101 protein-coding genes and 1 pseudogene (2 of these 102 only partly in view) are annotated in these 111,725 nt (G+C 71.4%); 59 read left to right on the top strand and 43 right to left on the bottom strand.

Translation table 11 applies throughout. The features are described from left to right. On the top strand, positions 1-373 hold the 3' portion of the coding sequence (locus ACFQ2D_RS05945; protein WP_280943843.1) for a response regulator transcription factor. 167 nt of this gene lie to the left of the window's left edge; only the last 373 of its 540 coding nucleotides appear in the window; its start codon lies off the left edge, out of view; the stop codon is at positions 371-373. 15 nt (positions 374-388) lie between these two features. Here the strand turns inward: ACFQ2D_RS05945 and sctU are convergent, their stop codons facing one another. Beyond that, positions 389-1,492 (bottom strand): type III secretion system export apparatus subunit SctU, encoded by a 1,104-nt coding sequence (gene sctU, locus ACFQ2D_RS05940; RefSeq protein WP_280943842.1) that lies wholly within the window; start codon positions 1,490-1,492, stop codon positions 389-391. A gap of 200 nt (positions 1,493-1,692) precedes the next feature. On the opposite strand from sctU, the gene ACFQ2D_RS05935 reads away from it, so the two are divergent. From ACFQ2D_RS05935 to ACFQ2D_RS05925, 3 genes are all read left to right on the top strand, one after another. Then, positions 1,693-2,001 carry a hypothetical protein gene (locus ACFQ2D_RS05935; protein ID WP_280943841.1) on the top strand — a complete coding sequence of 103 codons (309 nt, stop codon included), beginning with the start codon at positions 1,693-1,695 and terminating at the stop codon, positions 1,999-2,001. Positions 2,002-2,038: 37 nt separating this feature from the next. Continuing rightward, a complete protein-coding gene (locus ACFQ2D_RS05930; RefSeq protein WP_280943840.1) occupies positions 2,039-2,719 on the top strand; it encodes a hypothetical protein in 681 nt (226 codons plus the stop codon). A gap of 124 nt (positions 2,720-2,843) precedes the next feature. Further along, positions 2,844-3,692 carry a hypothetical protein gene (locus tag ACFQ2D_RS05925; RefSeq protein ID WP_280943839.1) on the top strand — a complete coding sequence of 283 codons (849 nt, stop codon included), beginning with the start codon at positions 2,844-2,846 and terminating at the stop codon, positions 3,690-3,692. A 4-nt stretch (positions 3,693-3,696) separates the two neighbouring features. Here the strand turns inward: ACFQ2D_RS05925 and ACFQ2D_RS05920 are convergent, their stop codons facing one another. Continuing rightward, positions 3,697-4,491: a sulfite exporter TauE/SafE family protein gene (locus ACFQ2D_RS05920; RefSeq protein WP_280943838.1), complete on the bottom strand. Its 795-nt coding sequence runs from the start codon at positions 4,489-4,491 to the stop codon at positions 3,697-3,699. 64 nt (positions 4,492-4,555) lie between these two features. On the opposite strand from ACFQ2D_RS05920, the gene ACFQ2D_RS05915 reads away from it, so the two are divergent. The 5 genes from ACFQ2D_RS05915 (at position 4,556) to ACFQ2D_RS05895 (ending at position 10,352) form a co-directional block, all read left to right on the top strand. After that, positions 4,556-6,502 (top strand): lytic transglycosylase domain-containing protein, encoded by a 1,947-nt coding sequence (locus ACFQ2D_RS05915; RefSeq protein ID WP_280943837.1) that lies wholly within the window; start codon positions 4,556-4,558, stop codon positions 6,500-6,502. Positions 6,503-6,547: 45 nt separating this feature from the next. After that, positions 6,548-6,925 carry a PH domain-containing protein gene (locus ACFQ2D_RS05910; RefSeq protein WP_280943836.1) on the top strand — a complete coding sequence of 126 codons (378 nt, stop codon included), beginning with the start codon at positions 6,548-6,550 and terminating at the stop codon, positions 6,923-6,925. Positions 6,926-6,935: 10 nt separating this feature from the next. Next, a complete protein-coding gene (locus ACFQ2D_RS05905; protein ID WP_280943835.1) occupies positions 6,936-8,189 on the top strand; it encodes a multifunctional CCA addition/repair protein in 1,254 nt (417 codons plus the stop codon). 469 nt (positions 8,190-8,658) lie between these two features. Then, complete coding sequence (locus ACFQ2D_RS05900; RefSeq protein WP_280943834.1) at positions 8,659-9,549, top strand: PAS domain-containing protein; 891 nt, start codon at positions 8,659-8,661, stop codon at positions 9,547-9,549. Continuing rightward, positions 9,522-10,352, top strand: a complete 831-nt coding sequence (locus ACFQ2D_RS05895) for a GGDEF domain-containing protein (RefSeq protein ID WP_280943833.1) — start codon at positions 9,522-9,524, stop codon at positions 10,350-10,352. The genes ACFQ2D_RS05900 and ACFQ2D_RS05895 overlap by 28 nt, the downstream gene beginning before the upstream one ends. Here ACFQ2D_RS05895 and ACFQ2D_RS05890 read toward each other — a convergent pair. The 5 genes from ACFQ2D_RS05890 to ACFQ2D_RS05870 form a co-directional block, all read right to left on the bottom strand. After that, positions 10,322-11,425 (bottom strand): DNA topoisomerase IB, encoded by a 1,104-nt coding sequence (locus tag ACFQ2D_RS05890; RefSeq protein ID WP_280943832.1) that lies wholly within the window; start codon positions 11,423-11,425, stop codon positions 10,322-10,324. The genes ACFQ2D_RS05895 and ACFQ2D_RS05890 overlap by 31 nt on opposite strands. Before the next feature lie 78 nt (positions 11,426-11,503). Then, on the bottom strand, positions 11,504-12,571 hold the full coding sequence (locus ACFQ2D_RS05885; protein ID WP_280943831.1) for an acyltransferase family protein: 1,068 nt from the start codon (positions 12,569-12,571) through the stop codon (positions 11,504-11,506). Further along, positions 12,568-13,725 carry an N-acetylglucosamine-6-phosphate deacetylase gene (nagA, locus tag ACFQ2D_RS05880; RefSeq protein WP_280943830.1) on the bottom strand — a complete coding sequence of 386 codons (1,158 nt, stop codon included), beginning with the start codon at positions 13,723-13,725 and terminating at the stop codon, positions 12,568-12,570. Before nagA ends, ACFQ2D_RS05885 begins: the two co-directional genes overlap by 4 nt. Before the next feature lie 92 nt (positions 13,726-13,817). Then, positions 13,818-14,867: an SIS domain-containing protein gene (locus ACFQ2D_RS05875; RefSeq protein ID WP_280943829.1), complete on the bottom strand. Its 1,050-nt coding sequence runs from the start codon at positions 14,865-14,867 to the stop codon at positions 13,818-13,820. Beyond that, positions 14,864-15,949, bottom strand: coding sequence for a LacI family DNA-binding transcriptional regulator (locus ACFQ2D_RS05870; protein ID WP_280943828.1), 1,086 nt, complete (start codon positions 15,947-15,949; stop codon positions 14,864-14,866). Before ACFQ2D_RS05870 ends, ACFQ2D_RS05875 begins: the two co-directional genes overlap by 4 nt. A 330-nt stretch (positions 15,950-16,279) precedes the next feature. On the opposite strand from ACFQ2D_RS05870, the gene ACFQ2D_RS05865 reads away from it, so the two are divergent. The 3 genes from ACFQ2D_RS05865 (at position 16,280) to ACFQ2D_RS05855 (ending at position 22,681) form a co-directional block, all read left to right on the top strand. After that, positions 16,280-17,326: a glucokinase gene (locus tag ACFQ2D_RS05865; RefSeq protein WP_386795563.1), complete on the top strand. Its 1,047-nt coding sequence runs from the start codon at positions 16,280-16,282 to the stop codon at positions 17,324-17,326. 97 nt (positions 17,327-17,423) lie between these two features. Further along, positions 17,424-20,225, top strand: a complete 2,802-nt coding sequence (locus ACFQ2D_RS05860; protein WP_280943827.1) for a TonB-dependent receptor — start codon at positions 17,424-17,426, stop codon at positions 20,223-20,225. Positions 20,226-20,362: 137 nt separating this feature from the next. Further along, positions 20,363-22,681 carry a beta-N-acetylhexosaminidase gene (locus tag ACFQ2D_RS05855; protein WP_280943826.1) on the top strand — a complete coding sequence of 773 codons (2,319 nt, stop codon included), beginning with the start codon at positions 20,363-20,365 and terminating at the stop codon, positions 22,679-22,681. 69 nt (positions 22,682-22,750) lie between these two features. Here the strand turns inward: ACFQ2D_RS05855 and ACFQ2D_RS05850 are convergent, their stop codons facing one another. Both ACFQ2D_RS05850 and ACFQ2D_RS05845 read right to left on the bottom strand, forming a co-directional pair. After that, positions 22,751-23,179: a VanZ family protein gene (locus ACFQ2D_RS05850; protein ID WP_280943825.1), complete on the bottom strand. Its 429-nt coding sequence runs from the start codon at positions 23,177-23,179 to the stop codon at positions 22,751-22,753. After that, positions 23,176-24,354: a class I SAM-dependent methyltransferase gene (locus ACFQ2D_RS05845; RefSeq protein WP_280943824.1), complete on the bottom strand. Its 1,179-nt coding sequence runs from the start codon at positions 24,352-24,354 to the stop codon at positions 23,176-23,178. The genes ACFQ2D_RS05850 and ACFQ2D_RS05845 overlap by 4 nt, the downstream gene beginning before the upstream one ends. Positions 24,355-24,407: 53 nt before the next feature. Here ACFQ2D_RS05845 and ACFQ2D_RS05840 point away from each other — a divergent pair, with 53 nt between their 5' ends. Beyond that, entirely contained in the window at positions 24,408-25,145 is a 738-nt protein-coding gene (locus ACFQ2D_RS05840; protein ID WP_280943823.1) for a pteridine reductase, read from the top strand. A gap of 20 nt (positions 25,146-25,165) precedes the next feature. Here the strand turns inward: ACFQ2D_RS05840 and ACFQ2D_RS05835 are convergent, their stop codons facing one another. From ACFQ2D_RS05835 to tsaD, 6 genes are all read right to left on the bottom strand, one after another. Next, positions 25,166-25,999 carry a DUF6159 family protein gene (locus ACFQ2D_RS05835; protein WP_280943822.1) on the bottom strand — a complete coding sequence of 278 codons (834 nt, stop codon included), beginning with the start codon at positions 25,997-25,999 and terminating at the stop codon, positions 25,166-25,168. Positions 26,000-26,116: 117 nt separating this feature from the next. After that, positions 26,117-27,463, bottom strand: a complete 1,347-nt coding sequence (locus ACFQ2D_RS05830) for a Gfo/Idh/MocA family protein (RefSeq protein WP_280943821.1) — start codon at positions 27,461-27,463, stop codon at positions 26,117-26,119. 21 nt (positions 27,464-27,484) lie between these two features. Next, positions 27,485-27,970: a 2-amino-4-hydroxy-6-hydroxymethyldihydropteridine diphosphokinase gene (gene folK / locus ACFQ2D_RS05825; RefSeq protein ID WP_280943820.1), complete on the bottom strand. Its 486-nt coding sequence runs from the start codon at positions 27,968-27,970 to the stop codon at positions 27,485-27,487. A 66-nt stretch (positions 27,971-28,036) separates the two neighbouring features. Next, positions 28,037-29,302 carry a mechanosensitive ion channel family protein gene (locus ACFQ2D_RS05820; RefSeq protein WP_280943819.1) on the bottom strand — a complete coding sequence of 422 codons (1,266 nt, stop codon included), beginning with the start codon at positions 29,300-29,302 and terminating at the stop codon, positions 28,037-28,039. Between the two features lie 24 nt (positions 29,303-29,326). Continuing rightward, positions 29,327-29,683: a dihydroneopterin aldolase gene (gene folB, locus ACFQ2D_RS05815; protein WP_280943818.1), complete on the bottom strand. Its 357-nt coding sequence runs from the start codon at positions 29,681-29,683 to the stop codon at positions 29,327-29,329. A gap of 23 nt (positions 29,684-29,706) precedes the next feature. Beyond that, on the bottom strand, positions 29,707-30,744 hold the full coding sequence (gene tsaD / locus ACFQ2D_RS05810; RefSeq protein WP_280943817.1) for a tRNA (adenosine(37)-N6)-threonylcarbamoyltransferase complex transferase subunit TsaD: 1,038 nt from the start codon (positions 30,742-30,744) through the stop codon (positions 29,707-29,709). 144 nt (positions 30,745-30,888) lie between these two features. Here tsaD and rpsU point away from each other — a divergent pair, with 144 nt between their 5' ends. From rpsU to ACFQ2D_RS05710, 20 genes are all read left to right on the top strand, one after another. Continuing rightward, positions 30,889-31,104, top strand: coding sequence for a 30S ribosomal protein S21 (gene rpsU / locus ACFQ2D_RS05805; protein WP_047138278.1), 216 nt, complete (start codon positions 30,889-30,891; stop codon positions 31,102-31,104). 112 nt (positions 31,105-31,216) lie between these two features. Then, the gene (locus ACFQ2D_RS05800) at positions 31,217-31,663 is read left to right on the top strand and encodes a GatB/YqeY domain-containing protein (RefSeq protein ID WP_280943816.1); all 447 of its coding nucleotides are present in this window, start codon (positions 31,217-31,219) and stop codon (positions 31,661-31,663) included. A gap of 84 nt (positions 31,664-31,747) precedes the next feature. Beyond that, complete coding sequence (locus ACFQ2D_RS05795; RefSeq protein ID WP_280943815.1) at positions 31,748-32,254, top strand: GNAT family N-acetyltransferase; 507 nt, start codon at positions 31,748-31,750, stop codon at positions 32,252-32,254. A gap of 59 nt (positions 32,255-32,313) precedes the next feature. Beyond that, on the top strand, positions 32,314-33,486 hold the full coding sequence (locus ACFQ2D_RS05790; RefSeq protein ID WP_280943814.1) for an acyltransferase family protein: 1,173 nt from the start codon (positions 32,314-32,316) through the stop codon (positions 33,484-33,486). Positions 33,487-33,530: 44 nt separating this feature from the next. Continuing rightward, complete coding sequence (locus tag ACFQ2D_RS05785) at positions 33,531-34,655, top strand: serine hydrolase (RefSeq protein WP_280943813.1); 1,125 nt, start codon at positions 33,531-33,533, stop codon at positions 34,653-34,655. A gap of 5 nt (positions 34,656-34,660) precedes the next feature. After that, the gene (locus tag ACFQ2D_RS05780; RefSeq protein WP_280943812.1) at positions 34,661-35,749 is read left to right on the top strand and encodes a serine hydrolase; all 1,089 of its coding nucleotides are present in this window, start codon (positions 34,661-34,663) and stop codon (positions 35,747-35,749) included. A 36-nt stretch (positions 35,750-35,785) separates the two neighbouring features. After that, a complete protein-coding gene (locus ACFQ2D_RS05775) occupies positions 35,786-36,676 on the top strand; it encodes a YihY/virulence factor BrkB family protein (RefSeq protein ID WP_280943811.1) in 891 nt (296 codons plus the stop codon). A gap of 94 nt (positions 36,677-36,770) precedes the next feature. Then, entirely contained in the window at positions 36,771-38,489 is a 1,719-nt protein-coding gene (gene dnaG / locus ACFQ2D_RS05770) for a DNA primase (protein ID WP_280943810.1), read from the top strand. A gap of 99 nt (positions 38,490-38,588) precedes the next feature. Then, positions 38,589-39,941: a hypothetical protein gene (locus ACFQ2D_RS05765; protein WP_280943809.1), complete on the top strand. Its 1,353-nt coding sequence runs from the start codon at positions 38,589-38,591 to the stop codon at positions 39,939-39,941. 94 nt (positions 39,942-40,035) lie between these two features. Further along, positions 40,036-40,470, top strand: a complete 435-nt coding sequence (locus ACFQ2D_RS05760) for a hypothetical protein (RefSeq protein ID WP_280943808.1) — start codon at positions 40,036-40,038, stop codon at positions 40,468-40,470. A gap of 95 nt (positions 40,471-40,565) precedes the next feature. Beyond that, a complete protein-coding gene (locus tag ACFQ2D_RS05755) occupies positions 40,566-42,536 on the top strand; it encodes a S9 family peptidase (RefSeq protein WP_280943807.1) in 1,971 nt (656 codons plus the stop codon). 206 nt (positions 42,537-42,742) lie between these two features. Beyond that, positions 42,743-43,273 (top strand): hypothetical protein, encoded by a 531-nt coding sequence (locus ACFQ2D_RS05750; RefSeq protein ID WP_280943806.1) that lies wholly within the window; start codon positions 42,743-42,745, stop codon positions 43,271-43,273. Between the two features lie 437 nt (positions 43,274-43,710). After that, positions 43,711-44,106 carry a GFA family protein gene (locus tag ACFQ2D_RS05745; protein WP_280943805.1) on the top strand — a complete coding sequence of 132 codons (396 nt, stop codon included), beginning with the start codon at positions 43,711-43,713 and terminating at the stop codon, positions 44,104-44,106. A gap of 122 nt (positions 44,107-44,228) precedes the next feature. Next, entirely contained in the window at positions 44,229-44,582 is a 354-nt protein-coding gene (locus tag ACFQ2D_RS05740; protein WP_280943804.1) for a DUF2200 domain-containing protein, read from the top strand. After that, complete coding sequence (locus ACFQ2D_RS05735) at positions 44,579-44,923, top strand: hypothetical protein (protein ID WP_280943803.1); 345 nt, start codon at positions 44,579-44,581, stop codon at positions 44,921-44,923. Before ACFQ2D_RS05740 ends, ACFQ2D_RS05735 begins: the two co-directional genes overlap by 4 nt. A gap of 37 nt (positions 44,924-44,960) precedes the next feature. Beyond that, on the top strand, positions 44,961-45,566 hold the full coding sequence (locus ACFQ2D_RS05730) for a GyrI-like domain-containing protein (RefSeq protein WP_280943802.1): 606 nt from the start codon (positions 44,961-44,963) through the stop codon (positions 45,564-45,566). Positions 45,567-45,794: 228 nt separating this feature from the next. Continuing rightward, positions 45,795-46,007, top strand: coding sequence for a DUF4287 domain-containing protein (locus ACFQ2D_RS05725; RefSeq protein WP_280943801.1), 213 nt, complete (start codon positions 45,795-45,797; stop codon positions 46,005-46,007). A gap of 175 nt (positions 46,008-46,182) precedes the next feature. Further along, positions 46,183-46,494, top strand: coding sequence for a hypothetical protein (locus tag ACFQ2D_RS05720; protein WP_280943800.1), 312 nt, complete (start codon positions 46,183-46,185; stop codon positions 46,492-46,494). Between the two features lie 168 nt (positions 46,495-46,662). After that, on the top strand, positions 46,663-47,904 hold the full coding sequence (locus ACFQ2D_RS05715; protein ID WP_280943799.1) for a DNA/RNA non-specific endonuclease: 1,242 nt from the start codon (positions 46,663-46,665) through the stop codon (positions 47,902-47,904). Further along, positions 47,901-48,290 (top strand): hypothetical protein, encoded by a 390-nt coding sequence (locus ACFQ2D_RS05710; protein WP_280943798.1) that lies wholly within the window; start codon positions 47,901-47,903, stop codon positions 48,288-48,290. Before ACFQ2D_RS05715 ends, ACFQ2D_RS05710 begins: the two co-directional genes overlap by 4 nt. A 426-nt stretch (positions 48,291-48,716) precedes the next feature. Here ACFQ2D_RS05710 and cyoE read toward each other — a convergent pair whose 3' ends face one another. From cyoE to ACFQ2D_RS05690, 4 genes are all read right to left on the bottom strand, one after another. After that, positions 48,717-49,652: a heme o synthase gene (gene cyoE, locus ACFQ2D_RS05705; RefSeq protein WP_280943797.1), complete on the bottom strand. Its 936-nt coding sequence runs from the start codon at positions 49,650-49,652 to the stop codon at positions 48,717-48,719. A 67-nt stretch (positions 49,653-49,719) separates the two neighbouring features. Then, positions 49,720-50,910 (bottom strand): COX15/CtaA family protein, encoded by a 1,191-nt coding sequence (locus tag ACFQ2D_RS05700; protein WP_280943796.1) that lies wholly within the window; start codon positions 50,908-50,910, stop codon positions 49,720-49,722. After that, positions 50,910-51,479 (bottom strand): hypothetical protein, encoded by a 570-nt coding sequence (locus ACFQ2D_RS05695; RefSeq protein WP_280943795.1) that lies wholly within the window; start codon positions 51,477-51,479, stop codon positions 50,910-50,912. The genes ACFQ2D_RS05700 and ACFQ2D_RS05695 overlap by 1 nt, the downstream gene beginning before the upstream one ends. Then, entirely contained in the window at positions 51,476-52,189 is a 714-nt protein-coding gene (locus ACFQ2D_RS05690; protein WP_280943794.1) for an SURF1 family protein, read from the bottom strand. The genes ACFQ2D_RS05695 and ACFQ2D_RS05690 overlap by 4 nt, the downstream gene beginning before the upstream one ends. A 65-nt stretch (positions 52,190-52,254) precedes the next feature. On the opposite strand from ACFQ2D_RS05690, the gene ACFQ2D_RS05685 reads away from it, so the two are divergent. Next, positions 52,255-52,485 carry a twin transmembrane helix small protein gene (locus ACFQ2D_RS05685; protein ID WP_280943793.1) on the top strand — a complete coding sequence of 77 codons (231 nt, stop codon included), beginning with the start codon at positions 52,255-52,257 and terminating at the stop codon, positions 52,483-52,485. 148 nt (positions 52,486-52,633) lie between these two features. Here ACFQ2D_RS05685 and ACFQ2D_RS05680 read toward each other — a convergent pair whose 3' ends face one another. Genes ACFQ2D_RS05680 through coxB form a run of 5 tightly spaced genes read right to left on the bottom strand, consistent with a single transcriptional unit; the run spans position 52,634 to position 56,898 of the window. Further along, entirely contained in the window at positions 52,634-53,533 is a 900-nt protein-coding gene (locus ACFQ2D_RS05680; RefSeq protein ID WP_280943792.1) for a cytochrome c oxidase subunit 3, read from the bottom strand. Between the two features lie 26 nt (positions 53,534-53,559). Beyond that, positions 53,560-54,141, bottom strand: a complete 582-nt coding sequence (locus tag ACFQ2D_RS05675; protein ID WP_280943791.1) for a cytochrome c oxidase assembly protein — start codon at positions 54,139-54,141, stop codon at positions 53,560-53,562. Then, positions 54,138-54,272, bottom strand: coding sequence for a hypothetical protein (locus tag ACFQ2D_RS05670; RefSeq protein ID WP_280943790.1), 135 nt, complete (start codon positions 54,270-54,272; stop codon positions 54,138-54,140). Before ACFQ2D_RS05670 ends, ACFQ2D_RS05675 begins: the two co-directional genes overlap by 4 nt. Positions 54,273-54,283: 11 nt before the next feature. After that, positions 54,284-55,903 carry a cytochrome c oxidase subunit I gene (gene ctaD / locus ACFQ2D_RS05665; RefSeq protein ID WP_280943789.1) on the bottom strand — a complete coding sequence of 540 codons (1,620 nt, stop codon included), beginning with the start codon at positions 55,901-55,903 and terminating at the stop codon, positions 54,284-54,286. A 23-nt stretch (positions 55,904-55,926) separates the two neighbouring features. Further along, positions 55,927-56,898: a cytochrome c oxidase subunit II gene (gene coxB, locus ACFQ2D_RS05660; RefSeq protein WP_280943788.1), complete on the bottom strand. Its 972-nt coding sequence runs from the start codon at positions 56,896-56,898 to the stop codon at positions 55,927-55,929. Between the two features lie 445 nt (positions 56,899-57,343). On the opposite strand from coxB, the gene putA reads away from it, so the two are divergent. Further along, the gene (putA, locus tag ACFQ2D_RS05655) at positions 57,344-60,553 is read left to right on the top strand and encodes a bifunctional proline dehydrogenase/L-glutamate gamma-semialdehyde dehydrogenase PutA (protein WP_280943787.1); all 3,210 of its coding nucleotides are present in this window, start codon (positions 57,344-57,346) and stop codon (positions 60,551-60,553) included. Between the two features lie 998 nt (positions 60,554-61,551). On the opposite strand, the gene ACFQ2D_RS05650 is transcribed toward putA, so the two are convergent. Continuing rightward, on the bottom strand, positions 61,552-62,889 hold the full coding sequence (locus tag ACFQ2D_RS05650; protein WP_280943786.1) for an OmpP1/FadL family transporter: 1,338 nt from the start codon (positions 62,887-62,889) through the stop codon (positions 61,552-61,554). 207 nt (positions 62,890-63,096) lie between these two features. Between ACFQ2D_RS05650 and ACFQ2D_RS05645 the strand changes: the two genes are divergently transcribed. The 3 genes from ACFQ2D_RS05645 (at position 63,097) to crcB (ending at position 64,684) form a co-directional block, all read left to right on the top strand. Continuing rightward, positions 63,097-63,789 carry a rhomboid family intramembrane serine protease gene (locus tag ACFQ2D_RS05645; protein WP_280943785.1) on the top strand — a complete coding sequence of 231 codons (693 nt, stop codon included), beginning with the start codon at positions 63,097-63,099 and terminating at the stop codon, positions 63,787-63,789. Positions 63,790-63,868: 79 nt separating this feature from the next. Continuing rightward, positions 63,869-64,189 carry a DUF1820 family protein gene (locus tag ACFQ2D_RS05640; RefSeq protein WP_280943784.1) on the top strand — a complete coding sequence of 107 codons (321 nt, stop codon included), beginning with the start codon at positions 63,869-63,871 and terminating at the stop codon, positions 64,187-64,189. Between the two features lie 105 nt (positions 64,190-64,294). Beyond that, positions 64,295-64,684 carry a fluoride efflux transporter CrcB gene (gene crcB / locus ACFQ2D_RS05635; protein ID WP_280943783.1) on the top strand — a complete coding sequence of 130 codons (390 nt, stop codon included), beginning with the start codon at positions 64,295-64,297 and terminating at the stop codon, positions 64,682-64,684. 22 nt (positions 64,685-64,706) lie between these two features. On the opposite strand, the gene ACFQ2D_RS05630 is transcribed toward crcB, so the two are convergent. The 3 genes from ACFQ2D_RS05630 to gpmI form a co-directional block, all read right to left on the bottom strand. Beyond that, positions 64,707-66,275, bottom strand: coding sequence for a S41 family peptidase (locus ACFQ2D_RS05630; RefSeq protein WP_280943782.1), 1,569 nt, complete (start codon positions 66,273-66,275; stop codon positions 64,707-64,709). A 104-nt stretch (positions 66,276-66,379) separates the two neighbouring features. Beyond that, entirely contained in the window at positions 66,380-67,618 is a 1,239-nt protein-coding gene (locus tag ACFQ2D_RS05625; RefSeq protein WP_386795562.1) for a murein hydrolase activator EnvC family protein, read from the bottom strand. After that, on the bottom strand, positions 67,615-69,171 hold the full coding sequence (gene gpmI / locus ACFQ2D_RS05620) for a 2,3-bisphosphoglycerate-independent phosphoglycerate mutase (RefSeq protein ID WP_280943522.1): 1,557 nt from the start codon (positions 69,169-69,171) through the stop codon (positions 67,615-67,617). The genes ACFQ2D_RS05625 and gpmI overlap by 4 nt, the downstream gene beginning before the upstream one ends. Before the next feature lie 122 nt (positions 69,172-69,293). Here gpmI and ACFQ2D_RS05615 point away from each other — a divergent pair, with 122 nt between their 5' ends. The 3 genes from ACFQ2D_RS05615 (at position 69,294) to ACFQ2D_RS05605 (ending at position 72,692) form a co-directional block, all read left to right on the top strand. Beyond that, the gene (locus ACFQ2D_RS05615; protein WP_280943523.1) at positions 69,294-69,968 is read left to right on the top strand and encodes a hypothetical protein; all 675 of its coding nucleotides are present in this window, start codon (positions 69,294-69,296) and stop codon (positions 69,966-69,968) included. Between the two features lie 163 nt (positions 69,969-70,131). Next, on the top strand, positions 70,132-71,814 hold the full coding sequence (locus tag ACFQ2D_RS05610; RefSeq protein ID WP_280943524.1) for a M28 family metallopeptidase: 1,683 nt from the start codon (positions 70,132-70,134) through the stop codon (positions 71,812-71,814). A 479-nt stretch (positions 71,815-72,293) separates the two neighbouring features. Further along, positions 72,294-72,692 (top strand): MAPEG family protein, encoded by a 399-nt coding sequence (locus ACFQ2D_RS05605; protein WP_280943525.1) that lies wholly within the window; start codon positions 72,294-72,296, stop codon positions 72,690-72,692. Positions 72,693-72,883: 191 nt separating this feature from the next. On the opposite strand, the gene tyrS is transcribed toward ACFQ2D_RS05605, so the two are convergent. Next, positions 72,884-74,101: a tyrosine--tRNA ligase gene (tyrS, locus tag ACFQ2D_RS05600; protein ID WP_280943526.1), complete on the bottom strand. Its 1,218-nt coding sequence runs from the start codon at positions 74,099-74,101 to the stop codon at positions 72,884-72,886. Between the two features lie 177 nt (positions 74,102-74,278). On the opposite strand from tyrS, the gene ACFQ2D_RS05595 reads away from it, so the two are divergent. From ACFQ2D_RS05595 to ACFQ2D_RS05585, 3 genes are read left to right on the top strand one after another with little or no spacing between them, the layout of a single operon-like run. Beyond that, a complete protein-coding gene (locus tag ACFQ2D_RS05595; RefSeq protein ID WP_280943527.1) occupies positions 74,279-75,766 on the top strand; it encodes a M23 family metallopeptidase in 1,488 nt (495 codons plus the stop codon). Between the two features lie 58 nt (positions 75,767-75,824). Further along, complete coding sequence (locus ACFQ2D_RS05590) at positions 75,825-76,925, top strand: anhydro-N-acetylmuramic acid kinase (protein ID WP_280943528.1); 1,101 nt, start codon at positions 75,825-75,827, stop codon at positions 76,923-76,925. Positions 76,926-76,981: 56 nt separating this feature from the next. Beyond that, positions 76,982-77,479 (top strand): acyl-CoA thioesterase, encoded by a 498-nt coding sequence (locus ACFQ2D_RS05585; protein ID WP_280943529.1) that lies wholly within the window; start codon positions 76,982-76,984, stop codon positions 77,477-77,479. Between the two features lie 66 nt (positions 77,480-77,545). On the opposite strand, the gene ACFQ2D_RS05580 is transcribed toward ACFQ2D_RS05585, so the two are convergent. From ACFQ2D_RS05580 to ACFQ2D_RS05555, 6 genes are all read right to left on the bottom strand, one after another. Continuing rightward, positions 77,546-78,646, bottom strand: a complete 1,101-nt coding sequence (locus ACFQ2D_RS05580) for an alpha/beta fold hydrolase (RefSeq protein WP_280943530.1) — start codon at positions 78,644-78,646, stop codon at positions 77,546-77,548. 73 nt (positions 78,647-78,719) lie between these two features. Further along, positions 78,720-78,983 (bottom strand): hypothetical protein, encoded by a 264-nt coding sequence (locus ACFQ2D_RS05575; protein WP_280943531.1) that lies wholly within the window; start codon positions 78,981-78,983, stop codon positions 78,720-78,722. Between the two features lie 12 nt (positions 78,984-78,995). After that, positions 78,996-80,294 carry an AmpG family muropeptide MFS transporter gene (locus tag ACFQ2D_RS05570; RefSeq protein WP_342457141.1) on the bottom strand — a complete coding sequence of 433 codons (1,299 nt, stop codon included), beginning with the start codon at positions 80,292-80,294 and terminating at the stop codon, positions 78,996-78,998. Then, positions 80,291-81,091, bottom strand: a complete 801-nt coding sequence (locus ACFQ2D_RS05565; protein ID WP_280943532.1) for an exodeoxyribonuclease III — start codon at positions 81,089-81,091, stop codon at positions 80,291-80,293. Before ACFQ2D_RS05565 ends, ACFQ2D_RS05570 begins: the two co-directional genes overlap by 4 nt. Before the next feature lie 94 nt (positions 81,092-81,185). Further along, complete coding sequence (locus ACFQ2D_RS05560; RefSeq protein WP_280943533.1) at positions 81,186-81,536, bottom strand: zinc ribbon domain-containing protein YjdM; 351 nt, start codon at positions 81,534-81,536, stop codon at positions 81,186-81,188. Positions 81,537-81,603: 67 nt separating this feature from the next. After that, positions 81,604-82,683: a cytochrome-c peroxidase gene (locus ACFQ2D_RS05555; RefSeq protein WP_280943534.1), complete on the bottom strand. Its 1,080-nt coding sequence runs from the start codon at positions 82,681-82,683 to the stop codon at positions 81,604-81,606. 104 nt (positions 82,684-82,787) lie between these two features. On the opposite strand from ACFQ2D_RS05555, the gene pyrE reads away from it, so the two are divergent. Both pyrE and ACFQ2D_RS05545 read left to right on the top strand, forming a co-directional pair. After that, a complete protein-coding gene (gene pyrE / locus ACFQ2D_RS05550) occupies positions 82,788-83,450 on the top strand; it encodes an orotate phosphoribosyltransferase (protein ID WP_280943535.1) in 663 nt (220 codons plus the stop codon). 25 nt (positions 83,451-83,475) lie between these two features. Further along, complete coding sequence (locus ACFQ2D_RS05545; RefSeq protein ID WP_280943536.1) at positions 83,476-84,117, top strand: hypothetical protein; 642 nt, start codon at positions 83,476-83,478, stop codon at positions 84,115-84,117. Between the two features lie 33 nt (positions 84,118-84,150). On the opposite strand, the gene ACFQ2D_RS05540 is transcribed toward ACFQ2D_RS05545, so the two are convergent. Beyond that, positions 84,151-85,398, bottom strand: a complete 1,248-nt coding sequence (locus ACFQ2D_RS05540; RefSeq protein ID WP_280943537.1) for a TIGR03862 family flavoprotein — start codon at positions 85,396-85,398, stop codon at positions 84,151-84,153. A gap of 79 nt (positions 85,399-85,477) precedes the next feature. Between ACFQ2D_RS05540 and ACFQ2D_RS05535 the strand changes: the two genes are divergently transcribed. Continuing rightward, positions 85,478-86,599 carry a Gfo/Idh/MocA family protein gene (locus ACFQ2D_RS05535; protein ID WP_386795561.1) on the top strand — a complete coding sequence of 374 codons (1,122 nt, stop codon included), beginning with the start codon at positions 85,478-85,480 and terminating at the stop codon, positions 86,597-86,599. A 476-nt stretch (positions 86,600-87,075) separates the two neighbouring features. Here the strand turns inward: ACFQ2D_RS05535 and ACFQ2D_RS05530 are convergent, their stop codons facing one another. The 3 genes and pseudogenes from ACFQ2D_RS05530 to coaBC form a co-directional block, all read right to left on the bottom strand. After that, entirely contained in the window at positions 87,076-89,415 is a 2,340-nt protein-coding gene (locus ACFQ2D_RS05530) for a phosphomannomutase/phosphoglucomutase (protein WP_280943538.1), read from the bottom strand. A 22-nt stretch (positions 89,416-89,437) separates the two neighbouring features. Beyond that, positions 89,438-89,905, bottom strand: a complete 468-nt coding sequence (gene dut, locus ACFQ2D_RS05525) for a dUTP diphosphatase (RefSeq protein ID WP_280943539.1) — start codon at positions 89,903-89,905, stop codon at positions 89,438-89,440. Further along, positions 89,902-91,109, bottom strand: a pseudogene (gene coaBC / locus ACFQ2D_RS05520) (bifunctional phosphopantothenoylcysteine decarboxylase/phosphopantothenate--cysteine ligase CoaBC). The gene dut and the pseudogene coaBC overlap by 4 nt, the downstream one beginning before the upstream one ends. A gap of 196 nt (positions 91,110-91,305) precedes the next feature. Here coaBC and radC point away from each other — a divergent pair. The 6 genes from radC (at position 91,306) to ACFQ2D_RS05490 (ending at position 96,422) form a co-directional block, all read left to right on the top strand. After that, positions 91,306-91,980, top strand: coding sequence for a RadC family protein (gene radC, locus ACFQ2D_RS05515; protein ID WP_280943540.1), 675 nt, complete (start codon positions 91,306-91,308; stop codon positions 91,978-91,980). A 118-nt stretch (positions 91,981-92,098) separates the two neighbouring features. Next, complete coding sequence (argS, locus tag ACFQ2D_RS05510; RefSeq protein WP_280943541.1) at positions 92,099-93,787, top strand: arginine--tRNA ligase; 1,689 nt, start codon at positions 92,099-92,101, stop codon at positions 93,785-93,787. A 12-nt stretch (positions 93,788-93,799) separates the two neighbouring features. Continuing rightward, positions 93,800-94,573, top strand: coding sequence for an SPOR domain-containing protein (locus tag ACFQ2D_RS05505; RefSeq protein WP_280943542.1), 774 nt, complete (start codon positions 93,800-93,802; stop codon positions 94,571-94,573). Positions 94,574-94,648: 75 nt separating this feature from the next. Next, the gene (locus tag ACFQ2D_RS05500) at positions 94,649-95,035 is read left to right on the top strand and encodes a hypothetical protein (protein ID WP_280943543.1); all 387 of its coding nucleotides are present in this window, start codon (positions 94,649-94,651) and stop codon (positions 95,033-95,035) included. A 36-nt stretch (positions 95,036-95,071) separates the two neighbouring features. Beyond that, entirely contained in the window at positions 95,072-95,638 is a 567-nt protein-coding gene (locus ACFQ2D_RS05495) for a methyltransferase family protein (protein WP_280943544.1), read from the top strand. A gap of 34 nt (positions 95,639-95,672) precedes the next feature. Further along, the gene (locus tag ACFQ2D_RS05490) at positions 95,673-96,422 is read left to right on the top strand and encodes an SDR family NAD(P)-dependent oxidoreductase (protein WP_280943545.1); all 750 of its coding nucleotides are present in this window, start codon (positions 95,673-95,675) and stop codon (positions 96,420-96,422) included. 55 nt (positions 96,423-96,477) lie between these two features. Here ACFQ2D_RS05490 and speA read toward each other — a convergent pair whose 3' ends face one another. Beyond that, on the bottom strand, positions 96,478-98,367 hold the full coding sequence (speA, locus tag ACFQ2D_RS05485; protein WP_280943546.1) for an arginine decarboxylase: 1,890 nt from the start codon (positions 98,365-98,367) through the stop codon (positions 96,478-96,480). 182 nt (positions 98,368-98,549) lie between these two features. Here speA and speE point away from each other — a divergent pair, with 182 nt between their 5' ends. Beyond that, positions 98,550-99,398, top strand: a complete 849-nt coding sequence (speE, locus tag ACFQ2D_RS05480) for a polyamine aminopropyltransferase (protein ID WP_280943547.1) — start codon at positions 98,550-98,552, stop codon at positions 99,396-99,398. A gap of 64 nt (positions 99,399-99,462) precedes the next feature. Here speE and ACFQ2D_RS05475 read toward each other — a convergent pair whose 3' ends face one another. Continuing rightward, complete coding sequence (locus ACFQ2D_RS05475) at positions 99,463-99,801, bottom strand: P-II family nitrogen regulator (RefSeq protein WP_280943708.1); 339 nt, start codon at positions 99,799-99,801, stop codon at positions 99,463-99,465. A gap of 166 nt (positions 99,802-99,967) precedes the next feature. On the opposite strand from ACFQ2D_RS05475, the gene ubiK reads away from it, so the two are divergent. The 3 genes from ubiK (at position 99,968) to ACFQ2D_RS05460 (ending at position 103,933) form a co-directional block, all read left to right on the top strand. Further along, complete coding sequence (gene ubiK, locus ACFQ2D_RS05470) at positions 99,968-100,249, top strand: ubiquinone biosynthesis accessory factor UbiK (protein ID WP_280943548.1); 282 nt, start codon at positions 99,968-99,970, stop codon at positions 100,247-100,249. 11 nt (positions 100,250-100,260) lie between these two features. Continuing rightward, positions 100,261-101,775: a YifB family Mg chelatase-like AAA ATPase gene (locus tag ACFQ2D_RS05465; protein WP_280943549.1), complete on the top strand. Its 1,515-nt coding sequence runs from the start codon at positions 100,261-100,263 to the stop codon at positions 101,773-101,775. 70 nt (positions 101,776-101,845) lie between these two features. Further along, positions 101,846-103,933, top strand: coding sequence for a S9 family peptidase (locus ACFQ2D_RS05460; RefSeq protein WP_280943550.1), 2,088 nt, complete (start codon positions 101,846-101,848; stop codon positions 103,931-103,933). 71 nt (positions 103,934-104,004) lie between these two features. Here the strand turns inward: ACFQ2D_RS05460 and ACFQ2D_RS05455 are convergent, their stop codons facing one another. Continuing rightward, a complete protein-coding gene (locus tag ACFQ2D_RS05455) occupies positions 104,005-105,843 on the bottom strand; it encodes a putative bifunctional diguanylate cyclase/phosphodiesterase (RefSeq protein WP_280943551.1) in 1,839 nt (612 codons plus the stop codon). Positions 105,844-106,030: 187 nt separating this feature from the next. Between ACFQ2D_RS05455 and ACFQ2D_RS05450 the strand changes: the two genes are divergently transcribed. Then, positions 106,031-109,738: an indolepyruvate ferredoxin oxidoreductase family protein gene (locus ACFQ2D_RS05450; RefSeq protein ID WP_280943552.1), complete on the top strand. Its 3,708-nt coding sequence runs from the start codon at positions 106,031-106,033 to the stop codon at positions 109,736-109,738. Positions 109,739-109,757: 19 nt separating this feature from the next. Next, positions 109,758-110,402 (top strand): hypothetical protein, encoded by a 645-nt coding sequence (locus ACFQ2D_RS05445; protein WP_280943553.1) that lies wholly within the window; start codon positions 109,758-109,760, stop codon positions 110,400-110,402. 12 nt (positions 110,403-110,414) lie between these two features. On the opposite strand, the gene ACFQ2D_RS05440 is transcribed toward ACFQ2D_RS05445, so the two are convergent. After that, positions 110,415-111,725, bottom strand: the 3' portion of a protein-coding gene (locus tag ACFQ2D_RS05440) for a serine hydrolase (protein WP_280943554.1). Its footprint extends 363 nt past the window's final position; only the last 1,311 of its 1,674 coding nucleotides appear in the window; the start codon falls outside the window, past its right edge; the stop codon is at positions 110,415-110,417.

The raw sequence follows: 111,725 nt of genomic DNA, 5'->3' as shown, positions 1-111,725 counted from the left end.
CCTCAAGCTGGCCGGCGGCAGTTCCGGACTGGCCTGCGTCAAGGCGCTGCACGCGCACGACGCCGACATGCTGATCGTGGTGCTCACCGGCTACGCCAGCATCGCCACCGCGGTGGAGGCGATCAAGCTCGGCGCCCACCATTACCTGGCCAAACCCTCCAATACCGACGATATCGAGGCCGCGTTCGCGCGCGAGGGCGGCGACGCGGAGATCGAATTGACCCGGCGCCAGACCTCGATCAAGACCCTGGAGTGGGAACACATCCACGAGGCGCTGGCGGCGGCGGATTTCAATATCTCCGAAGCCGCGCGCCAGCTCGGCATGCACCGGCGCACGCTGGCGCGCAAGCTGGAGAAGCGGCGGGTCAAGTGACCGCGCCGCCCGGGTTCATTCCGGCTCGGGCTCGCGGTAGACCGTCTCCACCTCGTCGCCGCGCTCGCGGCGCACGCCCTCGGCCCAGTGCAGGACCTCGGCCACTGCGTCGAAGAATTCGCTGGAAATGTAGTCGTCCAGTTCCACCTGCTCGTTGAGGCCGCGCGCCAGCGGCACGTTCTGCAGGATCGGGATGCCTTCTTCCTCGGCGGTCTTCTTGATCAGTTCGGCGAACGCGCCCTCGCCCTTGGCCACCACCACCGGCAGCTCGGTTTCGCCCGGCTCGTACTGCAGCGCGATCGCGATGTGGGTCGGGTTGGTCACGACGACGTTGGACTTGCGCACGGAGTTGAGCATGTTCTGCTGCGCCCACTCCTGGTGCAACTGCCGGCGCCGCTGCTTCACGTACGGATCGCCCTCGTTCTCCTTGAGCTCCTGGCGGATGTCGCGCCGGCTCATGCGCAGCTTCCGGGTGTAGGAGAACTTCTGGTACCACACGTCCAGCGCCGACACGAAGAAGAACACCGCGATCGTCCACACCGCGATCCACTTCACCCCGTGCCAGAACGCCGCGGCCATCGCCGAGGGCGGCGCGTAGGGCAGCTTGAGCAGCCACTCCATCATCCCGCGCAGCACGATGTAGCCGATGCCGATCAGCGCCGCGCACTTGAGCACCGACTTCACCAGCTCGACCAGGTTGTCCATCGAGAACATCCGCTTGATGCCCTCGACCGGATTCATCTTGTCCATCTTCGGCGTGATCTTCTTCACCGACAGCAGCGGCCCGACCTGCAGGAACTCGATCACCACGCCCAGCGCCAGCACCATCACCAGCAGCGGCAGGCAGATCCACAGCAGGGTCTCGAAGGCCAGCTGGCCCAGTCGCGGCAGCGCCTCGTGGAAGGGCTGGCCCACCGCCTGCAGGCTCTGGTCGAACAGGCCGGCCAGGCGCCCGTAGATGAACGAGGCGAGCAGGCCACCCAGCGCGACCCAGCCCAGCAGCAGCACGGTGCCGGTGAGCTCCTTGCTGCGCGCGACGTTGCCTTCCTTGCGCGCGTCGCGGATTTTCTTCGGGGTCGGCTTTTCGGTCTTGTCCGCGCCCTGGTCCTTGTCGGCCATGCGAGGTCCCGTGGCTCGTCAACGCGGCCGAGGCTAGCACGCGTGCCGGGCCAAGCCGTGGAGGCGCCGGAGGCACATGAACGGCGCCCGCCGGCCCTCCCTGGGCCTAGGGTCGGCCCGAGGTGCACGCGGATGACAGGCTGGCTACAGTGTGTGCGTCGCCGCCAATAGCGGCTCCAGGCCCTTCGACCGCCCCGTCCATGAGCAGCATCGGTTCCACGCCTCCAGGCTTCGGCACGACCGGCTTCCCGCCGGCCGGGCAGGTCTCGCTCGACGAGGCCCGCCACCTCGAGCTGCTGCGTGGCGAGACCGCACCCGCCGCAGCCGACGCGCCGGCGGCCGCGGCCCTGGTCGATCCGGGCGAGTCGGTGCTGGCGCTGTCGGCCTGGGACGGCGTCGATGCGCCGCGCACCCTGGGACGCGATGCGGACTTCTCCGGCCGCCTGGCCGGGATGGACCGCGCCGAGGCCGCCAACGCCGGGGTCGACGGCATCCTCGCCTCGCTCTGAGCCGTCCGCACGCGGCGCGCTGGCCGATAATGGCGCGGTGAACGTCCAGGCCCCCTTGCCAGGGCAGCTGCGCGACGCGGCCGCCCGCCTCGTCTCCGCGCTCGCCGCGCACGACGACCCCGAATACCGGCTGGCGGTGCTCAAACGCCTGTCGCGCCGGCTCGGGGAAGACCACTACCCGATGTTCCTGCGCCTGCTGGGCGTGGTCGCCGAGAGCGACGATGGCGAGGCCAAGCGCCTGCTCGCCGACACGGTGGCCACCGCGCTGCGCCGCTCCGACCTTCCCGGCGGCGCCCTGAGCTCCTGGGGCGCCACGCGGTTGCCGGAGAACGTGACCGGCATGAGCGCCGGCGCGCTGTCGGGCGGCTTCTTCGGCAGCTCGCCGCGGCGGATGCTGGGGCCGGTCGAGTACCTCGTGGTCTGGCACCTGCAGCGCACCCAGCGCACCACCCTGGGCGCCGAGGCCTTCCGCCGCCACCTGGCCCTGCTGGTGGACCTGCTCAACCACAGCGCCGAGGCGGCCACGCTCTATCCGCAGAAGCTGGCCGCCGACGCCCAGAACGAGCTGGAGGGCGCCTATACGCGGGCCACCCGCGACCGGCTGGCCGCCATCGCCCGCGCTTGGCGGGCCGGCATGCCGCCCGCCGCCGTGGCCCAGGCGGCGATCGACGCCGGCCAGGTGGACATGCCCGCGGGCTGGGTGGTGCGCGACCTGTAGCGGGGCCGCTGTCCACATCCGCGTGCCGGAAAGCGCCGACCGCGGCCCGTTTCGCGGCCTGCGCGGTTGCCCCGCTCCGCCGCAGCGGCCAAGATTCCGGCGCCACGAGGGGAAAGGGGCCGCAATGGGGACTCGCACGATCGCGCTGCTGTGCGCGCTGCTGGCGATGCTGGCGGCCTGCCAGCGACCCGCGCCGGAAGACACCACGACGGCGGCCCCCGCCACGCCGGCAGAGGCCGTGCGCCGGTTGACCGACGACCTGCGGGCGAGCGACCTGGACGCCTTCGCCCGGCACGCGGTGACGCCGGCCGTGCACCAGCGCCTGCAGGTGGCCTGGACCGAGGGCCGCACCCGCTGGCCGCTGGACCAGCTGCCGTTCGCGCGCCACATCCCGCGCGGCATGGCCGCGCTGTCGGCGGAGGACGCCGAGCAGAACCTGCAGCGCGGATTCGACCGCCAGCTGGCCGGCGCCAGCCTCGGCGCCGCGGCGGAGTTCCTGACCCTGTTCACCGTGCAGTACATCCTGCAGCAGGGCGAGTTCAGCGTCTCCGAGCGCGAGCACTATCCGCAGCTGGTGCAGGCGTTCGGCGCCTGGGCCGCGGGCGCGCCGATCGGCGACCGCGAGCGCGCGAGCGCCGCCATCGCCGCGATGACCGCGGCCGCGCGCGAGGCCGGGCTCGACAGCGAACAGGCCTTCGCCGATACGGGCATGGAGGAGTCGCTGCGCCGCATGTCCAGGGTGGTGGCGACCGGCAAACGGGTGCTGGTGTCCTACGGTTTCGACCTGGACGCCGACCTGGCGGCCATGGACCTGCAGCTGCAGTCGCAGACCGGCGACGTGGCGCGCGTGCGCATGCAGTACGCGCTGGCGGGCACGCCGATCGACACGGTGGTCAACCTCGAACGGCGCGACGGCGTGTGGTACGTCAGCGATTTCCTGCGCCACGCCGAGGACGCGGTCGGCCGCGACTGAGCCGCTAGAGCAGCACGCTGATCCCGACCAGCACCATGAACACCGCGAACACGCGCTTGAGCGCGGTGCCGCTGATCGCGTGCGCCAGCCGCGTGCCCAGCGGCGCGGCCAGCACCGAGGCGAACGCGATGCCGATCGCCGCGGGCAGGTAGACGTAGCCCACCGCATGCGCCGGCAGCGCGCCCGCGGGCGCGTGCACCGCATAGCCCGCGGCGCTGGCCAGGCCGATGAAGATGCCGCAGGCCGAGGACGTGCCCACGGCGCGCACCGGCACCACGCCGCGCCAGACCAGCAGCGGCACGGTCATCGAGCCGCCGCCGATGCCGACCACCGCGGAAATCGCGCCGATGCCGCCGCCGGCCGCCGTCATCGGCCAGCCGACCGGGGCCAGGCCCGGCTGCCCGGCGCCGCCGCGCGGGCCGCCGAAGGCCACCTGCGCGGCGACCACGAAGCAGTACAGCGCCACGCACCAGCGCAGCACCTCGCCCTGCAGTGCCACCGCGACCAGGCTGCCCAGCCAGCCGCCGAGCACCAGCCCCGGCACCATCCAGGCCACGGTCGGCCACAGCACGCTGCCGCGGCGATGGTGCGAGCGCGCCGACGAGGATGCGGTGAGCACGATGCTGGCCAGCGAACTGGCCAGCGCGGCGTGCATCGCCGCGGACTCCGGAATGCCGTAGACCGGCAGCAGCCAGACCAGCGCGCCGATCAGCACCAGGCCGCCGCCGATCCCGAGCAGGCCGGCCAGCACGCCCGCGGCCAGGCCCAGCAGGGGAAACACCCACCAGCCCTCGATCATGCGCCCGTTCCCGGTACCACGCTGTCTGAAAAGATGTTCATCGGGCCTTGGCTATAGTCGATGGATGCACGGAAAGCTCGCCATCCTACTTGCCGCGGCCGCACTGCTGTCCACCCCGGCCGCCATCGCCCAGCAGCTCCGGGTGGTCGAAGACGGCGCGCCGCTGCGCGCCGCCATCGAGGCGGCCGAACGCGGACTGCCCGGCTCCGCGCTGGCGCCCGACCACCCGGCGCAGCGCTGGGTGGAGATGGCGCGCCTGCGGCGCAACGTCGACACGCTGCCGGCCAGCGAGGCGCAGGCGTTCCTCACCCGCTACCGTGGCGAGGCGGTGGCCGAGGTGTTCCGCGAGGCCTGGCTGCGGGCCCTCATCAAGCGCCAGGACTGGGCGGGCTACCGCGCGGCCTGGTCGCCGGCCGTCGCCAGTCCGGCGCTGCGCTGCGCCGAGCTCGACGCGCGCCGCCGAACCGGCGCGGCGGATGCGAAGTGGACCGCCGATGCGCAGGCGGCCTGGCGCAGCAGCGGCAAGTCGCTGCCCAACGAATGCGATCCGGTGTTCGCCGCGCTGGCCGCCAGTGGCGGCCTCGGCGAGACGCTGCGCTGGGAACGCATCGAGCTGGCCGCCGCCGAATGGGAGCCCGATGTCATGCGCGCCGCCGCGCGCGGGCTGCCGGCCGACCAGCAGGCCCTGGCCAACGACTACATCGCCTTCTTCGCCGCTCCGCACGAGCGCGCGCTGTCCTGGCCGAAGACCGCGCGCAGCCGGCTGATCGCTTCGCACGGCCTGGCCCGCTTCGCCAAGAGCGATCCCCTGGGCGCCGAAGCGCGGTTGCCGGCGATCGCCTCGGCGCTGGAGTTCGGCGAGACCGAGCGCGGACGCGTGCTGTACCAGGCCGCGCTGTGGACGGTCGCCTCCTACCTGCCCGATTCGGCGCGGCTGCTGGCCCTGGTGCCGGAGTCGGCCTACGACGAGCGCCTGCACGAATGGCGCGTGCGCGAGGCGATGGCGCGTTCGGACTGGCGCGCAGCCCTGGCCGCGCTGGAAAGGATGCCCCCCGCGCAGCGCGGCGGCGCGCGCTGGCAGTGGTTCGAGGCGCGCATGCGCGAACTCACCGGCGACAGCGCCGGCGCGCGGGCGCTGTTCGCCAGGGCGGCGCGCCAGCCCGAATTCCATGGTTTCCTCGCCGCCGACCGGCTCGGCCAGCCCTACGCGCTGTGCCCATGGATGCCGGACTGGAGCGAGGCGCAGCGCACGGCGGTGGCGGCCGATCCGGCGCTGGTGCGGGCGCTGGCGCTGTACCGCGCCGACCGCAGCGGCTGGGCGATCCGCGAATGGCGCGACGCGCTCTCGCGCTTCGACGACGTCCAGCGCCGCATCGCGGTGGAAGTCGCGCAGCAGCACGGCTGGTTCGACCGCGCCGTGTTCGACCTGAAGGGGCCCGGCGAGACCCGGCTGTACACGCTGCGCTTCCCGATCCACCACGCCGACATCATCCAGCGCGAGGCGAAGAAGAACGGACTCGACCCGGCCTGGGTCGCCGCCGAGATCCGGGCGGAAAGCACCTTCAACCCGCGCGCGCGTTCGCCGGCCGATGCGCGCGGACTGATGCAGGTGATGCCGGCCACCGGCGCGGCCGTGGCGCGGCGACTGGGACTGCCCTGGAACGGTGCCGGCGACCTCTACGATCCCGCGACCAACATCGCCATCGGCACCGCCTACCTGCGCGAGAAGGAGGAGATGTACGCCAGGCCCTACGTCGCCATCGCCGCCTACAACGCCGGCCCGACCCCGACTTCGCGCTGGCTCTCGCAGCGCCCGGCGATGGACCCGGACCTCTGGATCGAGACCATCAGCTATCGCGAGACGCGCGAGTACGTGGCCCGCATCCTCGCCTTCAGCGTGCTCTACGACTGGCGCATGTACGGCAAGGCGCGCCCGGTCAGCGAGAGAATGCGCGGCGGGAACGGCACCGCGCGCAAGGCCTTCGCCTGCCCCGCGCCTGCGACGGGCTGAGCGCGAGCGGCTAAGCTGGCGCGACTTCCTCGACGGAGAATGCCCATGGGCCTGCTCGATGCACTGCTTGGCAACGCCAGCGAGGCGCCGGTCGACAAGGTCGCGGCCGAGCTGGCGCCGCTGCTGATCGAAGGCGAACGGGTGGAGCGCGCCTTCGTCCTGTTCCGCGACCTGTTCGTGTTCACCAGCCGTCGCCTGATCCTGGTCAACAAGCAGGGACTGACCGGCAGCAAGGTCGAGACCCTGTGCGTTCCCTACCGCAGCATCGTCAGCTTCTCGGTGGAGAACGCCGGCAGTTTCGACATGGATTCGGAGCTGCGGCTGTGGATCTCGGGCCAGCCGGCACCGGTCAGCAAGACCTTCGGCCGCAAGGTCGATGCGAAGGCGCTGCTGGGGCTGCTGAGCGCGCGGGTGCTGGGCTGAGGCGAAGGCGGTGCAGACCTACCTGGTCGGCGGTGCGGTGCGCGACCGGCTGCTCGGGCTGCCGCCGGGCGACCGCGACTGGGTCGTGGTCGGGCAGACGCCGGAAGCGATGCTCGCCGCCGGTTTCCGCCCGGTGGGCCGCGATTTCCCCGTGTTCCTGCACCCGCAGACGGCAGAGGAACATGCGCTGGCCAGGACCGAGCGCAAGAGCGGTCGCGGCTACCGCGGCTTCGTGGTGCACGCCGACCCGTCGGTGACGCTGGAAGAGGACCTGGGCCGGCGCGACTTCACCATCAACGCGATCGCGCAGGATGGCCAGGGACGCCTGGTCGATCCGTTCGGCGGCGCGCGCGACATCGAGGCGCGCGTGCTGCGACACGTCGGTCCGGCCTTCGTCGAGGATCCGCTGCGGGTGCTGCGCGCGGCCCGCTTCATGGCGCGGCTCGCGCCGCTGGGTTTTCGCGTCGCGGCGGAAACCATGGCGCTGATGCGGGCCATGGCGGCCAGCGGCGAACTCGCCGACCTGGTGCCCGAGCGCGTCTGGCAGGAGTTGTGCAAGGCGCTGTCCGCCGCGCAGCCTTCGGCCTTCCTGCGCACGTTGCGCGAGGCCGATGCGCTGGCGGTCGTCCTGCCGGAGGTCGACGCGCTGTACGGCGTGCCGCAGCGCGCGGAATTCCATCCCGAGGTCGATACCGGACGCCACCAGGAACTGGTCAGCGACATGGCCGCGACGCTGGCCCCGGGCGATGCCGTGGTCGGCTTCGCCGCGCTCACCCACGACCTGGGCAAGGCGCTGACGCCGGCCGACGCGCTGCCGCGCCATATCGGCCACGAGCAGGCGGGCCTGGCGCCGCTGCGCGGCCTGTGCGAGCGCCTCAAGGTGCCGTCCGAGCATCGCGAGCTGGCGGTGATGGCCTGCCGCGAACACCTCAACGTGCACCGGCTGGCCGAACTGCGCGATGCCACCGTGCACGACCTGCTGCAGCGCTGCGACGCGTTCCGCAAGCCGGCGCGCATCGCGCGCCTGGCCATCGTCTGCGAAGCCGACAAGCGCGGGCGCGAAGGCTTGCAGGACCGGCCCTATCCCCAGGCCGCGGAACTGCAGCGCCTGCACGCGGCAGCGCTCGCGGTCGGCGCGCGCGACGTCGTGCGCGATGGAATGGAAGGACCCCGGATCGGCGAAGCGCTGCGCAAGGCGCGTATCCGCGCGATCGGCATGGCGCGCGCCGCCTCGACGCAGCCCGAAACGGGGCCTCCCCCGTAGCGGGGCATCGCAGTCGGCCGCGCCGGACGCTTGCCGGTGCCGCCATGCCGCAGTCGTCGGGTCGTGCTGGCAAAAGGGGGGCGGGAGATGGCAACAGGCAACCATCCGGCAGGCGCACGGAAGACAGGCTCCGTGGCCGGCGCTGGGCGGCGCGCCTGCCCAGCCCGGACCGGCCGCGTCCACGCGCCTTGCGTGGCGCCCCAAGGCACGGCACCCGCCCGGTGCAGCCGGGCGTCGGCGGTGCCGGGCCCGCGCTGTCTGCCGCCGCCGGCGACCGGCTCCCGTCCAGCCGGCGACGCGGTGGACGCGGCGCGTTCCACCACCGGGAGCGCGCCGGCGGCGGCAATCGCAGCCCCTGGCGGCGACGAAACTGGAATGGCCGCCACGCCGCGCGTCACCGCCGCTGGCGATAGTTCCACCCGTCTTTTCCGCGAACGCCCAGTCGCGGACCCATGACTGCGGAGTCGACATGACCCCTTCCTCCTCCACGCCCGCCGCGACTGCACCCGCATCCGCCCTCGCCGACGCGATCGCACTGATCGGACTGCCGGCCTGCCTGCTGCGGGACGACGGCACGATCGGATCCGCCAACGCCGCCTGGTGCGCGCTACGGGATCCACAGGCCGGAACGGTGCAGTGGCCGCAGCTGCTGCACGGGCACGACTGCGCGCGTGTGCAGGCCTGGCTCGCGGCCGGCGACGCCGACACGCGGATCGAATGCCGGATCGTCGGCACCGACGGCACGCCACGCTGGCACCTGCTCGCCGTCCACTGCTGCCCGCCCCATGGCACGCGCGTGTGCACCGCCACCGACATCCATGCGCTGCGCCAGCGCGAGGAGCGCCTGCGCAGCCGCCACGCGATCCAGGCCGACATGCTCAACGTGAGCATCGACTGCATCGAGCTGATCGACCTGGACGGCAACCTCCAGCACCTCAACCGCGCCGGCTGTCTGGCGCTGGGCGTGCCGGAAGACTCCGGGTTCGGCATGCCGTGGCTGCCGCTGCTGGCCGAGGATGTGCGCGAGGCGGGCGAACAGGCGCTGGCGCGGGCGCGCGCGGGCGCCAGCGCGCGCTTCGCCGGGCGCAGCGTGATGCCCGATGGCCAGGTCCAGCTGTGGGACAACCTGCTCACGCCGCTGCAGGACGCATCGGGCGAGATCCGCGGCATCTCTGCGTCTCGCGCGAGGTCACCGCCGAGCGCGCGGCCGAGCGGTCGTTGCGCGAGAGCCAGGAACGGCTTTCGATCGCCGCACGGGTCGGCGGGCTCGGCATCTGGGATTACGACATCGCCGCCGACCGGCTGCATTGCGACGCGTCCTGGCACCGGATCATGGGACGCGACCCGGCGCGGCCGGTGACCACGCTGGCCGACTTCCGCCCGTTCATCCATCCCGAGGACGTCGACCGCGCGACCGACGTGAACGAGCGCGCCGCCGACCTGCTGGCGCGAGGCGACGACTATTCGATCATCTTCCGGAGCATGCGTCCCGACGGCGAGATCCGCTGGCTGCGGTCGCTGGCCGCGGTCGAGCACCGCGACGGCGTGCCGACCCGCGCGGTGGGCTATGTGGCCGACATCACCGACAGCATGCGCGCGGAGCTGGCGCTGCGCGAGGCCAACCGCGAACTGCTGCAGGAAAAGGTGAGCCTGGCGCTGGAGGTGCTGAAGGACCCGCTGACCGGCATCGCCAACCGCCGGCACCTGGATGCCGAGCTGCCGCGGCTCGACGCGCACAGTCGTGCGCACGGGCAGGGCCTGTGCATCGCGCTGGTGGATATCGACCACTTCAAGCAGTACAACGACCTGTACGGCCATCCCGCCGGCGATGCCGCGCTGCGCCGCGTCGCCGCCGCCCTGCGCGACACCGCGCGGCACTCCGACCTGGTGGCGCGCTACGGCGGCGAGGAATTCGCGGTGGTCCTTCCCGACACGCCCGATCCGGTGCCGCTGATGGAGAAGTTCATGGCCGCGATCGAAGCGCTGGCGATCCCGCACGGCGGCTCGCCCACCGGGCGGCTGACGATCAGCTGCGGCGCGATCGCGGCGCTGCGCACGCCGCTGACGATGCCGCAGCTGTTCAAGGCCGCGGACGAGGCGCTGTACGAGGCCAAGGCCGGCGGCCGCAACCGTTACGTGGTCCGCAGCGCGGTCGAACGCTGACGGCCGCCCGCGCCGCCGCGCGAGGACCGCGACAGGAAGCCCAGCAGCGCAGCCTCCCATTGCCGCGGGCCGCGCGCACGCGCCGCGCGACGATGCAGGCTGCCGTCGCGCCAGCCCTCGAACACGCGCGGATCGACGTAGCTCTTGCGGCACACCGTCGGCGTGTTGCCGAGCATCGCCGCGACCGCCGTGACTACGTCGCGGCAGATGCCTGCGGCGGCGGTGTCCGAGGTCGCGGCGTCGGCGGGAATCGCCGCCAGCTGCCGGAACGCGGCCTCGGTCGCGCCCCAGGTGCGGAAGTCCTTGGCGGTGAACGAAGCGCCCATGCAGTCGCGCAGGTAGGCGTTGACGTCGCTCGATTCCACCGGCACCAGCTCGCCCGCCTCGTCGCGGTACTGGAACAGGCGCTGTCCCGGCAGCTCGTGCATGGCACGCACCAGCCGCAGCAGCCGCATGTCCTGGATGCCCGCCTCGTGCGCGCGCCCGCCCTTGCCGTTGAACTGCAGGCGCAGCTCCCGGCCGAGGAAGCGGGCGTGGCGCGTGCGCAGCGTTGTCAGGCCGAACGAGCCGTTCTCGCGCGCGTAGCAGTCGTTGCCCACGCGGATCAGGGTGCAGGCCATGATCGCGACCACGCCGGCCAGCACCTTCTCGCGCGGCAATCCCGGCAGCGCCAGGTCGGCGCGCACGCGCCGGCGCAGCCTGGGCAGCGCGTGACCGAAGGCAACGATGCGGTCGAACTTGTTGGCGTCGCGCAGCGGCCGCCAGTCGGGGTGGTAGCGGTACTGCTTGCGCCCGCGCGCATCGCGGCCGGTGGCCTGCAGGTGGCCGAGCGGCGAAGCGCAGATCCAGACCTGGCGATAGGCCGGCGGGATGGCGAGCGAACGGATGCGCTGGAGGGTGTCCGGGTCGCGCACCACCGCGCCATCGGGATCGCGGTAGCAGAAGCCGCGGCCGCGGCGCTGGCGGCTGATGCCGGGCGCGGTATCGCTGACGTAGCGCAGCCCGGCCTCGATCGCGTCGCGCTCGGCGGGGGTCAGGGCGCGGCGGCGTGCCGGACGGAGGCGGGAAGGCATGGCGCGAGTGTGGCGTCGCCTGCCGTGATCGAGCGGTGAACCGGGAGCACGGGTGCGGGCGCCGCCACTTCGCGTTGCTCAGACCTTCAGGTGCCAGCCGCGCCGGTCCATCCAGTGCACGACGCCCCACCACAGTGCGACGAAGGCCAGCGCGAACGCCAGCGATGGCAGGTAGGGTCCGGCGAGCGGCGTCATCCAGGCGGCGAAGCCGGCCTGGTACAGGTCGCCCCAGACGCCGGCTGCGACCAGCGCGCAGACCAGCAGCGCCGAACCCGCATAGGCGGTGATGGCGTTGACGCCGAAGCTGCGCCCGAGGGCCGGCCAGCCCCTGCGATCGACCAGCACGTGCAGCAGCCACAGCGCCAGCGTCGCCCAGCCGGCGCTCCACAACACGTAGGACGAGGTCCACAGCGCCTTGTTGAGCGGCATCACCAGCGACCACAGCGCCCCGGCCGCGAGCATGGCCAGGGCCGCCAGCGGCAGCCGTCGCCGCTGGCCGCAGCGCAGCCACGTCCCCATCCGCACGCCCAGCAGGACGGTGGCGAGCGCGGGCAGGGTAGTCAGCAGGCCCTCCGGATCGCGGCCCAGCCCGGTCGCCGCGTCGTAGCGGTACAGATGGGGCGCGAACAGCGCGGTATCGATCCGGTCGGCGAGATTCCGGAATTCGGCGTAGCCGTCCGGCGCCAGCAGTGCCCACCAGCCCAACAGCAGGGTCGCGACCAGCGCCCACTGCGCGCGCGCGCCGAGGTGGATCGCGATCGGCGCGGCCAGCAGGAAGCACAGGCCGATCCGCTGCAGGACGCCCCACGGCCGGTAGTGCGGCAGGTCGTAGGCCCACCACATCGCCAGGTGCAGCAGCAGTCCGAGGCCGACGATGCGCAGCCCGCGCGCGAGGATCGCACGGTGCAGCGTGTGCAGGTCGGCGCCCTGCGCGGCGCGCGGCACGACGCCGAGCGCGATCGACACCCCGACCACGAACAGGAAGAACGGGAACACCAGGTCGGTGGGCGTGCAGCCGTGCCAGTCCGCGTGCAGCAGCGGCGCGTACACGTGGCCCCAGTCGCCCGGCGTGTTGACCAGCAGCATCGCCGCGACCGTCAGGCCACGCAGCGCATCGACCGATCGGAAGCGGACCGCGCCGCTCACGCCGCGTACCGCTCCATGTCGCCGCCGATCCAGGTCGCGCGCACCTCGAGCGCGTCGTCCAGCAACACGAGATCGGCGTCCATCCCGGCGGCGATGCGGCCGCGGGTGGCCGCGAGGCCCAGGAATTCGGCCGGGTAGCGCGAGGCCATGCGTGCCGCCTCGGCCAGCGGCAGGTCGAGCAGGCGCACGCAGTTGCGCACCGCGCTGGCCATGTCGAGCGCCGACCCCGCGAGCGCGCCGGCCGCATTGCGCACCACGCCGTCGACCGCGGTGATGGTTTCGCCGTAGAGCTCGAACGACGGCCTGTCCGCGCCGACCATCGGCATCGCGTCGGTGACCAGGAACAGCTTGCCGCGCGGCTTGGCCGCCAGCGCGACGCGCAGGCTGGCCGGATGCACGTGCACGCCGTCGACGATCAAGCCGCACCAGCTGTCGCGATCCTCCAGTGCCGCGCCCACCACGCCCGGCTCGCGCGCGGTCAATGGCGACATCGCGTTGTAGAGATGGGTGAAGCCACGCACCCCGGCTTCGAGCCCGGCGCGCACCTGCGCATGGCTGGCCGCGGTGTGCCCCGCCGCGACGATGGCGCCGCGCGCGACCAGGGCACGGATGGCGTCGGGCGGCACCTGCTCGGGCGCCAGCGTCACCAGGGTGACGCCGCCGGACAGCGACGTGACCAGCTCCAGTTCGCCGGCATCGGGCACGCGGAACACCGACGCGTCGTGCGTGCCCTTGCGCTCGGCAGCGAGGTAGGGCCCTTCGAGGTGGATGCCGAGCACCCCGGGCACGCCCCGGGCAATGGCGTCGCGCACCGCGCCGATCGCTTCGCGCATGGTGTCGGCGCGGTCGCTGATCAGGGTCGGGAGCAGTCCCGTGGTGCCGTGGCGCCGATGCGCCGCGGCGATGGCGCGGATGCCTTCGACCGTCGGCGTGTTGTTGAGCAGCACGCCGCCACCGCCATTGACCTGCGCATCGATGAAGCCCGGCAGCAGCGATCCGCCGGCCAGGTCGACGCGCGCGGCGTCGCGCACGCGCGCATCGCCCGCCTCGACCACGGCCTGCACCCGCCCCGCCGACAGCAGCACGGCGACGTCGTCGCGGAAGCCCTCGTCGAGCAATACGCGGCCGTTGACCAGGGCGGTGGTGGATGTCATCGCGTTGGCCCTCCGGTGCAGGCTGGAATCGTCGGGGCGCCGCGTTCGAGGGCGCGGCGCGCGTGGATATCGAAGCACGCCGACGACGTCATCTAGATCGTCTCGGTGACCTTGTTCAGGTGCGGGGGCATGTCCGGATCGAAGCCGCGCGCCAGCGACAGCGCGTTGGCCATCCGGTAGAACGCCTGCACCTGCAGCAGGGGCGCGAAGGCCGGATGCGGCGCCGCCGGCAGCGGCAGGTCGGCGTCGCCGCCCGCGTCGGTCAGCCATACGCTGGCGCCGCGTGCGCGCAGCTCGTCGGCGAGCGCGCGCGTCCCGGGCCCGGTGTCGTCGGGCTGGGCGAGCATGAGCACCGGAAACCCGGCGCCGACCAGCGCCATCGGACCGTGCCTCACTTCGGCCGCGCTGTAGGCCTCGGCGTGCAATCCACAGGTTTCCTTGAACTTGAGCGCCAGCTCCTGGGCCGCGCCCAGTCCCGGCCCGCGGCCGAGCACGAACAGGTTGCGCGCCTGGCGCAGGCCCTCGCGCGCCGGCGCCCAGTCGCAGTTCCACGCCGCGCGCAGCGCATCGGGAAGCGCATCGAGCGCGTCCGCCAGCGCCGGCTCGGCGTCCCAGGCCGACACCAGCTGCAGCAGGGCCGAGAGCGAGGCCAGGTAGCTCTTGGTCGCCGCCACGCTGCGTTCGGGCCCGGCATGCAGCGGCACCACGACGTCGGCCAGGGCCGCCAGCGGCGAATCGGCGACGTTCACCAGCGCGACCACCCGCGCGCCCGCCTCGCGCGCGGCCTCGGCATTGAGCAGCAGGTCGGGGCTGCGACCGGATTGCGAGATCGCGATGAACAGCGCGTCGCCCAGCTGCTGGCGCACGCCGTACACCGAGCCCACCGAGGGCGAGACCGAAGCGGTGACCAGGCCCAGCCGCGTCTCGATCAATGCCTTGCCGAAGGTCGCCGCGTGGTCGGAGCTGCCGCGCGCGCAGGTGGCCACGAACGCCGGCGGCCGGCGCCGCAGGTCGGCCGCGAGCGTGGCCAGCGGCCCGCGGTTGGCGGCCAGCTGCGCGCCGACCACGTCGGCGGCCTGCGCGGCTTCACGGAACATCCAGGTCGCTTCCGCCCCCGGATGCGTTGCCGGTGCCGCACTCATGCCTCTTCCGCCGCCGCCGGCGCGGGCTGCGCGCGCGGTCGCCGCGGTGCGGTGGACCCGCGCACCACCAGCTGCGGTACGAACGCCTGGTTGGACGGCACCGCCGCATCCTGGCGCAGGCCGGCGATGAGCATGCGCGCGGCATGGCGCGCGATCTCTTCGGTGGCCTGCTTGGCCGTGGTCAGCGCCGGCCAGGACTGGCGCGAGAACGGGCTGTCCTCGAAGCCTGCGATCGACAGGTCGTAGGGCACGTTCATGCCCGCCGACTTGGCCGCGGCGAGCACGCCAGCGGCGATCTCGTCGTTGGATCCGAAGATCGCGGTTGGCGGTTCGCGCAGCGCCAGCAGCCGGCGCGCGCCGCGGAAGCCGTCGTCGAAGGTGTAGTCGCCCGGGATCACCAGGTGCTTGTCCAGGGCGATGCCGTAATCCTTCAGCGCCTGCTCATAGCCCAGGTAGCGCTCGGAACTCGAGCGATGCTCCTGGCCGCCCCACAGGAAGCCGATGCGCTGGTGGCCGAGCTGGATCAGGTGTTCGGTGATCTCGTAGGCCGCGTCGCGGTCGTCGACGTAGACGCAGGGATGGCCGTCCTGCGGATCCTCCGCCGCCGCGATGATGCGCGTGGCGCGCACGCCGGCCTGCTCCAGCGCCGCGATCAGCTCGCTGCGCTCGGAGATCGGCGCGGTCAGCACCAGTCCCGCCAGGCGCGAGCGCTGCACCAGTTCGACCAGTTCGTCGGCGAGGAGCGGCGAGCTCGCGTCGCAGGGATGGATCTGCAGGCCGAACCCGGTCTCGCGGCAGGCCGAGAGCACGCCGTTCTGCAGGCCGATGATGTGGTACGGATTGGGGTTGTCGTAGACCAGGCCAATCACGTACGCGCTGGCGCTGCGCAGGTTGCGTGCCGACGGGTCGGGCTCGTAGTCCAGCTCGGCGATCGCCTGCAGCACGCGCGCCCGGGTCGCCGGCAGTACCGCCGGCTCGTTGTTGATGACCCGCGAGACGGTCTTGAGCGATACCCCGGCGCGCTCGGCCACCGTGCGGATCGTCGGCTTGCGCGGAGCGCCCTGCTCGTCGTTCACAGCCATCGTGCGATTCCCGTGTCCTGCTCCCGATCTCGGTGACTAACGTTGTCATAGTTTGTGTCCAGATGCCAGCGCGCGCCCGCCCGCCCCGTTGCGTAGCGCGCGCATGTCGGTGCTGTCCTGCAGCATGGGACATTGCGACAAGGACACGGCATCGCGGGACATCCACCTCGAATTATCGTCACATGTAGCGCGTTTCCAGCACTTTGTACGGCGGTCGTTCCACCCATGGTGTCCAGCCAGCCCAGCTTCGGCGCGCTTTCCGACCGAGGCTTGACATCGTTGTCACCAACCGCACACTGGCTCCGCACGCAGTCGTCGCCAGGAGTGTTCGTGGGAGCCCGCAGCCGTCCCCTGCCTACCAGTCCCGCCGCACCAGTTGGGGCCGGACTGCTGCTCGCCGCAGACGTGGGCGGAACCCATGTCCGCCTGGGGCTGGTGGACCTGCACGCGCCGGATACGGTGCGGCATTACCGCAAGTACGCCTGCGCCGACCACGCCGGACTGCGCGAGGTGCTTGAGGCCTATTTCCATGACGTGGAGGAGGCCGTGGGGATCCGGCGCGTCGTGGTCGCCAGCGCCGGCCACCTGCGCGGCGACGGCTCGCTGCTGTCGGTCAACCTGCCGTGGCCGGTGATGCCGTCGCGGATCCGCGACGCGCTGGGCCTGGACGAATTGCTGGTGGTCAACGATTTCGAAGCGCTCGCCCACGCAGGTGCGGCCACCGACCGGCACGCGCTGTTGCGGCTCTCGGGGCCGGAGGTGGCGATGCCCGGTCCGGTACTGGTGGTCGGCCCCGGCACCGGCCTCGGCGCCGCGGTCCGCATTCCCGGCCGCGACGGCCAGGTGCACGTGCTGGCGACCGAGGCCGGACAGGCGGCACTGACCGCCTCGACCGACCTGGAGATGGCGGTGCTGCGCGAATTCATGCGCGAGCAGCGCCACGTCCCCAACGAGCACGCGCTGTCGGGGCCGGGGCTGCTGCGCCTGCACCACGCCCTCGCCCGGACGCGCGGAGTGGCCCCCACGCAGGCCTCGCCCGACGCGATCAGCGGGGCGGCCGAGGACGACGCGCTGGCGCACGACACCCTGGACCTGTTCTGCGGACTGCTCGGCAGTGCCGTCGGCGACATGGTCCTGCTCTACGGCGCGCACGGCGGCGTGCAGCTGGCCGGCGGAATCCTGCCCCAGATCCGCGACTTCCTCGCGCGCAGCAGCTTCGTGCCGCGGTTCCTGGACAAGGGACCGATGCGCGAATCGCTGCTGCACGTGCCCGTGACCCTGGTCGAACACGGCCAGCTCGGCGTCGTCGGCGCCGCCAGCTGGTACCTCGGCCGGCATCGCGACCCGACACACCGCATGGACGCCCCCCCGACCTGACCCGCCATGCGTCCTGCGCGGACGCAGTCCACCGCCACGGGCCGCCGGAGACCCCCGCCGGCCACAGCCTCAGCCATCTTCGAAGGGAGAGATCGCCATGAAGTACCGCACTTCCATGCTGTCGGCCGCCATCGCCGTGTGCCTCGGGGTCACCGCGCAGGCCAGCGCGCAGGACACCCGCTCCAGTTCCGACGAGGCGACCGACCTCGACCGCATCGTCGTCACCGGCATCCGCGCCAGCCTGCAGCAGGCGCTGGACACCAAGCGCAACGCGGACGCGATCGTCGACGTGGTCACCGCCGAGGACGTGGGCAAGTTCCCGTCGACCAACGTGGCCGAGGCGATCACCATGATCCCGGGCGTCACCATCGACCGCCTGTTCGGCCAGGGCGAGCGCGTGAGCATCCTCGGCACCGACCCGGCGCTCAACCGCACCCTGCTCAACGGCCAGTCGGTGGCATCGGCCGACTGGTTCATCCTCGACCACCCCAGCCGCACCTTCAACTATTCGCTGCTCGCGCCGCAGATCGTCGGCAAGGTGACGGTGTACAAGTCGCCCGAGGCGCACATCGACGAAGGCTCGATCGGCGGCACCGTGATCGTGGAGACGCGCCGCCCGCTCGACCTGGAGGACGGCCTGGTGGTGGGCGGCCAGCTCGGCTACCTGTACAACGACCGCGACGAGGACGGCAAGCCGCAGGGCTCGCTGATGCTGGGCTGGAAGAACGCCGGCGGCACCTTCGGCGTCATCGCCTCGGCGCAGCGCCTGGACGAAACCATCCGCCGCGACGGCATCGAGGCCTACGGCAGCGTCTCCGCACGCGACTACCGCGATGGCCAGGGCGGCGGCGGCTCGGTCAACAATCCGCCGGCGGACTGGTCGCAGCCACCCAACCCGGACGGCTCGCAGCCCACCCTGCCGCCATCCTGCGTGGGCGCCTGCGCCGCCACCCTCGAGGCCAACCTCGACGCGCGCGGACCGAACTCGCTCAGCGCCTCGTTCTTCGAGCAGCAGCGCGAGCGCAACAGCTACTCGCTGGCGCTTCAGTTCCAGCCGGTCGAACAGCTCGACCTGGAGTTCAACGCGCTCAAGATCGACGCCAGCTACGACAACATCAACCAGTCGATGTTCGCTTTCATGGGCAACGCGTGGAACAGCCTGATGCGGCTGACCGACGTGACCATCGAGGATGGCGTGATCACCCGCGGCACCTTCCGCAACGCGCTGTCGGTGTTCGACCTGCAGAACCGCAAGTCGACGGTGGAGACCGAATCCTACGACCTGAAGGCCAGGTGGAGCGGCGAGCGCTGGTTCGCCTCGGCCCACGTCGGCACCACCGAAGCCACCGGCGGCACCGACCAGCAGGTGTTCGGCGAGTTCCTCAACTGGGCCGACTACAGCTACGACATCAGCGCCGCGCCCTCCCAGCCGGGCCGCCTGACCTACCACGGGGCCAATCCCTTCACCGATCCGTCCGCGTTCCGCATGGACGGAGGCTGGGGCGCCGATCCCACCCAGCCGCCGCCGTCGTGGAACCCCGGCTGGGGCGGCAACATCGTGTTCAAGCCGACCTGGGACGAGGAGACCTACGGCCAACTCGACTTCGGCATCGAACTCGACTCGCCGGTGTACCTGCTGCGCTTCGGCGCCAAGCGCCGCGAGCACGAGACCGAGCAGAAGATGGGCGGCGTCTCGCTGGCCTCGGTCGCCGGCTACGGCGACGCCACCGCCGACATGTTCAACCCGCAGCGCGTGCCGGGGAACTACCTGAGCGGTTTCTCCGGCTACGGCGACCTGTCCAACCGCTTCACCATCGACGGCTGGGCGCTGGCCGACTACATCCTCAGCGGCGACTGGCTGGCGCCGTGGCAGACCATGCCCGAACCCAGCACCTTCAACGACCCCTCGTTCGCGGCCAACACCTGGCGCATTGTCGAGGACATCAATGCCGCCTACGTGCAAGCCGACTTCAGCTGGAACGGCCTGCGCGGCAACATCGGCCTGCGCCACGTGCAGACCGAGACCGAGAGCCACAGCTGGCAGTGCGTGCGCACCGACGCGCCGCCGCCCTGCCCGGCGGATGGCTACGCGCCGGCGGTGGTGTCGAAGAAGTACAACAACACCCTGCCCAACCTCAATGTGGCCTACGACCTGGGTAGCGACGCGGTGTTGCGCTTCTCGGCAGCCAAGGTGATCGCACGGCCCAACTACAGCGACATGTCGAGCTACCTGTGGCTGGGCGACCAGACCTTGACCGGCGGCGGCGGCAACCCCGAACTCGATCCCTACGAGTCGACCAACCTCGACCTCTCCGCGGAGTGGTACTTCAGCGAGGACGCGATCCTGGCCGGCACGGTGTTCTACAAGGACGTCGACAACTACATCCTCACCACCACCCGCCCCGAGCAGCACTTCAACCAGTCGCGCAACGAGGTCACGACCTACGAAGTGGCGCGGCCCGACAACGCCGGCACCGCGAAGATCCAGGGCTTCAGCGTGGCTTGGCAGCAGCAGATCGCCGCCGGCTTCGGCATCATCGCCAACTACACCTACGCCGACGCCGAATCCAGCTCCGGCGACCCGATGCCGTACAACTCCGAGAACCAGATCAACATCAGCCCGTACTTCGAGAACGAGCGCTTCAGCGCGCGCCTCAGCACCTCCTGGCGCTCGGAGTACTTCACCAATGTCGATCGCGGCGACAACCTGTGGGTGCGTCCGTATACGTCGATGGACCTGTCGCTGGGCTACCGCTTCAACGACAGCGTCAGCCTCAACTTCGACGCGATGAACCTGCTCGACGAGGCCTACCACAGCTATGCCGATACCGAGCGCCTGACCCGCGGCGTGTACCGCTCGGGCCGCCGCTTCCTGACCACCCTGCGCGTCCAGTTCTGACGGCACTCCCGCACGACGCCGTCCTCCCGGTGGGCCCGGATGTGTCCGGGCCCATTTTTTCCGGAACCCTGGAACGCCTGCGAAGGCCGGCATCCCGGCCTGTGCCGCGAGCAGGATTCTTTCGACGAGGAACCCCGATGCGAACGATCGCCACCCCGCGCCCGCTGTTCACCGCCCTGTGCTGCCTGCTGCTTGCCGCCTGCAGCGGCCACGCCGGGTCCGCGGGCGAGACCACGGCCGAGGTCGTGGCGCTACCTGCGCTGATTCCGGCGCCGGCATCGCTGCAGCCGGCGGAAGGGAGCTTCCGCTTCGACGGCGATACGCGACTGCACGCGGGCGACCCGGCGGCGCGCCGCGTGGCCGCTTCGTTCGCGCGGATGGTGCAGGCGAGCAACGGCATCGCGCCGGCGCTGGCTGACGGCGGCGAGGGTGGCGTCCGTTTCGAGATCGACCCGGCCGTATCGCCGGACGCGCCGGAAGGCTACCTGCTGGAGGTGGCCGCCGGCGGCGTGCGCGTGGCCGCCAGCGACGAGCGCGGCTTGTTCTACGGCGCGGTCACGCTATGGCAACTGCTGTCGCCGGCGGCCGGTGATGCCCGCACCCCCGCGCTGCGCATCGAAGACGCGCCGCGCTTCGCGTGGCGCGGCCTGATGCTGGACTCGGCGCGCCACTTCCAGTCGGTCGACGAGATCAAGCAACTGCTCGACGCGATGGCGCGGCACAAGCTCAATGTCTTCCACTGGCACCTGACCGACGACCAGGGCTGGCGCATCGAGATCCCGAAGTACCCGCGGCTGATGGACGTCGCCGCCTGTCGCATTCCGGCCGGCGACGCGGGCCGCGATCCGGCCACCGGCGAACCGCGCCCCTACTGCGGCTACTACACCCGGGCGCAGATCCGCGAGATCGTCGCCTACGCCGCGCAGCGCCACATCACCGTGGTGCCCGAGTTCGACATGCCCGGCCACGTGCAGGCGGTGGTGGCGGCGTATCCGCAGTATGGCTCGCTGGGCGATACGCCGCCGGTGTCGAACGAATGGGGCGTGCACCAGTACCTGTTCAACGTCGACGAGGACACGTTCGCGTTCATCGAGGACGTGCTGGACGAGATCATGGCGCTGTTCCCTTCGACGTACATCCACGTCGGCGGCGACGAGGCGGTCAAGGACCAGTGGGAGGCGTCGCCACGCGTCCAGGCGCGCATGCGCGAACTCGGCATCGCCGACGAGACCGCGCTGCAGAGCTGGTTCATCAAGCGCGTCGCGCGCTACCTCGAGGGCAAGGGCCGGCGCCTGCTCGGCTGGGACGAGATCCTCGACGGCGGGCTCGCGCCGCAGGCCACGGTGATGTCATGGCGCGGCATCGAGGGCGGCATCGCCGCCGCGCGCGCGGGGCACGACGTGGTGATGGCGCCGGTCGACAGGCTGTACCTGGACTACCTGCAGACCGGTTCGGCCAACGAGCCGCCGGGCCGGCCCAGCCAGGTGACGTTGCGCGACGTCTACGACTTCGAGCCGGTGCCGGAAGTGCTCGACCCCGCGCGGCGACGCCACATCCTCGGGCTGCAGGCCAACCTCTGGACCGAACACCTGCGCACCTGGGACCGCATGCAGCACGCCTACTTCCCGCGCGTGGCCGCGCTGGCCGAAACCGCCTGGTCGCCGGCCGACCGCAGGAACTATGCGGATTTCCTGGCGCGATTGCCCGCCCAGCTTGCGCGCTACCGCGCGTTCGGCATCGCCCATGCGCAGACGCCGTTCGAGGTGTTGGGCGAAGCGGCGCCGGGCGGCGACGCCGGCAAGGTGCAGGTCGCGCTGGAGAACCCGCTCGGCTACGCGGTGCGCTACACGCTCGACGGCAGCGACCCGGGCGCGGACGCGCCGCTGTACGAGACGCCGCTGCAGCTGCCGATGCCAGTCGAGATCCGCGCGGCCGCCTTCCACGGAACCGAGCGGCTGGGCCCGGTGGCGCGGCTTGCGTACAGCGCGTCCAGCCTGCGCGTGCGTACCGATGAACAGCTCGCGACCTGCGCGGAGAGCGGCCGCCTGCTCCTGCGGCTGGAGGACGACGGCCCGGTGGACGGCGAGCGCGCCCTGTTCAATGTCACCATCTTCCGGCCCTGCTGGCGCTGGCCGGACGCGGAACTGGGCGCAGCCAGCGCACTGAAGGTACGGCTGGGGCGGATTCCCTACTTCTTCCAGCTGGCGCACGACGAACCCAACCGGCGCTATGCGCCCGCGCAGACTGCGCATGGCGAACTGCTGGTGCATGCGGGCGGCTGCGACGGCGAACCGATCGCGCGCCATCCGCTGCCCGCCCAGCCCGGCGAAGACGGCTTCGTCGAGCTGGAGATTCCCCTGGCGCAGCCGGGCCGCGGCGACCTGTGCATCACGCCCAGCGGCGATACGCGGCCGACGATGTGGGTGCTCGATCGGGTCGAGCTGCTGCCACGCTGAGCGGCGGGGGCGCGCCTGTCCCCGCCGGTTGCGCGGACGGGGATCGGCCGGGCGCGTCCCGAGCCGCGGTCAGGCGCGCGGCTCGCCGCGCCAGCCGTCGATCCGCAGCAGCAGGTCGCGCAGCGGCGTCAGGCGGGTGCCGAGGCCGGCGATGACGCCCAGCGTATTGGCCAGCGCATCGCGCGTGTCGGCCATTCGGTCCACCGTCAGCGCGCCCTGCGCGTATTCGATGCCGATGCCCAGCAGCACCAGCCCCAGCCCCGCGCCCAGCAGCGCCGGCCAGTTGCGGAACAGCTGCACCGCACTGGCCGCAAGGGCGAAGTAGCCGAGGAAATGCGACCACTTGTCGCTGCCGTCGAAATCCGGCATCGGGGGCGGCGGCATCATCGACAGCACCACCACGCCCGCGATCGCCAGCGTCCACAGCGCCACCCAGAAGCGCGGATGGCGCAGCGGCTTGAGCGAACGTCCGGGCCGGTAGCGCGGACGGCCGCTCACAGGCGGAAGCTCAGGTCGCCGAACACGAATGCCTGTTCCAGCGGCACGTCGCGCGCGAAGCCCATGGCCTGGAACCGCTCCCCCATCCCGCCCGGCACGGTGAGCAGCTTGGCCTGCTGGCGCAAGGCGTAGCGCGCCGCCTCGTCCGCCGCGCGCGCTTCGTGCGCCGCCAGGCGCTGTTCCAGGCCGTTGCCGATCAGGAAGCTGGCCTGCGAACAGTAGCCCGCGAGGTCGAAGCCCGCGCCGGTGCCCGCCTCGGCCAGCGCGGTGAAATCCACCGATGCGGTGATGTCCTGCAGCCCGACGCGCGCGAACACATCCTCGACCACGCGATGCCGGTGGAACGCCCGCAGGGTGCCGTCGCGGCGGCGCGGGTCGTAGTACTCGCGGCGTGGATGGCCGTAGTCCACGAACAGCAGCGCGCCGGTGCGCATGCCTCCCGCGACCGCCTGCAGCCAGTAGGGCAGCTGCGGCAGCAGCTCGGCGCGGTGGCCGTCGGCGAAGGGGCCCTCGAGCTGGCTTTCGACATGGCGCACGGCTGCCGACAGCAGCGCGTCGGCGGGACGGTCGATGCGGCGGAAGCCATTGCCGTCGCAGGCCACGTGTTCCTCGAACACCTCTCCCCCCTGGAGCGCGAAGCGCGGCGTGGGCAGGGCGTCGAGCACCTCGTTGGCGAACAGCACGCCGTTCCAGTCGTCCGGCATCGGACCGTCCAGCCACTCCACGCGCGCGAATGCCGGTGCCGGCAGCGCCTGCGCAAGGTGCGCGCGCTGGCGTTCGCGCAGGTCCGCGCTGGGCTCGAGGATGGCGTAACGGGCCGGCATCGAGTCGAGTTCGAGCAGATGTGCGATGGCGTCGGCGGCGAAGCGACCGCTGCCCGCGCCGATCTCGAGGAAACGCGCCTCCGGCCCGCAGGCCTGCAGCGCGGGCGCGAGCGCCTGCGCCACGCATTCGGCGAACAGCGACCCCAGCTCCGGGGCGGTCACGAAGTCGCCGGCGGCACCGAACTTGGTCGCGCCCGCGCTGTAATAGCCGAGCCCGGGGGCGTACAGCGCCAGCTCCATGAAACGCCAGAACGGGATCGCCCCACCCGCGGCCGCGATCTGCTCGCGGATCAGGGCCTGCAGATGCGCGCTGTGGGCCTGCGCATCGTCGGAGAGCGGGAAATCGGACATCGGCGGCGTCTACGGCGACAATGCGACAGGATACCGGCAATCGGGAGTACGCCATGGCCAGCCCGTCCCCCGTCGCCCTCGTCACCGGCGGCGCGCGCCGCCTGGGTGCGGCCATCGTGCGGCGGCTGCATGCCGCCGGCTACCGTGTCGCCGTGCACTGCCGCAGTTCCGCCGCGGAGGCCGCCACGCTGTGCGCGGAACTGGAGGCGTTGCGGGCCGACAGCACGGCGGTGCTGGCGGCCGACCTCGCCCGCTTCGACGCCCTGCCCGAACTCGTGGCCCACACGGTCGGCCGCTTCGGCCGGCTCGACGCGCTGGTCAACAACGCCGCGGTCTTCTTCCCCACGCCCGCCGGCACGGTGACCCCGGCGCAGTGGGACACGCTGATGGCCACCAACCTGCGCGCGCCGCTGTTCCTGTCGCAGGCGGCCGCGCCGCACCTCAAGGCCAGCGGCGGCGCCATCCTCAACATCAGCGATGTGTATGCGCGCCAGCCCCGTCCCGACCTGCTGGCCTACGCCGTCAGCAAGGGCGGCCTGGAGGTGATGACCCGCGCCCTGTCCGCGGCGCTGGCGCCGGAGGTGCGGGTGAACGCGATCGCGCCCGGCGCCATCCTGTGGCCGGAAGACGCGTCCGACCCGGCGCTGCAGGCGCGGATCCTGTCGCGCACCGCGCTGGGCCGGGTCGGCGAGGTCGACGAGATCGCCGAGACCGCGCTGTGGCTGCTGCGCGACGCGGGCTACACCACCGGTTCGGTGATCGCGGTGGACGGCGGGCGGACGCCGCTGTAGCGACGCCCGCCCGGTGCGGGTCAGCGGCCCGGCAGGAAGGCCTGCTCCAGCCCGGCGTCGCGGAACGCCGGCGGCGTTTCATGCGAGACCGCGTAGCGGTACAGCGCCGCGGAGTAGATGCCGCTCAGCGCCGCCTGGTAGACGCCCGCCAGCAGCACCACCAGCAGGAACAGCGCGCCCACCATGATCGCCAGCGCCACCGACACCTGCGCCGCCAGCAGCGCGGCGCCCGCGCCCACCAGCACCAGGGCGAAGGTGATCAGCCCGAACGCGGCGCCGATGCCGACCTGCCCGACCGCGTTCTCGCCCCAGGTGCGCTTGAGCAGCGTCGCGCTCTGCTTGAGCGCGTCGATCGGCCCGACGTCGCGGGTCACCAGCACCGGCACGACCAGGAAGGTGGCCAGGGTCCAGGCCGCGCCAAGCCCGCTGCCCACCAGGCGTACGACGAAGTTGTTGTCCTTGCGCTTGAGCGACTGCAGCAGCACGCCGACGGTCGCCGCGATGGCCGCGTAGCCGAGGATCGCGGGCAGTCGCGCGCGCGCGGCGCGGAAGCCGTCGGCCAGGGTGGGGTCGCCGCCCTCGAGCCGGATCATCGCCGCGCCGACCAGGGCGCAGTTGAAGAAGATCATCACGCTGTACTGGACGAAATAGAACAGGAAGGCGAACACCGCCCCGCCCACGCCGAAGCCGTCGGCGAAGATCCGCAGCGCGAACATCGGCAGCAGGAAGGTCGCCAGCACCACCACGGTGGCGATGCCGGAGATGACGGGGAACAGCATCAGCTCCTTGTCCGAGCGCAACACCGACGCGCTGGCCTTGACCAGATCCCAACTGCGCGCAACCTTGTCGAACATCGCCTTGCCTCCGTGGTGGACCACCAGACTGCCGCCGCGCCCGCGCGCCGGCAATTGACGGTTGTCACCACCAGACGGGGACGGCGCCGGGGATGTGACGGCGCCGCGGGACCGTCCTCAGTAGCGTCCGTCCAGGGCGAACACCGGCGCGCGGCCGCGCCAGGCGCCTTCGCTGAAGTCCGGGAACTCGAGCGTGCGGCTGCCGTCGGCGATCGAGGCCTCCGACAGCGGGGTGATCGCGCTCCAGGCCACCGCGTCGTAGATGTCGATCGGCATCGGTGCGCCGGCCTTGAGCGCCTCGACGAAGGCGTGGACGACGAAGAAGTCCATGCCGCCGTGGCCGCCCCCAGCCGCGCGCTCGCCCAGCCGCTGCCACAGCGGATGGTCGTGGCGCTCCAGCCAGGCCTGGGCCGGCTCCCACTGGTGCGGCTGCGGGCTCCTGCCCTCCAGGTAGATCGACTGGTTGAGGTCCATCCAGATCCCGCCTGTGCCCTGCACCCGGAAGCCCAGCGAGTACGGCCGCGGCAGCGAAGTGTCGTGGGTGAGCAGGATGGTCTGGCCCTGCTCGCAGCCGATCTGGGTGGTCACCACGTCGCCCAGCGCGAATTCCACCGCGGCGTTGGGATGATCCGGCCCGCCCTGCGCCACCACGTACTCGTGCAGGCCGCGCGCCTGGCTGGCGTGGCTGGTCAGGCGCGTGAAGCGGTTGCCGCGGTGGATGTCGAGCCACTGCGCGCAGGGGCCGATGCCGTGGCTGGGATAGAGCTCGCCATTGCGGCGCACCGAATGCGGCGTGCGCCACTTCGCCTCCGACCAGCCGCGTTCGCCGAACTCGGCGCCGCCGCCATAGGGCTTGCCCGGCTCGCCGGAATTGAACTTCACCGCGCGCAGGTCGTGCTCGTAGCCGCCCTGGACGTGCACCAGTTCGCCGAACAGGCCCTGGCGCACCATCTGCAGCACGGCCAGCACGTCGCGCCGGTAGCAGACGTTCTCCAGCAGCATGTAGGGCGTGCCGGTGCGCTGCTGCGCGCGCAGCACGTCCCAGTGGTCCTGCAGGGTGATGCCGGCGACCACTTCGCAGCCCACCGCCACCTTCGCCTCCATCGCCGCGATCGCCTGGGGCGCATGCAGCTCCCACGGCGTGGCGATCAGCACGGCGTCCAGCCGCGCCCGCGCCAGCATGTCGCGCCAGGCGTCCACGCTGCCGGTGTAGACCTGCGGCGCGCGGCGGCCGGCGGTGGACAGCTGCGCGAGCGCGCGATCGAGCATGTAGCGCTCGATGTCGCAGATCGCCGCGATGTCGACGCCGTCCTGCTTGAGCAGCTCCGACAGCAGCACCTGGCCGCGCATGCCGGTGCCGATCAGGCCCACCCGCAGGCGTTCGCGCGGGCGGCCCAGGGCGCCGATCCAGGGCGCGGCGGCCAGCAGGGCGGTCGAGGACTTGAGCAGTTGCCTGCGCTTCACGAATACCTCCGGGGGGGCGGATCAGTCCAGGGCGACCACGTCGAACGCGGTCGCGCGGTCGGGGTGCGCCTGCCACAGCTCGGCCAGCGACCGCCCCAGCACGGGATGCAGGAGCGCCGGCGCGATTTCCGCCAGCGGCTTGAGCACGAAGGCGTGGCGCAGTTCGCCGCGCGGGATGCACAGGTGCCCGGGGCCCTCGAGCACGAGGTCGTCGTAGAGCACGATGTCGATGTCGAGCGTGCGGTCGCCGTACCGGGGGCCGCTGCGGTCGCGGCCATTGGCGTCCTCCAGCGCATGCAGCCAGTCGTTGAGGGCCTGCGGCGACAGGTCGGTGCGCACGGCCGCGGCGGCGTTGACGAAGGCCGGGCCGTCGAAGCCGACGGCGGGAAAACGCCAGGCCGTGGACAGCGCCACGTCGCCGAACCGCGCGCGCAGGGCCGCCACCGCGATACGCAGGTAGCGCTCGGGTTCCAGGTTGCTGCCGAGGCTGAGGTAGGCGGTGTGCATGCGGCGCTCCAGGGGGCGCCTATGATCGCGCACCGCGTGCGCCGCGGCGAGCGCCAGCGGGCGGACTCAGCCCGCCGCCTGCGGCGGCTCGACCCGCTGCAGGCGCAGATCCAGCGGCGCGTCGCCCAGGGTCTGGAACACGCGCAGGCCGAACTCGGGCAGGATCGCCAGCAGGTGGTCGAAGATGTCCGCCTGGATGCCCTCGTAGAACGCCCAGCGCACGTCGCTGCTGAAGCAGTAGATCTCCAGCGGCAGGCCCTCGGCGGTGGGCTGCAGCTGGCGCACCAGCAGGGTCATGTCCTGGTGGATGCCGGGATGGTGGCGCAGGTACTGCTCGACGTAGGCGCGGAAGGTTCCGAGGTTGGTGACCCGGCGGCGGTTGACCGGCTCGGCGCCGCGCTCGGCCAGGGTCGCGTTCCACTCGCGGATTTCGGCCGCCTTGCGGTCGAGGTAGCCGTCGATCAGCACGAAGCGGCGCATCCGCGCCACCTCGTCCTCGTCCAGGAAGCGCACCGAGCGCTGGTCGAGGTACAGCGCGCGCTTGATCCGGCGCCCGCCCGACTCGCTCATCCCGCGCCAGTTCTTGAACGAGTCGCTGATCAGCTTCTTGGTCGGGACGGTGGTAATGGTCTTGTCCCAGTTCTGCACGGTCACGGTGTGCAGGGCGATGTCGATCACGTCGCCGTCGGCGTTCTGCGAGGGCATCTCGATCCAGTCGCCGATGCGTACGCGGCCGTCGTTGCTGATCTGCACGCTGGCCACCAGCGACAGGATGGTGTCCTGGAAGATCAGCATCAGCACCGCCGTCATCGCGCCCAGGCCGGTGAGGATGTGCAGGAACTGCGCGCCGATCAGGGTGGCCACGATCGAGATCGCCACCAGCGCGAACATGACGATCTTGGCCACCTGCAGGTAGCCCTTGATCGGCTTGTTGCGTGCGTCCGGGCGCCGCTCGTAGACCTGGTTGACCAGGTCGATCGCGCGCGACAGCGCCAGCGCGATGGTCAGCACGATGAAGGCCTGGCACAGCGCGCGCACCACCGCCACCACCTGCGGCGGCAGGTCCGGCACCATCGGGATGCCGGCCGCGATCACCATCGCCGGCACCACGTTGGCCAGGCGCGGGATCACGCGCAGGCGCACCTCGCCGCCGCTGGCCGCGTCGCGGGCGGTGGTGGCCGCCAGCGCGCGCTGGATGCCGCGCAGCAGGACGCGCTTGGTCAGCCAGTTGGCCAGCCACGCCGCCAGCAGCAGCGCCGCGATGGCCAGGCCCGTGTATGCCCATGGGTACGGCGCGAGCGCCGCCTGCAGTCTCTCCAGCTGTGCCTGCAAAACTTCCTTCCTCTGTCGTTCGCGTTACTTCGCGCGGCTGCGCTCGATGACGACGCCGACCGCGCGCGCGCCGCGCACCGCGCCCGGCTTGCTCAGCTTGAGGCGCAGCCAGTCGACCCCGAACTCGTCGATCACGATCTGCGCGCAGCGCTCGGCCAACGTCTCCACCAGGCCGAAGTCCGACTGCCTGACGTATTCGATCAGGCGCTTGCTCACCGCCTTGTAGTTGAGCGTGTCGGCAATGTCGTCGCTGGCGGCGGGCACGCGGTTGTCGAAACCCATTTCCAGGTCGCACACCAGGGTCTGGCGGATCCGCCGCTCCCAGTCGTAGATGCCGATGAGGGCGTCGATCTCGAGCGCCTCGATGAAAACCTTGTCCATGCGCCCATCCTAACCGGCGCGACTCAGGCGGCCGTCGCCACCGGCGCGAGCGTGGCCATGTCCCAGCGCGGCGTCACGTGCACCGCGGGGCCATCGTGCTGGCCGGCGGCCAGGCGCAGCGCGCCTGCGAAGGCGATCATCGCGCCGTTGTCGGTGCACAGCGCCGGCCGCGGGAAGCAGGCGCGGCCGCCGCGCGCGGCCGCCATCTCCTGCAGGCGGGCGCGCAGGCGGCGATTGGCGCCGACGCCGCCGGACACCACGATCACGTCGCTGCCGGCCGCGTCCAGCGCGCGCTGGCACTTGATCGCCAGGGTCTCGACCACCGCGTCCTCGAAGCCGCGGGCGATGTCGGCGCGGGTCTGGTCGGACCGGTCGGACTGCTGCCAGGCCAGCAGCACCTGGGTCTTGAGCCCGCTGAAGCTGAAGTCCAGGCCCGGACGATCGGTCATCGGCCGCGAGAAGCGGTACGCGCCCGGCCTGCCCTGCTCGGCCAGCGCGGCCAGCTGCGGCCCGCCCGGGTAGGGCAGGCCCATCAGCTTGGCGGTCTTGTCGAAGGCCTCGCCCGCGGCGTCGTCCAGGGTCTCCCCCAGCAGGCGGTAGCGGCCGATGCCGTCCACGGCCACCAGCTGGGTGTGCCCGCCCGAGACCAGCAGGGCCACGAACGGCGGCTGCGGCGGGTCGTCCTCCATCAGCGGGGCCAGTAGGTGGCCCTCCATGTGGTGCACCGCCACGGCCGGCACGTCCAGCGCCCAGGCCAGCGACCGGGCCACCCCGGCCCCGACCAGCAGCGCCCCGACCAGGCCGGGGCCCGCGGTGTAGGCCACCCCGTCGATCTCGCCAACACCCAGCCCGGCCTCGGCCAGGGTCTGGCGCACCAGCGGCAGCAGCTTGCGCACGTGGTCGCGGCTGGCCAGTTCGGGCACTACCCCGCCATACTCGGCGTGCAGGGCGATCTGGCTGTAGACCGCGTGCGCCCGCAGGCCCGCCGCGCCGGGCAGGCCGGTGTCGTAGACGGCCACGCCGGTCTCGTCGCAGCTCGATTCGATGCCCAGGACCTTCATGCGGGGGAGATGGGCGCCGGTTGCGCCGTTGCAATGCCAGCGGCTATCATACGCGGCTCCCCTGGCCGTCCGGGCCGGGAGGTGCGAGTCCTTCGCAGAGACCGGCCCGCTGTCGGCCGGACTTCCCAGACACCAGAGATTCCTATGCCCAGCGTCAAAGTCCGCGAAAACGAGCCGTTCGAGTTTGCCCTGCGCCGCTTCAAGCGCACCTGCGAGAAGGCCGGCGTCCTGGCCGAGACCCGCAAGCGCGAGTTCTACGAGAAGCCGACCCAGGAGCGCAAGCGCAAGGCGGCCGCCGCGGTGAAGCGCCAGGCGCGTCGCGTCTCGCGCGACGTCACCAAGCGCCAGCGCCTGTACTGAGCCGCGTCGCTTCGCAAGAAGCCGGCACGCGCGAGCGTCGCCGGCTTTTTGTGTTTATAGGTCCGGCCCGCCCCGGCGCGCCGTTCCCCGTCCCACCGACTGGTTGCCCCTCATGACCCTCAAGCAGCAGCTCACCGATGACATGAAGGCCGCGATGAAGGCCGGCGAGAAGGATCGCCTCGGCGTGATCCGGCTGATCAACGCCGCGATCAAGCAGAAGGAGGTCGATGAGCGCGTCGAGCTCGACGACGCCGCGGTGCTGGCCGTGCTGGAGAAGATGGTCAAGCAGCGCAAGGACTCGGTGAGCCAGTACGAGGGCGCCGGTCGCGAGGACCTGGCCGCGGTGGAGCGCGCCGAGATCGTGGTGATCGAGGCCTACCTGCCGGCCAAGCTCGGCGAGGCCGAGATCGCCGCCGCCATCGACGCGGCCATCGCCAGCACCGGCGCCAGCGGCCCGGCCGACATGGGCAAGCTGATGGGCGTGCTCAAGCCGCAGCTGGCCGGCCAGGCCGACATGGGCCTGGTGTCGAAGCTGGTCAAGCAGAAGCTGACCGGCTGAGGTCCGCGGGGCGCCGCCTGGCGTCCCGTCCCCCCCGGGGCCGCGCAGTCGCCCCGGGCCTGCGCCTGGCGCACAATCGCGGCCATGCCGCACACCCCCGACATCGTCCTGCGCCACGCGCAGGCGGCCGACGTGCCTGCCATCCTGGGCCTGATCCGCGCGCTGGCCGAGTACGAGCGCCTTGGCCACGAGGTCGAGGCCGACGAGGACGCGTTGACCGCCACGCTGTTCGGCGAACGGCCCGCCGCGGAAGTGGTGATGGCCGAGGTGGACGGCGCCACCGCCGGCTTCGCCCTGTTCTTCCACAACTATTCGACCTTCCTAGCCCGTCCCGGCCTGTATCTGGAAGACCTGTTCGTGCAGCCGGCCTACCGCGGCCTGGGCGTGGGCGCGCGACTGATGAAGCATCTCGCCCGGCTGGCGCTCGAGCGCGGCTGCGGCCGGTTCGAGTGGTCGGTGCTGGACTGGAACGCACCTGCCATCGGCTTCTACCGCCGCCTGGGCGCGGTGGGCATGGACGGCTGGACCACGCAGCGCGTCGCCGGCGAAGCCCTGCGCCGGCTGGCGGGCGAAGCCGCACAGGACCGCTGACCGGGCCGTCACGAGGCCCCTGCTGGAATCCGGGCTTTGCCGATACAGGGAGCCCCGGGATGCGCACCGACCCGGCGACCGCCGTGGTGCGCGAAACCGGCGGCACAGCCAGCAGCCTCGCACGGACCGCGAACGGACGCATTGACGCGATCGACCTGACGCGCGGCATCGCCGTGTGCCTGATGATCGTCGCCCACGGCACCAACGGGCTGATGCCCTACAGCGACTTCCCCGACTGGGGCCAGGTGCCGGTGCACGCGCTGACCAAGTTCTCCTCCTCGCTGTTCTTCATCGTGTTCGGGATGGCGCTGGCGGTCGCGTTCGTCCCGAAGTCCGGCGCGCCGGACTGGCCGCGACGCCGCAATCGCCTGCTGCGCCGCGGCCTGCTGGTGCTGCTCTGGTACAAGCTGCTGACCGTGGTGGAGCTGTGGGAGCGCGAGCCGGTACAGATCGCCGATACGCTGCTGTACCGCGACTTCCCGTCGTTCGTGGAGATCCTCGGCTTCTACGCCATCGCCCTGCTGTGGATCCCGTGGATGCTGCCGCTGTGGGCGAAGACGCCGGCCTGGCTGCGCTGGCTGAGTCCGCTGCCGGTGCTCTGGCTGTCGTGGTGGCTGCTCGGACACGCCGGCTTCGGCGGCGTGCCACAGCTGCAGGCGATCTTCGTCGAGCACCCGGACTACTACACCTGGGGACAGCTCTCGCGCCTGCCGCTGGTGCTGGCGGGCCTGCTCATCGGCGGGCTGCTGCTGCGCTGCCACGCCACCACCGCGAAGCGGCTGCTGCTGGCCGGCGGCATCGCACTCGCCGCCTGCGCGCTGCTGGCGTGGTTCGCGCTGCGCGCCGACGACCTGGACGCGGCGCTGGTCGCGATCGGCCGCAACGACGGCAAGCATCCGCCCGGCCTGCTGTTCTCGCTGTTCAGCGTGGGCGGCGCGCTGGCGCTGCTGGCGTTGTGCATCGCCGGTGGCAACCCGCTGGCGCGACTGCTGCGGCCGGTGGCCGTGGTCGGCACCGATGCGCTGATGGCGTTCATCGTGCACATCAGCGTGATCTTCCTGCTCTGGCGCAACAGCTTCGGCTGGTACCAGGCGGTGTCGTACACGCACGCGCTGCAGATGTCGTTGCTGCTGGTCGCGGCCACCGCGCTCTGGATCTGGATCTGGAAGCGCCTGCCGTTGCCGTGGCGCCAGCCTGCACGCACGCCAACCCGGCTGTCCGCCAGCGGCTGATATTCAGCGGCGATGGCGGGCGCTCACGCCAGACTCGGGCGGCGATGAAGACGCTCCCCATCCTCGCGCTGGCTGCGGCCCTGGCGGCCGCGGTCGCCGCCCCCGTCCACGCCCATCCGCAGGCCGCCCGGCAGGCGCTTCCGGTTCCCGGCTGGAGCGCTGCGCTGCAGGCCGCGCTCGAGCGGGTGGATGCGCGCCACCCCGGCGACATCGGCGTCTACGTGCGCCACCTCGACCGCGACGAATCGTTTTCCTACCGCGCCGACGAGCCCTGGTACCTCGCCTCGGGCATCAAGGTGCCGGTGGCGATCGCGGTCCTGCGCGCGGTCGCGGCGGGGACGCTGTCGCTGGACACGCGCGTGACCCTGCATGAGGACGACTACGTCGATGGCGCCGGCCCCACCAATGCCCAGCGTCCGGGCGCGCGCCTGCGCGTGTCGTGGCTGCTCGAGCAGATGATCGTGCACAGCGACAACACCGCCAGCGACCTCCTGATCCGCAGCGTGGGCATTGACCCGGTCAACGCCCTCGCCGCCGAGCTCAGCGGCGCGCCGGACCTGCGCATCACCACGCTCGCCGACGTGCGCCGGCTGGCCTACGCGCAGCTGCATCCGGCCGCCTCGCGCCTGGCCTCGGCCGACCTGCTCGCCATCCACGCCAGCGGCGCCGGGCAGGCGCGCGTGCGCACCTTCGCCCGGCGGCTGTCGCTCGCGCCGGAGCAGCTGCGCACGGACAGCCTCGATGCGGCCTTCGAAGGCTATTACGCCAGCCACGTGAACAGCGCCAGCCTGGTCGAGTACGGCCGCATGCTGGCGGCCCTGTCGGACGGCCGCGCCCTGCCGCCGGAGCAGACCGTGTACCTGCTCGACCTGATGGCGCGCGTGCAGACCGGACACCGCCGCCTGCGCGCCGGCCTTCCGCCCGGCACGCGCTTCGAACACAAGACCGGCACCCAGCACCGCCGCAGCTGCGACCTGGGCATCGCCACCGTGCCCGCGGCCGGGGGGGATGGCGTGCCTGCACGCGTCGTCATCGCCGCCTGCACCCGCGGCACCGGCACCGCCGCCGGCGAGCGTGCGCTGCGCGATGTTGCCGCAGCCATCACCGCCTCCGGGGTATTCAGGCAGGCGCCGCCGCGCCCGACCGTCTCACCTGTCCCGACCGCATGACGCACATGCCGCGACTGCTGCCCGTCATTCCGCTGCTCGCCGCCCTGGCGCTGGGCGCCTGCCGCGGCGAGCCGGACGGGCCGGTCGAGCAGCAGCAGGCCGATGCGCGGACGCCGGCCTGGGTGGACGCGCTGGACGAGGAGATCGGCCGCATCGACGCGGCCATGCCGGGCGAGTTCGGGGTTTACGTCTCGCGCTTCGGCCCGCAGGCCGGCACCCTGGATCGCGGCAACGGCCGGGCCTGGTACCTCTCGTCCACGGTCAAGGTTCCGGTGGCGGTGGCCGTGCTCGAGGCGGTGGACGCGGGCCGCATGTCGCTCGACGACGCACTGGAGCTGCGGCGCAGCGACTTCGTCGACGGGTCCGGCGACATGCTCCAGCAGGAACCGGGCAAGCGCTTCAGCCTCGCCACGCTGCTGGAGAAGTCGCTGCGCGACAGCGACAGCACCGCCACCGACATGCTGATCCGGCACCTGGGCGAGGATCACCTCAACGCCCGCATCCGGGAGTGGGTAGGCGAAGGTTTTGGCCCGCTGACCACGATCCTGCAGGTGCGCTACGACGCCTACGCCCCGCTGCACCCGGGCGTGGCGGACCTGGACAACCTGCAGATCGTGGCGCTGCGCAACGCCGAGGCCGGCGAACCGCGCCTGCAGGCGCTGGCGCAGGCGCTGGGCGTGCAGCGTTCGGAACTGCGCGCCGAGTCGATCGAGCACGCCTTCGAGGCCTATTACCAGGGCGGCAACAACTCGGCCACGCTCAGCGCGTTCGCGCGCCTGCTCGAGCGGCTGGCGGCCGGCGAACTGCTCTCCGCGGAGAGTACCGGCCTGCTGCTCTCGCACATGCGCGCGATCACCACCGGCGACCGCCGCATCGTCGCCGGGCTGCCGGAGGGCAGCGATTTCGCGCAGAAGACCGGCACCCAGCTCGGGCGCGCCTGCAATGTCGGCATCCTCGACGCCGGGCGTGGCCGCAGCGGCGCGACGGTCGTGGTCGCCTGCGCCGAACGGTTCGGGGAACTGGCCCAGGCCGAGCAGGCCTTCCAGGCGCTGGGAAGCGCACTGGCCCGGCTGGAGACCGCCCCGACGCGCTGACGCGCGGTCCACGGCGCCCGGGCGATCATCGCGGGCATGCAAAAGGCGAAGGACAGGATCGAGCAGCTGACCGGACGCTTCCAGCAGAGCCTGGCCGGCGCACTGCTGCAGCGCTTCGTCGAGGCCGGGCTGATGACCCAGGCCGCGTCGCTGGCGTTCTACGCGCTGCTGTCGCTGGCGCCGCTGCTGGTGCTGCTGCTGTGGATCACCGCCTCGCTGTACCCGCCGGCGCAGCAGTCGCTGATCGACCAGGTGGGCGAACTGGCCGGGCCGGGTTCGGCCGCCGTCGCCCAGACCGTGATCCGCAACGCCACCGACCAGCCCGACATCGGTTCCCTGGCCGGCATCTGGAGCACGATCCTGCTGTTCGTCGGCGCCACGGTCGTCTTCGCCCAGCTGCAGGGCGCGCTCAACCTGATCTTCCGCAGCGAGGCGCAGCGCTTCACCGGCCTGGTGGCCTGGCTGCGCAAGCGCGTGTTCTCGCTCGGCGTGGTGCTGGCCATCGGCTTCCTGCTGATCATCTCGATGGTGGCGACCACCGCGCTGCAGGTCGCCTTCGCGCGCCTGCCCTCGCTGCTGCCGGCCGTGGGCTACACCGTGACCTTCCTGATCTACGTGATCACCTTCGCCTTCCTCTACCACTACCTGCCCGACCGCCGCGTGGCCTGGCCGCAGGCCTTCCTGGGCGGCGCGATCACCGCCGGCCTGTTCGCGATCGGGCGCTGGGCGATCGGGCTGTACCTGGCCCAGGCCGCGCCGGGCAGCGCCTACGGCTCGATGGGCGCGCTGGTGCTGCTGCTGGTGTGGATCTACTACGGCGGGGTGGTGTTCTTCATCGGCGCGCTGCTGACCGCGGTGATCGACGAGCGGGCCAACCACCGGCCCGAGGCGGAGCGACCGCGTCCGGCGCCGGCCGGGACGCTGTAGCGCCGGTCCCGGCGCGTCGCCGCCGGACCGCGCATCCGGGGAGACGCGGACGTGGCCGCCGGCCGGAACGCGGGACGCGTCTTACACTAGCCGGATGGCCCGCATCCCCGACGCCTTCATCGATGACCTGCTCGCCAGGACGGATATCGTCGAGGTGGTCGGCGCGCGCGTGCCGCTCAAGCGCCAGGGCAAGGAGTATTCGGCGCGCTGCCCCTTCCACGACGAGCGCTCGCCCTCGTTCACGGTCTCGCCGACCAAGCAGTTCTACCACTGCTTTGGCTGCGGCGCGCACGGCACCGCGATCTCCTTCCTCATGCAGTACGAGCGGCTGGAGTTCCTCGACGCGGTCGACGAGCTCGCCCGCCAGGCCGGCATGGAGGTGCCGCGCGAGACCCAGCAGCGCAACGCCAATCCCGACACCCAGGACCTGTTCAACGCGCTCGAGGCGGCCTCGCGCTACTACCAGCGCCAGCTGGCTGGCAGCGACAGGGCCCGCGCCTACCTCGACGGCCGGGGCGTGGGCGAGGCGGTGCGCGCGCAGTTCGGCATCGGCTACGCGCCGGAGGGATTCTCGGCGCTGAAGGACGCGCTGGGCACGGACCCGCGCCGGCTGCAGCTGCTCGAGCGCGGCGGCATGCTGTCGAAGAACGACCGCGGCCACGTCTACGACAAGTTCCGCGACCGGGTGATGTTCCCCATCCTCGACCGCCGCGGCCGCGTGATCGCCTTCGGTGGGCGGGTGCTGGGCAAGGACGACGGCCCCAAGTACCTCAATTCGCCAGAGACCCCGCTGTTCCACAAGGGTCGCGAGCTCTACGGCCTGTGGCAGGTGCGCCAGGCCCACCAGAAGATCGATCGGCTGGTGGTGGTGGAAGGCTACATGGACGTGATCGCGCTGTTCGAGCACGGCGTCAGCCAGGCCGTGGCCACGCTGGGCACCGCGACCACGCCGGACCACGCCGAACTGCTGTTCCGCAACGCGCCGGACGTGTACTTCTGCTTCGACGGCGACCGCGCCGGACGCGGCGCGGCGTGGAAGGCGGTGGAATCGGTGCTGCCACGCATGCGCGACGGCCGCCAGGCTTTCTTCCTGTTCCTGCCGGAGGGCGAGGACCCGGACAGCATCGTGCGCCGCGAGGGCGCCGCCGGCTTCGATGCGCGCCTGCAGCAGGCCACGCCCCTGTCGCAGTTCTTCTTCGACACGCTGTCGGTGGGCGTGTCGCTGGGTTCGCTCGACGGCAAGGCGCGCCTGGCCGAACGCGCCAGGCCGCTGCTGGCGCAGATCCCCGACGGCGCCTTCGGCGACCTGATGCAGCAGCGACTGACCGAACTGACCGGCGTGGGCGCTCGCCAGCCGCCTGCCGAGACGCGGGCGCCCCTGCGTCGCCAGGGCAGCCAGCCGCTGGCGCCACCCAAGCGCAGCCTGGTGCGCGGCGCGATCTCGCTGCTGCTGCAGCAGCCGTCGCTGGCGCTGGACCTCGCCCCGCCGTACCGCTTCGTGGCGCTGCGCCAGCCCGGCATCGACCTGCTCACCGAACTGATCGCCCTGGTCAGCGTGCGCCCGGACATCACCACCGGTGCCCTGCTCGAGCACTTCGCCGACCGCGAGGAGGGCGCGGCCCTGCAGAAGCTGGCCAGCCAGAGCCTGCCGGGCGACGTGGCCAACTGGCGCGCCGAGTTCCAGGACGCCATCGCCCAGCTGGACCGCCAGACCCAACAGCAGCGCATCGATGAGCTGCAGGCGCGGATCGGCCAGCTCGACGTCGCCGAGAAGCAGGAGCTGCGACAGCTCCTGAGAGCGCTCGCCGGCTGAGCCCCTCGGGTCAACCCCAGCTGGGGTCGTCACGGATGTCGCCGGCGGCGCCAGCGACGCTAGGCTGCCGCAGCCCTCCATCCCTTCCAAGGTTTTCCCATGAGCGACGTCAGCAGCGCGGTCGATACGGTCAAGGATCGGCTCGACCAGGGCATCTTCGACTGGGACGTGACCCACGGCGACCTCACCGACATCAGCAAGGCGGTGGCGGACCTGTCGCCCGAGGAGCGCAACGAGCTGATCAGCGAGCTCAGCGACGACGACCTGAAGAACTGGACCCAGGAAATCGACGGCCTGCACGGCTCGCTCAGCGCGCAGGAGCGGCAGGACCTGTTCAACCAGCTGGCCGCGGGTCTGGACGGGGAGCAGCTCACACGCCTGGTGGAGGCCTTCGACGGCAGTCCTGGCGGGCTCGACGCGCTCGGCGCGGCGGTCGCCGAACATGCCTCGCCGGAGGCCAAGGTCGCGTTCGTCGAGGCGATGGCCGGCAGCATCGACGCCGCCTATTCCGCCTCGCAGGGCCGCTGGGGCAATGCCGAGACCGCGGTCGTCGGCAATGTGCTCGCCAGCCTGTCCGACGATCCGCAGGCACTGGCGCAGGCGCTGGGCGGGCTGAGCGACTCCCAGCTGCGCGACGTGATGGAGGTCGGGCTCGGCCGCACCTATATCGCCACCGCCCACAGCGCATCGACCAGCGTCGATCCGTCGGTGACAGCGGCCATCATCAGTGGCGCGGCCACGGTCGACGATCCGGCGCTGAAGGCGCGCGTGTTCGAGATCGGCTCACAGCAGATCGGTGAGATCCGCGACAACACCATCAAGCCGATTGGTGGCGACGACGCGCCCGCGGCCGCGATCACCGAGGCGCTGACCACGTTGCTCGACAGCGACACTACCGGCATCGTGCGCGGCCTGGAGACCAGCTACCGCGACGGCAAGGGCCTGACCAGCTACCTCACCGAGCAGTTGGAGAACGGCGGTGAGGCTGGACAGGAGCAGGTCGGCGAGTTCATCGCCAAGCTGCAGCGCGGCAATGACCTGTCCGAGGATCCGGCCGTGCGCTTCCAGGCGACCGACGAGAGCGGCAACTACCGCAATGCGCAGACCCTCGGCTACTTCATGGGCGGCGTCGAAGCCTCGATCAACGCGATCACCGACAACCGCGCCGACCAGGCCAACCTGGTGGCCAACGTGTTCAAGGGTGTGGTGGGCGCGGTTGGCGCGATCAATCCTGCCACCGGCGCGGCTGCCAGCGGCGTCTCCACTCTCACCGACCTGGCCGTGACCCAGGCCGCGGACAACTACAAGAACGAAGCTTCGGAGCTGCGCGACACGCTGACGTCGCTGGCCTATCCGCGCGACGCCAACGGCCAACCCTTCGAGGGCGAGCGCGCCGAGACCCCGTACGACACCGCCCTCCTGCGCGTGGTCAGCGCCAACCGCTTCGAGTGACCCTCGCCCGGCTGGTGGATCCGCGCTGCAGCGAGCGCCCGCCGCGATCGTCCCGCGGTGGATGCCCGCGTATGCTGCGGGCATGAACGCACCCATGCTCCGCCCTCTTCGCGCAGCGGCGATCGTCTGCCTGCTGGGAGCCGTCCTGGTGTCGGCCGGTTGTTCCCGGAGCCACGTCGCCATGCCCGATGCGCCTGCAAGCGCCCGCCCCTTGCCCGCCACGGGCCCCCACGAGGTGCGCACCGACCTGATGGTCGCCGACATGTACGCGCGCTACGGGGGCGAGTTCCGCGGCTTCAGCGTCCAGTCCTACCTGCTCGATGGGGCGGACTGGGCGAGCGTCGAAGCCCACTATGGCGCCGCGCTGCAAGGCTGGCGGGCGGACCCGCGCTTCGGACCGCGCAGCGGCAGGATCCAGGCCCGGACCTGGGTCGACGGGGACCGCGTGCTGGTAGTCGAGATGTTCGACGCGGAGGGCACGCCGGTGCTGCTGGTGGGCAGCAACGTCGGCGACGCAGGTGAGCGGTAGCACGTAGCGGCACCGACGTAGCTGCAGCCACGCAGCCAGCACGAAACGGCGCCGGGACGGGTTAGGCTTCGACCACCTGACCAGGAAATCCTGCCATGCGCCTGAGCTTGTCGCTGTCCATCCTCGCGCTCGCCTGTCTCCCCGCAATCGCCCAACCCGGACCCGTCGAACGCATCGAACAGGGCAACCGCGTCACCGAGAACGTCCCCGAGATCCCGGCCGAACTCATCGAGCGCCTCAACCGCTACCAGAACACCCGCGGCGCGGGAGTGGCGGGCTGGACCGGCGACGGCTGCCTGCTCATCTCCACCCGCTTCGCCGAAACCAGCCAGGTGCATCGCGTGTGCCAGCCGCTGGGCATGCGCGAGCAGGTCACCTTCTATCCCGAGCCCGTGGCCGGCGTGGCCGTGGCCCCGCCCGGCGCGCCGCGCGAAGGCTTCGTCTTCGGCAAGGACCGCGGCGGCGACGAGTTCTCGCAGCTGTACTGGTTCGACGCGCAGACGCGCGAGACCACGCTGCTCACGGACGGCAGGCGCAGCCAGAACGGCGGCACCGTGCTCAGCCGCGACGGCTCCCGCATGGCGTACAGCAGCACCTCGCGCAACGGTACCGATCGCGATATCTGGCTGCACGACCCGCGCGGCGGCGAGCCGCGCCTGCTCCTGCAGGAAGGCGGCAGCTGGAGCGCGCAGGATTTCTCGCCCGACGGCAGCCGACTGCTGGTGATGAAGTACGTCTCTGCCAACGAGTCCTACCCGGGCGAGGTGGACGTGGCGACCGGCAAGCTGCGCATGTTTCCCGTCGACGGCGGCAAGGCCGCGTTCGGCGGCCTGCGCTACGCCCCGGACGGCGAGGGCGTGTACTACGTCTCCGACGAGCCGGTGGACGGCAGGCCCAGCGAGTTCCAGACCCTGCGCCACCACCGCCCCGGCCAGGCCGGCCCGGTGCAGCTGAGCACCGCGCCCTGGGACGTGGATGCCTTCGAAATCTCCGACGACGGCCGCCACCTGGCCTATGTCACCAACGAGGACGGCATCCACCGCCTCACCGTGCTGGCCCTGCCGTCCCACAGGCCGGTGCGGCTGCCGGAGCTGCCGGTGGGCCTGATCGGCGGCCTCGAGTTCTCGCCCGATGGCAGGCAGCTGGCCGTCACCCTCAACACCGCCACCTCCCCCAGCGACGCGCACGTGATCGACCTGCGCGCCGGCCGCCTCGAGCGCTGGACGAAGAGCGAGGTCGGTGGCCTGGACACCGGCCGCTTCGTCGCGCCGAGCCTCGTGCGCTATCCCACCTTCGACAGCGTCGACGGCCAGCCGCGCACCATTCCGGCCTTCTACTACAGGCCGAGCCGGCCCGCGCCCGCGGGCGGCTTCCCGGTGGTGATCAGCATTCACGGCGGCCCCGAATCGCAGGCGCGTCCCGGCTTCAACGCCAGCACCCAGTTCCTGCTCGACGAACTGGGCGTGGCGGTGCTGGTACCCAACGTGCGCGGCTCGTCCGGCTACGGCAAGACCTGGCTGACCCTGGACAACGCCGAGAAGCGCGAGGATTCGGTCAAGGACATCGGCGCACTGCTCGACTGGATCACGCAGCAACCGGAGCTCGACGCCTCACGCGTGGGCGTGACCGGCGGCAGCTACGGCGGCTACATGGTGCTGGCCTCGCTGATGCACTACAGCGACCGCATCCGCGCCGGCATCGACATCGTCGGCATCTCCGACTTCACCACCTTCCTCACCAACACCGAGGAATACCGCCGCGACCTGCGCCGCGCCGAGTACGGCGACGAACGCGACCCGGCCATGCGCGCCGTGTTCGACCGCATCTCCCCGCTGAAGAACGCCCACCGCATCGACACCCCGCTGTTCGTCGCCCAGGGCAGGAACGACCCGCGCGTGCCCTACACCGAAGCCGAACAGATCGCCGCCGCCGTGCGCGCCAACGGCAAGCCGGTGTGGTTTTTGATGTTCAACGACGAGGGGCACGGATTCCGGAAGAAGAGCAACAGCGATTACTTCGGGGCCGCATCCGTTCTGTTCTGGCAGCGGCACCTGCTCGGCGAATAGGCGGCGAAGTCAGCGACCAGCACCCAGGATCACCATGGATAAGAACGGCTTGCCGCGTCGTCATCGCCGCGCGTGCGGAATGCGTTATGCGGTGTGGTCGCAGTCGTTATCGCTTGGCACGGCGTGCCTCGGTCACGGCGCTGGCCTAACCACTCGTTCAAGCGGAAGCCGCTTCGCGGCTCCGCTTAACTCCGGCGTCAGGCACCGTGAACAAGATTGATCGGCCTATGCTGTTGGCTGCGCTCCTGGTTGCGGCGCCGGCTGCCTTGTCGCAGGAATCCGGCCCCGTCGAGTCCATTCGGAACGCCGCGTGGGAGTTGTCCAAGGATTACTACCCCAGCAGCCCTCTCTGTGCGAAGGACGAGATCACACTGTGGACTTGCTCGGTAGGCGAGCGTGAGTACTCGCTGTGCTCGTCGCGGGTGGTCACCCGGGTAGAGGGATACATGCAGTACCGGGCGTCCAAAGCCGGCAAGGCGATGTTCACTTATCCGACAGACAAGCGCCCGCCGGTAGGCCTGTTCACCTACACCGCGTATGGCAACGGCAACGCGTCCGTCGAGTTTGCGAACGACGGCTACCGCTACAGCCTCATGGACCCCTTGAGAAGCGACTCGTCCATACTGGTCGAGGCGCCGGGTGGGAGAACCAGCGAGATCGCTTGCGGCGGGAACCAGACGCTGCAGGTCAACTACACCATGCGGCTTATGTACGAGGCGGGGCTGTGGGACAGGTAGCAGGCATGGCGCCTAGTTCGTTCGAGCCGAAGCCGCTCGGCGGCGCGGATCAATTCGAGTGCCAAGCGACGGGAGATGGGATGAAATCGTTCAGGAAGCGTGCCGGCAATTCCAACGGCAGATTGGCGAAAGGGATTGGAGCCGGCCTGGCCTTCGGCAGTGCTATCGGCTTGGCCCTGGGCAATCTTGCGGTTGGAATCGCAGTCGGTGTCGCGCTCGGAGCCGCCGTTGGAGCTCGTCGCAACAGGGCATCTTCGGTCAAGTAGGCGCGCGATACATGGATGGCTTTGCCAGGTGAACCGACACCGCAAGTGCAACAGCTCCGGGAGCTTGCGCATGCATTCGAGCAGACGGGGCTGCCACCTATGAGGACTGCACCACACCTGCTCCATCCGGCCCGGCATCATTGACCCCCGCCCACCCGAGAGGTCCCGCCCATGCCCCTCCGCCAGGCCTCCTGCACCTGCGGCCAGCTCACCGCCACCACCGACGCCGAGCCAGGACGCGTCTCTATCTGCCACTGCCTGGCCTGCCAGCGGCGCACCGGCAGTGTGTTCGGTGCGCAGGCGCGGTTCCCGGCCGCGTCGGTGGACATCACAGGCGACAGCACGTGTTTCATGCGCGTGGGCGATTCGGGCGGGCGTGCGCGCTTCCACTTCTGTCCGGTCTGCGGCGATACCGTGTACTACGTGATCGAGGCGCAGCCGGAGCTGGTCGCCATTCCCGTCGGCGCATTCGCCGACCCGCAATTTCCGCCGCCCTTCGTTTCGGTGTATGAAGAGCGCATGCACGGCTGGGTAAGGCTGCCCGAAGGGATCGAGCACCACCATTGAGGATGCGCGGCACCTGCACAGGTCGGGCGCATTCACGACAGGCCACCGCAGGGATCATGGGCTGCCGCCGACCGACGGCGCGCTTCAGTGATCCTTGCCAAGGATCGAGGACAGGAGGCCACGTGAGCGGACATCGCATCTTCAGGACGCCCTTCTCCAGCGTGTACCCGATGTACGTGCAGAAGGCCGAGCGCAAGGGCCGGACCCGGGCGGAGGTGGACGAGGCCATCCGCTGGCTCACCGGCTATACGCAGGAGGCGCTGCAGCAGCAGATCGCGCGGCAGGTCGACATCGAAACCTTCTTCGCCGAGGCGCCGGGCCTGAACCCGGCGAGCGAACGCGTGACCGGTGTGGTGTGCGGCGTGCGTGTGGAGGAGGTGGAGGATCCGCTGATGCGCCGCATCCGCATCCTCGACAAGCTGGTCGACGAGCTGGCGAAGGGCAAGGCGATGCAGAAGGTGCTGAGGCAGGCATGAGCGATTACGACCAGCTGTTCGCCGCCCTGTCGGCGATCCTGCGCCGGCATGCGCAGGCCATGTCGATCCGCACCGACGATCCCGGCCATCTGTACGTGGAGCTGGCGCCGGCGGAGCCGAAGGCCAAACCGCGCTTCTTCGGTGCGGTGCAGACGAAGAAGTCCTACGTCAGCTACCACCTCATGCCGGTGTACGAGGATCCCGGGCTGCTGGACGGGATCTCGCCCGGCTTGCGAAAGCGCATGCAGGGCAAGTCCTGCTTCAACTTCACGGCGATGGACGCCGCGCTCCTCGATGAGCTGGACGCGCTGACCGGGCGGTGTGCGGCGACGGTGCGGTAGGGTGGCGGGTGCCGGGCGCGGAGGCACGTCAGTCGGCATGGCCAGGATCGACTTGAAGCGGGAACTCAAGCATCTCTATTCACCGTCCGCGAAGGCGGTGGTGGAGGTGGACGTGCCGGCGCTGCGCTTCCTGATGATCGATGGCCAGGGCGATCCGAACACGACACCCGCCTATGCCGAAGCGGTGGAGGCGCTGTTCTCCGTGTCGTACACGGCGAAGTTCATGGTCAAGCGGGCAGCCGGCATCGATTACGCGGTGATGCCGCTGGAAGGCCTGTGGTGGGCCGACGACCATGCCGCATTCGCCGCCAACGACCGCGCGCGGTGGCGCTGGACGATGATGATCCTGCAGCCGGATGTCGTGGAAGACGCGGTGCTGGAAGCGGCGATCACCCAGGTGCGCGACAGGAAACGGCTGCCCGCGGTGCACCGGTTGCGATTGGAGTGGTTCGTCGAAGGCCGCTGCGCACAGGTGCTGCACGTGGGACCTTTCACTGAGGAAGGTCCGACGATCGAGCGGCTGCACGCCTTCATCGCCGAACGCGGCCGGCTGGCGGGCAAGCACCACGAGATCTACCTGAGCGATATCCGGCGCGCGCATCCTGCGAAGTGGAGGACGGTCATCCGGCAGCCGATGGCGTGAGGTGGGGGCGACGCTTTGGTGGTCGCATGGACGCGTGCAGCGGTGGTCGGAGCGCTCATTGGAGAGGTGAACCGGTTGCTCCGGCCGCCCCCACCCCAGCCCTCCCCGCATGCGGGGGAGGGAGTGGTCGCAACTGGCTTGTTGGCTTGTCGATCCGGGCGGCACTCGTTCGTCTGGAAGGGACGGCGGCGCGCGGTGCGCCGCCGGCGATCTGCACAGGAGCAACGCATGACGGCAACGACCGCGGTCAAGGGCCCCGCCTCGTACTTCCCCTCGATCGAGAAGACTTATGGCAAGCCGGTCGCGCACTGGCTGGCGCTGCTGGACGCGGTCGGTGATCGTCAGCACATGCAGCAGGTGACCTTCCTCAAGCAGGAACACGGCATCGGCCATGGCCATGCCAACGCGCTGGTGGCGTATCGCAAGGCGCAGGCTGGCTGACCGCCCCGGGACGGCATTGCGCCGCGCCCAAATCCGCGCCGCGTTGCGCGGGTGCCCGGACGCGAGGCCGTCTGGCCCGCCACGTGCTGCCCGGCCGGCCCACCCCCCACGGCCTGCAGACGCCCACACCGTATCCTGTGCGGTCGTGTTTCCCGGCACGGCATGAGGTACGGCGATGGACTATCAGCTCGTGGTCAAGTTCTGGCGCAAGTCGCTGGAGAGCGAGGACTTCCTGGCGACGATCGAGGACAGGCTGCGCGCGGTGCTTGGCGGGTCGGTGGAGCTGGAGGGGTACGACGTCAGCGCGAAGGAGATCAACCTGTTCATGCTGACCGCGGACCCGCGGCTGTCGTTCCGCCGCGTGCGCGAGGTGCTGGAGGCGCTGGGCATGGAGAATGGCGTCTCGGCCGCGTACCGGCTGGTGGGCGGCGCGAAGTTCACTTCGCTGTGGCCGGCGCGGCCGATGCGCAGGTTCACGCTGCCGTAGCGAGGCTGTTGCGCGCGCCGCGGGGTGTCCCCGGCGCTGGCGCGGCGACGGCGGTCATCGCATCGCCAGGACGGCGGACCACGGGTTTTCCCCAATATCGCCGGGCAGCCGCACCGCGTAGTGTGCGCGGCGGAAGGCGCCATACGGCGTCGCATGCATCGGCCCGCCATGTCGTTCGAGACGTTCCGGTTCCCGCCGCCGCTGCCGCCGCCGGATCTGCGCGGCGCCATGCCCCTGCCGCATCCGTCCGACCCGGGCACCGCGGGTTTCAGCGATGCCCTGCTCTCTGCGGACCCGGCCGACATCGCATTCGAACTGGACCGCAGCTCGGTGCGCATCCGCGACGAGCGTGAGGCGCAGTGGAACACCAGCTGGACCGCGAGCGGCGGGATGTTCGTGTCTGCGCCGGGTGCGGAGGCACAGGCGGTGCCGCTGCGCTTCGAGGCGACGATGCGCAACGAGGACGCCACGCCGGCGCGGATGCGCGCGCTCAATCCCTTCGACCCGGCGACGATCCCGCCGCGCACGCGGATCGAGGTGTTCGGGCGCGACTATGCGGGCACGGCGATGGAAGCGAGCTTCCGTGCGCTGGCCGCGGCCAACGGGCTGGACTCGATCGAGGACCTGCGCCTGTCGCTGGAAATGACTGCCGATGGCGAGCTGCGGGTGATGACCGGCTCGAACCGGCTGTTCGATGCGCCGCGCGACGGCGGCCCGGCCTCGGCCCCCGCCGAACGCGAAGATTTCATCCGCCACACCGCGATGCTGGATGATGCTGCCGGCGCGGACCGCGCCGCCTACAACCGCATGCTGCTCGACGGCACGCCGCCGCCGCAGACGGTGCGGATCGGCGAGGACGTGGAAGGCGCTGCCATTACCGGCGTGGTCACCGAGACCGGCAGCGGCGAGACCAACGAAGTGGTGTGGACGCTCGACGACAGCGGGCGCCCGGTGTCGGCCGATGCGGTGCTGACCTGGGAGCCGGGCAGCGGCGGGCGCGACTCCGACCGCATCGAAGCCAATGCGCAAAGCCGTTTCCGCGCCGACAATGCGATGAAGGGCAGCGGCGACGATGTCGGCCACATGATCGCCTACCGCTTCGTCAACGGACACGGTCCGGTGAACATGTTCCCGCAGCAGGGCCACTTCAACCAGCGCGTCTACGCGGGCATGGAGCAGGAGTGGGCCGACTGGCTGGCCACGGGCATGGAGGTGCACGTGGAGATCCGCCTGGCGCCCGACGGCAGCGCGCGGCCCGACCAGGTGCACGTGGATTATGCGGTGATCGATCCGGCCAGCGGCAAGGCGGTCTATGATCCCAGCCTGATCTTGTTCGAGAACGAGGCAGGCCAGGTGTTCGACCGCATCGCGCGCAACGAGATGGACAAGCTGATCGGGCAGCCGTCGTGACTGCGGTCGACCGCGACGCCCTGGTGCGCGGCATCGGCGAGCTGCTGCTGCGCGACATCGCCACCGCCGGCCACGACCTGGACGGCTATGCGCTGATCGCGGACTACGGCGACGGCACGCGGCGGATCTCGGGCTTCGGCTATCGCGATGGGCAGGCGCCGGTGGCGGCCACGCCGAAGACGGAGGCGGAGCTGATCGGGGCGCGACTGGACGAACTGCGCGAGACGACGCAGGTCGACGGCAAGACGCCGTGGAGCGTGTGCGTGATCCAGCTCAGGCGTGCCGGCGGGCGGCTGCATGCGGGGTTCGTCTACGAGGACGCCGCACGCTGGCGGGTGACGCCGGAGACGCTGGAAGAAGTGGCGGAGCGGGCGAGGCCGGCCTGAGAGCCGTCAGCGCGCGAAGACGCGCCCATCCTGTCTTTGTGGGAGCGCGCTTGCACGCGAAGTTCTTCGCGACCTAGGTCGCTCCCACTGTCCTGGAATCGCTTCGCTGTGGGGGACCCTGTAGCGCGCATGGCTCGCTGTCGTGGGAGCGCGCTTTGCGCGCGAAAGCTTCGCGACCAAGATCGCTCCCGCGGCAACGAGGGCACGACACCGGCACCCGGGCATCGGCATCGCAGCGGACATCGTCATTCCCGCGAAAGCGGGACTCCATCCTTCCGTCGCCAGAACCATGTGGCCTGCTTCCGCAGGATGACGTGCCGGTACGGAGCGCCAGTGGACGGCTTTGGCAGGATGCTCGACGGGGAGACGGGGACGGCCGCAACGGACTACCCCTGGGGGCGCACGCGCTGTACGCCTCCGCCTCCCTCAGCCCACCCGCTCCAGCTGGAACGCCTGCACCGGCGACGGGTCCAGCCAGGGCAGCAGCCAGTGGTCGACCAGCAGGAAGGCGAACAGCGCCATCAGGTAGACCACCGAGTAGTTGAACACCTTCATCGCGAACAGTTCGTCCGGCGGATCGAGCAGGCGCCAGGCGTACCAGAGGAAGGCCAGGCCCAGCACCACCGCGCCGCCGAGGTAGAACAGCCCGCTCATGCCCACGGCCACCGGCAGCACCGTCACCACGCACAGCAGCACGGTATAGAGCAGGATCTGCCAGCGCGTGTACTCCACGCCGTGGGTCACCGGCAGCATCGGCACCAGCGCGCGGCGGTAGTCCTCGCGGCGGAAGATCGCCAGCGCCCAGAAATGCGGCGGCGTCCAGACGAAGATGATCAGCACCAGCAGCAGCGCGTGCGCCCAGTCCCACTGGCCCTGCATGTTGGTCACCGCGGCCCAGCCCAGCAGCGGCGGCGCGGCGCCGGCAATGCCGCCGATCACGATGTTCTGCGGCGTGGCGCGCTTGAGGAAGCCGGTGTAGACGATGGCGTAGCCGATCAGCGAGGCGAAGGTGAGCGCGGCGGTGAGCGGGTTGACCAGCGCGATCAGGATCGCCATCGACAGCGCGCCGAGGAACACGGCGAACGCCAGCACCTGCGCCGGCGCCAGCGCGCCGGTGGCGAGCGGCCGGTCCGCGGTGCGCACCATCACCTTGTCGATGCGCTGGTCGATCAGGTGGTTGACCGCGGCCGCCGAAGCCGCCGCCAGCCAGATGCCGAGCAGGCCGAACGCGGTTTCGCGCAGCGGCGGCAGGCCGGGCACGGCCAGGAACATGCCCACCAGCGCGGTGAACACGATCAGCGCGACCACGCGCGGCTTGGTCAGCGCCCAGTACTGGCGCCAGGTGGCACGCGATGCGTTCATCGCGCCCCCGGGTGGCAGGCCGCGAACGGCGCGGCCGGCGACGGCTTGTCGATGCGCAGGTACATGGCTAGTCCGGCCGCCGCAGGCGCGCCAGCAGCGAGACCAGCACGAACAGCAGCAGCGCGGCGCCGCCGTTGTGCATCACCGCCACCCACAGCGGAAGCGACAGCTTGACGTTGAGCACGCCCAGCAGCACCTGCGCGCAGGTCAGCAGCCCCAGCACCACCGCCCAGCCGCGCAGGCCAGGCGTGCGCAGCCCGCGCCACGAGACCAGCAGCAGCATGGCCGCGGCCACGACCGCGAACAGGCGGTGCGCCATCTGGATGGCGATACGCGAGGCGCCGTCGAGCACGCCGCCCTCGTAGTCGGCACCCACGCCGCGCCACAGCACGAAGCCCTCGCTGAAATCCGAGGGCGGCCACCACTGCCCCACGCAGCGCGGGAAGTCCATGTAGTGCGGCTGCGCCGTGGTCCAGCCGCCGGCGCCGCAGGCCAGCGCCGCGTAGTTGGCGCTCACCCAGCCGCCCAGCGCGATCTGCACCGCCAGCACCGCGATCGCCGCGATCACCCAGCGCCGGAGCGCGGTGGCATCGGCCAGCACGATCGGCAGGTGGGTGGCGCGCCAGGCCATCCAGGTGAGCAGCGAGAAGGTGAGCATGCCGCCCAGCAGGTGTCCCATCACGATCACCGGCTTGAGCAGCATGGTCACCGTCCACTTGCCCAGCAGGGCCTGGAAGATCACCACCGCCAGGGTCAGCGCGCCGGCACGCGCCAAGTCCACGTTCGACCAGCGCAGCGCGGCCACCAGCAGCAGGCCCTCGCCCAGCGCGGCCACCGACAGCGCCGCCACGATATGGCCCTGCATGTACAGCGGGATCGCCGCGCCCACCAGCGCCGAGGCGCCCAGCACCTGGGCGATGCCGTAGCGCCGCCGCCGCGCGGCCAGCAGCGCCAGCACCAGCACCAGCACGCCCAGGCTGGCGGCGAGGTGGCGGTGCACCTGCTCGCGCCAGGCCTTGTGCGTCTCGAACGGGCGGATCGCGCTGGCGGCGTGGTCGCTCACCTCCTGCGCGGCCTGCGGCCAGGCGGCGCGGCCGTAGCAGGTGGGCCAGTCGGGACAGCTCAGTCCGGCGTCGGACAGGCGCACGAACGCGCCGAACACGATCACGCCGAAGGTGAGTACGACGGCCAGCCAGGCGATCCGGTGGAAGTGCCGGTACACCTGCGGCCGCGAGGGCCTGGGGGACGGGGAAGACATCATCGCAGCTTGAGCAGGCGGGCCATGTCCGTGCGCAGGTGGCCCGGATCGAAACCGGGAGCGTAGCGCAGGATCACGAAGCCGTTGGGATCGATCACGTAGACGGGGGTGCCGGCGGGGTCGTCGCGCCGCGGCAGTGCGGCCAGCAGGGCGGGCGAGGGCTCGAGTTCGCGCCAGGCGGCGTTGCGCTGCACGCCCACGGGCGGCGTGCCGATCCAGAGGATGTGCACGTGGTCGGCGCGATGGGTGAACAGCTGCCAGACGGTGTCGAGCTGCTGCGAGAGCCGCACGCAGTCGCTGCCGCAGCCGGACGGCGGGGCCAGCGCGATGCGCCAGGTGCGCGCGGCCGGGTTCCACACGTAATCGCCGCCCTCGCGCAGCGTGGGCACCACCTGTCGCAGGTCGCCGGGCGGATCGAGCAGTTCGCCATGGTTCTTCATGCCCGACGGGCGCCAGCCGGAGAAACGCAGCGCGCCGGCGACGATCGCGCTGCCGAGGAAGACCACGACGACCAGGATCAGCATGCCGCGGTTGCGGCCGCGCTGCTGCGGGGAAACGGGAGCATTCATCGGCGGGAACGGACGGTCAGGACGAGGGCGGTGACGAGGGCGGCCGCGGCCAGGCCGAACCACTGCACGGCATACCCCAGGTGCTTCTGCGGCGGCAGGGTATTGGGCAGCACGTCGAGGTCGCGGGCGTGGCCGATCGGCAGGGCGGGATCGAGCTTGAGCACGCGAGGCGGCAGCGCGTCCAGGCCGAGCCGGGCGGCCAGGCCGGGCGCGTCGAGGCGCACGGCCAGCACGTCGCCGCCGGCGGTGGCGGCCGACAGGCCCTGCGCCAGGCCCGCCGACGGCGGCGGCGCCAGCAGGCCCTGGATGCGCTGCTCGCCGTCGATGCGCTCCGGCGCCGGCATGGTGCGGTCGCCCGGCAGCGGCAGCCAGCCAAGCTCCACCAGCAGCGGCGTACCGGACTCGGGTGCGAAAGCGCGGTACACGCGCACGCCGGGGCGGCCGTCGCGCTGCTGGTTGTCGAGCAGCACCGCCGGCGCGTCGATGAAACGGCCTTCGCCCTGGGCCCAGTCGAAATCGCGTGCGCGATCCGGCTCGGCGGCCGCGGCGAGCGGCAGCGGACGGCGGTCGGCCAGCGTCGCGGCGACCTGGTCGAGCATCGCCTGCTTTTCGTCCATGCGTGAGAGCTGCCAGCGCCCGAGCGAGGCGAACACCGCCACCAGCGCCAGCGCCAGGCCCCAGCCCAGCCAGAACGTGCTGCGCTTCGTCATGCCCGCCATGCGCCGGCCTGCGATAATGGCGGCGACGGGCGCAGTCCGCGCCGCGGGATCGGGCCATGAACGATTCGCTGAAAATCCTGGTGGTGGTCGGCTTCCTCGCGCTGATCCTGTGGAACCTGGGCGCGGGGCTGTACTACATGCTCGCCGACAAGGGCCAGAGCAAGCGCACCGTCAACGCCCTGACCAAGCGCATCGCGCTGTCGATCGCGCTGATCCTGCTGGTGGTCCTGGCCCACTACATGGGCTGGATCGAATTCCACGGCGTGGGCCGCAACCCCAACTCCTGATACGACACGGCGCCGGCGCCGGACGGCGCCGCGCGCTGCATTTGCACGGCTCGAAAAAGCGGAAAGCGCCGGCATGCCGGCGCCCTCCCCTGTCTGGCCCGGATCGTCGGGCCGCTGCCCGGCGATCCGTGGACGCTGGTCCGTCGCGTCAAAGCACATAGACGAACAGGAACAGCCCCAGCCACACCACGTCGACGAAGTGCCAGTACCAGGCGACCGCCTCGAACGCGAAGTGGTTCTCCTTGGTGAAGTGGCCCTTGGCGCAGCGCAGCCAGATGATGGCCAGCATGATCGTGCCCAGCGTGACGTGCGCGCCGTGGAAGCCGGTGAGCATGAAGAAGGTCGAGCCGTAGATGCCCGAGCCCAGGGTCAGGTTGAGGTCGCGGTAGGCGTGGATGTATTCCTCGACCTGGAAGAACAGGAACACGCAGCCCAGCAGCACGGTCAGCCCCAGCGAGACCAGCAGCTTGGTGCGCTGGCCGGCCTTGAGCGCGTGGTGGGCGATGGTCACCGTCACGCCCGAGGTCAGCAGGATCAGCGTATTGAGCAGCGGCAGGCCCCAGGCCGGAATGGTCTGGAAGTTGCCGCCGACGCTGCCCGGGCCGCTGCTCGGCCAGGCCGCGCTGAAGCCTTCCCAAAGCAGGTAGTTGGTGGCCACGCCGTCGCCCGAGCCGCCCAGCCACGGCAGCGCGAACTGGCGTGCGTAGAACAGCGCGCCGAAGAACGCGGCGAAGAACATCACTTCCGAGAAGATGAACCACACCATCCCCATGCGGAACGAGACGTCGACCTGCCTGTTGTAGTAGCCCGAGACCGACTCGAGGATCACGTCGGCGAACCACTTGAACAGGATCGCGGCCAGGCCGGCGATGCCGACGAAGAACGTCGCCTTGCCCCAGCTGATCTCGTTGAACCAGCTGGCCAGGCCAAGCATGGTCACGAACAGGGCGACGGAGGCGAACAGCGGCCACTTGCTCTGGTGCGGCACGAAATAGACGTTCGGGTCGCTGCCGTGATGGGCTGTGGTGTCGGCGTGGGCCTGGGCCATGGCGAAAAGTCCGGATTGCGGTTGAGTCAGGGTGCCGAGTGCGGCACGGTGGACGACGGCGCCGCCGCCGCGAGGCGTTCGGTGAGCACGTCGTTCTTGAAGAACGTGTAGGACAGCGTGATGGTCTTGACGTCGGCCGGCAGCGCCGGATCGACGATGAAGCGCACCGGCAGGTCGCGGGTCTCGCCGGCCTGCAGGGTCTGCGCGGTGAAGCAGAAGCACTCGGTCTTGCTGAAGTAGCCCGACGCGCGGGCCGGCGCCACCGACGGCGTCGCGCTGCCGACGATCGCCACCTCGCTGTTGTTGTGCGCGGCGTAGGTGGCCTCGTACTGCTCGCCCACGCGCACCTTCATCCGGGTGGCGTTGGGCTTGAAGCCCCAGGGCAGCTTCGAGTTCACCGTGCCGTCGAACTCGACCGTCACCCAGCGCTCGGCCGGCACCGCGGCGCCGACCGCCGAGGCGTCGGCGGCGGTGTTGTCCAGGCGGATGCCGAACACCTTCTCGCAGGCGATGCGGTACAGCGGCACCAGCGAGAACGTGAACGCGAACGCGCCCAGCGAGATCGCCGCCAGCTTGAGGATGCCCTTGCCGGACCTGCCCGCGCTCATCGGCCGATCACTCCCGAAGCGATGAAGACGAGGTAGATCGCCAGCGCGATCCCGCCGAACACCATCGCGGTGCGCACGGCGCGGCGACGCCGCTGCGCGAACTCCTGGTCGTTCCTGTCGGGGCCGCTCATCGCCAGCATCTTCAGTGGCTGACGTCGCCGTGCGCCAGGTCGCCGTCGCGGATCACCGGCGGCGTGGTGAAGGTGTGGTGCGGCGCCGGCGACGGCACGGTCCACTCCAGGCCACGGGCCGAATCCCACGGACGGGCCGGGGCGAGCGCGCCGTTCTTCAGCGAGTGGAACAGGATGCCGAACATCAGGAACGGCGTGACGAACATGCCGAACGCACCGATCGAGCTGACCAGGTTCCAGTCCGCGAACACCACGTTGTAGTCCGGGATGCGGCGCGGCATGCCGGCCAGGCCCAGGAAGTGCTGCGGGAAGAACAGCAGGTTGACGAACACCATCGTCCACCAGAAGTGGAACTTGGCCAGCGTCTCGTTGTACATGCGGCCGGTCCACTTCGGCCACCAGTAGTAGACCGCGGCGATGATGCCGAACAGCGCGCCGGTCACCAGCACGTAGTGGAAGTGCGCGACCACGAAGTAGGTGTCGTGGTACTGGAAGTCGGCCGGCACGATGGCGAGCATCAGGCCGGAGAAGCCGCCGATCGAGAACAGGATCACGAAGGCGATCGACCACAGCATCGGCGACTCGAAGCTGATCGAGCCGCGCCACATGGTGGTGACCCAGTTGAACACCTTCACGCCGGTCGGGATCGCGATCAGCATGGTCGCGAACATGAAGTAAATCTCGCCGCCCAGCGGCATGCCCACCGTGAACATGTGGTGCGCCCACACGATGAACGACAGGAAGGCGATCGCCGCGGTGGCGTACACCATCGCCTGGTAGCCGAACAGCGGCTTGCGGCTGAAGGTCGGGATGATCTCGCTGACCACGCCGAAGGCGGGCAGGATCATGATGTAGACCTCGGGATGGCCGAAGAACCAGAAGATGTGCTGGTACATCACCGGGTCGCCGCCGCCGGCCGCGTTGAAGAACGAGGTGGCGAAGAACTTGTCGGTCAGCAGCATCGTCACCGCGCCGGCCAGCACCGGCATCACCGCGATCAGCAGGAACGCGGTGATCAGCCAGGTCCAGCAGAAAATCGGCATCTTCAGCAGGTCGATGCCCGGCGCGCGCATGTTGAGCACGGTGGCGATGATGTTGATCGCGCCCATGATCGAGCTGATGCCCATCATGTGGATGGCGAAGATCGCGAACGCGGTGGCGTGGCCGCCCTGCAGCGACAGCGGCGGATACAGGGTCCAGCCGCCGGCGGGCGCGCCGCCCGGCATGAACAGGGTCATCAGCAGCAGCGCGAAGGCGAACGGCATGATCCAGAAGGACCAGTTGTTCATGCGCGGCAGCGCCATGTCCGGCGCGCCGATCTGCAGCGGGATCATCCAGTTGGCCAGGCCGACGAAGGCCGGCATCACGCCGCCGAAGATCATGACCAGGGCGTGCACCGTGGTCATCTGGTTGAAGAAGTGCGGGCTGACGTGCTGCAGGCCCGGCACCATCAGCTCCAGGCGGATGATCACGCTCATCGCCGCGCCGATGATGAACATCACGAAGGAGAACAGCAGGTACAGCGTGCCGATGTCCTTGTGGTTCGTGGAGAAGAACCAGCGGTCTACGAACGACTGCTTGTGGCCGTGGCCGTCGTGGTGATGGTCAGCGGTGGCGGTATGCGTGGACATAGGGTCTTGCCTTGGATAAGCGGTCAGCCGGCGCTGGCGGCGTCGGCGGGAGCGGCGGTGGGCGCCTGCGGGGCGGCGGGCTCCTCGCCCTGCTGTACGTCATCGACCATGTCGGGGTCGATCGAGCGCGGCGCGGTACCGTCGCCGTCCTCGGGCACCTGCGAGGGGTCGGCCGGGGCCTGGCCCGCGGCCTTCTGCGCGGCCAGCCACTGCGCGTACTCGTCCTGCGACACGGCCTTGACCACGATCGGCATGAAGCCGTGGTCCTTGCCGCACAGCTCGGCGCACTGGCCGCGGTAGATGCCGGGCTCGAGGATCTCGGTCCAGGCCTCGTTGATGATCCCGGGGATGGCGTCCTGCTTCCAGCCCAGCGCCGGCACCCACCAGGAGTGGATCACGTCGTCGGCGGTGATCACGAAGCGGATCTTGGTGTTGACCGGCACCACCAGCGGGTTGTCGACGTCCAGCAGGTAGGCCGGATGCGCGTCGAGCTCGGCGCGGGTGGTGGCCGGGTTCTGGCGCAGGCGGTCGCTCTCGCGGTCGAGGCGGCTGGTGATCTCCACGCCCTCGCCCAGGTACTCGTACTTCCACATCCACTGGATGCCGGTCACCTTGACCGTCATCTGCGAATCGCGCGTGTCGTACATCGCGATCAGCTTGGCGGTGGCCGGCACGGCCATGATCACCAGCAGGATGACCGGGATCACGGTCCACATCACTTCCAGCTTGGTGCTGTGGGTGAACGAGGTGTCCGGCACCGCGCCCTTGGAGTGGCGGAACTTGAACATCGCGTAGGCCATCGCGACGAACACGACCGCGCCGATCGCCACGCAGATGATCAGGGCCAGCATGTGCGCGTCGTAGGCGTGCTGCGCCGACGCCGTCACGCCACGCCCCATGTTCAGCTGCCACGGCTTCGCATCCGCGGCGAGAGCCGCGAACGGCAACGCCGCCAGAACCGCCAGACCCCACCGCGAACTACGCGCCTGCCTCATGCCTCGACCCCAAATGTCTTCGGTCGCGGCCGGGCGGCCGCAAGCGAACTGGTAATGATTTCGCGGCCGATCCCACGCCGGGGGGCAGCCACGCGGTACCGCGTGCAACGACGCGCACCCGCGATGCGGACGCGCGAAACTACCGAATGGTAGCGGCCGCGGCGCTCGAGGGGCAAGCCGGAGGACCCTCGCGGCGGGGCCGGACGGCGCTTCCCGGCACCCCGGCCGCGACGCCCCGCGGGGCGCAAGGCCGCCTCCGGCGCGGCCTGCGGCCCGCCCGGCGCGATCGTCGGCCAGTGGGCTCGCACGGGCCCACGATCGGCGCGATTGTGCCGGCGCAGGCATCCGGGCCGCGGGAAACGTTCAATCCGCGCCGGTGCGCGCGCGGGAAAATGACGCTTTCCCCGCCATGGCCGCCCGGCCGTGGCGCCCGCCGGGCTCCCAGATGACCACGACCAACCACCCCACCCAAGCACCTTCGGGCCTCCTCGCGCCGCTGCGCGCGGCGATCACCGCCGGCTGGCACCTGGACGAGGCCTCCCACGTGGGCGCGCTGCTCGCCGTGGCCCGCCAGCCCGCGCCAGGCTGGAGCGAGGCCGACCGCGCCGCGGTCCGCGCCACCGCTTCCGACCTGGTGCGCCGGGTGCGGGCGCGTGCGGTCGACCAGGGCGCGATCGAGGCGTTCATGCGCCAGTACGACCTCGGCAGCGAGGAAGGCGTGCTGCTGATGTGCGTGGCCGAGGCGCTGCTGCGCATCCCCGACCAGGACACCGCCGACCGCCTGATCCGCGACAAGCTGGGCGACGCCGACTGGAGGAAGCACATGGGCCAGTCCGACTCGGTGCTGGTCAACGCCTCGACCTGGGGGCTGATGCTGACCGGCCACCTGGTCGACCTGGCCGACGAGACCAAGCGCGACGTGCACGGCGCCTTCAAGCGCCTGGTCGGCCGCGTCGGCGAGCCGGTGATCCGGCTGGCGGTGCGCCAGGCGATGCGGATCATGGGCCACCAGTTCGTGATGGGCCGCACCATCGGCGAAGCACTGGCGCGCTCGCGCAAGGGCGCCAACGCCGCCTACCGCTACTCTTTCGACATGCTGGGCGAGGCGGCCCTGACCGCGCGCGACGCCGACCGCTACTTCAGGGCCTACGGCGACGCGATCGACGCGATCGGCGGCACCGGCCCGTTCGACGACGCGATCGGCGCGCCCTCGATCTCGGTCAAGCTCTCGGCCCTGCATCCGCGCTACGAGCACGCCAAGCGCGCCCGCGTGCTGGACGAGCTTGCCCCGAGGCTGCTGCAGCTGGCGCAGCGCGCGAAGCGCTACAACATCGGCCTGACCATCGATGCCGAGGAGGCCGACCGGCTGGAGCTGTCGCTGGACGTGATCGAAGCGGCCTGGTCGGATCCCTCGCTGGCCGGCTGGGACGGCTTCGGCATCGTGGTCCAGGCCTACCAGAAGCGCGCGCCCTTCGTGATCGACTGGATCGCGGGGCTCGCGCGCGCGCACGGCCGCCGCATCCCGGTGCGCCTGGTCAAGGGCGCGTACTGGGATTCGGAGGTCAAGCGCGCGCAGGTGGACGGCCACGCGACCTACCCGGTGTTCACCCGCAAGCCCAACACCGACGTCAGCTACCAGGCCAACGCGGTGCGCCTGCTGTCGAACACCGACGCGATCTATCCGATGTTCGCCACCCATAACGCGCAGACCATCGCCGCGATCCACCGCATGGCGCAGACCCTGCTGCCGCCGCACCCGGCGCGCGAAAAGCGCAGTGCGCCGTTCGAGTTCCAGAAGCTGCACGGCATGGGCGACGACCTCTACGCCGAGGTGATCCCCGCCGACCGCCTGGGCGTGCCCTGCCGCGTGTACGCACCGGTGGGCTCGCACGAGGACCTGCTGCCCTACCTGGTGCGCCGCCTGCTGGAGAACGGCGCCAACTCGAGCTTCGTCAACCGCATCAGCGACGAGGACGTGTCGATCGACGACCTGGTGCGCGACCCGGTCGAAGTCGTGTCCGGCTTCGACGCCCTCCCCCATCCCCGCATTCCGCTGCCGGTGGACCTGTACCGCAGCTTCGGCCTTGAAAGGAGCAACTCCATGGGCGTGAACCTCGCCGACGACGACCAGCTGCGCCAGCTGGCCGCGCAGATCGACGCCGCCGCCGCCGACTGGCGCGCCGGCCCGCTGGTCCCCGGCGCGCAGCCGGGCGGCCCGATGGTCGAGGTGACCAACCCGGCCGACCGCCGCCAGCGCGTGGGACAGTGGCAGGCCGCCGACGCCGCCACCGTCGAGCGCGCCCTGGCCAACGCGGTGGCCGCGCAGCCGGCCTGGGACGCGACCCCCGCCGCCTCGCGCGCCGCCATCCTCGAACACGCGGCGGGCCTGCTCGAGCAGCGCATGGCGCAGTACATCGCGCTGTGCACCAGGGAAGCGGGCAAGACCATTCCCGATGGCGTGGCCGAGGTGCGCGAGGCGGTGGACTTCCTGCGCTACTACGCCGGCCAGGCGCGCCAGCTGTTCGCACCCGAGGCGCTGCCCGGTCCGACTGGCGAGTCCAACACCCTGCAGCTGGCGGGGCGCGGCGTGTTCGTCTGCATCAGTCCCTGGAACTTCCCGCTGGCGATCTTCCTGGGCCAGGTCGCCGCGGCGCTGGCCGCGGGCAACAGCGTGATCGCCAAGCCGGCCGAACAGACCACGCTGGTCGGCTGGCATGCGGTGCAGCTGCTGCACGAGGCCGGCATCCCGACGGACGTCCTGCAGTACGTGCCGGGCGACGGCGCCAGCGTCGGCGCCGCGCTCACCGCCGACCCGCGCGTGGCCGGCGTGGCCTTCACCGGTTCGACCGACACCGCACGCGCCATCAATCGCGCCATGGCCGCGCGCGATGCCGCGATCGGCGTGCTGATCGCCGAGACCGGCGGGCAGAACGCGCTGATCGCCGACTCCTCGGCCCTGCCCGAGCAGCTGGTCAAGGACGCGCTGGCCTCGGCCTTCACCTCGGCCGGCCAGCGCTGCTCGGCCGCGCGCGTGCTGTTCGTCCAGGCCGACATCGCCGACAAGGTGGTCGAGATGATCGCCGGCGCCATGGCCGAGCTGCAGGTCGGCGATCCGGCGCTGCTGTCGACCGACGTCGGCCCGGTGATCGACACTGATGCGAAGTGCCTGCTCGACGAGCACGCCGGCCGCATGCAGGGGCAGGCGCGCCTGATCGCGGAAGCGCCGCTGGGCGAAGGCACCGCCCATGGGACCTTCTTCGCGCCGCGTGCGTGGGAGCTGGAGTCGCTGTCGCAGCTCACCCGCGAGAACTTCGGACCGGCCCTGCACGTGATCCGCTGGAAGGCCAGCGAACTGGACGCGGTGGTCGACGCGATCAACGCCACCGGCTACGGCCTGACCTTAGGGATCCATTCGCGCATCGACGAGACGGTCGAGCGCATCGTGCAGCGCGCGAAGGTGGGCAACGTCTACGTCAACCGCAACCAGATCGGCGCGGTGGTGGGCGTGCAGCCCTTCGGCGGGCAGAACCTGTCGGGCACCGGCCCCAAGGCCGGCGGCCCGCACTACCTGCCGCGCTTCGCCACGGAAAAGACCGTCACCATCAACACCACCGCCGCCGGCGGCAACGCCTCGCTGCTGACGTTGGGCGAATAGCTGCTGCTTGCGCGGCATGCCGCGCGCAGCTATGAGCGCCCGTCGCGCTGCGACGGGCCGGATGCTTGGCGCGATCAATGAGCACGGCTGCGTACGAACGAACGCCCGCCGTGCTACGGCGGTCCGGACGCTTCGCGCGATCGATGAGCACGGCTGCGTAACGAACGAACGCCCGCTGCGCTGCAGCGGGCCGGACCGAATAGCCGCAGTTTGCGCCGTACTGTCGCGCAGAGCTATGAGCGCCCGCCGCGCTGCCGCGGGCCGGATCGAGTGAATACGTTTGCGAAGCACTGCTAGGGGCGCGCACGAACCCCGCGGTGCTACGGCGGCCGGACCGGGTCGCCGCGGCCTGCGCGGCGCTGTTGCGCGTGGATGCAGGGCCGGGGCCCGGCAAGCGACGGAGCTGCCGCGGTTCCGCGTCTTCGTTGGCCCCCACCCCAGCCCTCCCCCGCAAGCGGGGGAGGGAGCGGTGCGCGGCGATCCGTACAGCTGCCGCCTTCTTTCCTGCCGCCTTCCTTCTCGCTGCCTTCTTTCCTGCTGCCTTCCGACCGCCTTCCTTCTCGCTGCCTTCTTTCCTGCTGCCTTCCGACCGCCTTCCTTCCCGTCGCCTTCCTGCCGCCCTCCCTGCCGGCCGCCTTCCTTCCTTTTGCCTTCCTTCCTGTCGCCTTCCTTCCCGCTACCCTTTCGCGCCGCCGGCCTCCGGCCGCATCTCCCGTCCGCGCCCTGCAACAGCAGGTCGGCCACGCCGCCGCCTGCCGAACCCGGCAGCCAGGCGGCGACGAACGCGTCGGCGGCGTTGATCTCGCGGTTGAGCCACAGCGGGCGGCCGCTCAGGAACACCGCCACCACGCCGCCTCGCCGGACAACTCCCTCCCCCGCTCGCGGGGGAGGGCTGGGGTGGGGGCCACCGGAGCCACGAGGGTCATGGCCCACGCCCCACCCGAGGCCAAAAAAAAGCCCCGCCGAAGCGGGGCCTTTTCAACACGCGTCTGCAGCGATCAGAACCGGTACTGCGCCGACACGCCGTACAGGTTGGCGCTGCCATCGAACGGCCCGACGATGCGGCTGCCGCTCGACGTGGCGTCCACGCGCGGGTCGTCGGGCTTCAGGTGGCTGAAGGCGAAGTTGACGTCCAGTGCGTCGCTGACCGCCCAGGTGGCGCCGATCGAGTACCAGCGGCGATCGTCGTCGGGCAGGCGCGGGGTGCGGTGCACCAGGCTGGTCGGGGTCTGGTCGTCGGCGATGCCACCGCGCAGGGTCCAGCGGTCGTTGAGCTTGTACTCGGCGCCCAGCGAGACGAAGGTCGAATCGCTCCACTCGAAAGGCTCGACCGCGTCGGGATCCGGGTTGTCGAACTCGATGCGCACTTCGCGCAGCGACGACCAGCCGGTCTCGGCCCAGCTGGCCGACAGCGCGAAGCGCTCGTTGACCTGCCAGTGGGCGCCGACCTGGAGGACCGACGGGGTGGTCAGCGCCGCGCCGCCCGGGCCGTCCTGGAACAGCGGCGCGGTCATCGGACTGGCGCCGAACACAGCCGCCACGTTGCCCGGCACGGTCCAGTCGGCGGTGCCGACCAGGTCGTAGTCGATCTCGGACCGGTAGCTCACGCCCAGCGCGAAGCTGTCGGTCGGGCGGAAGTGCGCGCCGACCAGCCAGCCGAGGCTGGTGTCGTCGCCCTGGATCTCGACGAAGCCGTCGGCCGCCTGCGGCAGCGCGAAGGGCAGCGGGCGGGTCTGCGGGTTGGAGTACAGCAGGGTGCCGAAATCGACCGAGCGCGACAGGGTCACGTCGGCGCGCGAGATGATCGCTCCGATGCCGACCGAGAAGCGGTCGGTGATGTCGATCGCGCCGGACAGCGCGAGGTCGACGATCTGCACGTCGGAGGTGTGGGCGAAGTAGCGGCCCACCCAGTTGTCGTCGTACTCGGTCTTGAGGCCGAACGGCGCGCTGACCATCGCGCCCAGCGCGACGCCGTTGTCGAGCTTGCGGATGTAGGACATCGCCGGGACCGGGGTCACGCCGCCGGCGTTGCCGCCGTTGCTGCCGGTCATCGGACGGCCGAAGGCGTCGGTGGCCGTGCCTTCGAACTCGTAGTTGAGGTCGATCGCGGTCACGTCGATCTGGAAGGTGCTGCCCTCGAACTGGGTCATCACCGCCGGGTTGTTGGTGACCACCGAGGAATCGCCGGTCTTGGCGGCGGTGCCCGCGAAGGAACTGCCCTGGGACTTGACGCTGTTTTCCTTGAGCTGGAAGCCGGCGGCCTGGACATTGGACGCGAAGGCCATGGCGCCGGCGATGCCGAGGGCCAGGACGGTAACGTGGGGAAGCTTGCGCATTCGTGGTTCTCTCTTACCGGTGACGGGGTGTGCCGCGCGCCGCGTGGCTCGCGGGCGGGGCCCGCCTTCGCCGCCGGAATTCTCCCTCCCGACCACGACGCGCGCCGCACTATACCGTACTGCGCCGTGTGGTAAACGTGCGTTCCGGCACGCGACAGGCCGCTCGAACTTGCGCCGGCAAGTCCCTGAACGGGTATGGTTGCCGGCATGTTCGTGTCCGTCCCCACCCGCTCCCGCACCGCGCTGCGCTGGGCCACCCCGCTGCTGGCCGCGGCCCTGTGGGGGGCCTTCGTCTGGGCCGTGTCGCGCCCGGATGCCAGCCAGCGGGCCCTGATGCTGGAGTGGGGGGCCCTGGCGGGCGGGCCGGCCGGGGTCGACCCGTGGCAGCCCTGGCTGGACGCCGGCCACTGGCTGCGGCTGCTGAGCGCGCTGTTCCTGCACGCCGACTGGGCGCACCTGCTGGGCAACCTGGTGTTCCTGCTGATCTTCGGCCTGCCGGCCGAACGGGTGATGGGTCCGTGGCGGTTCCTGGCCCTGTTCTTCCTGGGCGGCGGCCTGGCCAACCTGTTCGCGGTGCTGGTGATCGGCGCGCCCGACCGGCTGATCATCGGCGCCAGCGGGGCGGTCTCGGCCCTGATCGGCGCCTACCTGGCGCTGTTCCCGCAGGCCCGGCTGGGCGTGGTGGTCCCGCTGGGGCTGTTCCTGGAGTTCGTCCGCGCCCCGGCCTCGCTGCTGATCGGGGTGTGGGCGGCGCTGCAGGTGGTGTTCGCCTACATCGGCCCGGCGTTCGGCGCCGTGGCCTGGGCCGCGCATGCGGCCGGCTTCGCGTTCGGCATCGTGTTCGCGATGGCCTCGCGCGGCGCCATCGCCAAGCGGCTGCGCCGGGCCAAGGGGTACTGAGCCGGCGGGCTTGCGAAGCGCGCGCGCCACCCTCACTTCCAGCCGACAGCACCCGCACCCTCCGCCACCCCTCCGAACGATGTCCAAGCCGCTTTACAAGATCACCTTCCTCAACCATGGCAAGGTCTACGAGCTGTACGCGCGACGCGTGGACAGCGGCCGGCTGTGGGGTTTCGTCGAGGTCGCGGAACTGGTCTTCGACGTCCACGAGGGCCTGGTGGTCGACCCCACCGAGGAGCGCCTGCGCGACGAGTTCGGCAACACCCGCGCCCTGCACCTGCCCATGCAGTCCATCCTGCGGGTCGAGGAAGTGGAGAAGAAGGGACAGTCGGCGATCCGCGATGCCGTATCGGGGGAGAAGGTGGTCACCCCCTTCCCGCTGCCCGCCAAGCCGCGCTAGGACGCCCGGCGGCCTTGCCGGACCCGCATGCCGCAGGCCGCCCAGGCCTGGGCGATACTTGCGGCGAGGCCCTGCGGGGCGTTCCCACCGCCCGACCGGAAGCCCATGGCATCGACTCCCGCCGCCCTCGCCCTCGTCGCCGCCGGCGGCGCCGCCGGCTCGCTGGCGCGCTACCTGCTGTCGGCCTGGACGATGCAGCCGCCCGCGGCGCAGAAATTCCCGCTCGGCACCCTGCTGGTGAACCTCGCCGGCTGCCTGGGCGCCGGCCTGCTGGCCGGCCTGGCCGAACGCCAGGCCGGCTGGCTCGACGAGGAGCTGCGCCTGCTGCTGTTCGTCGGCGTGCTCGGCGGCTTCACCACCTTCTCGGCCTTCGGCCTGGAGACCGTGCAGTTGCTGCGGCGCGGGGAGTGGCTGCTGGCCGGCGGCTACGTCGGCGCGAGCGTGCTGCTGGGGCTGGGCCTGATCGCGCTGGGGATCCGGCTGGCGGCTCCCTGAGCACGCCCCACCGACGCCGCGGCTAGTTCGCTGCCGCCGCCGCGCGCGGGGCGGCGGGCTTCTTGAGTTCGGCCAGCGCCGCCTGGATCGGCCCCTCGCCCGGCAGGACATCGCCGGCGCTGGCGCCCTCCTCCTCGTCGCCGCGCAGGTGGCCGGGCAGCGCGGCCTCGGTCTGGCGCGGCCCCGCGGCCTGGCCGTCGTCGCCTTCCGGCTTCAGCACGACATCCGGATCGATGCCGCGCGCCTGGATCGAACGGCCGCTCGGCGTGTAGTAGCGCGCGGTGGTGAGCTTGACCGCGTCGCCATTGCCCAGCGGCAGCAGGGTCTGCACCGAGCCCTTGCCGAAGCTGCGGCTGCCGACGATGCGGGCACGGCCATGATCGTGCAGGGCGCCGGCCAGCACCTCGGAGGCGCTGGCCGAGCCGGCGTCGATCAGCACTACCACCGGAGCGCCTTCGAGCAGGTCGCCCGGGGTGGCGTTGAACTCGGTGTCGTTGGCGTCGATGCGGCCGCGCGTGCTGACGATGCGGCCCTTGTCGAGCAGGTCGTCGGCCACGCGCACGGCCGCGGTCAGCAGGCCGCCCGGGTTGCTGCGCAGGTCGATGACCAGGCCGCGCAGCCGGCCGCCCGCATCGTCGCGCAGCTTCGCGACAGTGCGCGAGAAGTCCTCGCCGGTCTCGACCTGGAAGGCGCTGATGCGCACGTAGCCATAACCCGGCTCGAGCATGCGCCCGCGCACGCTCGCCACCCGGATGGTCTCGCGGCGCACGGTGATCTGCAGCGGCTGCGCCTCGCCCTCGCGCACCACGCCCAGCACCAGGCTGCTGCCCGGCGGCCCGCGCAGCGGGCCGGCGCCCTCGGCGTCGGCCGGACGCAGCTCGCGCCCGTCCACCGACACGATCACGTCGCCGGCGCGGATACCGGCCTTGGCCGCCGGCGTGTCGTCGATCGGCGCGATCACGCGGACCTTGCCGTCGGGCAGTTGCAGCACCTCCACGCCGATGCCGTCGTAGGCGCCGGTGGTGCCTTCGTTGAAGGCCTGGGCCGCGTTCTTTTCCAGGTAGGCGCTGTGCGGATCGAGGTCGAGCAGCAGGCCGCGGATGGCGGCGTCCATCAGCTTGCGGTCGTCCACCGGATCGACGTAGCCGGCGCGGATCGCGTTGAACAGGCCCACGTAGCGGCGAATCTCCTCCAGCGGCACCCGCGTGGTGGCGCTTTCGACAGCGTCCGGATCGTCGCTGGGGCCGGCCACTGCGTCGTCGTCCGGTGCTGCACCGGGCGCCACCTGTTCCGGCTCCCGCGCGCCAGGCGGGTCTGCCGGCGCCGGCGCGTCCTGCCCGTCCTGCGAATCGCCGGGCGATGGCGCCGCCTGCGCGCCATCCCGCGGCTGCGGTTCCGCAGGCGTCGCGGGGTCCCTGGCCTCGTCCACTGCGGCTGGCGATGCCGGCGACTGCGCGGGCGCGGCCTGGCCGGCGCCATCGATGGCCACCGGCACGGTGCGCGTTCCGTCCGCCTCCTGCGCTGCGACAGGCACGGCGGCCAGCCCCAGCGGCAGCAGGACGGGAAGCAGCAGCGAGGTGCGGAGGGTCATGCAGGACTCCAGGCAGGGACGGCGCGGCCGCGCGATGCGCGGTTCACCCGATTATGCGGGCCAGCCGCGGCGTTTCGTGAAGCGCGACTGGCTGCACGCGTCGCTCAGCGTCGCTGCAGGAAGCTGGTCGGGTTGACCGGCTGCCCGTTCCGGCGCAGCTCGAAATACAGCGCCGGCTGGCCTTGTCCGCCGGAATTGCCGACCGTGGCGACCGGATCGCCCCGCTTGACCGGCGTCCCGGCTTCCTTCAGCAGGGTTTCGCAGTGGGCGTACAGGCTCATCGCGCCGTTGCCGTGGTCGACGATCAGGATCATGCCGTAGCCGGTCATCCATTCGGCGAACACGACCGTGCCGTCGGCCACCGCCTGCACGCGCGTGCCGACCGGCGCGCCGATCAGCACGCCGCTGCTGCTGCGTCCGTCGGGCATGCGGCCGCCGTAGCCGGCCAGCAGCGTGCCCGACAGCGGCCAGCCCAGGCCGCCGACCTGGATCGGCGCGGCCCGTGACGTCGCGGGCGCGGGGCTGCGGCGTGCGCCGGTGCTGCCGGCCGGCTCGCGCGCCGCGCGTGCGGCCGCGGCGCGGCGTTCCGCCTCGGCGCGGGCCGCGGCGGCGCGCAGGCGCGCCAGCAGGCGCTCGAGCGATTTCGCGTCGCGCCCCAGCGCCTGTTCGCGCGAACTGCGGTCGCGGTAGCGGCGATCGAGCTGCGACACCGCCTGCGCATGCGTGCGGCGGTCGCCCTCGAGCGCCTGCAGCTGCTCGCGCTGGCGCGCGCGGGTCTGCTCCAGCGCGGCCTGGCGCTCGGCGATGCCGCGTTCGAGCGCGTCGAGTTCGGACAGCTCCTTGCCCAGCGCGTCGATGCGTTCGGCGCGCTGGCGCTGCAGGTAGCGATGGTAGGTCAGCGCGCGCCCGGCCTCGGCCACCTGGTCCTGCGCCAGCAGCAGTTTCAGCGGCGCGGCACTGCCGGTGGCGTAGGCCGAGCGCAGCAGCGCGTGCAGTTCGCCGCGCTGCGCGTCCACGCGCGCCTGCAGGGCGTCGCGCCGCCCGGCCAGTTCGGCCAGCGCGGCCTGTTGCCGCTCCAGCTCGGCCTCGGTCTCGCGCAGCGTGCGCGCCGAACGCGCGAGCCGCTCGTCGGCCGAACGCAGCCGGGTGGCGGCCTCGCCGCGCTCGCCTTCCAGCCGGCGCCGTTCGCGCGCGACTTCGTCGAGCTCCTTGCGTACGCGCTCGAGCCGGCGCTCGGCGTCGCGGCTGTCGCGCTGCGCGACTGCCTCGGGAGACGGCGCGAGGCCGGCGGCGAGCAGCGCCAGCGCCGCCCACGCCAGCCGCGCGCGCGCCGGCAGGATCATCCCTTGGGAACCAGCAGGGTCGCGCCGGTCATCTCGGCGGGCTTGTCGAGCCCGAGCAGGTCGAGCAGGGTCGGCGCCAGGTCGCGCAGCGCGCCGCCGCGGCGCAGGCTCGCGTCGCGGCTGCCCACGTAGACCAGGTCCACCGGGCCGACCGTGTGCGAAGTATGCGGTTCGCCGGTCTCGGGGTCGCGCATCATCTCGCAGTTGCCGTGGTCGGCGGTCACCAGCAGTTCGCCTCCCTTCGCGCGCACCGCGGCCACGATCTGCCCCACCGCGCGATCCACCGTCTCCACCGCCTTGATCGCCGCCGACAGCACGCCGGTGTGGCCGACCATGTCGGGATTGGCGAAATTGCAGATGATCGCGTCGAAACGCTCGGCCTCGATCGCCTCGACCAGGCGCGCGCACACTTCCGGCGCGCTCATTTCCGGCTGCAGGTCGTAGGTGGCCACCTTCGGGCTCGGCACCAGGATGCGCTCCTCGCCCGGATAGGGGTCCTCGCGGCCGCCGCTGAGGAAGAAGGTCACGTGCGCGTACTTCTCGGTCTCGGCGATGCGCAGCTGGGTCATCGAGTTGGCGCCCAGCACCTCGCCCAGGGTGTTGGCGAGGTTGTCCGGCGCGAAGGCCACCGGTGCCGGCAGGCTGGCGTCGTATTCGGTCAGGCACACGAAGCGCGACAGCGACGGGCGGCGCACCCCCGCGCCAAGGCCGTCGAATCCCGGCGAGACGAACGCGGCGCTGAGCTGGCGCGCGCGGTCGGCGCGGAAGTTCATGAACACGATCGCGTCGCCGTCGCGCATCGGCTGCGCGCCGGCCAGCGCGGTCGGCTTGACGAACTCGTCGTTCTCGCCCCGCGCGTAGGCGGCCTGCAGCGCGGCGAGCGCATCGGGCGCCTCGCCTTGGGCGTCCACGATCGCGTCCCAGGCCAGGCGTACGCGCTCCCAGCGCTTGTCGCGGTCCATGGCGTAGTAGCGGCCCGACACGCTGGCCACGTGTGCATTGCCCAGCGCGGCGCAGCGGTCGTGCAGCGCGTGCAGGCTGGGCTCGGCCGAGCGCGGCGGCATGTCGCGCCCGTCCAGGAACGCATGCACCGCCACCCGCGGCACGCCGCGCCGCGCCGCCAGGCCGAGCATCGCGAACAGGTGGCGCTCATGGCTGTGCACGCCGCCCGGCGAGACCAGGCCCATCAGGTGCAGGGTGCCGCCGCTGGCCAGCACCGCGTCGCAGGCGGCGTTGAGTTCGGCGTTGTCGAAGAAGCTGCCGTCCTCGATCGCCGCGTCGATGCGGGTCAGGTCCTGGTAGACGATGCGGCCGGCGCCGATGTTCATGTGCCCGACTTCGGAATTGCCCATCTGCCCGTCCGGCAGGCCGACGTGGCGGCCCTCGGTGTGGACCAGGGTCGTGGGGTGCCCGGCCAGCAGGCCGCGCCAGGTGGGCACGTCGGCCAGCGCGATGGCGTTGTCGTCCGGATCGTCGCGATGGCCCCAGCCATCGAGGATCAGCAGGACGACGGGCTTGGGGCGCGCGGAGCGGGAAGCGGGGGCGGCTGGCACGGACGGGAGTCCCGGTGACTTTCGACCGGTGCGATTGTAGCCGCGCGGGCGCAAGCTGTCGGACAACGCCATCGCCGCGCAACCGTTGCAGCGGCAACCGCGCCCCGTCCGGAGGATCGTCCATGCCACGCACCCGCGTTTCCCTGTCCCTGGCCCTGGCCGCCGTGCTGTGCACCGCACCCGCGCTGGCGCAGCAGGAGATCAGCAAGGTCAACGGCAGCATCGTCGCGCAGGCGGGCCGCCCCTACGGCGACGTGGAAACGGTGAACGGCAGCATCACCATCGAGGGCGGCGCCAGCGTCAAGGACGCGGAGACGGTGAACGGCAGCATCCGCGCCGCCGACGACATCGGCGCGGCCAGCCTGTCCACGGTCAACGGCAGCATCCGCGTCGGCGAGCGCGCCACCGTGCGCGGTGGCGTGGAGACGGTGAACGGCAGCATCTTCATCGGCGCCGGCGGCCGGGTCGGCGGCGACGTGGAAACGGTGAACGGCGCGATCGGCCTGGTCGACGTGGACGTGGACGGCCGCGTCGCCACCGTGAGCGGCGACATCACCGTCGGCGTCGGCTCGCACGTGCGCGGCGGGATCCATGTCGACAAGCCTTCTTCCAACTGGTTCCCGGTGCAGATCAACAAGCGCAAGCCGAAGATCGTGATCGGACCGGGCGCGGTGGTCGAAGGCGACCTGGTGTTCAAGCGCGAGGTCACCCTGTACGTGCACGAGACCGCGCGCGTGGGCAAGGTGACCGGCGCCACGCCGGTGTCCTACAGCACGGCGCAGTCGCCGCAGGATTGAGGACCCCGCGCGGCGCGACCGGTCGCGGACCCGCTGCCGGCCTGCGCGCCCGCGGCACTGCCCCCGGTTCCGCAGGCGCCTGGGCGTCGCCCCGGGTGGTGGACCCTCGCCGGTCGCGGCCGGCGTAGAATCGGCGGTTCCGGTTTCCTGGGAGTTCCACCGAATGCGTTCACCCCTGATCCTCGCCTGCGCCGGCAGCCTGCTGCTGGCCGCGTGCAGCCGCGAGCCCGCTGCGCCTGCCGCCGATCCTGCAGCCGACAGCAGCGCGGCCGCCGAACACACGTTCAAGCCGGAGATCGACGCCGACGACCTGCGCGTGCTGGTCTCCACCCTGGCCTCGGACGAGTTCGAGGGCCGTGCGCCCGGTTCGGCGGGCGAGGACAAGACCGTCGAGTACATCAAGGCGCAGTACGAGCGCATCGGCCTGAAGCCCGGCGGCGACAACGACACCTACTTCCAGACCGTGCCGATGGTCGAGACCACGGCCGACGACACGACCGTGCTGCGCCTGGACAGCAACGGCAGCACGCGCGAACTCAAGTTCGGCACCGAGATGGTGCTGGGCACGCGTACCGGCCAGGCCGAGGTCTCGGTCAAGGACAGCGAGCTGGTGTTCGTCGGCTACGGCGTCAATGCCCCCGAGCAGGACTGGAACGATTACGCCGGCCTCGACGTCAAGGGCAAGACCGTGGTCATCCTGGTCAACGACCCGGGTTTCCACGCCAACGACGAGTCGCTGTTCGACGGCAACCGCATGACCTATTACGGCCGTTGGACCTACAAGTTCGAGGAAGCCGCCCGCCAGGGCGCGGCCGCGGCGCTGATCGTGCACGACGACGAAGGCGCGGCCTACGGCTGGGACGTGGTCAAGAACTCCTGGTCGGGCCCGCAGTTCGACCTGCGCGCCGAGGACGATCCGGAACCGCGCATCCCCGCGCAGGGCTGGATCACCGGCGACGTCGCGCGCCAGCTGTTCGCCGATTCGGGCCTGGAGCTGCAGGAGATGTATGCCGCCGCCAACCGCCGCGGCTTCAAGGCGGTGCCGCTCAAGGCCAAGCTGTCCTTCGACCTGCGCAGCACCGTGACCGAGAAGTCCTCGCGCAACGTGATCGGCTACCTGCCGGGCACCGAGGCGCCGGAAGAGACGGTGATCTACCTGGCCCACTGGGACCACCTGGGCAAGCACGAGGGCGAGGGCGACACGATCTACAACGGCGCCGTGGACAACGCGACCGGCGTGGGCGGCATCATCGAGATCGCGGAAAAGTTCGCCGCGCAGCCGCCGCGCCGCTCGGTGGTGTTCCTGGCGGTGACGCTGGAGGAGTCGGGCCTGCTGGGCTCGAAGTACTACGTCGCCCAGCCCTCGTTCCCGCTGGAGAAGACGGTGGGCGTGATCAACCTGGACGCGATGAGCGTGGCCGGGCGTTCGCGCGACGTGGTGGTGACCGGCAAGGGCAACTCCGAACTGGAAGACATCCTGCTCACCCACGCCGGCTTGCAGCAGCGCAGCCTGGTCGAGGAAGGCAACCCGGCCGGCGGCTTCTACTTCCGCTCCGACCACTTCAACTTCGCCAAGGCCGGCGTGCCGGCGCTGTACGCCAAGGGCGGCGGCGACCTGGTGGAAGGCGGCAGCGAGGCCGGTCGCGCGTCCAGCGAGGAATACGCGCGCCGCTACCACCAGCCGGGCGACGAGATCCACGACGGCTGGCGCTTCGACGGCATGGTCGAGGACCTGGACCTGCTGCACGCGGTGGGCCAGGACCTGGCGGCCGGCAGCACCTGGCCGAACTGGTACGAGGGCAACCCCTTCAAGGCAGCGCGCGACGCGCAGCGCGCGGGCCAGTAAGGCCCCCGTCGGCACCCCACAACACCGGAAGCGGCGCCGCAAGGCGCCGTTTCCGTTTGCGTCGCGTTGCGCCCCTGCTAGCCCTCCTCGGCGAGCGGAGGAGGGAGCAGACGACCGCCGCCGCGCCCGTTCGCGTTGCGCCGTCGCTCCCACCCCAACCCTCCTCCGCGAGCGGGGGAGGGAGCAGAGCGATCGCGCGACGCTTCCGTTCCCGTAGCGCGGTCGCCCAAAACCTCCCCCTGAGCGGACGAGGCAGCAGGACGGCCGCGCGCCGCTCTCATACGCGTCGCGTCGTTCCCCTGTCCTGGACTGCGAGCGGGGAAGGAACAGAACGACCGGCTTGGCGAACGCTCTTCCCCTCCCCCGCCTGCGGGGGAGGGACAGCGCGCAGCGCGCGAGGGTGGGGGCCGGCGCCGGCCCCGTGTCCTCACGGCCTCTCGCCTGCCCTACCCTGTCCCCACCCGACCCCGGAGACCGCCATGACCCTCGCGACCGCCTACTGGTGCGTGCTGCTCGCCGCCGTGCTGCCCTACGTCTGGATCGCCCTCGCCAAGTCCGGCGGCCAGGGCTACAACAACCGCAACCCGCGCGCCTGGGTCGCCAAGCAGGAAGGCAACTACCGGGTGCAGCGCGCGAACGCGGCGCACCTCAACGCCTTCGAGGCCTTCGCGCCGTTCGCGGCCGGGGTGGTGATGGCGCAGCTGGCTGGCGTGGCCCACGCCACCATCGCCATGCTGGCGGTCGCCTTCATCGTGCTGCGCGTGCTGCACGGGGTGCTCTACCTGGCCGACCAGCCGCTGGGCCGCAGCCTGGTCTGGATGGGCGGCTATGGATGCGTGCTGGCGCTGCTGGGTCTGGCCGCGCTGCGCATCGCCTGATGTCCCGGCGTTGCTGCGACTGCGGATCGGCCGGCGGCGCCGCTTCCGGCACGCGCAGGCCCGGCGCCGTCACCGCGATGGAGTAATGCAGGCCCGCGCGCGCGATCGCCGCCAACGCCAGCAGCGCGGCAGCGGTTGCGATGCCCGGGATGATCCTGCGCCGCGACGGCCATGCCGGCCCGGCGCCGTCGTCAGCCGGCGACCAGGCGCACCCGCGCGAAGTTGCGCTTGCCCACCTGCAGCACGCCCTCGAAACCCGGGGCGAACACCCGACCGGCGTCCTCGATCACGTCGCCGTCCACCTTGACCGCGCGCTCCCTGAGCTTGCGGTTGGCCTCGGAGTTGGACGGGGTGATCCCGGCGGCGGTCAGCAGCGCGGCGATGCGCAGGCCCTCGGCCGGCACCGCCACGTCCTGCAGCGGCAGCAGCGAGGTATCGCCCTGGCCGGTCACCGCCGCATGCCAGCCGGCGATCGCGGTCTCGGCCGCGGCCGCATCGTGGAAGCGGGTGGCCAGCTCGCGCGCCAGGCGCAGCTTGACGTCGCGCGGATTGAGTCCGGCCTCGACCTCGGCGCGCAGCGCGCGCGCCTCGTCGATCGAGATCTCGAAGCTCAACAGCTCGATCCACTTCCACATCAGCGCGTCGCCGATCTTCATCGTCTTGTTGACGATGTCGATCGCCGGCTCGGCGATGCCGATGTAGTTGCCCAGCGACTTGCTCATCTTGTTGACGCCGTCCAGCCCCTCCAGCAGCGGCATGGTCAGCACCACCTGCGGCGCCTGGCCGTGCGCTTCCTGCAGGCCCCGGCCCATCAGCAGGTTGAACTTCTGGTCGGTGCCGCCCAGCTCGACGTCGGCCTGCAGCGCCACCGAGTCGTAGCCCTGCACCAGCGGGTAGAGGAACTCGTGGATCGCGATCGGCTGCTGCGCCGCATAGCGCTTGGCGAAGTCGTCGCGCTCGAGCATGCGCGCCACGGTGTGCTGGCCGGCGAGGCGGATCATGTCGGCCGCGCCCATCTTGCCGAACCACTCGCTGTTGAAACGCACCTCGGTGCGCTCGCGGTCGAGCACCTTGAACACCTGCGCCTCGTAGGTGCGGGCGTTGTCCAGCACGTCCTCGCGCGAGAGGGGCTTGCGGGTGACGTTCTTGCCGGTGGGGTCGCCGATCATCCCGGTGAAGTCGCCGATCAGGAACACCACCTGGTGCCCGAGATCCTGGAACTGCCGCATCTTGTTGAGCAGGACCGTGTGGCCCAGGTGCAGGTCGGGCGCGGTCGGGTCGAAGCCCGCCTTGACCCGCAGCGGGCGCCCCAGCGCCAGGCGGGCGGCCAGGTCCTCGCGCTTGAGGATCTCGTCGGCACCGCGGGCTAGGAGGTCGAGGGCGGCGGAATCGGTCTGGATCGGGGGCATGGGGCGGATTGTCCGGGGAGCGGGACCGGGATTGTGACTCCGGTCAAAAGAAACCATTAAATTTGCGTAAAACCACGTAACGTCCTGAAAATCCTTCACGGACAAGGGTTTGACGCTCGGATTTCATGTGCTTATCGTACCGCGCTGACGCGCCCGTCACGCCCTTTGGACACCGCCATGACGCAGCCGCCCCAGATGTCTCCGGATGACGTCCAGCATCAGGCGATCCGGGAACAGAACCTGCGGGCCGCCGCGGAAAACACCGCCAACGAGGCACGCTACGCCGATCCGCGCGACGCGGCGGCGCGTTTTCCGTTCAACGGCCGCTGGACCCGGCGCGACTGGGCCCACGCCAGCCTGTTCGCCACCCTCGGCGCCCTGGTCATCGGCATGGTGCCGGGCTTTTCCAACGCCATGCGCACCGGTGGCGAAGGCCCGCAGCTGACCACCCTGTCGCTGCCGCTGCCGCCGCTGTCGGCCACGCCGCGCGCGCAGGCCGCGCAGCAGCGGGCCTGGGACCTGGCCAAGGTGGAGAAGGGCCAGACCCTCGGCGCCATCTTCGAATCGCGCGGCATCCCGGCCGCCACCCTGCATCGCCTGCTGGAATCGAGCAGCGACCGCCAGGCGCTGACCCGCCTGCGTCCCGGCGCCGAACTCGGCTTCGACCAGGCCGCCGACGGCCGCCTGGTCGCTTTCCGCTACGACCGCAACGACACCCAGCGCGTGGAACTGTCGCTGGCCGGCGACCAGGTCGTGGAGAAGGTGATCGAGCGCCCGGTCGAGGTCCGCACCGCGGTGATCAGCGGCAAGGTCGGCAAGTCGCTGTTCCATTCGGCGCGCAAGCTGGGCCTCAGCCCGTCGGTGATCAACACGCTGACCGACGAGGTATTCAAGTACGACATCGACTTCGACCGCGACGTCACCTCCGGCGACCGCTTCAGCGTGGTGGTCGAGCAGACCTGGCGCGAGGGCGAGCTGATCCGCAGCGGCCCGGTGACCGCGGCGGTGTTCACCGCCAAGGGCAAGCCGTTCACCGCGGTGCGCTTCGAGCGCGACGGCAAGGGCGAGTACTTCACCGCCGAAGGCCGGCCGCTGAAGAAGAGCTTCATCCGCAGCCCGATCCAGTACGCGCGCCTGAGTTCGCGTTTCGGCACCCGCCGCCATCCGGTGCTGGGCACCTCGCGCATGCACAAGGGCGTGGACTATGCCGCGCGCTCGGGTACCCCGATCATGGCCGCCGGCGACGCGCGCGTGGTCTCGGCCGGCTGGCAGGGCGGCTACGGCAACACCGTCGTGCTCGACCACGGCAAGGGCCACACCACGCTGTACGCGCACATGTCGCGCACCGCGCGGCTGCGCCGCGGCGAGCGCGTCTCGCAGGGCCAGGTCATCGGCTACGTCGGCTCGACCGGCCTGTCGACCGGGCCGCACCTGCACTACGAATTCCGCGTCAACGGCGTGCACCGCAACCCGCTGCAGCACACCATGCCGCCGCCGGAGCCGCTGACCGGCACCGCGCTGGCCCAGTTCCGCCAGCAGACCGCACCGGCGCTGGCGCGGATCCGCGACGTCGAGGAAGTGATCTACGCGACCGTCCCGGCCCAGCCCTCGCAGGCCGATGCCCAGGTGGCCGCGGCCTCCGTGCCGCGCGGCAATCGCGGCTGAGTCCGCGGCGCCGGGCGACGGCCCGGCCGGAGGCCATGCGCCGCCGTAGAATCGGCGCATGCCCGACCTCTTCCTTGGCCTGATCTCCGGCACCAGCGCCGACGGCATCGACGCCGCGCTGGTCGATTTCGACGGCGGCCACGCGCGGCTGGTGTTCGGCCGCACCTATCCCTGGGACCCGGCGCTGCGCGGGCAGCTGGTCGCGCTCGGCCAGCAGGGCGCCTCGCTCTCGCTCGACGCGATCGCCGAGCTGGACGTACGCGTGGCGCGCGCCTTCGCCGAGGCCGCCAACCTCGCCCTGGCCGACAGCGGCATCCCGGCGGCATCGGTGCGCGCGATCGGCTCGCACGGCCAGACCCTGCGCCACCGCCCCTGGGGGCCGTATCCCTTCACCCTGCAGTTGGGCGATCCCTCGACGCTGGCCGAGCGCACCGGGATCACCGTGGTCGCCGACCTGCGCCGCCGCGACGTCGCCGCCGGCGGGCACGGCGCCCCGCTGCTGCCCGGCCTGCATGCCGCGCTGCTGTCCGCCCCGGACGAGGATCGCGCGGTGCTCAACCTCGGCGGCATTGCCAACCTGACCCTGCTGCCCGCGCGGGGCCGGGTCCGCGGATTCGATACCGGCCCGGCCAATGCACTGATGGATGCCTGGTGCCTGCGCCACCTGGCCGAGGACTTCGACCGCGGCGGCGCCTTCGCCGCCAGCGGGCGGGTCGACGAGGAACTGCTGGCGCGGCTGCTCGACGACCCCTGGTTCACCGCACCCCCGCCCAAGTCCACCGGCCGCGACCACTTCCACCTGGGTTGGGTCGAGGCGCGGCTGCGCGGCGACGAGGCCGCGGCCGACGTGCAGGCGACGCTCAACGCGCTGACCGCGCGCACCGTGGCCAGCGCCCTGCTGGCGACCCAGCCGGACACGCGGCGGGTGATCGCCTGCGGCGGCGGCGTGCACAACCCGCAACTGATGGCGGCGCTGGCCGCCAGCCTGCCCGACACGCGGGTCGAGTCCACCGCCGCGCACGGACTCGACCCCGACCACGTCGAGGCCATGGGCTTCGCCTGGCTGGCGCGCCAGACCCTCCTCGGCCTGCCGGGCAACCTGCCCAGCGTGACCGGCGCGGCCGGGCCGCGCGTGCTGGGCGGGATCTATCCGGCCTGATCCTCCGGCCGGGCGGCCTGCGCTAGCATCGCGCCACTTCCCGGAAGACTCCCGGCATGGGCCCTCCCCGCAACCACCAGCTGTCCATGACCGTGCTGATGACGCCGGACATGGCCAACTTCTCCGGCAAGGTCCACGGCGGCGCCATCCTCAAGCTGCTCGACCAGGTGGCCTACGCTTGCGCCAGCCGCTACGCGGGCCGCTACGTGGTCACCCTGTCGGTGGACCAGGTCACCTTTCGCCAGCCGATCAACGTCGGCGATCTCGTCACCTTCCTCGCCTCGGTGAACTACACCGGGCGCTCGTCGATGGAGGTGGGGATCAAGGTGGTGACCGAGAACATCCTCGCCGGCACCGCCAGCCATGCCAACAGCTGTTTCTTCACCATGGTCGCGGTCGACGAGGACGGCAGCAGCACCGCGGTGCCGCCGCTGCGGCCGGTGACGCCGGACGAGTGCCGCCGCCACGCCGCCGCGCGGGTCCGGCGCGAGCTGCGCCAGGAATTCGAGCAGCGCCGGGCCGCGGCGATGCTCGCCGGCGCCGCACCGGAATAGCTCCAGCCGCGGGACCCGCACACGCTCCACGCCCGGCGCGGCGGTGCCGGGGGCGCCGGTTGCGCGCTATTCGCGCACCAGCGGCCGCACCACCTCGAGCAGGCTGACCAGGGTCTTGCCGGGCTCCTCCCACGGCGCCATGTGGGCCGAGCGCTCGAACCAGACGCCGCGCTTGAACGGTGCCTGCACCGCGTCCAGCCAGTCGGCGGTGGGCTGCGAGGGCGTGGTGTAGTCGTGGCGGCCCATGAACATCACCACCGGGATCGGGAATTCGCGCACGCCGCTGAAATCGACCTCGACGAACTCGTCGAGCACGCGTTCGAGCGTGAACAGGCTGCCTGCGTTGAGTGCGGCGCGATCCTCGGCGTCGTAGTCGGGCGACAGGCGTGCGGCGCCGTAGAACCACAGGTTGGTGGCGTCGCGGTAGGCGGCCATGCCGCCATACTGCTGCGGCCACTTGCGCGCGGCGACGATGCGTTCGCGGGTCAGCGGAGTGGTGCCGGGATACGGCAGCAGCGCCTGGATCTCGCGCACCGCGTCCGCGTCGCCGCGACGCGTCGCCTCGGCCAGGCCGTATTCGATGCTGATGCGCTCGTTCTCGCGCACGTTGATCACCTGGCCGATGCCGACGTAGGCATGGAACAGGTCCGGTCGCGCCTGCGCCGCGTGCATCGCCGGGATCGTGCCCCAGCTGTGCGCCATCAGCACCAGCTTGCGCTTGCCGAGCCTGGCGCGGACGTGTTCGGCGATCGCGACCAGGTCCTCGACATAGGTCTGGATGCGGACCGTGTCGGCGATCGCGTCGGAATGATCCTCGCGCCAGGTCTTGCCGGCGCCACGCTGGTCGTAGTTGACCATCGTGAAGTATTCCTCCAGCGGACGCTGGAACTGCCACAGGCTGGGGATCGTCGGCGTGGCCGGCCCGCCATGCACGAACAGGATCGCCGGATTGGCGCGATCCTGGCCGCGCATGCTGATCCAGTGGTCGAGGCCGTTGATGCGCTGGCGCCAGGTCTCCTGCACGCCGTCAGGGCCCGGGATGCGCATCAGGTCCTCGACCACGGCGCGGGCGCGCGCCGCATCGTCGGCAGGCGCGGACTGCGCGTGCGAGGGGCCGGCGGCCAGCCAGCAGGCGAGGGACAGGACGAAGGCGAGGCAGCGGGTCATGGGCAATTCCGTCTGGACTTGCCTACCCGTGATACGGCCGGCGGCCGCGCGGTTGCATCGTCCCGTGGGTCGTTCAGCCCGGCTCTGGACGCGGGATCCGCCCGATCGACGCATAGCCCGGATCGTCGGGCACCTGCTCCAGCGCCGCGATCATGGCCTGCATCACGTCGGCCTCGTCGTTCTCGAAGCGCACCGAGCCGTCGCCCTCGTAGACGTGCAGCCCCTGCTCGAGCAGGTACTGGAGCGCCCGCGGCAGGTCCCAGCCGCGGGCCTCGGCGACGCGGCGGATCCGGTCGAACAGGATCGGGTCGGCATCCTTGAGCACGATGTCGGTCATCCCTGCGCTTCCCTATGTCGAGGTCGATGACGAAGTGGCGGCGCCATCCTCCGACAGGACCAGCCTCGGTTTCAACCAGAAGAACAGCAGCACCGCCGGGACCGCCACCGCCGTGGTGATGGCGAAGTAGACCCCGTAGCCTGTGACCTCGACGATGCTGCCCGACACGGCGCTCAGCACCTTGCCCGGCAACATCACCAGCGAGGAGAACAGCGCGTACTGGGTGGCGGTGAAGCGCTGGTTGACCAGGGCCGACAGGAAGGCCACCAGGGTGGTGCCCTGGAAGCCCTGGGCGAGGTTCTCGCCGGAGATCACGACGGTGAGCTTCCACACGTCGCCGTCGGCGCCGATCAGCCACAGGTAGAGCAGGTTGCTGAGCGCGCCAAGGATCACGCCGGCCAGCAGCGGCCACTTCACGCCCCAGCGCGCGACCGCGATGCCGCCGAGGAACACGCCGGCGATGCCCACCCAGATGCCGTAGACCTTGGACACCGCCGCGATCTCGGTCTTGCTGAATCCCTGGCCGAGGTAGAACGGCGCCATGATCCCGCCGCCCAGCGACTGGTCGGAGATCTTGGCCAGCAGGATGAAGGCCAGCAGCGCCAGCGCCAGCGCACCGCCGAAGCGGCGGAAGAAGTCGGCGAAGGGTTCGACCACGCCCTCGCGCAGCCCTTGGGCCCAGGTCTCGGTGCGCACGCGCAGCACATCCGGCTCGCGCGCCACGAACACCGCCACCACCGGCACCAGCATCACCAGCGCCATCACCCGGTACACCACCGGCCAGGCGACATGGTCGGCCAGCACCAGGGCCAGCGCGCCGGTCACGATCAGCGCGATGCGGTAGCCCAGCGAATAGGTCGCCACCAGCGCGCCCTGCGATTCGCGCGGGGCGATCTCGACGCGGTAGGCATCCACCGCGATGTCGAGCGTGGCGCCTGCGAACGCGGTCATCAACGTGATCCACACGAAGGCCGCGAGCCGGTCGGGCGTGAGCTGGGCCATCAGCAACAGGCCGGCGATCACGATGGACAGCGCCAGCAGCAGCCAGCCGCGGCGCTGTCCCAGCCGACCCAGGACCGGCAGCCGCCAGCGGTCGACCAGCGGCGCCCACAGGAACTTGAGCGTGTAGCTCATGCCCGCGCTGGCGATCAGGGTGATGTTCTTGAGCTCGAGGCCGTTTTCCGTGAGCCAGTAGGCCAGGGTGCCGGCCACCAGCAGGAAGGGCATGCCCGAGGCGAAGCCGAAGAAGAACATCGTCCACGCCGCCGGCTGCGTGAACGCCTTCCAGACCGACGGCTTGGCCGCACTCACGCGTCGTAGTCCACGACGTAGGGCGCGTGGTCGGAGAAGCGCGGCTCGCGCGCGACGGCGCAGCCGGTGATCGATTCGGCGATCCCCGGCGTGGCCAGCTGGTAGTCGATGCGCCAACCCACGTTGTTGGCGCGCGCGGCACCGCGGTTGCTCCACCAGGTGTATTCGACCGCGTCGGGTTTCGCGACGCGGAAGCTGTCCTTCCAGCCGCGCGCGGGCGGTTCGACCAGGCCGTCGCCGTGTCCGTCGGCGATCATCGAATTGAGCCAGGCGCGCTCGGGCGGCAGGCAGCCGGAGTTCTTCTGGTTGCTGGACCAGTTCCTGATGTCGTTCTTCGCGCGCACGATGTTCCAGTCGCCGCACAGCACGTACTCGCGGCCGCTGGCCAGCCACTCGTCCAGGATCGGACGCAGCCAGTCCATCACCTCGAACTTGAAGCCCTGGCGCAGCTCGCCGGAGGAACCGGAGGGGATGTAGAACGACACCACGCTGAGGTTGCCGTAGCGCGCCTCGATGTAGCGGCCCTCGTCGTCGAACGGCGCCCAGCCCAGCGACGTGCGCACCTCGTCGGGCTCGCGGCGGCTGTAGATCGCCACGCCGCTGTAGCCCTTCTTGGTGATCGCGTCGCGATACACGCAGTGTCCGAGCGGCCGGAAGCAGGGATCGGAGAGCTGGTCTTCCTGGGCCTTGGTTTCCTGCAGGCAGACCACGTCGGCCTGCTGGGCCTCGAGCCAGCCGAAGAAGCCCTTGTTGGCGGCGGAACGGATGCCGTTGGCGTTGAAGCTGACGATGCGCATGCGGGGGACGGGAATGGGCGTGGCGCAAGCCTAGCCCATTCCCGCGCCGGTCCGCGTCCGCGGCCGGGCGGCCGGACCGCACGCGCGGCCGCGTTCAGGCCTTGCGCACGAACTCCGACTTCAGGCCCATCTGGCCGACGCCGTCGATCCTGCAGTCGATGTCGTGGTCGCCGTCGACCAGGCGGATGTTGCGCACCTTGGTGCCGACCTTCACCACCAGCGAGGAGCCCTTCACCTTCAGGTCCTTGATCACCACCACGCTGTCGCCGTCGGCCAGCGGCGTGCCGTTGGCATCGCAGACCTGGGCCGCGCGGGCCTCGGCGGCGGCCTGTTCGGCCTGCTCGGCCGGCGACCACTCGTGCGCGCATTCGGGGCAGACCAGCAGCGCACCGTCCTCGTAGGTATAGGTCGAGCCGCACTGCGGGCAGGGGGGCAGGCCGGGCATCCGGGGCTCCTTGGGGTCAGCGGGAAACCGGCAATTGTCGCATCCACGGTCGCGGCGCGGCCGCGCGCTACTCCGGCCGTGGCGTGCGGGCGGTGCTGGGCGGCAGCAGCGGATGCTCGATGCGCGGCTGGCGGCCGGTCAGGGTGCGCAGGAAGGCCGCGATCGCCCGCGCCTGCTCCGCATCCAGCTCGCGGCCCAGCTGCGCGTTGCCCATGATCGCCACCGCCTGCTCCAGGTCCCAGACCTGGCCGCTGTGGAAGTACGGCGCGGTGAGTTCGACATTGCGCAACGGTGCGGCGCGGAACACGTATGCGTCGCTGGCGGTCTGGGTGACGGCGAAGCGGCCTTTGTCGCCCTCGGGCAGGATGTCGGCGCCGGGACGCTCGATCACGCCGAACGGGAAGTAGGCCTGTCCACCGAGGTTGGGGCCGTTGTGGCAGGCGCCGCAGCCGCTGTCGATGAACAGCTGCAGGCCGCGGCGCTCGGTGGCGTCCAGCGCATCGGTTTCGCCGGCCAGATAGCGGTCGAAGCGCGCACCCGGCGTGACCAGGGTGGCCTCGAAGGCCTCGATCGCCAGCGCCATGTTGTCGAAGCTCACCGGATCGGGATCGCCGGGAAACGCCTCGCCGAAGCGGCGCACGTACTCGGGCATGCTCGCCAGGGTTTCGACCACGCGCTCGGGCGTGTTGTTCATCTCCACGCTGGCCTGCACCGGTCCCTTGGCCTGCTCGGCCAGGTCGGCGGCGCGCCCGTCCCAGAACTGGGCGGCATTGAGCACGGCGTTGAGCACCGTGGGCGAGTTGCGCGGGCCCTTCTGCCAGCCATGGCCGATCGAGGTCGGCACGTTGTCCGCGCCGCCGGTGCCCACGTTGTGGCAGGTGTTGCAGCTGATCACGTGGCTGCGCGACAGGCGCGGATCGAAAAACAGCATCCGGCCCAGCTCGACCTGGCGGGCATCGACCGGCCGGCCGCGCACCTGCCCGCCATCGTCCGGCAGCGGCGCGAACAGGGCCGTGGCCATGGCCCGCAACGCGTCGCCCTCGTCCGCGCGCGCCGCCGCACCCGCCAGCCCCAGCGTCAGTCCCGCAGTGCCGGCCAGGCCCAGCGCCAGCCCCACCGCGACCCCCGTCTTCCGCCAACCTGCCATCGCACCTGCTCCATTCCTGTCTGCAGCACGATTGGACCGGCGGGGCGGCATCCGGACATTGATCGTGATCAAGCGCGGCTGGCGCCTGTGGGACAATGCGCCGCATGAGCGACCATCGCACCCGTTTCCTGGACCTGGCCCTGCAGGCGCAGGCGCTGCGCTTCGGCGAGTTCACGCTGAAATCCGGGCGGGTGAGTCCCTACTTCTTCAACGCCGGGCTGTTCAATTCGGGGGCGGCGCTGTCGGCGCTGGCCGCCTGCTACGCCGACGCGCTGGAGCAGTCCGGGATCGGCTTCGACCTGCTGTTCGGCCCGGCCTACAAGGGCATCCCGCTGGCCACGGCGCTGGCCTGCGAGTACGCGCGGCGGGGCCGCGACCTGCCGGTGGCGTTCAACCGCAAGGAGGCCAAGGCGCACGGCGAAGGCGGCAGGCTGATCGGCGCGCCGCTGGCCGGCCGTCGCGTGCTGGTGGTGGACGACGTGATCACCGCCGGCACCGCGATCCGCGAGGCGCTGGGCATCATCGAGGGCGGCGGCGGGACCGCGGCCGGCATCGTGATCGCGCTCGACCGGCAGGAGATCGCCGGCGAAGGACAGTCGCGGTCGGCGGCCCAGGCCGTGGCGGAGGAGGCCGGGATCCCGGTGATCGCCGTGGCCACCCTGGGCGACCTGCTGGCCTTCGCCGACGGCAGCGACGCCCTGGCCGACGAGCGCGAGCGCCTGCAGGCCTATCGGGTGCAATATGGTGTCCGCGACATCCAGCGTTGATCCGGGCCGCGGGGGGCGGCGTTCGATGAAGATCCAGGCCGTGTTCGCCATCGCCGCGCTGTGCTGGCTGCCTGCCGCCCTGCAGGCCCAGAACCGGGCGGCGCCGGCGGAAAAGAAGCTTTACTGCTGGAACGAGAACGGCCGCAAGGTCTGCGGCGACGCGCTGCCGCCCGAGGCGGTCGACGCCGCCCGCACCGAAATGAGTCGCACCGGCCGGCCGCTGGCGCGGCTGGGCGAGCAGCTGACCCCCGAAGAGCGCGCCGCCGCCGAGGAAGCCGAGCACCAGGCCCGCATCGCGGCCAACGCCGAGGCCGCGCGCCTGCGCCGCGAGCGCGCCATGGCCGAGTCCTACGAGACCGAGGAAGACCTGCGCCGCGCGTTCGACGACCGCATCGTGCTCATCGACGAAGGCCTCAAGACCTCGCGCATGGGCGTGGACAACCTGCGCCAGAGCCTGGTCTCGCTGCTGCGCCAGGCCAACGACCTGGAACTGCGTGGCGAGCCGGTGGGGAAGGCGCTTGCCGGCAACATCCGCGCCCAGCACGTGGACCTGCTGCGCCAGCAGGCGATCATGCGCCAGCAGCAGGAAGAGCGTGCCTCGCTGGACGCCGAACTCGAGCACGCGATCGAGCGCTACCACGCGCTGCGCGCGCCCGCCCGGCGCTGACCGCGGCACGCCGGCCGTCGGGCCGGGCCTCCGTCAGCGGGCGGGGCTCGCGTCCAGCCAGTCGATCGCGCCTTCCGCCGCGACCAGGCCGCTGGCGAAGCAGGCGGTGAGCAGGTAGCCGCCGGTCGGGGCCTCCCAGTCCAGCATCTCGCCCGCGCAGAACAGGCCGGGCAGCGCGCGCGTCATCAGCGCATCGTCCAGCGCCTCGAGCCGGACGCCGCCGGCGCTGCTGATGGCTTCGTCCACCGGGCGCGGCCGGGCAAGGCGCAGCGGCAGCCGCTTGATCGTGGCCGCCAGCCGCACCGGATCCTGCATCGCGGCGCCATCGAGCACTTCGCGCAGCAGTGCCGCCTTGGCGCCGTGCAGGCCGGTCGCGCGGCGCAGGTGCTCGGACAGACTGCGGCCCCCGCGCGGGCGCCCGAGCGCTTCGCGCAACGTGGCCTCGTCGCGTCCTGGCGCGAGGTCCAGGGCAATGGCGGCACGGCCGTCGCGCTCGACAAGCTCGCGCAACTGCGCGGAGATGGCGTAGATCACGCTGCCTTCCAGCCCGGTGCCGGTCAGCACGCACTCGCCCTGCAGCGACTGCGCGGCGCCGTCCGGGCCGGTCCAGTGCACGACCACGGGCTTGAGCGGCGCGCCCGCGTGGCGCTCGGCCAGGTGCGCCGACCAGCCGATGTCGAATCCGCAGTTGGCCGGCTGCAGGGGCGCCACGTCCACGCCGCGCGCCTGCAGCAGGGGCACCCATCCACCGTCGCTGCCCAGCTGCGGCCAGCTCGCGCCGCCCAGCGCGAGCACCGTCGCATCGGCTGCCGCCAGGCGCTCGCCGCCGGGCGTGTCGAAACGCAAGGCCCCGCCCACGGCCCAGCCGGTCCAGCGGTGGTGCACGTGGAAGGACACGCCCTGGTCGCGCAGCCGCCGCACCCAGCCGCGCAGCAGCGGCGCGGCCTTGCGGTCGAGCGGGAACACCCGCCCCGAACTGCCGACATAGGTGTCCACGCCCAGTCCCCGCGCCCAGTCGCGCAGCGCCGCCGCATCGAATCGCGCCAGCCAGCGCGCGACCGCGGCCTCGCGCTCGCGGTAGCGGGCGGCGAACCGCGCCGGCGGGTCGGAATGGGTGAGGTTGAGGCCGCCCTTGCCGGCGATCAGGAACTTCCGGCCCACCGAGCCCTTGGCCTCGTACAGATCCACCGCCAGGCCGGCGGCGCACAGGCGTTCAGCGGCGATGAGCCCGGCGGGGCCGCCGCCGACGACGGCAACACGACGGGAAGACGGGCCAGGCATGGATGCATTATCGCCCGGCCGGCCCCGGACGGTCCTGTGAGCGCTAACATGCGGATCGACACCGGGAGGAGGGAGCGCGATGGGCAAGCAGGTTGGCAATGGCTGGACCCGCCGCGAGGCGCTGCAGTCGATGGCGGTCGCAGGCGCCGCCGCGGCGTGGACGCCGCGTGGACTGGCCCAGGACCGCAGGATCGGCGTCGCGCTGGTCGGACTGGGCTACTACGCCGCCGAACTGCTGGCGCCCGCGCTGCAGCTGACCCGCCACTGCCGGCTGGCCGGACTGGTCAGCGGCACGCCCGCCAAGCTCGGCGAGTGGCAGCGCAAGTACGGCATCGCCGATGCCAACCTCTATTCCTACGACGACTTCCACCGCATCGCCGACAACGACGAGATCGACGTGGTGTACATCGCCACGCCCAACCACGTGCACCGTTCCCTGGCCGAGATCGCCGCCAGGGCCGGCAAGCACGTGTGGTGCGAGAAGCCGATGGCGATGGACGCGGCCGAGGGAGAAGCCATGATCAAGGCCTGCCGCGACAACCGGGTGCAGCTGGCGGTGGGCTACCGCATGCAGCACGAGCCCAATACGCGCCGCTTCATGGCGATGGCGAAGGAGCGGCCGTTCGGCCGCATCGTCAAGCTGCGCGCCGACGCCGGCTGGTTCGGCTGGCGCGACGGCGCCGACGATGCCTGGCGCCTGGATCCGGCGCGCGGCGGCGGCGCGATGTACGACATGGGCGTGTACTGCATCAACGCCGCGCGCTACTGCACCGGCATGGAACCGCTGGCGGTGCAGGCCTGGGACGAGACGGCGCGCCGCGAGCTGTTCAAGGGCGTGGACGAGACGATGCGCTTCCGCCTCGAGTTCCCCGAGGACATCGTCGCCGAGTGCGTGACCAGCTTCGGCCGCAACCTCAACACGCTGCAGGTGGACTGCGAACGCGGCTGGTACACGATGTCGCCGTTCCAGGGTTACGACGGCAACCGCGGCCGCGCCAGCGACGGCACCGTGTTCGAGCCGCAGCTGGGCAAGCTGCCGCGCATGCAGGCCGAACAGATGGACAACGATGCGCAGTCGATCATCGCCGGCACCGCGCCGCGCGTGCCGGGCGAGGAGGGCCTGCGCGACCTGCGCGTGGTCGATGCGGCGTTCGCTTCGGCGAAGGCCGATGGCAAGCGCGTGGAGATCGCGCGCGGCTGAGGCGGCAGACACCGGCCGCCCCGGGCGTGGCGCACGGCAGGCGGGGCGTATCCCTTGGCGCGCCACCTGCAGGACCGCGACCCGGCCGGACAGTCCCTTCCGCGAATGTCCCCCGGCCTTCGCCTGCGGCGAAGGCCTCCTCCTTGATTTCGCTACAGGGACTGCCCGGCCGGGTCGCGTCTCGGCTTTCGGACACGGGGCGGTGGTACCTGCAACTAGACCCCCGCGAGACGGCCGAGCCCGTACGACTCTCACGAGCAAGACGGGGCCGCCGAGGAGACGCCTGTCCTTGAGCGCTCCCGATGTCCGGTGGGCCGGATGCGGGGAGCGCTGGGGGTGAAATCAAGGAGGAGGCCTCGGCCAGGGGCCGGCGCCGGGGGACATTCGGCCCCAGCGCTCCCCGTAGCCGGTCGTCCCGCACCCCCAACGCCCCGGCGCGGTATCCCCCATGCCAGGTGCGCGGCGCAGTCCGGAAATCAGAACGGTAGCTGCAGCTCCGGATCCACCAGCGCGATCTGCGCGCGGAAATCGCCCAGGATGCGGTCCAGCGCCTCCTGCGTATCGGCGTCGAAGCGCAGCACCAGCACCGGCGTGGTGTTGGACGCGCGCACCAGGCCCCAGCCGTCGTTCCAGTCCACGCGCAGGCCATCGATCGTCGACAGGCGCGCACCCTCGAACTTCGCCTGCTTCTGGAAGCGCTCGACGAAGCCGTGCGGGTTGCCGTCGGCCACCTCGACCTTGATCTCGGGCGTGGACACGCCGCCGGGCAGCGCGGCCAGCGCCTCGCTGGGTTCGCCCGGATCCAGCGCCAGGATCTCGAGCAGGCGCGCGGCGGCGTAGATGCCGTCGTCGAAGCCGTACCAGCGCTCCTGGAAGAAGAAGTGGCCGCTCATCTCGCCGGCCAGTTCGGCCTCGGTCTCGCGCATCTTGGCCTTGATCAGCGAGTGCCCGGTCTTCCACATCAGCGGGCTGCCGCCGTGGCGCAGGATGTGGCCGGGCAGGCGCCCGGTGCACTTGACGTCGTACACGATCACCGCACCCGGGTTGCGGTCGAGCACGTCGGCCGCGAACAGCATCAGCAGGCGGTCGGGATAGATGTTCTCGCCGTCCTTCGTCACCACGCCCAGGCGGTCGCCGTCGCCGTCGAAGGCGATGCCCAGGTCGGCGTCGAAGCGCTTGACCGTGTCGATCAGGTCCTGGAGGTTGTGCGGCTCGCTGGGGTCCGGATGGTGGTTGGGGAAGGTGCCGTCGATCTCGCAGAACAGCGGGATGACCTCGGCGCCGATCGCCTCGAGCACGCGCGGGCCGATCTCGCCGGCGACGCCGTTGCCGGCATCGACCACCACCTTGATCGGCCTCGCCAGCTGTACGTCCTGGCTGATCCGCTCGACGTAGGCGTCGCCGATGTCGCGCTCGCTCGCATCGCCCGGCTCGGGCGCGTCGTGCAGGCGGCCGTCGGCGATGCGCGCGTACAGGTCGGTGATGGCCTGTCCCGACAGGGTCTGCCCGCCGACCACGATCTTGAAGCCGTTGTAGTCGGGCGGGTTGTGGCTGCCGGTGACCGAGATGCAGCAACCGGTGCGCAGGTGGAAGGCGCCGAAGTAGGTGACGGGGGTGGGCGCCATGCCGATGTCGATGACGTTGCGCCCGGCCTTGCGCAGGCCGCGCACGAGGCCGGCCACCATGTCGGGACCGGACAGGCGGCCGTCGCGGCCGACCACGATGTCGGACAGGCCCTGCTCGTGCATGAGCGAGCCGACCGAATGGCCGATCAGTTCGGCGACGCCGGCGTCGAGGGTCTGGCCCACCACGCCGCGGATGTCGTAGGCGCGGAAGATGCCGCGGTCGATGTTCACGGGTTCTGGTTTCATGTCGCGGACGACAATGGTGGGCGGCGCGTCTGCAGCGGGTGAACCCTCTTCGGTTTCGGGTCCGGCGACCAGCGCTTCGGCCAGGGTCGGTGCCTGCGCATCGTCCACGGGTGCCGCGCCCTCCATCGCGCGCAGCACCGGCGCGGGCAGTCGCCACAGCAGGTAGGCGAGCAGCAGCAGGCCGCCGACCGCGACGAACAGCGGGATGCCCTGCAGCCCGAAGGGCGCGGCCACGGCCGGCGGCATCGCGGCGGCGACGCGCAGCGGCGTGCCGTTGACCGGCACCGCCATGCGTTCGGCACCCTCCGCCTGGGCCAGGTCGCCACGCTCGAGCAGGGTGAAGCCCCCCTGGCGCAGCGCCACGTAGGTGGCCGGGTCGATGTCGGCGGCCTCCAGCCCCTGGGTGGCGCGCGAAAGCGGCAGCTGCGCGAGCGCCACTCCCGCCAGGACGTCGCCGTGGCGCGCGGGCGAGGCCACGGCCACGCGCGGCGCGTCGCCGGCACGGATCACTGCGACCACCGGACCGTCTTCGGCCAGCGCCGCCTCCATCACCGCCACCGCGCCGAAACCGGCAGCCGGCAGTGCGGCATAGGCGGCGGTGAGGTCGGCCGGGTGCACCTGCGCCTGCTCCAGCTGCGGCCAGTCGACCGCCAGCGCGCGTGCCGCCGCATCCAGGTCGCCGGCCTGCAGCGCCGCCTGCACCTCCGCGCGCGCCAGGTGGTCGGCCATGCGCTTGAGCTCGCCGCGCAGGTTGGACGAGGCCACGCTTGCGGCGGTGTCGCGCGCCAGCGTCATGCTGGTCAGGCGCGTGCCGTCCTGCAGCCCGCGCCAGCCGCTCCAGGCCAGCCACACCGCCAGCGCCGCCACCGCGACCGCCAGCCACGGCAGCAATGGCCGCGCCTGCGCGAGTGCGCGCGCCCTCGACCTTCCGCTCGTTCCGCTCATGCCATTCCCCTGAGTATTCCCGTCAGCGCACGCCGGTGTGGCCGAAGCCGCCCGCGCCGCGCGCACTGTCGCTGAAAGTATCCACGAGCTGCAGCTGCGCCCGGACCACCGGCAGGATCACCAGCTGCGCGATGCGGTCGCCCGGCTCGATGGTGAACGCGGCGCTGCCGCGGTTCCAGACGCTGATCAGCAGCGGGCCCTGGTAGTCCGCGTCGATCAGGCCGGTGCCGTTGCCCAGCACGATGCCGTGCTTATGGCCGAGCCCGGAGCGCGGCAGGATCACCGCGCACAGGCCGGGATCGCCGATGTGGATGGCCATGCCCGAGGGCACCAGCGCGGCATCGCCGGGCGCCAGCGCCAGCGGCGCGTCGAGCGCGGCGCGCAGGTCGAGTCCGGCGCTGCCGTCGGTGGCATGCGCGGGCAGCGGCCACTCACTTCCCAGCCGCGGGTCGAGCAGCTTCACCTGGAGGACGAAATCCTGGCCACTCATGCCGCGATGCGCTCCGCAACCAGTTGCACCAGCTGTGCGGCGACCTCGGTCTTGGGCGCCGGCCCGAGCCTGCGTTCGCCGCCGTCCCAGTAGACGACCAGGGCGTTGTCGTCGCGCTCGAAGCCGCCCTCGGCGCCGCCGACCAGGTTGGCGGCGATCAGGTCGAGCCGCTTGGCCTGCAGCTTGCCGCGCGCGTAGCGTTCGACCTCCTGCGTTTCGGCAGCGAAGCCGACCACCAGCGTCGGCCGCCGCGCGTGCGCGGCCACCCCGGCCAGGATGTCGGGCGTGCGCACCAGTTCCAGCACCAGCGTGTCGCTGCCCGCGGTCTTCTTGATCTTGTGCTCGCTCACCGCGTGCGGGGTGAAATCGGCCACCGCGGCGGCGCCGATGTAGACGTCCGCCGGCAGCGCCGCCATCACCGCCGCATGCATCTGGCTGGCCGAGCGCACGTCGATGCGCCGCACGCCCTCGGGCGTGGGCAGCTGTACCGGACCGGCCACCAGCACCACCTCGGCACCGAGCGCGCGCGCCGCCGCGGCGACCGCGAAGCCCATCTTGCCGCTGCTGCGGTTGCCGAGGAAGCGCACCGGATCGATGTCCTCGTAGGTGGGGCCGGCGCTGACCAGCACCCGCCGCCCGGCGAGCGCACCGCTCATGCGGCCTCCAGCGCGGCCACGATCGCCGCCGGTTCGCTGAGCCGCCCGGGGCCCGATTCGCCCTCGGCGAGCGGACCGTCCTCCGGGCCGACGATCTGCGCGCCGCGCTCGCGCAGCAGGGCGATATTGGCCTGGGTGGCAGGGTGCAGCCACATGCGGTGGTTCATCGCCGGGCACAGGGTGATCGGCGCGGTGGTCGCCAGGCACAGGGTGCTGACCAGGTCGTCGGCCAGGCCATGCGCGAGCCTGGCCAGGGTGTTGGCGGTGGCCGGCGCGACCACGACGCGGTCGGCCCAGCGCGCCAGTTCGATATGGCCCATCGCCGCCTCCGCGGCGGCGTCCCACAGGCTGGTGCGCACCGGCCGCCCGCTCAGCGCCTGGAAGGTCTGCGCGCCGACGAAGCGCTGCGCGCTCTCGGTCATCGCCACCTGCACCGTGGCGCCGGCGTCGCCGAGGCGCCGCACCAGCTCGGCGGCCTTGTAGGCCGCGATCCCGCCGCAGACGCACAGCAGCAGGCGTTGTCCATGCAGGCCGCGCTGCGCTGGCATCGTCAGGAAAGTCCTACGCCGGAACCGGCCGACAGCTTACCCGATGGCGGGTGCCCGCCCGGCGGCCGGCGCGTTCCGTTCGCGCTGCAATCGTGGCCATGCTGGTGGCCGGCCGGTCGCGGTGCCCGACGCGATTTCCCCTGTCCCGCCCGGCACCCGTGCCGGCCGCCAGCGCCCGCTTTCGGTGAGCGACCGCATGCATATCCGCGACTGGCCCAGGCTGGAACGCCCCCGCGAGAAGCTGCTCGCGCGGGGCGCCCGCGCGCTGTCGGACGCCGAACTGCTGGCGATCTTCCTGGGCTCGGGCCTGCGCGGACTGGACGCGGTCGCGACCGCCCGCCAGCTGCTGGAGCACCACGGCCCGCTGCGCCGCCTGCTGGAGCTGCCGGCGCAGGAGATGGCGCGCCTGCCCGGGCTCGGCCCCGCGCGCGCCTGCACCCTGGCCGCGGCGCTGGAACTGTGCGGCCGCTGGCTGGCCGCGGGCCTGGAGCGCGGCGAGGCGCTGACCGACCCGGCTTCCGCCGGCCGCTATTTCGCCCAGCGCCTGCGCGGCCAGCCGATCGAGGTCTTTGCCGTGCTGTTCCTGGATACGCGCCACCGCGCGCTCGGCTTCGAGGAGCTGTTCCGCGGCACCATCGACGGCGCCGAGGTGCACCCGCGCGAGGTGGTGCGGCGTGCACTGGCGCACAATGCCGCGGCGGTGATCGTGGGTCACAACCATCCGAGCGGGAACCCCGAGCCCAGCGCCGCCGACCGCGCGGTCACCGCCCAGCTCAAGCAGTCGCTGGCGCTGGTGGATGTGCGCCTGCTCGACCATTTCGTGATCGGCGACGGTGCCCCGGTCTCGCTGGCGGCACGCGGCTGGGTCTAGCGGCGCGGGGCGGCCGGCGCTACACGGCCAGGATCGGGCGCACCGAGGCCGTGCCCCCCGGCGGCCCTGCGCGGCACCGCCGCTATAATGCGCGGTTCCCCGCGCCAGACCTGCACCCGTGAAAGCCCAGCTCCGCGACCTGATCGACCGGGCCATCGCCGCCCTGCGCGAGGCCGGCACCCTGCCTGCCGACCTGCCCACGCCCGACTTCGTGATCGAGCGCCCCAAGGATCGCTCCCACGGCGACTTCTCGACCAACGCCGCGATGCTGCTGGCCAAGCCGGCGAAGTCCAATCCGCGCGCGCTGGCGCAGCATCTGGTGGACGCGATCGAGCGCGGCGACGACATCGCCTCAGTGGAGATCGCCGGCCCGGGCTTCCTCAACTTCCGCCTTTCGCCCGCCGCCTGGGGCCGCCAGCTGGCGCAGGTGCACGCGCAGGGCGCGGCTTACGGCCGCAACGACCGCGGCAGCGGGCGCACCGCCGGCGTGGAATACGTCTCGGCCAACCCCACCGGCCCGCTGCATGTGGGCCACGGCCGCGCCGGCGCGATCGGCGACTGCATCGCGCGCGTGCTGGAGGCCAACGGCTGGCGGGTGCGGCGCGAGTTCTACTACAACGACGCCGGCGTGCAGATCAACAACCTCGCCCTGTCCACGCAGGCGCGCGCCAAGGGCCTCAAGCCCGGCGACCCCGACTGGCCGGCCGATGCCTACAACGGCGACTACATCGCCGACGTCGCGGCGGCCTACCTGCGCGGCGACAGCGTCGAGGTCGAGGGCCACGTGGTCTCCGGCAAGGACGATCCGGACGACCTCGACGCGATCCGCGCCTTCGCCGTCGCCTGGCTGCGCCGCGAGCAGAACGCCGACCTGGCCGCTTTCGGCGTGTCGTTCGACGTGTATTTCCTGGAGTCCTCGCTGTACACCGACGGCAAGGTCGAGGAGACCGTGCGCGAGCTCGTCGCCAAGGGCCACACCTACGAGGAAGGCGGCGCGCTGTGGCTGCGCTCGACCGACTTCGGCGACGACAAGGACCGCGTGATGCGCAAGTCCGACGGCACCTACACCTATTTCGTGCCGGACGTGGCCTACCACCTGTCCAAGTGGCAGCGCGGCTACGAGCGCGCGATCACCGAGCTGGGCGCCGACCACCACGGCTCGCTGGCGCGGGTGAGGGCCGGACTGCAGGCGCTCGACGCCGGCATCCCCAGCGGCTACCCGGAGTACGTGCTGCACCAGATGGTCACGGTGATGCGCGGCGGCGAGGAAGTGAAGCTGTCCAAGCGCGCCGGCAGCTACCTGACCCTGCGCGACCTGATCGACGAGGCCGGCGCCGACGCCGTGCGCTGGTTCCTGGTGGCGCGCAGGCCCGATTCGCAGCTGGTGTTCGACATCGACCTGGCCCGCAGCCAGTCGCTCGACAACCCGGTCTACTACGTGCAGCTCTCGCACGCCCGCATCTGCGGCCTGCTGCGCCAGATGGCCGAGCGCGGCCTCGCGTTCGACCTCGCCAACGGCCTGGCGCAGCCGCTGGACCTGGCCGACGCGCCGCTGCGCGAACTCCTGATCGACCTCGCGCGCTGGCCGGAGATCGTGGCCACGGCGGGCGAGCAGCTTGAACCCCACCTGATCGCAGGCTACCTGCTCGAACTGGCGCAGGGGTTCCAGACGTATTACAACGACCACCAGTTCCTGGTCGACGACGCCGCCGTGCGCGACGCGCGCCTGGCGCTGGCGCTGGCGGTGCGGCAGGTGCTGGCCAACGGCCTGGGATTGCTGGGCGTGCAAGCGCCCGAACGGATGTGAGGCAATACGCAGATGGCGGCAAGACGGGGTAAATCGCAGGCACGACGCAACGACGGCAACGGCCTGCCCGGCTGGGCGTGGATGATCCTGGGCATCGTGATCGCGCTGGTCGCGGTGCTGGTGGTGCCGCGCTACCTCAAGCCCGACGGCAACGACGGCTTCTTCCGTCCACAGCCCAATCCCGCGGCGCAGCCTGCGGTGAGCGCGATCGACGAAGCCGGGCCGCCGGTCGACGAGGCCCCCGTGCGGCGGCGTCCGGCCGCGGCCGCGACGCCGGCCCCCGAAGTGCCCGAATACGACTTCTACACCGTCCTGCCCGAGCAGGAAGTGGCGCTGACCGACGCCGAACTCGCCGCCAGCGCGCGCGAGGAGGCCGAGCGCCAGCGACGCACGCTGGCTGCCCAGCGTCAGCGCGAACAGCAGGCCGCGGCTGCCGAGCAGGCCGCCGCGCAGCCGGTGGCGACGCCGCCAGCGCCCGCTTCCGCCGCCGCGACCGCTCCCGCAGCGGCCACCACGGCCACCGCCTCCGCCGCGTCTGCCGCCCCGGCCGACGGTGCGCGCTACATCCTGCAGGCCGGCTCGTTCAGCGCCTCGGGGGATGCCGAAGCGCTCAAGGCCCGGATCGCCCTGCTCGGGCTGAGCGCGCGCGTGGAGTCGGGCAGCGCGGACGGCAAGACCGTCTACCGCGTGCGCATGGGGCCCTACGGCAGCGCCACCGAACTGGCCGAGGCCAAGCAGAAGCTGGGCAACGGCGGCCTGCCGGCGCTGGCGATCCGGGCGAACTGAGCCGGCCGTCGCAGGGCGGTCGCAGCCCGCGCGATGCCGCGGGCGGACACTGGCGGTGTCGGAGGAGATACCGCCATGGCCATCGAAGCCGCCCTGATCAAACCCGTGGTCGATGCGCTACTGGCGCTGTTCCGGGAGAGCAACGACCTCAAGCTCAAGCGCGACGCCGAGAGGGCGCTGCGCGAGGCGATCCGCGAGCTGCTGCAGGCCAACCCCGACGAGAACCGGGCGGAGGCCCGCATCGCCATCGCGCGCGCCGCCGGGATCCTGTCCGAGGACATCGTGCTGGCCGAGGACATGCTGAAGAAGCACCGCGCCACCCGGACCCGCACCCAGGGCAAATCCGGCACTGCGCGCAAACGCAAGGCGAGCGGCGGCGCCGAGGCAGGCGCGGCCGGCGCCGCGACCGAGCCTGCGGGCCCGGATCGCAGGCCGGCCCGCCCCGCGAAAAAGAAGCCCTAGACCCGGCCGCCACGCGCGGCGGTCCACACTGGCCGCATGCCCTGGCATCCCCTGCTGCTCGCGGTCTGCGCCGCCTGGCTGGTCAGCGAACTGTGGATCGACCGGCGCCGCTCCCGCCCCGATGCGCGGCGCGGCGACGACGGCACCCTGCGCCTGCTGCACCTGGCGCTGCCGGCCGGCATGGGTGCGGCGGTGCTGCTGGCCCTGGCCGGCGTGTGGCCGCTGCCGCCGCCGCTGGCGACGGTCGGGCTGTGGACGGGGCTTGCGCTGATGGTGGCGGGCATCGCCCTGCGCGCCTGGTCGGTGCGGGTGCTGGACGCGCACTTCACCGTCGACGTGTCGATCCGGCCCGGGCACCAGCTGGTCCGGCACGGCCCCTACCGCCTGCTTCGGCATCCTTCCTACAGCGGACTGCTGCTGAGCCTGCTGGGCTACGCGCTCGCCCTGGGCGACCTCGCCGCCCTGCCCGCGGTGGCGCTGCCGGCCGCGTTCGCCTTCGCGCGCCGCATCCGGGTCGAGGAACGCATGCTGCGCGATGCCTTCCCCGACGCGTACCCGGACTACGCGCGCACCACCTGGCGGCTGTTGCCGTGGGTCTGGTGACGCCGGCCCGGCCCTGTCGACCTAGAATGGGCGCATGGCCAAGACCATCCTGATCACCGGCGCCACCGCCGGCTTCGGCGCCGCCGCGGTGCGGCGGTTCCTCGACGACGGCTGGCGCGTGATCGCCACCGGGCGGCGCGCGGAACGGCTGCAGGCGCTGGCCGATACGCATGGCAGCGACCGGCTGCACACCGCCGCCTTCGACATCCGCGACGCGGCGGCACTGGACGCGGCGCTGGACGCCCTGCCCGGCGGGTTCCGCGGCATCGACGTGCTGGTCAACAACGCGGGCCTGGCGCTCGGCACCGCGCCGGCGCAGGCCGCCGACCTGGCGCAGTGGCGGCAGATGATCGACACCAACATCACGGCGCTGGCGACGCTCACCCACCGCCTGCTGCCGACGCTGATCGAGCGGCGCGGGGCGATCATCAACATCAGCTCGATCGCCGGCAGCTACCCGTATCCGGGCGGCAACGTCTATGGCGGCACCAAGGCCTTCGTCACCCAGTTCTCGCTGGGGCTGCGCTCGGACCTGCACGGCACCGGCGTGCGCGTGACCTCGATCGAGCCGGGCATGGCCGAAACCGAGTTCACCCTGGTGCGCACCGGCGGCGACCAGGCGGCCTCCGACCGGCTGTACGCCGGCGCGCAGCCGATGACCGCCGAGGACATCGCCGCGCAGATCCACTACGTGGCGACCCTGCCGCCGCACCTGAACATCAACCGGCTGGAGATCATGCCGGTGAGCCAGTCCTTCGCCGGCTTCCAGGTCCACCGCGGCTGAGCGCCGCAGCGGCAGTCCGGTCGGGCCGCTCCGGGCGGGGCGTGGGTGCTGGGGCTCAGCCCGGCGCCGCGTCGTCGAGGTAGGTGTAACCGGTCAGGCCCGCCTCCAGCGCCTCGTTCAGGCGCGCCGCCTCGCCCTTGCCCAGTTCCACCGCGCCCACCCGCGCGCGGTAGATGCGGCGCAGGTCGTCGAGCTTGTAGCCGACGTAGTCGAGCATCACGTCGGTGGTGTCACCGCGCCGCTGCTGCGCGAGGGTGTAGCCGTCGCCGGACAGCCGCACCTCGACCGCGTCGGTGTCGCCGAACAGGTTGTGGATGTCGCCCAGTACTTCCTGGTAGGCGCCCACCAGGAAGAACCCCAGCCGGTAGCGCTCGCCGGCCGAAAGCGGGTGCAGCGGCAGCGAGCTGTCCAGCCCCTCGTTCTCGACGTAGGTATCGATCTTGCCGTCCGAGTCGCAGGTCATGTCGGCGATCACGCCGCGCCGCGAGGGCATCTCGTCCAGGCGCTCGATCGGCACGATCGGGAACACCTGGTCGATCGCCCACACGTCGGGCATCGATTCGAACACGCTGAAGTTGACGAAGTACTTGTCGACCAGGCGCTCGGACAGCTCGTCGAGCACCGCGCGGTGGTTCTTCTCGTCGTAGCTCAGGCGCGCGCGCACGCCGTGGGCGATGGCGTAGAACAGGTCGTCGATGCGCGCGCGGTGGACCAGGTCGATCTGCCCCAGCGCGTATGCCGCCAAGCCTTCGGCGTGGTAGTGCTGCGCCTCGTGGAAGAGCTCGACCGGCGGCCGCGCGTCGAGTTCGGCATGGATCCCGCGCAGGTGGCGGATCACGCCCGGCTCGTCGTCGTGTTCGTCCGGCACGCGGCCCTCCGGGGCCTGCTCCACCTCGACCACGTTGGTGACCAGCATCGCGTGGTGCGCGGTCATGGCGCGGCCGCACTCGGTGACGATGCGCGGCGGCGGCAGCCCGTGTTCGGCGCAGGCGTCGGCCAGCGGCTGCACGATGTTGCCGGCATAGGTCTCCAGGCCGTAGTTGATCGAGCAGAAGCTGCGCGAGCGCGTGCCTTCGTAGTCGATGCCCAGGCCCCCGCCGACGTCGACGTGGCTGATCTTCGCCCCGAGCTTCGACAGTTCGACGAAATAGCGGGTCGCCTCGCGCATGCCGTTGGCGATGTCGCGCACGTTGGAGATCTGCGAACCCATGTGGAAGTGCAGCAGGCCCAGCCAGTCGGACTTGCCGGCGTCGCGCAGCGACTTCCACAGGTCCAGCACCTGGCGCGGCGAGAGTCCGAACTTGGCCTTGTCGCCGCCGCTGTTCTGCCACTTGCCCGCGCCCAGCGAGGCCAGGCGCATGCGCACGCCGATGCCCGGCTCCACGCCCAGCGCCTGCGCCTCCTCCATGATCAGGCGCAGCTCCGAGGGCTTTTCCACCACGATGAAGGTGGCCAGCCCGAGCTTGCGGCCGATCAGGGCCAGGCGGATGTACTCGCGGTCCTTGTAGCCGTTGCACACGATCAGGCCGCCCGGGCGCGAGAGCGCCAGCACCGCCATCAGCTCGGGCTTGCTGCCGGCCTCCAGGCCGAAGCCTTCGCCGTGGTGCGAGGCCAGGGTGCCGGCCACGGCCGCGTGCTGGTTGACCTTGATCGGGTACACGGCGGTGTAGCCGCCGGCATAGCCGCTGGCCGCCTGCGCCTGCGCGAACGCCTCCTGCAGCCGGCGCAAGCGGTCGCCGAGGATGTCGGGAAAACGCACCAGCAGCGGCAGCTTGGCGCCACGCTCCATGGCCTTGTCCACGACCTCGGGCAGCGGGATGCCGATCCCGCCCCCGCCCAGCGGTCGCACCAGCACGCGTCCGGCCTCGTCGACGTCGACGTAGCCTTCGGCCCAGTGCGGGATCGAATAGGTCTTGCGCGCGTGCTCGGTCGACCAGGCGGTCATCGCAGGCATCCGGTGGATCGGGCCGCACATTCTAGGCCCCCGCGCGCCCAGGAACCGCGTGCCACCGCCCCCGGGCCTCGCGGCCGCGTCGCGGGCGGTCCGCTACAATGCGCGCCCGCCGCGGCCGGCGACCGCCACGCGCGCAGGACCGGCCGCCCCATTCCGCACCACAGGACGCCCCCATGACCGCCAGCGACTGGCTGCACGAACAGTTCGACCCCACCGGCTCGGCCATCGGCTTCCGCGTCGTGCGCAAGCTCGATCAGGTGCAGTCGCCGTTCCAGAAGATCGAGATCTACGAATCGACCGACTGGGGCAACGTGATGCTGATCGACGGCGCGATGATGGTGACTACGCGCGACAACTTCCTCTACCACGAGATGATGTCGCACCCGGCGCTGTTCACCCATCCCGACCCGAAGCGCGTCGTCATCATCGGCGGCGGCGATTGCGGCACGCTGCGCGAGGTGCTGCGCCATCCGGGCGTGGAGACGGCCGTGCAGTGCGACATCGACGAGCAGGTCACGCGCATGGCGGAGAAATATTTCCCCGAACTGTGCGAATCCAACGGCGACCCGCGCGCGCAGATCCTGTTCGACGACGGCATCGCCTACATGGCCAACTGCGCGCCCGGCAGCGTGGACGTGGTGATCGTGGATTCCACCGATCCCGTGGGCCCGGCCGAGGGGTTGTTCAACAAGGCGTTCTTCGAAAGCTGCTTCCGCGCGCTGCGCGACGACGGCATCCTGGTGCAGCAGTCCGAATCGCCGCTGGCCCTGCTCGACCTGATCCGCGAGATGCGCGCGGAGATGGGCAAGGCCGGCTTCACCAGCTTCCAGACCCTGCCCTTCCCGCAGCCCTGCTATCCGACCGGCTGGTGGTCGTGCACGCTGGCGCGCAAGTCCGGCGGCTTCGACTTCCGCGAGGAAGATGCCCGCGCCAAGGCATTCGAAACGAAGTACTACAGCGCCGCGATCCACAAGGGCGCGCAGGCGCTGCCGCCGTTCGTGGCGCGGGCGCTGGACGCCTGAGCGGGCCGCGCGGGCGCGGCGCGTCGTTCCGGGCGGCGCTGGATCAGCCCGCCCCGGCCAGGCCTCAGATCGCGTCGCCGTCCAGTTCGCCGGTGCGGATGCGCACCGCGCGTTCGAGTTCGTAGATGAACACCTTGCCGTCCCCGATCTTGCCGGTGCCGGCGGCCTTGACGATGGCTTCGGTGACCGCCTCGACCTGGTCGTCGGTGACCGCGATCTCGAGCTTGACCTTGGGCAGGAAGTCGACCACGTACTCGGCGCCGCGGTAGAGCTCGGTATGCCCCTTCTGGCGGCCGAAGCCCTTGACCTCGGTAACGGTAATGCCGGTCACGCCGACCTCGGCCAGCGCTTCGCGCACGTCGTCGAGTTTGAACGGCTTGACGATCGCCATCACCATCTTCATCTGCGGGCTCCACGGGTCCGGATCGATGCCGCGGCAGTCGCGGCGCGGCGTTAGCATACCCCCGCCGGCGGTCGGAGTTTTCCTACAGCCGGCCGCGCCCGGTACCGACTGCACCCTCACGCGGGGCCGACGAAGCTGGGCGCATCCACGTACCGGAGCAGTGGCCATGATCGACCTCAACCATATCGACGACCTCGCCCGCCGCCTCAGCGGCCTGGTCCCGCCCGGCCTGCGCGAGAGCCGCGAAGAGCTGCAGGAGAACTTCAAGGCGGTCCTGCAGTCGGGCCTGGCCAAGCTCGACCTGGTGACCCGCGAGGAGTTCGAGGTGCAGCGCGCGGTGCTGCTGCGCACCCGCGAGAAGCTCGAGCAACTGCAGGCGGTGGTGGCCGAGCTCGAGGCGCGGCAGTCCGCGTCCGCTTCGCCGGCGCCCGGCACCCCGGCCCACTGAGCCCCGCCACCATGGGGCTTGCGCTCGTGCATGGACGCGCGCGCGCCGGCGTGCGTGCGCCCGCGGTCAAGGTGGAGGTCCATCTCGGCGGCGGACTGCCGTCGATGTCCATCGTCGGCCTGCCGGAGGCGGCGGTACGCGAAGCCAAGGACCGCGTGCGCGCCGCGATCCAGTGCGCGCAGTTCGAATTCCCGGCACGCCGCATCACCGTCAACCTGGCGCCGGCCGACCTGCCCAAGTGCGGCGGCCGCTTCGACCTGCCGATCGCCCTGGGCATCCTGGCGGCCAGCGGCCAGATCCCGCGCGAGCCCCTGGCCGGCTACGAATTCATCGGCGAGCTGGGCCTGACCGGCGAACTGCGTCCGGTCGACGGCGTGCTGCCGGCCGCGCTGGCCGCGGCGCAGGCCGGCCGCAGACTCGTCGTGCCGGAATACAACGGGGCCGAGGCCGCGCTGGCCAGCGGACTGGAGGCCTCGACCGCGCGCACCCTGCTCGAGGTCTGCGCCCTGCTGGGCGGCACCAGGACCCTGCCGCTCGCGGTCGCGCCGCCGCATCGCAGCGTCGAGCGCCCCGACATGGCCGACGTGCGGGGCCAGGCCCAGGCCCGGCGCGCGCTGGAAATTGCCGCAGCCGGCGGCCACCACCTGCTGCTGGTCGGCCCGCCCGGCTGCGGCAAGACCCTGCTGGCCTCGCGCTTGCCGGGCCTGCTGCCGGAGGCCGGCGAGGACGAGGCGCTGGAGACCGCCGCGATCGCCTCGGTGAGCGGGCGCGGGCTCGACCCGGCCTGCTGGCGCGAGCGCCCCTTCCGCGCGCCGCACCACACCGCCAGCGCGATCGCCCTGGTCGGCGGCGGCACCGAGCCGCGCCCGGGCGAGGTGTCGCTGGCGCACAACGGGGTGCTGTTCCTGGACGAGCTCCCGGAATGGCAGCGGCACGCGCTGGAGGTCCTGCGCGAGCCGCTGGAGTCGGGCACCGTCACCATCTCGCGGGCGGCGCGGCAGAGCGAGTTTCCCGCGCGCTTCCAGCTGGTGGCCGCGATGAACCCCTGCCCCTGCGGCTGGGCCGGCGACGCTTCGGGCCGCTGCCGCTGCCCGTCCGAAACGATCGAACGCTACCGCGGCCGGATTTCGGGACCGCTGCTCGACCGCATCGACCTGCACGTCGAAGTGCCGCGGCTGCCGCCGGCCGAGCTGCGCCCCGACGCGCCGGCGGGGGAAGCCAGCGCCGCGATCCGGGCCCGGGTCGAGGCCGCCCGCGCCATCCAACAGCAGCGCGCCGGCTGCCTCAACGCGCAGCTGTCGCAGGCGGCGACGATGGCCTGGTGCCGGCTGCAGGCGCACGACCAGGCCCTGCTGGAGCGCGCGATCGAGTCGCTGCACCTGTCGGCCCGCTCGATGCACCGGATCCTGCGCGTGGCGCGTACCATCGCCGACCTGGCCGGGAGCCCCGCCATCGCCACCGCGCACCTGAGCGAGGCCCTGGGCTATCGCCAGGCCGAGCGACCGACCGGGCGCCGGGCGGCCTGAGCTGCCGCAGGCGCAACCGCGGGCCATCCTGGTGCATCCTCGCTGGTCCAACCACCGGGGAATCCCCTCCATGCAACGACTCCTGCTCGCGTCCGCCGTCTCCCTGGCCCTCGCCGCGTGCACCGGCGGCAAGGCCGACGACTCCGTCGCCGCCGCGCCGTCGGCAGCCGCACCCGCGTCGCTCGACCAGGTCGAGTTGATCCCGCGCGACGCGCTGTTCGGCAACCCCGAGCGCGCCAACGTCCAGCTCAGCCCCGACGGCAAGTACCTGAGCTGGGTGGCGCCGCTGGACGGCACGCTCAACGTCTGGGTGGCGCCGGCCGACGACCTGTCGGCGGCGAAGGCGGTCACCCGCGATACCGCCCGCGGCATCCGCAGCTATTTCTGGTCCTACCGTCCCGACACCCTGCTGTACCTGCGCGACAGCGGCGGCGACGAAGACTTCCATCTCTACGCGGTGGACCTGACCTCGGGCCAGAGCCGCGACCTCACCCCGTTCGAAAAGACCACCGCGCAGGTGGTGGGCGTGAGCGACCGGCATCCCGGCACCGTGCTGGTCGGGATGAACGACCGCGACGCGCAGTGGCACGACCTCTACCGCGTCGACCTGGCCAGCGGCGAGCGCAGCCTGGTGGAGCGCAACACCCACCAGATCGGCAGCTACCTGGCCGATGCCGACTACAACCTGCGCTTCGCCACGCGCTCGCGGCCCGATGGCGGCGTCGACCTGCTGCGCCGCGCCGGCGAGGCCTGGGAGAAGTACGACGAGATCCCCTACGAGGACGGCCTGAGCACCGGCTATGCCGGCCTGAGCAAGGACGGCACCACGCTGTACATGCAGGATTCGCGCGACCGCAATACCAATGCGCTGTTCGCGATCGACACCGCCACGGGCGAGCGCTCCCTGGTGCACGAGGACCCGCGCGCCGACATCGGCGGCGCGATCTCCGATCCCGAGACCGGCAAGGTCCAGGCGGTGGCGGTGAACTACCTGCGCGAGGAATGGAAGGTGCTGGACGACGAGATCCGCGCCGACCTTGAACGGCTGCAGGCGATCGGCCCGGGCGAGGCCTCGATCAACACCCGCACCCGGGACGACCGCACCTGGATCGTGGCCTATTCCGCGGCCGAGGCGCCGGTCGAGTACTACCGCTACGATCGCGACGGGAGTGGCGGCGGCGAACTCACCCGTCTGTTCTCCGGCCGCCCGGCGCTGGAGGGCAAGCCGCTGGTGCCGATGTGGCCGCAGGAGCTGCGCTCGCGCGACGGCAAGACCCTGGTCAGCTACCTCACCCTGCCGGCCCACGCCGACGCGAACGGCGACGGCAAGGCCGACCGCCCGGTGCCGATGGTGCTGCTGGTGCACGGCGGTCCCTGGGCGCGCGACGCCTACGGCTACAGCAGCTACGACCAGTGGCTGGCCAATCGCGGCTATGCGGTGCTGAGCGTGAACTTCCGCGGCTCCACCGGTTTCGGCAAGGACTTCACCAACGCCGGCGACGGCGAGTGGGCCGGCAAGATGCACGACGACCTGATCGATGCGGTGCAGTGGGCCGTGGCCGAGGGCGTGACCACGCAGGACAAGGTCGCGATCATGGGCGGCAGCTACGGCGGCTACGCCACCCTGGTCGGCCTGACCTTCACCCCCGACACCTTCGCCTGCGGCGTGGACATCGTCGGCCCGGCCAACCTCAACACCCTGCTGTCCACCGTGCCGCCGTACTGGGCGAGCTTCTACAAGCAGCTGGTGCGGCGCATGGGCGACCCGGAAACCGAGGAAGGCAAGGCCTGGCTGACCGAGCGCTCGCCGCTCACCCGGGTGGATGCGATCAAGAAGCCGCTGCTGATCGGCCAGGGCGCCAACGATCCGCGCGTGAAGCAGGACGAGAGCGACCAGATCGTCAATGCGATGACCGCCAAGGACATCCCGGTCACCTACGTGCTGTTCCCCGACGAAGGCCACGGCTTCGCCCGACCGGAGAACAACAAGGCCTTCAACGCCGTGGCCGAAGGCTTCCTGGCGCAATGCCTGGGCGGCCGCGCGCAGCCGATCGGAGGCGATTTCGCGGGCTCGAGCATCACCGTCCCCACCGGTGCCGAGGGCGTGCCCGGCCTGGCCGAGGCGTTGCGGTCGCATACGCAGGACGTGCGCAGGTAGCGGTGCCGCGGCCGCTCCCCTCCCCGTCCGGGAAGGGAGCGGCCGGCCCGCGCCATGCGGTAGGCCGGCCGCTACGGATCGATGGCGAATCCGCGGACCAGCTCGGCCTGGTCCACCGCCTCGGAGAACAGGAAACCCTGCGCGCGCTCCACGCCGCAGTCGCGCAGGCTGTCGGCCTGGGCCTGCGTTTCCACGCCCTCGGCCACGATGTCGAGGCCGATGCGCCGCGCCATCGTGGCCACCGCCTGCACGATGGCCAGGTCGTAGGGATCGTCCGGCAGGCCGCCGACGAAGCTCCGGTCGAGCTTGATCACGTCGATCGGCAGGCGCTTGAGGTAGGCCAGCGACGAATAACCGGTCCCGAAATCGTCGAGCGCGATCGACACGCCCAGTTCGCGCAGCCGGTCCAGCGTCCGCACCGCCACCGTGAAATCGGGCAGCAGGATGCTTTCGGTCAGCTCCAGGCACAGCCGCGCCGGCTGCAGGCCGCTGGCCGCCAGCGCCGCGGCCACGTCATCGACCAGGCTGGCCTGCTCGAACTGGCGCGCCGACAGGTTGACCCGCAGCTTCGGCCCGATGCCGCCGGCCCGCGCCGGCCACTGCCGCGCCAGCGCGCAGGCCTCGCCCAGCATCCAGCGGCCGATCGGCACGATCAGCCCGCTGTTCTCGACGATATCGATGAACTCGGCGGCCTGGCGGCAGCGGCCCTCCTCGTCGCGCCAGCGCAGCAGCGCCTCGGCCGCGACCCAGCGCCCGTTCGCCAGCTCGACCTCGGGCTGGAACTGCACGCACATGCGACCGGCCTCGTAGGCATCGCGCACGGCGCGCTCCAGCCGCAGGCGCTCGACCAGGCCGCGGTGGTGCCCGGCGTCGAAGATCTCGCAGCGGCCGTGACGGTGGTGGCGCGCCTCATGGCTGGCGGTCTCGGCGTTGCGCAGCAGGTTGTCGGCCGACGGCGCGGCCAGGTCGCGCGAGAAGGCGATGCCGGCGGTCACGATCACCGCGATGCCCTGCTCGTCCAGGCAGGTCTGGACGATCTCCACGCAGCGCTCGGCCAGGATCAGGGCCTGGGTTTCGTGCAGCTGGCGGTGCGGTAGCACGGCGAAGGCGTTGCCGCGCACGCGCGCCAGCGTGGCCTCGCCGTCGAGCTCGCGGCGCAGGCGCGCGGCCGCCTCGACCAGCAGTTCGTGGCCGGCGTCGCCCTCGTGCGGCGAGGCGTCGAAGTTGAGGTGGATCGCGACCAGGCCGTTGTTCTCGCCGTGCATCGGCCGCAGCGCCGCATGCACCACTTCCAGCAGGTGGTCGCGGTTGGGCAGGTCGGTATGCGGGTCGTGCAGCTCGAGATAGCGCACCCGGCCTTCGAGCTGGCGGCGACGGTCGATCTCGAAGGCCATCGCCACGTAGTCGCCGATGCTGCCGGCGAAGGCCTGGTCCTCGGGCGACCAGTCGCGCGGCGCGCCGACGTGCTCGTGGCAGATCACCCCCAGCAGTTCGCCGGCCGAGCGCACCGGCGCGTCCAGCAGCGAGCCGATCCCGTGGCGGCGCAGGTAGTCGCCCAGGCCGTCTTCGTCGCCCGCGGCGCTCTGGTCGATCACCCGCACCTCGTCGAGCGCGGTGCTGTACTCCGCGCCCACCCGCAGCACGGCGTCGGCGCGGGCGGCGCGGCGATGTCCGCGGCTGCGCTCGTAGTGGTGCAGGCAGTGCAGCGTGGCGCTGGCGGCGTCCCAGCGCCAGATGTTGACGCGCTCCACCTCCAGCGTATCGGCGGCGGTCTCGCAGATCAGGGCGAAGGCGCGTTCAAGCCTGCAGTCCGGCTGCCACACACGTCGCGCCAGCGACACCAGCGCATGGTTGTGCCGCCTGGCCCAGGCACCGCGATCCTGCGTGTCTGCCTGACTTGCGGGTGACATCGGGCCCCCTCCCGGCGAGACTGGGCGTGGCCAGCAGCCGTCGCGCCTTTGTATACCCGCCGCCCCCCGGGCGTAAACAGGGCGGCGCGGAGCCGGACTGTTACAATTGACACGTTTTGTCCCCGGCTTCGCGGCGTCCCGCTGCGTCCCAGCCCGCGGCGCCCGCCGCCCGCCAGATTCCGACGCCATGACCAGCACCGCCGAACTGTCTTCCCCCGCTTCCGCGCATACCGGCCTGACCCGGGGCGTCACCGATCCCGACTACACGCTCGAGCACAAGTACAGCCGCACCGAGGGGCGGATCTACCTGTCCGGCGTGCAGGCCCTGGTGCGCCTGCCGCTGATGCAGCGGCTGCGCGACCAGGCCGCGGGGCTCAACACCGGCGGCTTCATCTCCGGCTACCGCGGCTCGCCGCTGGGCGGCTTCGACCTGGAACTGTGGCGGGCGAAGAAGTACCTGGCCGCGTCCAACGTGAAGTTCCAGCCCGGCCTCAACGAAGACCTCGGCGCGACCATGGTCTGGGGTACCCAGCAGACCAACCTGTTCCCGGGCGCGAAGGTCGATGGCGTCTACGCCATGTGGTACGGCAAGGGTCCCGGCGTGGACCGCTGCGGCGACGTGTTCAAGCACGGCAACGCCGCCGGCACCTCGCGCCACGGCGGCGTGCTGGCGCTGGCCGCCGACGACCATGCCTGCCGCTCCTCGACCCTGCCGCACGGCAGCGAGGGCGAGTTCACCAGCGCGATGATGCCGATCCTCAACCCGGCCGGCGTGCAGGACATTCTCGACATGGGCCTGGTGGGCTGGGCGATGAGCCGCTTCACCGGGCGCTGGGTCGGCTTCAAGACGATTGCCGAGACGGTCGAGTCCTCGGCTTCGGTCGATGTGAATCCACTGGCGCTGCAGATCGTCACGCCCGAGGACTTCGAGCTGCCGCCTGGCGGGCTCAACATCCGCTGGCCGGATCCGCCGCTGGACCAGGAGATGCGCCTGCACCGCTACGCGGTCAAGGCCGCGCAGGCCTTCGCCCGCGCCAACCGCATCGACCGCATGGTGCTCGACACGCCGGACGCGCGCTTCGGCATCGTCACCACCGGCAAGAGCTACCTGGACGTGCTGCAGGCGCTGGAATACCTGGGCCTGGACGCCGAGCGCTGCCGCGAACTCGGCATCCGCGTCTACAAGATCGGCATGACCTGGCCGCTGGAGCCGCTGGGCATCCGCGCCTTCGCCCGCGGCCTGCGCGACATCCTGGTGGTGGAGGAAAAGCACGCCTTCATCGAGAGCCAGATGAAGGAGCTGTTCTACAACTTCGACGGCGACCGCCCGAGCATCGTCGGCAAGTACGACGAGGAAGGGAACTGGATCCTGCCCTCCACCGGCGAGCTGACCCCGGCCACCATCGCCGGCGTGATCGCACGCCGCCTCGAGAAGTTCGTGCCCGAGGGCAGCCGCGACACCCAGCACATCCGCGACGTCCTGCGCTGGATGGAGCAGAAGGAAGGCGAACTGGCGCTGCCGCGCGCGCAGTTTCCGCGCGTGCCGCACTACTGCTCGGGCTGCCCGCACAACACCAGCACCCGCGTGCCAGACGGCTCGCGCGCGCTGGGCGGCATCGGCTGCCACTACATGGTCACGTGGATGGACCGCAGCACCGACACCTTCACCCAGATGGGCGGCGAAGGCGTGACCTGGTGCGGCCAGGCGGCCTTCACCGACACCCCGCACGTGTTCCAGAACCTCGGCGACGGCACCTACTTCCACTCCGGCTCGCTGGCGATCCGCCAGTCGGTCGCCGCCGGCGTCAACATCACCTACAAGATCCTCTACAACGACGCGGTCGCGATGACCGGCGGCCAGCCGGTGGACGGCGCGCTGAGCGTGCCGCAGATCGCGCACCAGGTCCGCAGCGAGGGCGTGTACACCATCGTCCTGGTGAGCGACGACCTGTCGAAGTGGCGCGACCGCTCGCAGTTCCCGGCCGGCACCGAATTCGAGGACCGGCGCGACCTGGACGCGGTGCAGAAGCGCCTGCGCGAGGTCAAGGGCGTGAGCGTGCTGATCTACGACCAGACCTGCGCCACCGAGAAGCGCCGCCGCCGCAAGCGCGGCAGGATGGTCGATCCGGCCAAGCGGGTGTTCGTCAACACCCTGGTCTGCGAAGGCTGCGGCGACTGCGGCAAGAAGAGCTTCTGCGTCTCGGTGCTGCCCAAGGACACCGAGTTCGGGCGCAAGCGCGAGATCGACCAGAGCAACTGCAACAAGGACTACAGCTGCGTCGATGGCTTCTGCCCGAGCTTCGTGACCGTGCACGGCGGCAAGCCGCGCAAGGGCGACAAGGTGGCCACCGCCGCGCGGCTGGCCAGCCTGCCGCCACCGGCGTTCGCCACCGACCTCTCGCAGCCCTGGAACATCCTGATCACCGGCGTCGGCGGCACCGGCGTGGTCACCATCGGCGCGCTGCTGGGCATGGCCGGGCACCTGGAAGGGCGCGGCTCGACCGTGCTCGACCAGACCGGCCTGGCGCAGAAGGGCGGCGCGGTCACCACCCACATCCGCATCGCACGCTCGCCCGACGACATCCACGCCGTGCGCATCGCCGCCGGCGAGGCCGACCTGGTGCTGGGCTGCGACATGGTGGTGGTGAACGACTACTGGGCGCTGTCGAAGGTGCGCGCCGGCCGCTCGCAGGTCGTGCTCAACACCTACGAGGCGATGCCCGGCACCTTCACCACGCGCCCGGACATGCAGTTCCCGGCCGCCGACATCGTCCAGGCCGTGACCCAGGCCATGGGCGGGCAGGCGCCGCTGCAGATCGACGCCACCGAACTGGCCACCGCGCTGATGGGCGACGCGATCGCGTCCAACCTGTTCATGCTCGGCTACGCCTGGCAGCGCGGCCTGGTGCCGCTGTCGTTCGAATCGCTGATGCGCGCGGTCGAGCTCAACGGCGCGGCGGTCGAGATGAACAAGACCGCCTTCGCCTGGGGCCGCCTGGCCGCGATCGATCCCGAGTCCGTGTACGAGGCAGCGGGCGTGGTGCGCAACGCGCGCACCGCCGCCGAAGCCACGCCGCGCGCCCTCGATTCGCTGCCCCCGGGCGAGTGGGAAAGCACCGAATGGGGCGCGACTTCGGCGCCGCGTCCGCTGCGCGCCGAGGACGAGCTGCGACACGTGCCGGCGCACGCCGGGACCGACGCGATGGCGTTCCTGCCGCTGGACGACCTGCGCCTGTCGCGCTCGCTGGACGAGCTGATCGCACGCCGGGTCGAGTTCCTCACCGAATACCAGGATGCCAAGTACGCGAAGCGCTATTCAGACTTCGTCGCGCGCGTGCGCGACGCCGAGCGCGCGAAGGCACCCGGTTCGACCGACCTGTCCGAAGCCGTGGCGCGCTACTTCTTCAAGCTGATGGCCTACAAGGACGAGTACGAGGTGGCGCGGCTGTACACCAGCGGCGAGTTCATGCGCCGCCTGGAGCAGCAGTTCGACGGCGATTACCGCGTGCACTTCCACCTCGCCCCGCCGCTGCTGGCGAAGAAGAACGACAAGGGCGAACTGGTCAAGGGCGAGTACGGCCCCTGGGTGTTCAAGGCCTTCGGCCTGCTGGCGAAGCTGCGCGTCCTGCGCGGCGGCCCGTTCGACATCTTCGGCCGCACCGCCGAGCGGCGCATGGAGCGGCAGCTGATCGAGGATTACGAGCGCACCGTGGGCGGCCTGCTGGACAAGCTCGACGGCGGCAACGTGGACCTGGCCGCCGAGATCGCCGGCATTCCCGAACAGATCCGCGGCTACGGCCACGTCAAGGAAGCCCACCTGCACCAGGCCAAGGCGCGCGAAGCCGAGCTGCTGCGCGAGTGGAACAATCCGCTTAGGATCGTGCAGGCGGCTTGAACCGGAGGGAGGCGTAGCGATGACCATGGAACCGGACGTTCCGCCGCCTCCCGCCACGCCGCCCCGGGCACCGCCCCCCGCAGCCGCCGCGCCTCCCGCGCGCGGCGGCCGCTTCGAGCTGGTGGTGGGCGCCAGCGCCATCCTGCTGTCGGTGGTCTCGCTGTTCGTGGCGATCAGCGCCAACCGCACCCAGGAGCGGATGCTGGCGGCCAGCATCTGGCCCTCGCTGCTGTTCAACACCAGCAATACCGCGCCCGACGGCACGCCCCAGCTCGGCATCGACCTGCTCAACCGCGGCACCGGGCCGGCGCGCGTGCGCTGGCTGGAGATGTACTACCGCGATGCCCCGCTGGCCGACTGGCGCGAGCTGCTGCAACGCTGCTGCGCATCCTCGCCCGCCCAGGTCGAGGAGGTGTACGGGATCAGCAGCGGCGTGCAGAACCGGGTGCTGGGCGCGGACGAATGGGTGCGGATGCTGCAGATCCAGCCCGAGGACGCGCCCGACGCGGTCTGGAAGGCGCTCGACCAGGAGCGCCAGAACGTGCGCATGCGCGCCTGCTACTGCTCGGTGCTCGACGACTGCTGGATCTTCGACAGCGAGCGCGAGGATCCCGAGCCGGTCGCCCGCTGCCCCGCGCCAGGTCCGGTACTCTGGCGCGGCTGAGGACGCGGCCGCTCAGTCCTTGCGCGTAAACACGGTGTCGCGTCCGCCCTGCGACAGGGTCACCGTCGCCGGCGTGCCGGTGTCCGGCGCGAAGCGCAGGCTGGCATCGACCACCTTGAGGAAGAACACCGTCTCCGACTCGGCGAAGATCTCGAACGCCGGCTGGCCGCTGAGCTGGGCCCTGGGCGTGTCGCCCTCCAGGAACACCGTCAGCACCGCGCCCTGGAACACGTATTCGCCGGCGATGCGCTCGAGCGCGGCGCGCGGCAGATCGACTTCGGTGCGGGCCGCGGGCAGCGGCTCGTCGCTGCGCGCGATGCGCTCCCCCTCGCCTTCGTCCTCTGCGAAGAAGCGCATCGCCACCACCTCGCCGCCGGAATCGCGCTCGAACACGATGCGCGAGAAGCCTTCCTCGAACAGGAAGGTGTCCGCGGCCACCGGCACCAGCGGGTAGGCCTGGCCGCCGCTGCGCTGCGAGGTGAGGCGGCCGCCGGTCAGGCGCAGGACGCGCGCGCTGCCTTCGTCGATGCGGTACACGCCCTCGTAGCCGCGCAACGTGGCCTCGTCGACCTCGATCGCCTTCTTCTCCGGGTAGGGCTTGCCGATCGCGTGGGCAGCCAGCAGCTGGGCGACACGGCCGGTGCCCAGCATGCCCGGCCGCCCGGCATCGGCGTTGTACAGCACCGCCACGCTGACCTCGTCCTGCGGCAGGTAGAGCAGGGAGGCGCTGAAGCCGAAGATGCCGCCGCCGTGTTCCAGCTTGGGCTTGCCGCGCAGCGTGCCCGCGCTGATGCCGAAACCGTAGTTGTTTTCCGCGGCCTTGCCGGCCGGCGTGGTCATCGCCGCATAGCTGGCCTCGCGCAGGACGCGGCCCTCGTGCAGCGCGCGGTTCCACTTGAGCAGGTCGTCGACGGTCGAGACCAGGGCGCCGGCGGCGTGCGGCTGGGTCATGCTCAGGTAGCGGGCACGCGCCCAGCGCTCGCCATTGAGCGTGTAGCCGCCGACATGGCCGGCGATCACCGCCTCGGCCTCGTTGCCATAGCCGGTGCGCTCCATGCCCAAGGGCGCGAAGAATGCTTCCTCCAGGTAGGCGTGCCAGGGCTTGCCGGCGGCGGCCTCGATCACCGCGCCCACCAGCACGTAGCCGGAGTTGTTGTACGCCCAGCCCTCGCCCGGGGCGAACTCCGCCGCCTCGTCCTTGAAGCTGTCGATCAGCGCGGCGGTGGACAGGTCGCGCATGATCCCGCCGCCCGACATGATCGCCGGGATGCCGGTATAGCTGCGGATGCCCGAAGTGTGGTCCAGCAGCATGCGCACGGTGAT

Origin of the sequence: Luteimonas composti (assembly GCF_042678665.1) — a bacterium.
In the GTDB taxonomy this organism is placed as follows: Bacteria; Pseudomonadota; Gammaproteobacteria; order Xanthomonadales; family Xanthomonadaceae; genus Luteimonas; species Luteimonas composti.
Note: the sequence above shows the minus strand (reverse complement) of the source record. Positions and strands in the feature narration are given on the sequence as shown.

What these genes read in the sequence shown, in the direction of transcription:
- ACFQ2D_RS05465 (WP_280943549.1), top strand. Translation starts at nt 100,261, where the DNA reads ATGGGGCTTGCGCTCGTGCATGGACGCGCGCGCGCCGGCGTGCGTGCG.
- ACFQ2D_RS05675 (WP_280943791.1), bottom strand. Translation starts at nt 54,141, where the DNA reads ATGAGCGCGGGCAGGTCCGGCAAGGGCATCCTCAAGCTGGCGGCGATC.
- ACFQ2D_RS05785 (WP_280943813.1), top strand. Translation starts at nt 33,531, where the DNA reads ATGAAGACGCTCCCCATCCTCGCGCTGGCTGCGGCCCTGGCGGCCGCG.
- ACFQ2D_RS05780 (WP_280943812.1), top strand. Translation starts at nt 34,661, where the DNA reads ATGCCGCGACTGCTGCCCGTCATTCCGCTGCTCGCCGCCCTGGCGCTG.
- ACFQ2D_RS05845 (WP_280943824.1), bottom strand. Translation starts at nt 24,354, where the DNA reads ATGTCCGATTTCCCGCTCTCCGACGATGCGCAGGCCCACAGCGCGCAT.
- ACFQ2D_RS05595 (WP_280943527.1), top strand. Translation starts at nt 74,279, where the DNA reads ATGACGCAGCCGCCCCAGATGTCTCCGGATGACGTCCAGCATCAGGCG.
- ACFQ2D_RS05760 (WP_280943808.1), top strand. Translation starts at nt 40,036, where the DNA reads ATGCTCCGCCCTCTTCGCGCAGCGGCGATCGTCTGCCTGCTGGGAGCC.
- ACFQ2D_RS05540 (WP_280943537.1), bottom strand. Translation starts at nt 85,398, where the DNA reads ATGCCTGGCCCGTCTTCCCGTCGTGTTGCCGTCGTCGGCGGCGGCCCC.
- ACFQ2D_RS05505 (WP_280943542.1), top strand. Translation starts at nt 93,800, where the DNA reads ATGGCGGCAAGACGGGGTAAATCGCAGGCACGACGCAACGACGGCAAC.
- ACFQ2D_RS05610 (WP_280943524.1), top strand. Translation starts at nt 70,132, where the DNA reads ATGCGTTCACCCCTGATCCTCGCCTGCGCCGGCAGCCTGCTGCTGGCC.
- ACFQ2D_RS05545 (WP_280943536.1), top strand. Translation starts at nt 83,476, where the DNA reads ATGAAGATCCAGGCCGTGTTCGCCATCGCCGCGCTGTGCTGGCTGCCT.
- ACFQ2D_RS05580 (WP_280943530.1), bottom strand. Translation starts at nt 78,646, where the DNA reads ATGACCCGCTGCCTCGCCTTCGTCCTGTCCCTCGCCTGCTGGCTGGCC.
- ACFQ2D_RS05890 (WP_280943832.1), bottom strand. Translation starts at nt 11,425, where the DNA reads ATGCCTTCCCGCCTCCGTCCGGCACGCCGCCGCGCCCTGACCCCCGCC.
- ACFQ2D_RS05725 (WP_280943801.1), top strand. Translation starts at nt 45,795, where the DNA reads ATGACGGCAACGACCGCGGTCAAGGGCCCCGCCTCGTACTTCCCCTCG.
- ACFQ2D_RS05775 (WP_280943811.1), top strand. Translation starts at nt 35,786, where the DNA reads ATGCAAAAGGCGAAGGACAGGATCGAGCAGCTGACCGGACGCTTCCAG.
- ACFQ2D_RS05615 (WP_280943523.1), top strand. Translation starts at nt 69,294, where the DNA reads ATGCCACGCACCCGCGTTTCCCTGTCCCTGGCCCTGGCCGCCGTGCTG.
- ACFQ2D_RS05920 (WP_280943838.1), bottom strand. Translation starts at nt 4,491, where the DNA reads ATGATCGAGGGCTGGTGGGTGTTTCCCCTGCTGGGCCTGGCCGCGGGC.
- cyoE (WP_280943797.1), bottom strand. Translation starts at nt 49,652, where the DNA reads ATGAACGCATCGCGTGCCACCTGGCGCCAGTACTGGGCGCTGACCAAG.
- ACFQ2D_RS05630 (WP_280943782.1), bottom strand. Translation starts at nt 66,275, where the DNA reads ATGACCCTCCGCACCTCGCTGCTGCTTCCCGTCCTGCTGCCGCTGGGG.
- ACFQ2D_RS05690 (WP_280943794.1), bottom strand. Translation starts at nt 52,189, where the DNA reads ATGACGAAGCGCAGCACGTTCTGGCTGGGCTGGGGCCTGGCGCTGGCG.
- pyrE (WP_280943535.1), top strand. Translation starts at nt 82,788, where the DNA reads ATGAGCGACCATCGCACCCGTTTCCTGGACCTGGCCCTGCAGGCGCAG.
- ACFQ2D_RS05730 (WP_280943802.1), top strand. Translation starts at nt 44,961, where the DNA reads ATGGCCAGGATCGACTTGAAGCGGGAACTCAAGCATCTCTATTCACCG.
- ACFQ2D_RS05925 (WP_280943839.1), top strand. Translation starts at nt 2,844, where the DNA reads ATGGGGACTCGCACGATCGCGCTGCTGTGCGCGCTGCTGGCGATGCTG.
- ACFQ2D_RS05605 (WP_280943525.1), top strand. Translation starts at nt 72,294, where the DNA reads ATGACCCTCGCGACCGCCTACTGGTGCGTGCTGCTCGCCGCCGTGCTG.
- ACFQ2D_RS05715 (WP_280943799.1), top strand. Translation starts at nt 46,663, where the DNA reads ATGTCGTTCGAGACGTTCCGGTTCCCGCCGCCGCTGCCGCCGCCGGAT.
- crcB (WP_280943783.1), top strand. Translation starts at nt 64,295, where the DNA reads ATGGCATCGACTCCCGCCGCCCTCGCCCTCGTCGCCGCCGGCGGCGCC.
- ACFQ2D_RS05875 (WP_280943829.1), bottom strand. Translation starts at nt 14,867, where the DNA reads ATGAGTGCGGCACCGGCAACGCATCCGGGGGCGGAAGCGACCTGGATG.
- ACFQ2D_RS05585 (WP_280943529.1), top strand. Translation starts at nt 76,982, where the DNA reads ATGGGCCCTCCCCGCAACCACCAGCTGTCCATGACCGTGCTGATGACG.
- ACFQ2D_RS05670 (WP_280943790.1), bottom strand. Translation starts at nt 54,272, where the DNA reads ATGAGCGGCCCCGACAGGAACGACCAGGAGTTCGCGCAGCGGCGTCGC.
- ACFQ2D_RS05700 (WP_280943796.1), bottom strand. Translation starts at nt 50,910, where the DNA reads ATGTCTTCCCCGTCCCCCAGGCCCTCGCGGCCGCAGGTGTACCGGCAC.
- ACFQ2D_RS05755 (WP_280943807.1), top strand. Translation starts at nt 40,566, where the DNA reads ATGCGCCTGAGCTTGTCGCTGTCCATCCTCGCGCTCGCCTGTCTCCCC.
- ACFQ2D_RS05500 (WP_280943543.1), top strand. Translation starts at nt 94,649, where the DNA reads ATGGCCATCGAAGCCGCCCTGATCAAACCCGTGGTCGATGCGCTACTG.
- ACFQ2D_RS05765 (WP_280943809.1), top strand. Translation starts at nt 38,589, where the DNA reads ATGAGCGACGTCAGCAGCGCGGTCGATACGGTCAAGGATCGGCTCGAC.
- ACFQ2D_RS05745 (WP_280943805.1), top strand. Translation starts at nt 43,711, where the DNA reads ATGCCCCTCCGCCAGGCCTCCTGCACCTGCGGCCAGCTCACCGCCACC.
- ACFQ2D_RS05795 (WP_280943815.1), top strand. Translation starts at nt 31,748, where the DNA reads ATGCCGCACACCCCCGACATCGTCCTGCGCCACGCGCAGGCGGCCGAC.
- ACFQ2D_RS05735 (WP_280943803.1), top strand. Translation starts at nt 44,579, where the DNA reads ATGAGCGATTACGACCAGCTGTTCGCCGCCCTGTCGGCGATCCTGCGC.
- putA (WP_280943787.1), top strand. Translation starts at nt 57,344, where the DNA reads ATGACCACGACCAACCACCCCACCCAAGCACCTTCGGGCCTCCTCGCG.
- ACFQ2D_RS05460 (WP_280943550.1), top strand. Translation starts at nt 101,846, where the DNA reads ATGCAACGACTCCTGCTCGCGTCCGCCGTCTCCCTGGCCCTCGCCGCG.
- ACFQ2D_RS05915 (WP_280943837.1), top strand. Translation starts at nt 4,556, where the DNA reads ATGCACGGAAAGCTCGCCATCCTACTTGCCGCGGCCGCACTGCTGTCC.
- ACFQ2D_RS05565 (WP_280943532.1), bottom strand. Translation starts at nt 81,091, where the DNA reads ATGCGCATCGTCAGCTTCAACGCCAACGGCATCCGTTCCGCCGCCAAC.
- ACFQ2D_RS05625 (WP_386795562.1), bottom strand. Translation starts at nt 67,618, where the DNA reads ATGATCCTGCCGGCGCGCGCGCGGCTGGCGTGGGCGGCGCTGGCGCTG.
- ACFQ2D_RS05560 (WP_280943533.1), bottom strand. Translation starts at nt 81,536, where the DNA reads ATGCCCGGCCTGCCCCCCTGCCCGCAGTGCGGCTCGACCTATACCTAC.
- ACFQ2D_RS05935 (WP_280943841.1), top strand. Translation starts at nt 1,693, where the DNA reads ATGAGCAGCATCGGTTCCACGCCTCCAGGCTTCGGCACGACCGGCTTC.
- ACFQ2D_RS05685 (WP_280943793.1), top strand. Translation starts at nt 52,255, where the DNA reads ATGAACGATTCGCTGAAAATCCTGGTGGTGGTCGGCTTCCTCGCGCTG.
- ACFQ2D_RS05860 (WP_280943827.1), top strand. Translation starts at nt 17,424, where the DNA reads ATGAAGTACCGCACTTCCATGCTGTCGGCCGCCATCGCCGTGTGCCTC.
- ACFQ2D_RS05800 (WP_280943816.1), top strand. Translation starts at nt 31,217, where the DNA reads ATGACCCTCAAGCAGCAGCTCACCGATGACATGAAGGCCGCGATGAAG.
- ACFQ2D_RS05680 (WP_280943792.1), bottom strand. Translation starts at nt 53,533, where the DNA reads ATGGCCCAGGCCCACGCCGACACCACAGCCCATCACGGCAGCGACCCG.
- ctaD (WP_280943789.1), bottom strand. Translation starts at nt 55,903, where the DNA reads ATGTCCACGCATACCGCCACCGCTGACCATCACCACGACGGCCACGGC.
- sctU (WP_280943842.1), bottom strand. Translation starts at nt 1,492, where the DNA reads ATGGCCGACAAGGACCAGGGCGCGGACAAGACCGAAAAGCCGACCCCG.
- ACFQ2D_RS05590 (WP_280943528.1), top strand. Translation starts at nt 75,825, where the DNA reads ATGCCCGACCTCTTCCTTGGCCTGATCTCCGGCACCAGCGCCGACGGC.
- ACFQ2D_RS05910 (WP_280943836.1), top strand. Translation starts at nt 6,548, where the DNA reads ATGGGCCTGCTCGATGCACTGCTTGGCAACGCCAGCGAGGCGCCGGTC.
- radC (WP_280943540.1), top strand. Translation starts at nt 91,306, where the DNA reads ATGCATATCCGCGACTGGCCCAGGCTGGAACGCCCCCGCGAGAAGCTG.
- ACFQ2D_RS05490 (WP_280943545.1), top strand. Translation starts at nt 95,673, where the DNA reads ATGGCCAAGACCATCCTGATCACCGGCGCCACCGCCGGCTTCGGCGCC.
- tyrS (WP_280943526.1), bottom strand. Translation starts at nt 74,101, where the DNA reads ATGCCCCCGATCCAGACCGATTCCGCCGCCCTCGACCTCCTAGCCCGC.
- dnaG (WP_280943810.1), top strand. Translation starts at nt 36,771, where the DNA reads ATGGCCCGCATCCCCGACGCCTTCATCGATGACCTGCTCGCCAGGACG.
- ACFQ2D_RS05870 (WP_280943828.1), bottom strand. Translation starts at nt 15,949, where the DNA reads ATGGCTGTGAACGACGAGCAGGGCGCTCCGCGCAAGCCGACGATCCGC.
- ACFQ2D_RS05855 (WP_280943826.1), top strand. Translation starts at nt 20,363, where the DNA reads ATGCGAACGATCGCCACCCCGCGCCCGCTGTTCACCGCCCTGTGCTGC.
- ACFQ2D_RS05445 (WP_280943553.1), top strand. Translation starts at nt 109,758, where the DNA reads ATGACCATGGAACCGGACGTTCCGCCGCCTCCCGCCACGCCGCCCCGG.
- ubiK (WP_280943548.1), top strand. Translation starts at nt 99,968, where the DNA reads ATGATCGACCTCAACCATATCGACGACCTCGCCCGCCGCCTCAGCGGC.
- folK (WP_280943820.1), bottom strand. Translation starts at nt 27,970, where the DNA reads ATGCACACCGCCTACCTCAGCCTCGGCAGCAACCTGGAACCCGAGCGC.
- nagA (WP_280943830.1), bottom strand. Translation starts at nt 13,725, where the DNA reads ATGACATCCACCACCGCCCTGGTCAACGGCCGCGTATTGCTCGACGAG.
- coxB (WP_280943788.1), bottom strand. Translation starts at nt 56,898, where the DNA reads ATGAGGCAGGCGCGTAGTTCGCGGTGGGGTCTGGCGGTTCTGGCGGCG.
- dut (WP_280943539.1), bottom strand. Translation starts at nt 89,905, where the DNA reads ATGAGTGGCCAGGATTTCGTCCTCCAGGTGAAGCTGCTCGACCCGCGG.
- ACFQ2D_RS05645 (WP_280943785.1), top strand. Translation starts at nt 63,097, where the DNA reads ATGTTCGTGTCCGTCCCCACCCGCTCCCGCACCGCGCTGCGCTGGGCC.
- ACFQ2D_RS05450 (WP_280943552.1), top strand. Translation starts at nt 106,031, where the DNA reads ATGACCAGCACCGCCGAACTGTCTTCCCCCGCTTCCGCGCATACCGGC.
- ACFQ2D_RS05835 (WP_280943822.1), bottom strand. Translation starts at nt 25,999, where the DNA reads ATGTTCGACAAGGTTGCGCGCAGTTGGGATCTGGTCAAGGCCAGCGCG.
- speA (WP_280943546.1), bottom strand. Translation starts at nt 98,367, where the DNA reads ATGACCGCCTGGTCGACCGAGCACGCGCGCAAGACCTATTCGATCCCG.
- ACFQ2D_RS05555 (WP_280943534.1), bottom strand. Translation starts at nt 82,683, where the DNA reads ATGGCAGGTTGGCGGAAGACGGGGGTCGCGGTGGGGCTGGCGCTGGGC.
- ACFQ2D_RS05900 (WP_280943834.1), top strand. Translation starts at nt 8,659, where the DNA reads ATGACCCCTTCCTCCTCCACGCCCGCCGCGACTGCACCCGCATCCGCC.
- ACFQ2D_RS05535 (WP_386795561.1), top strand. Translation starts at nt 85,478, where the DNA reads ATGGGCAAGCAGGTTGGCAATGGCTGGACCCGCCGCGAGGCGCTGCAG.
- ACFQ2D_RS05495 (WP_280943544.1), top strand. Translation starts at nt 95,072, where the DNA reads ATGCCCTGGCATCCCCTGCTGCTCGCGGTCTGCGCCGCCTGGCTGGTC.
- ACFQ2D_RS05895 (WP_280943833.1), top strand. Translation starts at nt 9,522, where the DNA reads ATGGGACGCGACCCGGCGCGGCCGGTGACCACGCTGGCCGACTTCCGC.
- ACFQ2D_RS05650 (WP_280943786.1), bottom strand. Translation starts at nt 62,889, where the DNA reads ATGCGCAAGCTTCCCCACGTTACCGTCCTGGCCCTCGGCATCGCCGGC.
- ACFQ2D_RS05695 (WP_280943795.1), bottom strand. Translation starts at nt 51,479, where the DNA reads ATGAATGCTCCCGTTTCCCCGCAGCAGCGCGGCCGCAACCGCGGCATG.
- ACFQ2D_RS05640 (WP_280943784.1), top strand. Translation starts at nt 63,869, where the DNA reads ATGTCCAAGCCGCTTTACAAGATCACCTTCCTCAACCATGGCAAGGTC.
- ACFQ2D_RS05475 (WP_280943708.1), bottom strand. Translation starts at nt 99,801, where the DNA reads ATGAAGATGGTGATGGCGATCGTCAAGCCGTTCAAACTCGACGACGTG.
- ACFQ2D_RS05530 (WP_280943538.1), bottom strand. Translation starts at nt 89,415, where the DNA reads ATGAGCGGAACGAGCGGAAGGTCGAGGGCGCGCGCACTCGCGCAGGCG.
- folB (WP_280943818.1), bottom strand. Translation starts at nt 29,683, where the DNA reads ATGGACAAGGTTTTCATCGAGGCGCTCGAGATCGACGCCCTCATCGGC.
- tsaD (WP_280943817.1), bottom strand. Translation starts at nt 30,744, where the DNA reads ATGAAGGTCCTGGGCATCGAATCGAGCTGCGACGAGACCGGCGTGGCC.
- ACFQ2D_RS05720 (WP_280943800.1), top strand. Translation starts at nt 46,183, where the DNA reads ATGGACTATCAGCTCGTGGTCAAGTTCTGGCGCAAGTCGCTGGAGAGC.
- ACFQ2D_RS05575 (WP_280943531.1), bottom strand. Translation starts at nt 78,983, where the DNA reads ATGACCGACATCGTGCTCAAGGATGCCGACCCGATCCTGTTCGACCGG.
- ACFQ2D_RS05840 (WP_280943823.1), top strand. Translation starts at nt 24,408, where the DNA reads ATGGCCAGCCCGTCCCCCGTCGCCCTCGTCACCGGCGGCGCGCGCCGC.
- ACFQ2D_RS05455 (WP_280943551.1), bottom strand. Translation starts at nt 105,843, where the DNA reads ATGTCACCCGCAAGTCAGGCAGACACGCAGGATCGCGGTGCCTGGGCC.
- rpsU (WP_047138278.1), top strand. Translation starts at nt 30,889, where the DNA reads ATGCCCAGCGTCAAAGTCCGCGAAAACGAGCCGTTCGAGTTTGCCCTG.
- ACFQ2D_RS05790 (WP_280943814.1), top strand. Translation starts at nt 32,314, where the DNA reads ATGCGCACCGACCCGGCGACCGCCGTGGTGCGCGAAACCGGCGGCACA.
- speE (WP_280943547.1), top strand. Translation starts at nt 98,550, where the DNA reads ATGACCGCCAGCGACTGGCTGCACGAACAGTTCGACCCCACCGGCTCG.